Origin of the sequence: Alteraurantiacibacter palmitatis, from assembly GCF_037154115.1 — a bacterium.
GTDB lineage: Bacteria > Pseudomonadota > Alphaproteobacteria > Sphingomonadales > Sphingomonadaceae > Alteraurantiacibacter > Alteraurantiacibacter palmitatis.
In genome coordinates, this window is record NZ_JBANRO010000005.1 from 166547 (window position 1) to 281052 (window position 114506).

At 65.1% G+C, this 114506-nt stretch carries 106 protein-coding genes, 2 tRNA genes and 1 pseudogene (2 of these 109 running past the window's edge); 60 read left to right on the forward strand and 49 right to left on the reverse strand.

Going from position 1 to position 114506, the window contains the following annotated elements:
* Positions 1–486 carry the 5' portion of a GMC family oxidoreductase gene (locus WFP44_RS07600; protein ID WP_336925831.1) on the reverse strand. 1161 nt of this gene lie to the left of the window's left edge, so the window shows 486 of its 1647 coding nt (coding positions 1–486); the start codon lies at positions 484–486; the stop codon falls past the left edge of the window.
* 143 nt (positions 487–629) lie between these two features.
* Here WFP44_RS07600 and WFP44_RS07605 point away from each other — a divergent pair, with 143 nt between their 5' ends.
* Together WFP44_RS07605 and WFP44_RS07610 are read left to right on the forward strand one after the other, a co-directional pair.
* Entirely contained in the window at positions 630–1781 is a 1152-nt protein-coding gene (locus tag WFP44_RS07605) for a cobalamin-independent methionine synthase II family protein (RefSeq protein WP_336925832.1), read from the forward strand.
* Positions 1782–1783: 2 nt separating this feature from the next.
* Positions 1784–2542, forward strand: coding sequence for an IclR family transcriptional regulator (locus WFP44_RS07610; protein WP_336925833.1), 759 nt, complete (start codon positions 1784–1786; stop codon positions 2540–2542).
* Here the strand turns inward: WFP44_RS07610 and WFP44_RS07615 are convergent.
* From WFP44_RS07615 to WFP44_RS07625, 3 genes are all read right to left on the reverse strand, one after another.
* On the reverse strand, positions 2539–3108 hold the full coding sequence (locus WFP44_RS07615) for a hypothetical protein (RefSeq protein WP_336925834.1): 570 nt from the start codon (positions 3106–3108) through the stop codon (positions 2539–2541). The two genes, WFP44_RS07610 and WFP44_RS07615, sit on opposite strands and share 4 nt — an antisense overlap.
* Before the next feature lie 120 nt (positions 3109–3228).
* The gene (desA, locus tag WFP44_RS07620) at positions 3229–4653 is read right to left on the reverse strand and encodes a syringate O-demethylase (protein ID WP_336925835.1); all 1425 of its coding nucleotides are present in this window, start codon (positions 4651–4653) and stop codon (positions 3229–3231) included.
* A 34-nt stretch (positions 4654–4687) separates the two neighbouring features.
* Positions 4688–5401, reverse strand: a complete 714-nt coding sequence (locus tag WFP44_RS07625; protein ID WP_336925836.1) for an alpha/beta fold hydrolase — start codon at positions 5399–5401, stop codon at positions 4688–4690.
* Positions 5402–5541: 140 nt separating this feature from the next.
* Between WFP44_RS07625 and WFP44_RS07630 the strand changes: the two genes are divergently transcribed.
* Positions 5542–6414, forward strand: coding sequence for a methylenetetrahydrofolate reductase (locus WFP44_RS07630; RefSeq protein ID WP_336925837.1), 873 nt, complete (start codon positions 5542–5544; stop codon positions 6412–6414).
* A gap of 17 nt (positions 6415–6431) precedes the next feature.
* Entirely contained in the window at positions 6432–7355 is a 924-nt protein-coding gene (gene folD / locus WFP44_RS07635; protein ID WP_336925838.1) for a bifunctional methylenetetrahydrofolate dehydrogenase/methenyltetrahydrofolate cyclohydrolase FolD, read from the forward strand.
* A gap of 38 nt (positions 7356–7393) precedes the next feature.
* On the opposite strand, the gene WFP44_RS07640 is transcribed toward folD, so the two are convergent.
* A complete protein-coding gene (locus tag WFP44_RS07640; RefSeq protein ID WP_336925839.1) occupies positions 7394–8359 on the reverse strand; it encodes a magnesium and cobalt transport protein CorA in 966 nt (321 codons plus the stop codon).
* Between the two features lie 46 nt (positions 8360–8405).
* Here WFP44_RS07640 and WFP44_RS07645 point away from each other — a divergent pair, with 46 nt between their 5' ends.
* Genes WFP44_RS07645 through WFP44_RS07655 form a run of 3 tightly spaced genes read left to right on the forward strand, consistent with a single transcriptional unit; the run spans position 8406 to position 11208 of the window.
* Positions 8406–9893: a flavin-containing monooxygenase gene (locus WFP44_RS07645; RefSeq protein ID WP_336925840.1), complete on the forward strand. Its 1488-nt coding sequence runs from the start codon at positions 8406–8408 to the stop codon at positions 9891–9893.
* An 11-nt stretch (positions 9894–9904) separates the two neighbouring features.
* Entirely contained in the window at positions 9905–10666 is a 762-nt protein-coding gene (locus WFP44_RS07650) for a competence/damage-inducible protein A (RefSeq protein ID WP_336925841.1), read from the forward strand.
* Positions 10615–11208, forward strand: a complete 594-nt coding sequence (locus tag WFP44_RS07655) for a hypothetical protein (protein ID WP_336925842.1) — start codon at positions 10615–10617, stop codon at positions 11206–11208. Before WFP44_RS07650 ends, WFP44_RS07655 begins: the two co-directional genes overlap by 52 nt.
* A 64-nt stretch (positions 11209–11272) precedes the next feature.
* Here WFP44_RS07655 and rplA read toward each other — a convergent pair whose 3' ends face one another.
* Positions 11273–11965 carry a 50S ribosomal protein L1 gene (gene rplA, locus WFP44_RS07660; protein WP_336925843.1) on the reverse strand — a complete coding sequence of 231 codons (693 nt, stop codon included), beginning with the start codon at positions 11963–11965 and terminating at the stop codon, positions 11273–11275.
* Positions 11966–11969: 4 nt separating this feature from the next.
* Positions 11970–12401, reverse strand: a complete 432-nt coding sequence (gene rplK / locus WFP44_RS07665) for a 50S ribosomal protein L11 (protein WP_336925845.1) — start codon at positions 12399–12401, stop codon at positions 11970–11972.
* A gap of 250 nt (positions 12402–12651) precedes the next feature.
* On the opposite strand from rplK, the gene WFP44_RS07670 reads away from it, so the two are divergent.
* The gene (locus WFP44_RS07670; protein WP_336925847.1) at positions 12652–14271 is read left to right on the forward strand and encodes a DUF5597 domain-containing protein; all 1620 of its coding nucleotides are present in this window, start codon (positions 12652–12654) and stop codon (positions 14269–14271) included.
* A gap of 27 nt (positions 14272–14298) precedes the next feature.
* Here the strand turns inward: WFP44_RS07670 and nusG are convergent, their stop codons facing one another.
* Both nusG and secE read right to left on the reverse strand, forming a co-directional pair.
* The gene (gene nusG / locus WFP44_RS07675) at positions 14299–14835 is read right to left on the reverse strand and encodes a transcription termination/antitermination protein NusG (RefSeq protein WP_336925849.1); all 537 of its coding nucleotides are present in this window, start codon (positions 14833–14835) and stop codon (positions 14299–14301) included.
* Between the two features lie 44 nt (positions 14836–14879).
* Positions 14880–15104, reverse strand: a complete 225-nt coding sequence (gene secE, locus WFP44_RS07680; protein WP_336925958.1) for a preprotein translocase subunit SecE — start codon at positions 15102–15104, stop codon at positions 14880–14882.
* Positions 15105–15401: 297 nt separating this feature from the next.
* Here secE and WFP44_RS07685 point away from each other — a divergent pair, with 297 nt between their 5' ends.
* Entirely contained in the window at positions 15402–16928 is a 1527-nt protein-coding gene (locus WFP44_RS07685; RefSeq protein WP_336925959.1) for an alanine/glycine:cation symporter family protein, read from the forward strand.
* An 84-nt stretch (positions 16929–17012) separates the two neighbouring features.
* On the opposite strand, the gene WFP44_RS07690 is transcribed toward WFP44_RS07685, so the two are convergent.
* Positions 17013–17088 (reverse strand) — tRNA-Trp (locus WFP44_RS07690).
* Between the two features lie 80 nt (positions 17089–17168).
* On the opposite strand from WFP44_RS07690, the pseudogene aat reads away from it, so the two are divergent.
* A pseudogene (aat, locus tag WFP44_RS07695) lies at positions 17169–17738 on the forward strand (leucyl/phenylalanyl-tRNA--protein transferase); the annotation flags it as partial.
* Positions 17739–17827: 89 nt separating this feature from the next.
* On the opposite strand, the gene WFP44_RS07700 reads toward aat, so the two are convergent.
* From WFP44_RS07700 to WFP44_RS07715, 4 genes are all read right to left on the reverse strand, one after another.
* Positions 17828–18448 (reverse strand): DUF2155 domain-containing protein, encoded by a 621-nt coding sequence (locus WFP44_RS07700; RefSeq protein WP_336925851.1) that lies wholly within the window; start codon positions 18446–18448, stop codon positions 17828–17830.
* Positions 18445–18843: an NADH:ubiquinone oxidoreductase subunit NDUFA12 gene (locus tag WFP44_RS07705; protein ID WP_336925852.1), complete on the reverse strand. Its 399-nt coding sequence runs from the start codon at positions 18841–18843 to the stop codon at positions 18445–18447. Before WFP44_RS07705 ends, WFP44_RS07700 begins: the two co-directional genes overlap by 4 nt.
* 63 nt (positions 18844–18906) lie before the next feature.
* Positions 18907–19413, reverse strand: coding sequence for a DUF192 domain-containing protein (locus tag WFP44_RS07710; protein ID WP_336925853.1), 507 nt, complete (start codon positions 19411–19413; stop codon positions 18907–18909).
* Positions 19403–19981: a regulatory protein RecX gene (locus WFP44_RS07715; RefSeq protein WP_336925854.1), complete on the reverse strand. Its 579-nt coding sequence runs from the start codon at positions 19979–19981 to the stop codon at positions 19403–19405. Before WFP44_RS07715 ends, WFP44_RS07710 begins: the two co-directional genes overlap by 11 nt.
* Before the next feature lie 129 nt (positions 19982–20110).
* Here WFP44_RS07715 and WFP44_RS07720 point away from each other — a divergent pair, with 129 nt between their 5' ends.
* Entirely contained in the window at positions 20111–21841 is a 1731-nt protein-coding gene (locus WFP44_RS07720; RefSeq protein WP_336925855.1) for a fatty acyl-AMP ligase, read from the forward strand.
* A gap of 26 nt (positions 21842–21867) precedes the next feature.
* Here the strand turns inward: WFP44_RS07720 and WFP44_RS07725 are convergent, their stop codons facing one another.
* Both WFP44_RS07725 and WFP44_RS07730 read right to left on the reverse strand, forming a co-directional pair.
* Positions 21868–22272, reverse strand: coding sequence for an MAPEG family protein (locus tag WFP44_RS07725; RefSeq protein WP_336925856.1), 405 nt, complete (start codon positions 22270–22272; stop codon positions 21868–21870).
* A gap of 11 nt (positions 22273–22283) precedes the next feature.
* Positions 22284–23801 (reverse strand): DUF389 domain-containing protein, encoded by a 1518-nt coding sequence (locus WFP44_RS07730; RefSeq protein ID WP_336925857.1) that lies wholly within the window; start codon positions 23799–23801, stop codon positions 22284–22286.
* A 118-nt stretch (positions 23802–23919) separates the two neighbouring features.
* Here WFP44_RS07730 and WFP44_RS07735 point away from each other — a divergent pair, with 118 nt between their 5' ends.
* Genes WFP44_RS07735 through WFP44_RS07745 form a run of 3 tightly spaced genes read left to right on the forward strand, consistent with a single transcriptional unit; the run spans position 23920 to position 26230 of the window.
* On the forward strand, positions 23920–25122 hold the full coding sequence (locus tag WFP44_RS07735) for a toxic anion resistance protein (RefSeq protein ID WP_336925858.1): 1203 nt from the start codon (positions 23920–23922) through the stop codon (positions 25120–25122).
* On the forward strand, positions 25122–25919 hold the full coding sequence (locus WFP44_RS07740; RefSeq protein ID WP_336925859.1) for a hypothetical protein: 798 nt from the start codon (positions 25122–25124) through the stop codon (positions 25917–25919). The genes WFP44_RS07735 and WFP44_RS07740 overlap by 1 nt, the downstream gene beginning before the upstream one ends.
* Positions 25919–26230, forward strand: coding sequence for a polyhydroxyalkanoic acid system family protein (locus tag WFP44_RS07745; protein ID WP_336925861.1), 312 nt, complete (start codon positions 25919–25921; stop codon positions 26228–26230). The genes WFP44_RS07740 and WFP44_RS07745 overlap by 1 nt, the downstream gene beginning before the upstream one ends.
* 3 nt (positions 26231–26233) lie before the next feature.
* Here WFP44_RS07745 and WFP44_RS07750 read toward each other — a convergent pair whose 3' ends face one another.
* Genes WFP44_RS07750 through WFP44_RS07760 form a run of 3 tightly spaced genes read right to left on the reverse strand, consistent with a single transcriptional unit; the run spans position 26234 to position 28524 of the window.
* A complete protein-coding gene (locus WFP44_RS07750; RefSeq protein ID WP_336925862.1) occupies positions 26234–26692 on the reverse strand; it encodes a DUF2721 domain-containing protein in 459 nt (152 codons plus the stop codon).
* Between the two features lie 16 nt (positions 26693–26708).
* Positions 26709–27743 (reverse strand): mannose-1-phosphate guanylyltransferase, encoded by a 1035-nt coding sequence (locus WFP44_RS07755; RefSeq protein WP_336925863.1) that lies wholly within the window; start codon positions 27741–27743, stop codon positions 26709–26711.
* 55 nt (positions 27744–27798) lie between these two features.
* Positions 27799–28524: a hypothetical protein gene (locus WFP44_RS07760; RefSeq protein WP_336925864.1), complete on the reverse strand. Its 726-nt coding sequence runs from the start codon at positions 28522–28524 to the stop codon at positions 27799–27801.
* 206 nt (positions 28525–28730) lie between these two features.
* Between WFP44_RS07760 and WFP44_RS07765 the strand changes: the two genes are divergently transcribed.
* Genes WFP44_RS07765 through WFP44_RS07775 form a run of 3 tightly spaced genes read left to right on the forward strand, consistent with a single transcriptional unit; the run spans position 28731 to position 31412 of the window.
* Positions 28731–29408 (forward strand): response regulator transcription factor, encoded by a 678-nt coding sequence (locus WFP44_RS07765; RefSeq protein ID WP_336925865.1) that lies wholly within the window; start codon positions 28731–28733, stop codon positions 29406–29408.
* Positions 29398–30807: a sensor histidine kinase gene (locus tag WFP44_RS07770; RefSeq protein ID WP_336925866.1), complete on the forward strand. Its 1410-nt coding sequence runs from the start codon at positions 29398–29400 to the stop codon at positions 30805–30807. Before WFP44_RS07765 ends, WFP44_RS07770 begins: the two co-directional genes overlap by 11 nt.
* Entirely contained in the window at positions 30804–31412 is a 609-nt protein-coding gene (locus WFP44_RS07775) for a hypothetical protein (protein ID WP_336925867.1), read from the forward strand. The genes WFP44_RS07770 and WFP44_RS07775 overlap by 4 nt, the downstream gene beginning before the upstream one ends.
* Before the next feature lie 134 nt (positions 31413–31546).
* On the opposite strand, the gene WFP44_RS07780 is transcribed toward WFP44_RS07775, so the two are convergent.
* The 7 genes from WFP44_RS07780 to WFP44_RS07810 form a co-directional block, all read right to left on the reverse strand.
* A complete protein-coding gene (locus tag WFP44_RS07780; RefSeq protein ID WP_336925869.1) occupies positions 31547–37276 on the reverse strand; it encodes a hypothetical protein in 5730 nt (1909 codons plus the stop codon).
* Between the two features lie 32 nt (positions 37277–37308).
* Positions 37309–38610, reverse strand: coding sequence for a surface lipoprotein assembly modifier (locus WFP44_RS07785; protein WP_336925871.1), 1302 nt, complete (start codon positions 38608–38610; stop codon positions 37309–37311).
* Positions 38611–38744: 134 nt separating this feature from the next.
* Positions 38745–40877: a glycoside hydrolase family 43 protein gene (locus tag WFP44_RS07790; protein ID WP_336925873.1), complete on the reverse strand. Its 2133-nt coding sequence runs from the start codon at positions 40875–40877 to the stop codon at positions 38745–38747.
* Positions 40878–40958: 81 nt separating this feature from the next.
* Positions 40959–41034, reverse strand: a tRNA-Lys gene (locus WFP44_RS07795).
* Between the two features lie 17 nt (positions 41035–41051).
* Positions 41052–41609 carry a 2-amino-4-hydroxy-6-hydroxymethyldihydropteridine diphosphokinase gene (folK, locus tag WFP44_RS07800; RefSeq protein ID WP_336925961.1) on the reverse strand — a complete coding sequence of 186 codons (558 nt, stop codon included), beginning with the start codon at positions 41607–41609 and terminating at the stop codon, positions 41052–41054.
* Positions 41549–42424: an N-carbamoylputrescine amidase gene (gene aguB, locus WFP44_RS07805; protein WP_336925874.1), complete on the reverse strand. Its 876-nt coding sequence runs from the start codon at positions 42422–42424 to the stop codon at positions 41549–41551. Before aguB ends, folK begins: the two co-directional genes overlap by 61 nt.
* A 49-nt stretch (positions 42425–42473) precedes the next feature.
* Positions 42474–43340 (reverse strand): class I SAM-dependent methyltransferase, encoded by an 867-nt coding sequence (locus WFP44_RS07810; protein WP_336925875.1) that lies wholly within the window; start codon positions 43338–43340, stop codon positions 42474–42476.
* Between the two features lie 102 nt (positions 43341–43442).
* Between WFP44_RS07810 and msrA the strand changes: the two genes are divergently transcribed.
* On the forward strand, positions 43443–43979 hold the full coding sequence (gene msrA / locus WFP44_RS07815; protein WP_336925876.1) for a peptide-methionine (S)-S-oxide reductase MsrA: 537 nt from the start codon (positions 43443–43445) through the stop codon (positions 43977–43979).
* Between the two features lie 7 nt (positions 43980–43986).
* Here the strand turns inward: msrA and WFP44_RS07820 are convergent, their stop codons facing one another.
* Together WFP44_RS07820 and WFP44_RS07825 are read right to left on the reverse strand one after the other, a co-directional pair.
* A complete protein-coding gene (locus WFP44_RS07820; protein WP_336925877.1) occupies positions 43987–45105 on the reverse strand; it encodes a hypothetical protein in 1119 nt (372 codons plus the stop codon).
* Between the two features lie 58 nt (positions 45106–45163).
* Positions 45164–46396 (reverse strand): RsmB/NOP family class I SAM-dependent RNA methyltransferase, encoded by a 1233-nt coding sequence (locus tag WFP44_RS07825; protein ID WP_336925878.1) that lies wholly within the window; start codon positions 46394–46396, stop codon positions 45164–45166.
* 54 nt (positions 46397–46450) lie between these two features.
* Here WFP44_RS07825 and WFP44_RS07830 point away from each other — a divergent pair, with 54 nt between their 5' ends.
* Positions 46451–46609, forward strand: a complete 159-nt coding sequence (locus tag WFP44_RS07830) for a DUF1674 domain-containing protein (protein ID WP_336925879.1) — start codon at positions 46451–46453, stop codon at positions 46607–46609.
* Here WFP44_RS07830 and WFP44_RS07835 read toward each other — a convergent pair.
* The 4 genes from WFP44_RS07835 to WFP44_RS07850 are packed head-to-tail and all read right to left on the reverse strand — an operon-like array spanning position 46606 to position 51646.
* Complete coding sequence (locus WFP44_RS07835; protein WP_336925880.1) at positions 46606–47196, reverse strand: hypothetical protein; 591 nt, start codon at positions 47194–47196, stop codon at positions 46606–46608. The genes WFP44_RS07830 and WFP44_RS07835 overlap by 4 nt on opposite strands.
* Entirely contained in the window at positions 47187–48227 is a 1041-nt protein-coding gene (gene hemH / locus WFP44_RS07840; protein WP_336925882.1) for a ferrochelatase, read from the reverse strand. The genes WFP44_RS07835 and hemH overlap by 10 nt, the downstream gene beginning before the upstream one ends.
* 40 nt (positions 48228–48267) lie before the next feature.
* Positions 48268–50691 carry a molybdopterin cofactor-binding domain-containing protein gene (locus tag WFP44_RS07845; RefSeq protein WP_336925884.1) on the reverse strand — a complete coding sequence of 808 codons (2424 nt, stop codon included), beginning with the start codon at positions 50689–50691 and terminating at the stop codon, positions 48268–48270.
* Positions 50692–50728: 37 nt separating this feature from the next.
* Positions 50729–51646: an Mrp/NBP35 family ATP-binding protein gene (locus tag WFP44_RS07850; RefSeq protein ID WP_336925886.1), complete on the reverse strand. Its 918-nt coding sequence runs from the start codon at positions 51644–51646 to the stop codon at positions 50729–50731.
* A gap of 185 nt (positions 51647–51831) precedes the next feature.
* On the opposite strand from WFP44_RS07850, the gene hflK reads away from it, so the two are divergent.
* From hflK to WFP44_RS07865, 3 genes are all read left to right on the forward strand, one after another.
* Positions 51832–53019 carry a protease modulator HflK gene (gene hflK / locus WFP44_RS07855; RefSeq protein ID WP_336925888.1) on the forward strand — a complete coding sequence of 396 codons (1188 nt, stop codon included), beginning with the start codon at positions 51832–51834 and terminating at the stop codon, positions 53017–53019.
* Position 53020: 1 nt separating this feature from the next.
* Positions 53021–53854, forward strand: coding sequence for a protease modulator HflC (gene hflC, locus WFP44_RS07860; RefSeq protein ID WP_336925889.1), 834 nt, complete (start codon positions 53021–53023; stop codon positions 53852–53854).
* 126 nt (positions 53855–53980) lie between these two features.
* Positions 53981–55534: a Do family serine endopeptidase gene (locus WFP44_RS07865; protein WP_336925890.1), complete on the forward strand. Its 1554-nt coding sequence runs from the start codon at positions 53981–53983 to the stop codon at positions 55532–55534.
* A 94-nt stretch (positions 55535–55628) separates the two neighbouring features.
* Here the strand turns inward: WFP44_RS07865 and WFP44_RS07870 are convergent, their stop codons facing one another.
* The gene (locus WFP44_RS07870; protein WP_377922715.1) at positions 55629–57746 is read right to left on the reverse strand and encodes a transglycosylase domain-containing protein; all 2118 of its coding nucleotides are present in this window, start codon (positions 57744–57746) and stop codon (positions 55629–55631) included.
* Positions 57747–58096: 350 nt separating this feature from the next.
* On the opposite strand from WFP44_RS07870, the gene WFP44_RS07875 reads away from it, so the two are divergent.
* From WFP44_RS07875 to WFP44_RS07905, 7 genes are all read left to right on the forward strand, one after another.
* Positions 58097–59605, forward strand: a complete 1509-nt coding sequence (locus WFP44_RS07875) for a putative bifunctional diguanylate cyclase/phosphodiesterase (protein ID WP_336925892.1) — start codon at positions 58097–58099, stop codon at positions 59603–59605.
* A gap of 71 nt (positions 59606–59676) precedes the next feature.
* Positions 59677–60960 (forward strand): methyl-accepting chemotaxis protein, encoded by a 1284-nt coding sequence (locus WFP44_RS07880; protein WP_336925893.1) that lies wholly within the window; start codon positions 59677–59679, stop codon positions 60958–60960.
* A 71-nt stretch (positions 60961–61031) separates the two neighbouring features.
* A complete protein-coding gene (locus tag WFP44_RS07885) occupies positions 61032–63419 on the forward strand; it encodes a chemotaxis protein CheA (protein WP_336925895.1) in 2388 nt (795 codons plus the stop codon).
* The gene (locus WFP44_RS07890; RefSeq protein ID WP_336925897.1) at positions 63416–63898 is read left to right on the forward strand and encodes a chemotaxis protein CheW; all 483 of its coding nucleotides are present in this window, start codon (positions 63416–63418) and stop codon (positions 63896–63898) included. Before WFP44_RS07885 ends, WFP44_RS07890 begins: the two co-directional genes overlap by 4 nt.
* A 50-nt stretch (positions 63899–63948) precedes the next feature.
* Entirely contained in the window at positions 63949–64314 is a 366-nt protein-coding gene (locus WFP44_RS07895; protein WP_336917885.1) for a response regulator, read from the forward strand.
* 9 nt (positions 64315–64323) lie between these two features.
* Positions 64324–65442 (forward strand): chemotaxis-specific protein-glutamate methyltransferase CheB, encoded by a 1119-nt coding sequence (gene cheB, locus WFP44_RS07900; RefSeq protein WP_336925898.1) that lies wholly within the window; start codon positions 64324–64326, stop codon positions 65440–65442.
* The gene (locus WFP44_RS07905) at positions 65439–66287 is read left to right on the forward strand and encodes a CheR family methyltransferase (protein WP_336925899.1); all 849 of its coding nucleotides are present in this window, start codon (positions 65439–65441) and stop codon (positions 66285–66287) included. Before cheB ends, WFP44_RS07905 begins: the two co-directional genes overlap by 4 nt.
* A gap of 1 nt (position 66288) precedes the next feature.
* Here WFP44_RS07905 and msrB read toward each other — a convergent pair whose 3' ends face one another.
* The 4 genes from msrB to WFP44_RS07925 form a co-directional block, all read right to left on the reverse strand.
* Positions 66289–66696: a peptide-methionine (R)-S-oxide reductase MsrB gene (gene msrB, locus WFP44_RS07910; protein WP_336925900.1), complete on the reverse strand. Its 408-nt coding sequence runs from the start codon at positions 66694–66696 to the stop codon at positions 66289–66291.
* 69 nt (positions 66697–66765) lie between these two features.
* On the reverse strand, positions 66766–67437 hold the full coding sequence (locus WFP44_RS07915; protein ID WP_336925902.1) for a glutathione S-transferase family protein: 672 nt from the start codon (positions 67435–67437) through the stop codon (positions 66766–66768).
* 57 nt (positions 67438–67494) lie between these two features.
* Complete coding sequence (locus WFP44_RS07920) at positions 67495–67863, reverse strand: hypothetical protein (protein WP_336925904.1); 369 nt, start codon at positions 67861–67863, stop codon at positions 67495–67497.
* A 37-nt stretch (positions 67864–67900) separates the two neighbouring features.
* On the reverse strand, positions 67901–68428 hold the full coding sequence (locus WFP44_RS07925) for a nuclear transport factor 2 family protein (RefSeq protein WP_336925905.1): 528 nt from the start codon (positions 68426–68428) through the stop codon (positions 67901–67903).
* 128 nt (positions 68429–68556) lie between these two features.
* Here WFP44_RS07925 and WFP44_RS07930 point away from each other — a divergent pair, with 128 nt between their 5' ends.
* The 9 genes from WFP44_RS07930 to WFP44_RS07970 all read left to right on the forward strand — a co-directional run bounded on the left by WFP44_RS07930 (position 68557) and on the right by WFP44_RS07970 (position 80006).
* Positions 68557–69327 (forward strand): nuclear transport factor 2 family protein, encoded by a 771-nt coding sequence (locus tag WFP44_RS07930; RefSeq protein WP_336925906.1) that lies wholly within the window; start codon positions 68557–68559, stop codon positions 69325–69327.
* A gap of 4 nt (positions 69328–69331) precedes the next feature.
* Positions 69332–70762, forward strand: coding sequence for an NAD-dependent succinate-semialdehyde dehydrogenase (locus WFP44_RS07935; RefSeq protein ID WP_336925907.1), 1431 nt, complete (start codon positions 69332–69334; stop codon positions 70760–70762).
* 60 nt (positions 70763–70822) lie between these two features.
* Positions 70823–72382: an FAD-binding oxidoreductase gene (locus tag WFP44_RS07940; RefSeq protein WP_336925908.1), complete on the forward strand. Its 1560-nt coding sequence runs from the start codon at positions 70823–70825 to the stop codon at positions 72380–72382.
* 31 nt (positions 72383–72413) lie between these two features.
* Positions 72414–72821, forward strand: coding sequence for a GxxExxY protein (locus WFP44_RS07945; RefSeq protein ID WP_377922722.1), 408 nt, complete (start codon positions 72414–72416; stop codon positions 72819–72821).
* A gap of 58 nt (positions 72822–72879) precedes the next feature.
* Positions 72880–73941: an amidohydrolase family protein gene (locus WFP44_RS07950; protein WP_336925910.1), complete on the forward strand. Its 1062-nt coding sequence runs from the start codon at positions 72880–72882 to the stop codon at positions 73939–73941.
* Between the two features lie 49 nt (positions 73942–73990).
* Complete coding sequence (locus WFP44_RS07955) at positions 73991–74848, forward strand: SDR family oxidoreductase (protein WP_336925911.1); 858 nt, start codon at positions 73991–73993, stop codon at positions 74846–74848.
* A 1-nt stretch (position 74849) separates the two neighbouring features.
* Positions 74850–76493 carry an MFS transporter gene (locus WFP44_RS07960; RefSeq protein WP_336925912.1) on the forward strand — a complete coding sequence of 548 codons (1644 nt, stop codon included), beginning with the start codon at positions 74850–74852 and terminating at the stop codon, positions 76491–76493.
* 3 nt (positions 76494–76496) lie between these two features.
* Positions 76497–78050 carry a benzoylformate decarboxylase gene (gene mdlC / locus WFP44_RS07965; protein ID WP_336925913.1) on the forward strand — a complete coding sequence of 518 codons (1554 nt, stop codon included), beginning with the start codon at positions 76497–76499 and terminating at the stop codon, positions 78048–78050.
* 129 nt (positions 78051–78179) lie between these two features.
* Positions 78180–80006 (forward strand): DEAD/DEAH box helicase, encoded by a 1827-nt coding sequence (locus WFP44_RS07970; RefSeq protein ID WP_336925914.1) that lies wholly within the window; start codon positions 78180–78182, stop codon positions 80004–80006.
* Positions 80007–80012: 6 nt separating this feature from the next.
* Here WFP44_RS07970 and WFP44_RS07975 read toward each other — a convergent pair whose 3' ends face one another.
* From WFP44_RS07975 to WFP44_RS08000, 6 genes are all read right to left on the reverse strand, one after another.
* Positions 80013–80543, reverse strand: coding sequence for a superoxide dismutase family protein (locus tag WFP44_RS07975; RefSeq protein ID WP_336925916.1), 531 nt, complete (start codon positions 80541–80543; stop codon positions 80013–80015).
* A 73-nt stretch (positions 80544–80616) separates the two neighbouring features.
* Complete coding sequence (locus WFP44_RS07980) at positions 80617–81078, reverse strand: DUF3237 domain-containing protein (protein WP_336925917.1); 462 nt, start codon at positions 81076–81078, stop codon at positions 80617–80619.
* Positions 81079–81107: 29 nt separating this feature from the next.
* Positions 81108–82448 carry a hypothetical protein gene (locus WFP44_RS07985; RefSeq protein WP_336925918.1) on the reverse strand — a complete coding sequence of 447 codons (1341 nt, stop codon included), beginning with the start codon at positions 82446–82448 and terminating at the stop codon, positions 81108–81110.
* A 43-nt stretch (positions 82449–82491) separates the two neighbouring features.
* The gene (locus WFP44_RS07990; protein ID WP_336925919.1) at positions 82492–82824 is read right to left on the reverse strand and encodes a hypothetical protein; all 333 of its coding nucleotides are present in this window, start codon (positions 82822–82824) and stop codon (positions 82492–82494) included.
* A gap of 59 nt (positions 82825–82883) precedes the next feature.
* Entirely contained in the window at positions 82884–84131 is a 1248-nt protein-coding gene (locus WFP44_RS07995; protein WP_336925920.1) for a serine hydrolase domain-containing protein, read from the reverse strand.
* A gap of 66 nt (positions 84132–84197) precedes the next feature.
* Positions 84198–85685 carry a lignostilbene-alpha,beta-dioxygenase gene (locus tag WFP44_RS08000; protein WP_336925921.1) on the reverse strand — a complete coding sequence of 496 codons (1488 nt, stop codon included), beginning with the start codon at positions 85683–85685 and terminating at the stop codon, positions 84198–84200.
* Positions 85686–85823: 138 nt separating this feature from the next.
* Here WFP44_RS08000 and WFP44_RS08005 point away from each other — a divergent pair, with 138 nt between their 5' ends.
* The 13 genes from WFP44_RS08005 to fdhD all read left to right on the forward strand — a co-directional run bounded on the left by WFP44_RS08005 (position 85824) and on the right by fdhD (position 97450).
* Positions 85824–86288, forward strand: a complete 465-nt coding sequence (locus tag WFP44_RS08005) for a Saro_0803 family transcriptional regulator (RefSeq protein WP_336925922.1) — start codon at positions 85824–85826, stop codon at positions 86286–86288.
* Between the two features lie 32 nt (positions 86289–86320).
* The gene (locus tag WFP44_RS08010) at positions 86321–87685 is read left to right on the forward strand and encodes an MFS transporter (protein WP_336925923.1); all 1365 of its coding nucleotides are present in this window, start codon (positions 86321–86323) and stop codon (positions 87683–87685) included.
* Between the two features lie 91 nt (positions 87686–87776).
* Positions 87777–88889: an S-(hydroxymethyl)glutathione dehydrogenase/class III alcohol dehydrogenase gene (locus WFP44_RS08015; protein ID WP_336925924.1), complete on the forward strand. Its 1113-nt coding sequence runs from the start codon at positions 87777–87779 to the stop codon at positions 88887–88889.
* 173 nt (positions 88890–89062) lie between these two features.
* Complete coding sequence (locus WFP44_RS08020; RefSeq protein WP_336925925.1) at positions 89063–89446, forward strand: VOC family protein; 384 nt, start codon at positions 89063–89065, stop codon at positions 89444–89446.
* Between the two features lie 3 nt (positions 89447–89449).
* Positions 89450–89836 (forward strand): VOC family protein, encoded by a 387-nt coding sequence (locus WFP44_RS08025; protein ID WP_336925927.1) that lies wholly within the window; start codon positions 89450–89452, stop codon positions 89834–89836.
* 4 nt (positions 89837–89840) lie between these two features.
* Positions 89841–90224, forward strand: a complete 384-nt coding sequence (locus WFP44_RS08030; protein ID WP_336925928.1) for a VOC family protein — start codon at positions 89841–89843, stop codon at positions 90222–90224.
* Positions 90225–90234: 10 nt separating this feature from the next.
* Positions 90235–91077 carry an S-formylglutathione hydrolase gene (gene fghA, locus WFP44_RS08035; RefSeq protein ID WP_336925929.1) on the forward strand — a complete coding sequence of 281 codons (843 nt, stop codon included), beginning with the start codon at positions 90235–90237 and terminating at the stop codon, positions 91075–91077.
* An 8-nt stretch (positions 91078–91085) separates the two neighbouring features.
* A complete protein-coding gene (locus WFP44_RS08040; RefSeq protein ID WP_336925930.1) occupies positions 91086–91514 on the forward strand; it encodes an NAD(P)H-dependent oxidoreductase subunit E in 429 nt (142 codons plus the stop codon).
* Positions 91511–93061 (forward strand): NADH-ubiquinone oxidoreductase-F iron-sulfur binding region domain-containing protein, encoded by a 1551-nt coding sequence (locus WFP44_RS08045; RefSeq protein ID WP_336925932.1) that lies wholly within the window; start codon positions 91511–91513, stop codon positions 93059–93061. The genes WFP44_RS08040 and WFP44_RS08045 overlap by 4 nt, the downstream gene beginning before the upstream one ends.
* Positions 93058–93609, forward strand: coding sequence for a molybdenum cofactor guanylyltransferase (gene mobA, locus WFP44_RS08050; protein WP_336925934.1), 552 nt, complete (start codon positions 93058–93060; stop codon positions 93607–93609). The genes WFP44_RS08045 and mobA overlap by 4 nt, the downstream gene beginning before the upstream one ends.
* Complete coding sequence (gene fdhF / locus WFP44_RS08055; protein ID WP_336925935.1) at positions 93609–96455, forward strand: formate dehydrogenase subunit alpha; 2847 nt, start codon at positions 93609–93611, stop codon at positions 96453–96455. Before mobA ends, fdhF begins: the two co-directional genes overlap by 1 nt.
* A complete protein-coding gene (locus WFP44_RS08060) occupies positions 96455–96670 on the forward strand; it encodes a formate dehydrogenase subunit delta (RefSeq protein WP_336925936.1) in 216 nt (71 codons plus the stop codon). The genes fdhF and WFP44_RS08060 overlap by 1 nt, the downstream gene beginning before the upstream one ends.
* Positions 96671–96685: 15 nt before the next feature.
* Positions 96686–97450, forward strand: a complete 765-nt coding sequence (fdhD, locus tag WFP44_RS08065; RefSeq protein ID WP_336925937.1) for a formate dehydrogenase accessory sulfurtransferase FdhD — start codon at positions 96686–96688, stop codon at positions 97448–97450.
* Here the strand turns inward: fdhD and metW are convergent.
* Together metW and metX are read right to left on the reverse strand one after the other, a co-directional pair.
* Positions 97447–98034, reverse strand: a complete 588-nt coding sequence (gene metW, locus WFP44_RS08070) for a methionine biosynthesis protein MetW (RefSeq protein WP_336925938.1) — start codon at positions 98032–98034, stop codon at positions 97447–97449. The genes fdhD and metW overlap by 4 nt on opposite strands.
* Complete coding sequence (gene metX / locus WFP44_RS08075) at positions 98031–99140, reverse strand: homoserine O-acetyltransferase MetX (RefSeq protein ID WP_336925939.1); 1110 nt, start codon at positions 99138–99140, stop codon at positions 98031–98033. The genes metW and metX overlap by 4 nt, the downstream gene beginning before the upstream one ends.
* A gap of 69 nt (positions 99141–99209) precedes the next feature.
* Here metX and hisC point away from each other — a divergent pair, with 69 nt between their 5' ends.
* Together hisC and WFP44_RS08085 are read left to right on the forward strand one after the other, a co-directional pair.
* Complete coding sequence (gene hisC, locus WFP44_RS08080) at positions 99210–100352, forward strand: histidinol-phosphate transaminase (RefSeq protein WP_377922728.1); 1143 nt, start codon at positions 99210–99212, stop codon at positions 100350–100352.
* Positions 100349–101257 carry a prephenate/arogenate dehydrogenase family protein gene (locus WFP44_RS08085; protein WP_336925940.1) on the forward strand — a complete coding sequence of 303 codons (909 nt, stop codon included), beginning with the start codon at positions 100349–100351 and terminating at the stop codon, positions 101255–101257. The genes hisC and WFP44_RS08085 overlap by 4 nt, the downstream gene beginning before the upstream one ends.
* A 6-nt stretch (positions 101258–101263) precedes the next feature.
* On the opposite strand, the gene WFP44_RS08090 is transcribed toward WFP44_RS08085, so the two are convergent.
* The 3 genes from WFP44_RS08090 to trxB all read right to left on the reverse strand — a co-directional run bounded on the left by WFP44_RS08090 (position 101264) and on the right by trxB (position 104106).
* A complete protein-coding gene (locus tag WFP44_RS08090) occupies positions 101264–101719 on the reverse strand; it encodes a DUF3237 domain-containing protein (protein ID WP_336925941.1) in 456 nt (151 codons plus the stop codon).
* Positions 101716–103008 (reverse strand): flavin-dependent oxidoreductase, encoded by a 1293-nt coding sequence (locus WFP44_RS08095; protein WP_336925942.1) that lies wholly within the window; start codon positions 103006–103008, stop codon positions 101716–101718. The genes WFP44_RS08090 and WFP44_RS08095 overlap by 4 nt, the downstream gene beginning before the upstream one ends.
* A gap of 126 nt (positions 103009–103134) precedes the next feature.
* Positions 103135–104106: a thioredoxin-disulfide reductase gene (trxB, locus tag WFP44_RS08100; protein ID WP_336925943.1), complete on the reverse strand. Its 972-nt coding sequence runs from the start codon at positions 104104–104106 to the stop codon at positions 103135–103137.
* Positions 104107–104259: 153 nt separating this feature from the next.
* On the opposite strand from trxB, the gene WFP44_RS08105 reads away from it, so the two are divergent.
* The 4 genes from WFP44_RS08105 (at position 104260) to WFP44_RS08120 (ending at position 109691) form a co-directional block, all read left to right on the forward strand.
* A complete protein-coding gene (locus tag WFP44_RS08105) occupies positions 104260–105315 on the forward strand; it encodes a hypothetical protein (RefSeq protein WP_336925944.1) in 1056 nt (351 codons plus the stop codon).
* A gap of 107 nt (positions 105316–105422) precedes the next feature.
* Entirely contained in the window at positions 105423–107033 is a 1611-nt protein-coding gene (locus WFP44_RS08110; RefSeq protein ID WP_336925945.1) for a carotenoid oxygenase family protein, read from the forward strand.
* Complete coding sequence (locus WFP44_RS08115; protein WP_336925964.1) at positions 107033–109060, forward strand: PQQ-dependent dehydrogenase, methanol/ethanol family; 2028 nt, start codon at positions 107033–107035, stop codon at positions 109058–109060. Before WFP44_RS08110 ends, WFP44_RS08115 begins: the two co-directional genes overlap by 1 nt.
* Positions 109061–109085: 25 nt before the next feature.
* The gene (locus tag WFP44_RS08120) at positions 109086–109691 is read left to right on the forward strand and encodes a nuclear transport factor 2 family protein (RefSeq protein WP_336925946.1); all 606 of its coding nucleotides are present in this window, start codon (positions 109086–109088) and stop codon (positions 109689–109691) included.
* Between the two features lie 53 nt (positions 109692–109744).
* Here the strand turns inward: WFP44_RS08120 and WFP44_RS08125 are convergent, their stop codons facing one another.
* Positions 109745–110704, reverse strand: coding sequence for a CHAD domain-containing protein (locus WFP44_RS08125; RefSeq protein ID WP_336925947.1), 960 nt, complete (start codon positions 110702–110704; stop codon positions 109745–109747).
* A 195-nt stretch (positions 110705–110899) separates the two neighbouring features.
* Here WFP44_RS08125 and WFP44_RS08130 point away from each other — a divergent pair, with 195 nt between their 5' ends.
* The 3 genes from WFP44_RS08130 to WFP44_RS08140 form a co-directional block, all read left to right on the forward strand.
* Positions 110900–112186: an MgtC/SapB family protein gene (locus tag WFP44_RS08130; protein ID WP_336925948.1), complete on the forward strand. Its 1287-nt coding sequence runs from the start codon at positions 110900–110902 to the stop codon at positions 112184–112186.
* A gap of 119 nt (positions 112187–112305) precedes the next feature.
* On the forward strand, positions 112306–112695 hold the full coding sequence (locus WFP44_RS08135; protein ID WP_336925949.1) for a hypothetical protein: 390 nt from the start codon (positions 112306–112308) through the stop codon (positions 112693–112695).
* A gap of 170 nt (positions 112696–112865) precedes the next feature.
* Positions 112866–114506 carry the 5' portion of a TonB-dependent receptor gene (locus WFP44_RS08140; protein WP_336925950.1) on the forward strand. Its footprint extends 636 nt past the window's final position, so 1641 of the gene's 2277 nt are visible here — the first part of the coding sequence; it begins with the start codon at positions 112866–112868; its stop codon lies off the right edge, out of view.

The following is a 114506-nucleotide window of genomic DNA, read 5'->3' on the forward strand; positions in this document are numbered from 1 at the left end:
CGCCATCATTTCCTCGTGCAGCAGGTATGGGCTGTCGATCGGGCGGATTCGGACGGGGCCGCCGGTGCCGTGATACAGGCTTTCCCCGCGCCAGCTGTCCTCCATCTTGCGGAAATAGGGCAGGCAATCGGCATAGGACCAGCCGCGCGCGCCCATCTGCGCCCACTGGTCGTAATCGGCCGGGTGGCCGCGCATGGCGAACATACCGTTGATGCTGCCCGATCCACCCATCACCTTGCCGCGCGGCATCGGCATACGGCGGCCGTTGAGATGCGGTTCGGCTTCCGTCAGGTAGCGCCAGTTGAACTGCGGCATGATCATCGCCCGAAGGAAGCCCAGCGGCATCCGGATATAAGGGTGATCGTCGTTCCCGCCCGCTTCCAGCAGCAGGACATTGCTGTGCCCATCTTCGGAAAGGCGCGCGGCCACCACGCAGCCCGCGCTGCCACCGCCCACCACGATGTAATCGAATTGCGCCTCGTCCATATCGTGCAAACTCTCCCGTTGAGCACATATGCTAACGAGCGTTATGATTACGCGCAACCGCGAGTGCGAAGCGCAACTATTTCATACTTGCGTTAATTTCGCATATCTGAAATAAGCGCCGCCTTAACGAAGGGGCGACTTACGTGATCAAAACCACCCATGTCGGCAGCCTGCCCCGCGGGCCGGAACTTGTGCCTTTGCTTCTCGCCCGCGACAAGGGGGAGGATTACGATGCCGAGGCCTTCGACCGCATGGTGCAGGCCGCGGTTGACGATGCCGTGCGCCGGCAGATCGAAGCAGGCGTCAGCATAATCTCCGACGGGGAATTGGGCAAGGTCGGCTATTCGACCTATATCATTGAGCGGCTTTCAGGTTTTGGCGGCCATTTGCCGCGCAAGCCCGCGCTCGATCTGGCCGCAGTGCCCGATCTGGCGAAGAAGCTGGCACACATCATGGGCGCGCAGGAATTCACCCGCGCCAGCGCCATCGCCAAGGTCGAACTGGTCAATCTCCAGCCGCTGCACGACGATATCCGCCGCTTTGCCAATGCGCTGGCCGATCATGGCCGCGATGCCAATGGCGCGACAGTGAAGGCCTTCCTCAACACCGCCTCGCCGGGCCTCATCACCGCGTTCCAGCCCAACCAGTATTACCCAAGTCACGAGGCCTATCTGGCCGATCTGGTTACCGCGATGCGGCCCGAATACCACGCCATTGTCGAGGCAGGTTTCCAGGTGCAGTTCGATTGCCCCGACCTCGCGATGAGCCGCCATACCGGCTATCAGGACATGAGCGAGGGCGAATTTCTCGCCACAATCCGCGCCAATGTGGACGCGTTGAACGAGGCGACCGCCGATATCGACCCTGCCGCCATGCGGATGCACGTTTGCTGGGGCAATTACGAAGGCCCGCACGATTTCGACATTCCGCTGGAAAAGATCATCGACATCGTGCTCGCCGCCCGTCCCGCCACGATCCTGTTCGAACACGCCAATCCGCGGCACGAGCATGAATGGAAGGTCTGGCGCGATGCGGCAGAGGCCGGCAAGCTGGACGGCAAGATCCTTGCCCCCGGCTTTATCGACAGCTGTTCGAACTACCTCGAAACACCCGAACTGATCGCGCAGCGGATCGAACGCTTTGCCGATATCGTGGGCAAGGACCGGGTGATCGCCAGTTCGGATTGCGGCTTTGGCACCTTTGCAGGCTATGGCAAGATCGACCCGGCGGTGGCCTGGAAGAAGCTTGCCGCCCTTCGCGAAGGCGCGGACATCGCGGATAAACGGATCAGCTGACCATGGCAGACATCCTCTCCAGCGCACAGAATTCGCAGGTCAAATCGGCCACGCGGACGCTCGACATCATTGAATATGTGGTAGCGCACAACCGCCCGATGGTGGCGCAGGAGATTGCAACCGCACTCTCCATCCCGGTGTCCAGCCTGTCCTATCTGCTCTCCACGCTGGTCGAGCGGCAATATCTGGTGCGCGAAGGGCGGCGCTATTCCTGCGGGCCGGGCCTTGCACGGCTGCAATCGGCCAATCCGGGTTTCACACTGGCCGATCGCGCCGCGCCGCTGGTGCGCACCTTGCGGGTTCAGCTGGACGAGACGACCAGCTTTTTCATCCGCGACGGGTGGGAGATCGAGGCGATCGTTACCGAATCAAGCGAGCAGGCGCTGCGTTATTCGGTGCCGCAGGGTCGCCGGCTGCCGATGCACGCGCTGGCCGCGGGCAAGGTGCTTCTGGCCGCCCTGCCGCCCGAGGAGCTTGACCGCTATTTCGCGGAAACCGAACGCCGGCACTTTGCCGAAGCCACGGTGACCGACGAGAAGCGCCTGCGCGAACAGCTGGACGAGGCACGCCGCACCGGCTTTGCGATGACGGACGAGGAATTTTCGCTCGGCATCGTGGGCATTGCCCGGCTGGTAACGATCGATGGGGAACCGGTCGGCTCGCTCAGCGTGGCGGTGCCCAAGGTGCGCTTCGACGACGATCTGCACGCGCGCGTGGCCGATCTGCTCGATCGCACCGCGGACCTGCTGGAAGGCAATTAGAACCCTTCGAGGAAGTCTGCCGTCATGCGCGCAGCCTCTTGCTCAGCCGGAGGAGGTGATGGCTCCTCCATCGCGTCGCCTGGCAAGGCCCGCCGGTAAACCCGTCCCGCCTCCCAACCGCCCAATGCTTCGCCTTCGGCTGCCCGAACCAGCGCATAAGGCGCAAGATCCGTGCCGACATAGATCATTTGCGCGCTGTCCGGCCCGGTCAGGCGAAAGCGGAAGATATCGGGAATCGCGCCGGGGCGCGGATCGTCGAAAGCCAATTCCACCGCACCCTGATATTCCAGCGCGGTCATGCTGGCAGTGCTGCGTATGCCGGGGCGGATATTGTAGAAGGCATTGCCATCCGAATTGAAGGTTTGCGGCCGCGACCAGCGCCCTCGCCATTCGCCTTCGCGTGGCTCCTCCAGATGAAAGCGGAAAATGGTGACGCCGCCGGCCTGCATATCCCAGGCCCCGGCCAATTCATCGGGCGCACTGTCATCCGCCTGCTGCGCGGCCAGCGGGCCCGATACCGCAAAAGCCAGTATGGCAAGGAAAGCGAGAAGCGACCGCAGCATCATGGCCGCGCTGATACATGGCCCATCCGCATTCGGGCAAACGAAAAGGCAGGCACGCAAAAGGGGCGACCGGTTGCCCGGCCGCCCCTCCTCTCTCCGTCTCTCCCCGGAAAGGTTGCGCGCTTAGCGGTTGGCGCCAACGCCTGTGGTGCGCCAGCTTTCGGCATAGGCGGTGCGGGCCACGTTCGAATAGGGAACGGGGCTGATCACGGCCTTGATTTCGGTCTGCACGTGCGGCTCGACAGTCGGCTTGGAAGTGCCGCCGTTCGGCTCGCCCCACACCAGCTTCACTTCCTTGCCCATTTCGACCTCGTCCGGATCGATCATGGCGAGGGTCAGCATCTTGCCTTCGTTCGAGGAATAGCCGACCCAGGTCGACACGCCGATGAACTTGCCGTCCACGGTGCGCACTTCGTCAAACGGGTGCATGGCGTAAACCGCGCTGGGGAATTCGAAATACTTGGCGCGCTCACCCGACGCAAAGAGCGAGGAGAGGACGCGCAGCATATCTTCGTTGTCCAGCGCCAGCGTGACCTTCTGCTTGTGCTTCTGGTCCTTCATTTTTTCCAGCGCTTCGCGGCCCACGAAATCGTGGTCGAACTTCACGATGTGGCCGTAACCGATGTCCCACGGGGTCAGGTAGTAGCCTTCGATGCTGTCGGGGACATAGGAGCCGCCGATCGAGCACATACCGGCATAGGACTTGCCCGATGCCCAGCTGCGGAAATCCTTCATCATCTGGCTGTCGCCGGTGTAGAAGGCGGGCAGCGGCGAAGGCAGCCAGCCCGATTCCAGCGTGTTGGACGAATAGGCGCGGCCGCCGACCAGCTCCAGACCGTATTCCTTGCCTGCTTCCACCAGCGCGCCATGCACGGTGGCGTAATCGGCCCAGGGGCCGAACAGTTCGTAACCCGGCTGGCCCGCCATGCCGTGGCGCAGCGCGATCACGTCCTTGCCGCTGATGTCGATATGGGCCATGTTGAAGAACTTGAGGTCGGGCGCGTCCTGACCCATCGCCTTCGACAGGATCTTCATGGCGTTCGGCCCCTGAAGCTGGAAGCGGTAGTTCTTGCGCACGCCATCGGTGCGCATCGCGGTGCGCTCGTCACGCTCCACGGTCACATTCCACTTGCTGCCATCGGGCTTGGGATACTGGGCGTGGAATTCCACCCACTCGATCGCCGGCGCACGGCCAACCAGGCTGAATTCTTCTTCCGCCAGATAGAACAGGATCACGTCGCCGATCACATAGCCATCGGGCGTGACGGGCACATACTGCTTGGCCTTGTTCACGGTGAAGTTCTTGAAGCTGTTGATGGCGGTGTATTCCAGCAGCGCCATGGCTTCGGGCCCGCGCACATAGAGTTCCACCATGTGGTAGGACTGGTTGAAGAGCACCGCGCTCTTGGCCCAGGCGCGCTGTTCGTTGCGCCAGTTGGAATATTCGGCCGGCACGCCCGGATAGACGTTGGGGCCAACCTGCTGGTTGCGCAGGAAGTCCACAATATTGGCCTGGGCGTCCAGCTTCTGCTGAAGGGTTTCACTCATGGTATGCTCCTCTCCTCGGAAGGGTGCGGGTTGATCAGGGTGCCGGCCTGTCGAGCCAGCGGGTGATGGCATCGTTCACCGCTTCGGGGGCTTCGGCCATGATCATGTGGCCAGCCCCCGGAACGATGACGAGTTCGGAATGTGGTATGCGCCCGGCAATCTCGGCGTGCTGTGCGGGGCTTGCCCAGCCGTCCTGCTCGCCCGTCATCACCAGCACCGGGCAGGCGATCTGGGAAACGAGCGTTTCGACGTCGGGCCGGTTCACCAGCGCCTTGATCTGCGCGTCGAACACGGTCTGGCCCATGGACAGGCACATTTCGCGCATCGGACCGTAAATGGCCGGATTGGCGCGGTTCGCCTCTGCCACCATCGGCGGCAGCCAGTGATCGACAAGAGCGGGAAAGCCCCGTTCATGGCCCACCGCCTGCAAGGCGGCCCGGCTGGCGGGTTCGTTCGCGCCAACAGGATGAATGCCGGTGGACACCAGCGCCAGGCGGCGCACGCGCTGCGGCGCAAGGCGATAGACTTCCAGCGCCACGCGCCCGCCCATCGAATGGCCAAACAGATCGAATCGGTCGGCGCCCAGCCGGTCCGCTTCTGCCAGCGCGATTCGCGCCATCGCGGGCAGCGAATCGGCCGGCGCATCCGGCGTGCCGTAGGAATCCACCGCGTGCGCTGCGCCAAAGGCGAGCGTCTGCGCGGCATAGATGCGCGCATCGCAGATCAGGCCTGGCAAAAACAGCAGCATGGATGAAAAGGGACTCTCGCCTGTTCGCTCTTATGAAAATTTCGTCTATACGAATAAAGCACCCTGCGCTAGGGGCTTTGTGATGAGGCGTGCGGCGGCTAGGAGCGGCCCGCGCGGCCTGTGGAAGAGGAGAAGCGTCGATGTCCTATGCAGCAATCCACCCCAACTGGGAAAAGTCGCCGGAAAACATGGTGGACGGCTATTCGCTGGAGATGACGGCGAAGGAGATCGAGGGCCTGAAGGAAGCGGCCCCGCTGATCCGTCCCGGCACCCAGGTGGCCGTTACATTCCTGCCCGGCGAAACGCTGGAACAGCGCGTGGAAGCCGCTGTGCTGGTGCGCGAACTGGGTTTTGAACCCATCGTCCACCTGTCCGCCCGCCGCATCGAGAGCGAGGAACAGCTCGACTGGTATCTGGGCGAAATCACCCAGAAGGCGGGCGTGAAGCGCGTCTTCATCATCGCGGGCGACCCGCCGGAACCCGAAGGCCCCTATTCCACCTCGCTCCAGATCATCGAGACCGGCCTGCTCGAAAAGCACGGCATCGAGATCGTGGGCGTTGGTGGGCATCCGGAAGGGCATCCGAACAACACCCCTGCCGAACTGTGGGACTGGATGGAGCGCAAGATCGCCGCTGTCCGCGCGCACGGCATGGTGCCGCTGGTCGTCACCCAGTTCGCGTTTGACGATGACGCCATCGTCGCCTGGCTGGCTGAAATGCGCGCCCGCGGCATCGATGTGCCGGTGCGCCTTGGCGTCCCTGGCCCCGCCGGGATCAAGCGCCTGCTGGGCTTTGCCAAGCGTTGCGGCGTGGGCGCCAGTGCCAGCGTGATGAAGAAGTACGGCATCAGCCTGACCAACCTGATTGGCAGCGCCGGCCCGGACAAGCTGGTGTCCAGCCTCGACAAGAAGCTGGGCGCGGAACATGGCCGCGTGCGTCTGCACCTTTACCCCTTCGGCGCGCTGACCGCATCGGCGGAGTGGATTAACGCTTACCACGCCAAGCATTCCTGATAAGGCGCCGCGCACTTATGGCACAGATCATTGATGGCAAGGCGGTGGCGAACCGTCTGGATGAAAAGAGCAAGGCTGAGGTGGACGCGATGATCGCCGCCGGGATGCAGCGTCCCGGTCTGGCGGTCATTCTGGTGGGCGATGACGGGGCCAGCCAGGTCTATGTCCGTCGCAAGATCAAGGCCTGTCAGAAAGTCGGCATCACCAGCATCGAACGCCGCCTGCCGGCCGATACCAGCCAGGAAGATCTGCTGGCGCTGGTGCACGAGCTCAACAACGATCCGACCGTGCACGGCATTCTGTGCCAGGTGCCACTGCCCAAGCATATCGACACGCGGCTGGTGCTGCGCTCGATCAGCCCGGACAAGGATGTGGACGGCTTCCACCCCGTCAATGTCGGCCGTCTGTCCACCGGCACCGGCGGCATTGTGCCCTGCACGCCGCTGGGCGTCATGATCCTGCTGCAAAGCGTGATCGACGATTTCAAGGGCAAGGACGCAGTGGTGATCGGCAAGTCCAATATCGTGGGCAAGCCGGTGGCAAACCTGCTGCTCGATGCCGAATGCACTGTCACGGTAACGCATATCTACACGCATGGCCTGCCCGATATCTGCCGCAAGGCCGATATCATCGTGGCAGCGGCAGGCGCGCCGCGCCTCGTCAAGGGCGATTGGGTGAAGCCCGGCGCGGTCGTGATCGATGTGGGCATCACCCGCGTCATGGATGAGGCGACCGGCAAGGAGCAATTGCTGGGCGATGTCGATTTCGACAACTGCCAGCACGCAGGCGCCATAACCCCCGTTCCCGGCGGCGTCGGCCCGATGACGATTGCCTGCCTGATGGCCAATACCGTTCAGGCGGCAAAGGCGCTGCAAACGGGCGATAACAGGCCCGCCGCCGATTACGAGGATGCGCCCTCGCGCTCCATGTTCGGCGGCTGAAGGGTGCGGGGCGGCCGCAAGGGTCGCCCCGCCCTGCCCTAGAGCCAGCCGATCCGGCGGAACCGCCAGAACAGCAGCGCACAGATTGCGCCGATCACGCCCAGCACGATGAAATAGCCGTGGCGCCAGGTCAGTTCGGGCATGAATTCAAAGTTCATGCCGTAAATCCCGGCAATCGCGGTCGGCACCGCCAGGATCGCCGCCCAGGCAGCCAGTTGCCGCGTGATGGCGCCCTGCCGGCTCTGTTCCAGCAGGCTCGCCACTTCCAGCACATTGCCCAGCGCATCGAGCAGGCCGCGCACCCGGCTCACTGTACGGCGCGCGTGATCGTAGACATCGCGGAAATAGGGGCGCGCGCGCGCGTCGATTGCGGGAAGCTCGCTCTGCGCCAGCTTGCCGACCATCTCCTCCATGCGGCCGGCGGTAACTTCCAGCCGGCGCAGGATCCGGCGCAGGCGGAAGATGCGGCGGATATCCGCCGCTTGCGGGAAGGCCTCCACCGCCCTGTCCTCCATCGCCTCGGCAGTGCGCTCCAGCGTGTCAAGCAGCGGATCATAGCCATCGACAATGAAATCGAGCAGAGCGTGCAGCACGAAATCCGGCCCTTCGGCCAGCCGTTCGGGCAGGATTTCCAATTGGCTGCGCAAATCGGTGTGGGCACGCGGACTGCCCAGCCGCACGGTGATGATGAAGCCATCCCCCAGAAAGATCGCCGTCTGCCCATAGGACAGGGCGTCATTCTTGTCCTGAGCGGCGGTGCGAGCGATCACGAAAAGCTGGCTTCCATAGGCTTCGGCCTTGGGCGGGTGACGGGGGGTGAGCGCATCCTCCACCGCCAGCGGATGCAGGCCATAGCGATCGGCAAGCGAAGCCATTTCCTCGATGCCGGGTTCGACCAGCCCGATCCAGTCGAATTCGCCGGGCCGCGCGGGGCTTGCGGCCGCCAGCGCGTCGTCCAGCAGCACATGGCCATCACGATAGCGGCGGGCGGCAATGATCGTCATCGGCAAGGGAGGTGACACGGCGCGCGCGTGCTGGCAATCCCGATGCATGAGCAAACCTGTCGATGTGCTGATCGTGGGGGCCGGCATTTCCGGCCTGTCGATGGCAGTGCATCTGCAACGGCATTGCCCCGATCGCCGCTTTGCCATTGCGGAGGCACGCGCGCGGGCGGGCGGGACATGGGATCTGTTCCGCTATCCCGGCGTGCGGTCGGACAGCGATATGCATACGCTGGGCTTTGCCTTTGCCCCGTGGCGCGGGGACAAGGCGATTGCCGCGGGGGCGGACATCCTCGCCTATCTGGATGCGGTGATTGCAGAGCACAGCCTCGCCCCGCACATTTCCTATGGCACGCGCGTGCTGGCGGCGGATTGGCGCGAAGCTGAGGCGCTGTGGCACGTCACGCTGGCCGATGCGGCAGGCGAGCGGGTGGAGCGGGCGCGCTTCCTCTATCTCGCGGCGGGCTATTACGATTACGAGCGCCCCTATCAGGCCGATATTCCGGGGCTGGAAAACTTCGCCGGGCCGGTTGTGCATCCGCAATTCTGGCCGCCCGATCTGGATTGGGGCGGAAAGCGTGTCGTCGTTATCGGATCGGGCGCCACCGCCGTGACGCTGGTCCCCGCGCTGGCGGAGCGGGCCGCGCAGGTCACCATGCTGCAACGCACGCCAAGCTGGATGGTGGCGCAGCCTTCGATCGACCGGCTGGCGCGGGCCTTGCGCCGGGTGCTGCCGGAGAAAACCGCCTATCGCCTAACCCGCTGGATCAATACGCGGCTTCATGTGCTGATCTACAACAGGGCGCGCCAGCGGCCGGATCAGGTCGCCGCTTTGCTCACCCGGCGGCTGAAGCGGGCCTTGGGCGCTGCCTATGACCCCAGACATTTCCTGCCGCCTTATCCCCCGTGGGAACAGCGGTTGTGCCTCGTACCCGACGGCGACCTCTTCCGCGCCATTCGCGAAGGGCGCGCAGGCATGGCAACCGGCGTGATTGCCAAGGTGCAAGCCGATGGCGTGCGGCTCACCGATGGCACGCATATTGCCGCTGACATTCTGGTGACCGCCACCGGCCTCACGCTGGCTATCGGCGGCAAGATCGCCGTCTCGCTGGATGGCGCGCCGGTCGATTGGTCAAAGCGCTGGTTTTACCGCAACGCGATGTTTTCCAATCTTCCCAACCTTGCCGTGGTGTTCGGCTATCTCAACGCCAGCTGGACGCTGCGTGCGGATATGACCGCCGCCTACGTCACCCGCGTGCTGGCAGAGATGGCGCGCCGCGGCGCGGATGTGGCGGTGCCGTTGCGCACAGATGATGCGCCGGAAAAAGCCGTCGATCCCACATTCGGCTTTTCCTCCGGCTATCTGGCGCGCGCCGCCTCGCTCATGCCGCGCAGCGAAGCGGCGCTGCCCTGGCGGCTCAACATGGATTATCTGGCTGACCTTGCCGATTACCGCACCCGCCCGGTGGATGACGGCGTGCTGGCTTTCCTCGTGGCGGGCCAAAGTCCAGTGGCAGAGAAATCTGAATTGCCTTAACGCATCGGCCCATGACATCCAAACGCATCTACCGCGCCGCGCTGCTGGTTATCGGGGACGAAATCCTGTCCGGCCGCACACATGACAAGAACATCGCCCAGATCGCCAGCTGGTTGCAGGTGCAGGGCATCCGCCTGACCGAGGTGCGCGTGGTGGCCGACGATATGGACGCGATTGCCGAGGCGGTGAACGCGCTGCGCACCAAATATGATTACCTGTTCACCACTGGCGGCATCGGCCCCACGCATGACGATATCACCGTGGACGCGGTGGCGCAGGCATTGGGCGTGCCGGTTGTGCTGCACCCTGAAGCGCACGCGATCCTCGCCGATTATTACAAGGACAAGGAAGGCGGGCTGACCGAGGCGCGGCTGCGCATGGCGCGCGCGCCTGAAGGATCGGGCCTCATCCCCAACGCGATGTCGGGCGCGCCGGGCATCCGCCACGGCAATATCTACATGATGGCTGGCGTGCCCAGCATCACCGCGCAGATGCTCGCCGCGCTCACCGGAACGCTGGAAGGCGGCGCACCGCTGCTTTCCGAAACGGTGGGCGGCTGGATCAAGGAAAGCGAAGTGGCCGACCTGCTGCGCCAGACCGAAAAGGCGCATCCCGACTGCCAGATCGGCTCCTATCCCTTCTTCCGCGAAGGGCGCACGGGCGCCAATTTCGTGGTGCGATCGACCGAAGCGGACAAGCTGGCCGCGTGCATGGATGCGCTGTGCGCGGGGCTGGCGGCACGCGGCTTCGCGTTTACGCGCGGCGGGATCTGATCCGGGTCGGCGCCCTTTTCCTGCCGCTGCTGCTGGCAGGCTGCGCCACGCTGGCGCCGCAGCGGCTGGCCACATTCGAGGCTGCGCTGGCGGCGCAGGACAGCGCCACCGCAGCGCTTGGCCAATGGTGCGCGGCGCGCGGGCTTGCCGATCCGCCCACCATCCGCGCCGTGCTGACAGGTGGCAGCAGGCCTGCAAGCCCCGCCATCCGCGCCGCCCTGGGGGTATCGCCGGATGAAGCTGTCGCTTATCGCCAGGTGGCGCTGGTATGCGGGGACACAGTGCTGAGCCGGGCGGAAAACTGGTATGTGCCCGCGCGACTGACAGCGGACATGAACCGCACACTGGAACACACGACCACGCCGTTTGGCGCTGTCGTCGCCCCGCTCGGCTTCCGGCGCGAACGCGGCACGGCGCAGCGCGGACGCGCGCCCGATTGCCCGGCCGGAACCGTTCTGTCGCACAGCGCCGTGCTGCGCCTGCCCGATGGGCGCGCCATCAGCGCAGTGGTGGAATGCTACACCGCTGAAAACCTGCGCTAGGACGCAAAAGGGGCCGGTGGATCGCTCCCCCGGCCCCGTTTGTCGCTTGCAGGAAAAAGGTGCCTTACGCGCCTTCGACCTCGGCGAGGTCAAGCTTCAGGCCCGGGCCCATGGAGGAGGTGATCGACACCTTCTTCACATACTTGCCCTTGGCGCCTGCCGGCTTGGCCTTCACCACGGCGCTGGTCAGTGCCTTGAAGTTTGCCTTCAGCGCGTCATCCGCGAAGCTCAGCTTGCCAATGCCCGAATGGATGATGCCCATCTTTTCCACGCGGAACTCGACCTGGCCGCCCTTGGCGTCCTTCACGGCCTGCGCCACGTTGGGGGTGACCGTGCCCAGCTTGGGGTTCGGCATCAGGCCCTTGGGGCCCAGCACCTTGCCGAGGCGACCCACCACACCCATCATGTCGGGGGTGGCAATCACGCGGTCGTAATCGAGATTGCCGGCCTGCATATCTTCCATCAGGTCTTCGGCACCCACCTTGTCGGCACCGGCAGCCAGCGCCTTTTCGGCGTTGTCACCACGGGCAAACACGGCCACGCGGACATCCTTGCCGGTACCCGAAGGCAGCGACACCATGCCGCGCACCATCTGGTCGGCGTGACGCGGGTCAACGCCCAGATTCATCGCCACTTCGACGGTTTCGTCGAACTTGGCGGCGTGGGTCCGCAGCAGCGCGAGCGCCTCGTCCACCGAATACAGCTTTTCGCGGTCGATGCTGGCCAGAACCTTGGCCTTCTTCGTCAGCTTTGCCATGTCCTTAACCCTCCACCACGTCGAGGCCCATCGAACGGGCAGAGCCTTCGATGATCTTCATGGCCTGGTCGATATCGTTCGCATTCAGGTCGGCAAACTTGGTCTGGGCGATTTCGCGCACCTGGCTCTTGGTCACCTTCCCCGCGACAGCCTTACCCGGCTCCTTCGAGCCGCTCTTCAGGCCAGCAGCCTTCTTGAGCAGGAAGCTGGCGGGCGGGGTCTTGGTGATGAAGGTGAACGAACGGTCGCCATACACGGTGATCTTCACCGGGATCGGCATACCCTTTTCCAGGTCGCCGGTGGCCGCGTTGAACGCCTTGCAGAATTCCATGATGTTCACGCCGCGCTGGCCCAGGGCCGGGCCGATCGGCGGCGAAGGGGTCGCAGAGCCCGCGGGCACCTGCAGGTTGATGTAACCTTCAATCTTCTTGGCCATGGGGCCAACTCCTTCTTCTCACTGCCGGGGCACTGTTTCCAGCCACCCCGCATGGTAAGCGGTGATAGCGGGCTGCACGCAGCCCTCCCGCACGGATTCCCCTGTCAGGGAAGGCGCGCACATAGCCGCGCAGCGGCAAAAAGCAAGCGCGGAGTCGGAAAAGCCTGTCCCGGCAGGCTTTGCAACGGGCCGCGCTCAAGGCATGGTGGCGCACAAGTGATTGAAATGGGGTCAGGCAATGGGCGTAACCGTGAGACAGATCGCCGCGCTGCTGCTGGCGTCAATGCTGGCGATGGCACAGCCCGCGCAGGCCGACACGCCCCTGCCCCGGATCGAGGCCGGCTCCCTGCGTCCGTTGCTGGTGGTGGACGGGCAGCCATTTACCGCGCTGGCGGTGCAGGCGAACAATTCCTCCAACTATCCCGCCATGCTGGGCCGCGTCTGGCCGGTGGTGGACCGGGTGAGCGCCAATACGCTGATGATGCCAGTGGCGTGGGAACAGATCGAGCCGCTGGAGGGGCGCTTCGATTTCAGCTTTGTCGACACGCTGCTGGAGGAGGCGCAGGAGCATGACAAGCGGCTGATCCTGCTGTGGTATGGCACCTGGAAGAACACCAGCCCCGCCTATGTTCCCGCCTGGGTCAAACGCGATCCCCAGCGTTTCCCCCGGATGCGCCATGCCGATGGGCGCGTGCATGAAGTCCTCAGCCCGCATGGCGAGGCCACGATGCAGGCCGATGCCCGCGCCTTTGCGCAGCTGATGCGCCATCTGGCTGTGCACGATGCCACCCGACGCGTCATCATGGTGCAGGTGCAGAACGAGGCCGGCAGCTGGGGGCTGGCGCGCGACCATTCGCCGCAGGCCGAGGCATTGTTCGCCGCGCCCATTCCGGATGATCTGGCCCGCGCGATGGATATTCCCGCCGTGCCCTGGCCCGAAGCATTCGGTGCCCGCGCGGAGCAGTTCTTCATGAGCTGGCACATTGCCCGCTATATCGACCATGTTGCCCGCGCCGGGCAGGCCGAGCTCGCGCTGCCGATGATCGTCAACGCCGCTCTTGGCAATGCCTTTACCGATGAGCATGGCGAGGTCGGGCCATCAGGGGGGCCGAACTGGAACGCGCTGCCCATCTGGCGCGTGGCCGCGCCGTCACTCGCGGGAATTGGCCCGGATATTTACACCCGCGATGCAGCTGCGGTGCACCGCTTCCTTGATCGCTATGCCGAGACCGGCCCGCTGATGGTGACGGAAATCGGCAATTCGGCGGAATATGCCCGCTTCATCTGGCCTGCCATGGGCCGGGGCGCGGTGCTGTTTTCGCCCTTTGGCATGGATGATACCGGCTATTCGAATTACCCGCTGGGGGCCAAGGTGCTGGATGAGTCGACGCTGGAGGCCTTTGCCGCGCCGTTCCGCCTGTTCGCCGCTGCCGGGCCGGAATGGGCACGCATTGCGGCGGACAGGCCCATCTGGGGCGTGGCGCGCGGCAACAGCCGGGCGACGCAAAGCGCGGTGATGGGGCGCTGGCGGCTGACCGCGCAATTCGGCAGCTGGGCCTTTGGCGAGGATGACTGGACCTGGATCGCCACCGATCCGCACCCGCTGGCCGATCAGCCCGAAGGCGGGCTGGTGGCGGCGCAACTGGCGGACGATGTCTTTCTGGTCAGCGGCCGCCACGTCCGCCTGCGCCTGTCCCTCGCCGATGCGCAAGGCGGCGAAAGGCACGAATTGGTGGAGGCGCAGGAAGGCACCTTTGTAAACGGCGAATGGGTAATGACCCGCCGCTGGAACGGCGACCAGATCGACTATGGCTTCAATTTCGGCGCCGATCCGGTGTGGCTGCGGATCACCATGCACAGCCTGCGCTGAAGCGCCGGCCAGCCCGAACCGCGCCGCTTACTTGACCAGCTCGACCTCGTCGAAGCCCAGTTCCACCGGGGTGGCACGGCCGAAGATCGACACGGCGACCTTGACCTTCTGCTTCTCGAAATCGAGTTCTTCGACCACGCCGTTGAAGCTCGCAAACGGGCCGGCATTCACCTTGACGCTGTCGCCGATCTCGTAATCGATATGCACTTCGTGCTTGGGTGCGGCCTGCGCCTCGGCAACGCCGCCGAAATAGCGGGCGGCTTCCTTTTCGGAGATGGGCTGCGGCTTGCTGCCCGATCCCAGAAAGCCCGTAACCTTGGGCGTGTTCTTGACCAGGTGATAAACATCGTCGGTCAGGTTCAGCTTGGCCAGCACATAGCCGGGCATGAACTTGCGTTCGACCTGCACCTTCTTGCCGCGCTTTACCTCGGTCACGGTTTCGGTGGGCACTTCCACCGCTTCCACGCCGTCGGACAGGCCCAGCCGTTCGGCTTCGGCCAGGATCGAATCGCGCACCTTGTTCTCGAAACCGGAATAGGCGTGGATGATGTACCAGCGGGCCATCGATATCTCTTTCGTGTTGGGGTTAGCGCAGCAAAGTTAACGTATCAGGCAAGCGACAGCAGCCAGCGCACAACCGCGCTGAACACCGTATCGACGCCGAGGAAAAACAGCGACAGGATAATCATCAGGATAAAGACGAAGATGGCGGTGCGCACCGTTTCTTCGCGGGTGGGCCATACGACCTTGCCGGTTTCCGACTTCACCTGCTTGAAGAACTCGCTCGGCGATGTGCGGGGAGCCTTGGCGGTGGTCTTGCTGTCTTCGGCCATCGGGTAATCGCCTTTTCCTGTCCATCCGGCCACGCACGCGGCCGATCCTGCAATCGCCTTTTGCCATAGGATCATCGCCGCCCCGGCCCAAGTGGCCGGGAGGGGCAGTGATGCTCCGATGTCGGGAGGCGAGCGGCTATTTAGGGCGATGGGTCACGAATGGCAAGACACCCGTTCATGCGCTGCCAAGCGGGCCGCCTGCAATTGCAACATCGGGGCTGGTCAGCGGGTGCGCGGCAATATAGCCTTGCGCGCCTTAGGGGTTACATACCATCGGGGGAATGCCACTTGGCAAACATGGCAGCGGACGGCGCAGTGGAAGTTCAGGCGATGCGCCTGGTGGATCACATCACCAACGTATCGGATTTCATCTGGGCCGGGATGTGGAACGGGGTCGAAGTCATCCCCTTCCCACCCATGGTGATCGTCCTTTTGGGCGTGGGCCTGTGGATGATGGTGGGCCTGCGCTTTTACCCCGTCGTCAAATTGGGCGCGGCCTTTGCCGGGCTGTTCAAGGGCCGCAAGGGGCAGGGCGCGGGCGAGATCAGCCCCTTTGCCGCTTTGTCCACCGCGCTTTCCGGCCAAGTGGGCACCGGCAATCTGGCAGGGGTTGCCACCGCGATCACGCTGGGTGGGCCGGGCGCGATCTTCTGGATGTGGATCACCGCGCTGATCGGCATGGCGCTGGCCTTTGGTGAAGGCGCGCTGGCAATCCGTTACCGCGAAAGGACCAGCGACGGCGCATGGCGCGGCGGGCCAATGAGCTACATCATGATGGGCCTTGGCCCCAAATGGACGTGGCTGGCCATCGTGTTCTGCATCGGCACGCTGTTTTCCGCGCTCGTCACCGGCAATTCGATTCAGGCCAACGCCATGGCGGACGGGATGAACGAACTCTTCGGCATGGAAGATTGGCTGGGTGGCCTGATAACCGCCGTGCTGGTGCTTGTCGTGATCCTGGGCGGCATCCGCTCGATCGGCAATGTGGCGGAAAAGGTCGTGCCGTTCATGGCGGCGGCCTATATCATCATGGCGATCATCGCGATCGTCCTGGATTTTCAGGACATCCCCGAGGCATTCGGCCGCATTTTCGACGGCGCGTTCAATCCGCAGGCGGCCAGCGGCGGCTTTCTGGGTGCTGCCGTGATCATGGCAATCCGCGCGGGCGTGGCGCGCGGCCTGTTCTCGAACGAGGCGGGGCAAGGCTCCACCCCCATTGCGCACGCCGTCGCGCAGACCGACGATCCCGAACAGCAGGGCCGCATGGCGATGCTGGGCACTTTCATCGACACCATCGTGATCTGCACCATGACCGCGCTGGTGATCCTGACGGTGGAAGGCAATTTCACCCATCAGGGCCAGCCGGTGCTGCACGCCTGGCAATCCGACCTGAACGGTTTTGCCATGACCAGCGGGGCCTTTGCCGCCGCTTTCCCGGTAACGCTGGCAGGCATTCCCATCGGCACGCTGGTGGCCAGCCTGGCGCTGATCCTGTTCGTGTTCACCACCCTGCTCACCTGGTCCTATTACGGGGAACGGGCGATCACCTTCATGTATGACCGGGTGCCCGGCTCCACCCGCGCGGGCGAGAAGTGGCTGCACCTGGCCTGGCGGGTGCTGTGGTGCGTGGTGATCTATGTCGGCGCAGTGCAGGAGCTGGATCTGGTCTGGCGACTGGGCGACATTGCCAATGCGGCGATGGCACTGCCCAACCTGGTCGCGCTGGCGCTGCTGTCGGGCGTGATCTTCGCCCTCGCCCGTGGCGAGCGCAAGGCCGGCCCCGATCACCTGCGCGACACGCCGGAAGAGCCAGACCAGTACTGACGGGAACCTGATGCACCCTGGCGGCCCCTCTCGGCCCTGTCCTCGGCGAGAGGACGGGCCGGATTGGGCCTAAAAGCGGAAAATTGGCAGGGGCGATAGGATTCGAACCTACGACCCTCGGTTTTGGAGACCGATGCTCTACCAGCTGAGCTACACCCCTGCACGGGTGACGCGCCCCTAATACGCCTTGCTGCTTATGGCAAGCGACGACAGCTGATCCGATATGCTAGATGCGTGACGATGCACGCTCCCGTTTCCGCGATTCTGCCCGAAGAGCTGTTGCTGCGGGCATACCGGGCAGGTGTTTTCCCCATGGCCGATTCGCGCGAGGATCCCGATGTCTTCTGGGTCGAACCGCGCCGCCGGGCGATCTTTCCGCTCGACCGGTTCCAACCTTCGCGTTCGCTGCTGAAAGTCGTGCGGCAGAACCGGTTCCACGTCACCTGCGATGCCGATTTCGCGGGCGTGATTCGCGCCTGCGCCGCACCGCGCCCCGATCATCCCGAAACCTGGATCAGCCGCCGGATCGAGGCGAGCTATATCGCGCTGCACGCATCCGGCCATGCCCATTCGATCGAATGTTGGAACAATGGCGCGCTGGTGGGCGGGCTGTATGGCGTGGCCTTTGGCCGGGTGTTCTGCGGCGAAAGTATGTTCAGCCGTGCGGACAATGCCTCCAAGGTGGCGCTGGTCTGGCTTGTCGCGCTGATGCGCCATGCCGGCTTCCGCGTGCTCGATTGCCAGTTCATGACCGATCACCTCGCATCGCTGGGCGCGGTGGAGGTTGAGCGGGCGGAATATCTGGCGTTGGTGGAAGATGCCTGCCGCGATGGCTTTGCCGCCGATCTGCCGGGTGCGTGGCGCTGGATTTCGCAGGCGGCGGGAGACGCCGCAGGCGATCAGGTATCCGCTGCGGCGGAGGCAGGCGCCGCTGCTTCGGGGTTGGCGGCAGGCGATGGTGCGGCGGCGGGTGCCGCAGGTGCCGCCGACGATCCGGTTGGACGCGCCACCGGTTCTTCCTCTCCCGGAAAGCGCATCGCGCAGTCCTTCACCCAGACATCGTAGACCGGGTGTTCGACCACGTTGACCGCTGGGGCTTCCTTGTAAAGCCAGCCGGAAAACACGCGCCGCCATTGCAGATCCGCCCCGGCCTCGGCGCGTTCCTGCACCACCACCTGCACGAAAGCGCCGGTCAGCGGCGGATTTTCCCACGGCGGCGTGCGCTCGCAACTGGCAAGCCGGATGATCACATCGTCCACCCGGCGCGCCTCGCCCGGTTTCAGCTCGATATCGCGGCTGATATTGTTGCGCTTGTTGATAAGGCCAATGGTCGCCACGCGTTCGGCCAACGGCGTGCCAAGGCTGTCCTCACCCTCAATCGCCGGCAAAGGCGCCTGGGCGATCTCGTCCGGAATCTCGGTTTCTTCGGCCTGGGGTTCGGGCGCGCCGGAAGAACAGGCCGCCAGAACCGCCGTGGCCGCCAGCCACGCCGCCCCGATCACGAGGCGCGGCGCCCTCACGCGTCGGGGGTCCAGGCTTCGTAGTCGCCGGTGGCACGGGCGCGCTGCCCACCGCGTTCCAGCGCGCCGGCCGGGCGATAGGCTGCGGGTGTGCCGGTGGCATTGGGGGTGAATTCCGCTTCCCAGATGCGCGGCGGCGGCAGATGGCTTTCGGGCAGTTCGTCATACGAACCGTGCAGCCAGCCGTGCCATTCCGCGGGAACGCGGCTGGCGTCGTTGGGGCCGTTATAGATGACCCAGCGCCTTTCGCGCGCGCCGTCCTTCAGGCGGCGGGTGCGGAAATAGCGGTTGCCCGCGAAATCCGTGCCGACCTGTTCGCCGTTCTTCAGCGAATACCAGAGCGTGCCGATGGTGGCGCCGTCCCACCAGGTGAAGATTTTTCCGAGGAATCCCATGCCCGCGCCGTTACAAGCTTTTGCCCCTGATGCGCAAGCTTTTGGGCAAGCGCGCCGACGGCCTTACCATTCCACCAGGTCGCCGGGCGCGATGCCCAGCTGCTCTGCCCGCCCGCCATTGAGTTCCAGCACCGCCTTGGCCGGCGCGATCGAGGGAATCGGTTCCTCGGAATAGGGCGTGGTCATGGCGGCAATGTTGAGGATGCGGTTGTCCGGCCCGATGAAAATGATGTCGAGCGGAATCACCGTGTTGCGCATCCAGAAACTTGCCATGCGCACCTGCGCCAGCGGAAAGATCATGCCTTCATCCGCACCCATGGCGGTGCGGAACATCAGCCCGCGCGCCTGATCCTGCGGCGTGGCAGCCACTTCCACGCGGAAACGGTGCACCTGCCCGCCACTTGTCACGGTAAGATCGGTGACTTCCAGCCCCGAAACCGGGTGCCGCCCCTCCGCCTGCGCGGGCGCGGTTCCGGCCGTATCGGGGGCCGCCTGGGTAGAGCACGCCGCCAGCGCCACGGCTGCGGGAACCAGCAGCATCCGCAAAAGGGCACGACCTCTAATTGCCATCGTCTGTATCTTCCTGTTCGCGCGCCCATTCCTCGGCCGCCTCAACGCTGGGTGCATTCACCATTTCGCGTGCAAAGTCGAGGCTGTGCCCGGCGCGCAGCATCGCCGCCACTTGCTTTTCGCGCCGTTCGCGGTCGGGCGGCTCGGCGGAATAAGGGCCGAAGCGGCGTTTGCGCGCCATCGCCAGCGCGGCCGCACGCAAGTGCGATTCGTCGGGCCGCAGGGCATCGCGGAGTTCGGCAGCTATCCCGTCCTGCCCCAGCACTTCGGCCACGCGCCGCGCGCCGTATCCGCGCCGCAGCAGGCTGTCCTGCCTGCCCTTCGCAAAGCCGGCATCGTCGATATAGCCAAGCTGCGCATAGCGCTCTACCAGCGCCGCCACATCGGGTGCTGGCCCTTCGTCCGCCCAGCCCTGTTCGCGGATTTTCCGCTTCAGGTAGCGTTCAAGCCGTGCGCCCGAAGTGGCGTAGCGGGCAACATAGGACAGCGCCAGATCACGCAGCCGCGCGGGATCCAGCGGTCTTTTTGCCCGCTTCGTCTGCTTACACTCTTGTTTATAGGTGCCCATTGGCCTTATTCGTGCCACACTTCCTGACAAATGGAAAAGTTTGTCGCGGGTCCGGGGGGATTCCCGATCCGTTGTTGCAAGGAGGGGAAGCGCCGCAAGAGCGCTCGGAACAAGGGTTACCCTGACTTCATGACCATGCTGATACCCACGCCCAATGATTGCCCGCTGCCGCGCATCCGCTCGGACTTTGCGACTTTCAACGAGGCCATCGATTATGCCGCGCGCAGCGCGAAGGGCATGAACTTCCACGATATGCGCGGCGAACTGGAGCGGGTCTATCCCTATTCCGAAATGCGCGCCGATGCGGTGAACATGGCGTATCGCCTGATCGACGCGGGAATTGCGAAGGGCGACCGCGTGGCGCTGATTGCCGAGACGGGGCCGGATTTCGCCGCGCTGTTCTGCGCCTGCACGCTGGCGGGCGCCTGGCCGGTGCCGCTGCCTTTGCCCACCACATTCGGCGGCAAGGACAGCTATATCGAGCAATTGGGCGTCCAGCTTTCCAGCGCCGACCCCAAGATGCTGATCTATCCGCCCGAAATTGCCGAAATGGCGCAGGCGGCAGCGGATCGGCAGGGTTGCCAGGGCGTGGACTGGGCCAGCTTTGCCGCCCGCCCCGCTCCGCCGGTGGACCTGCCCACCGCGCAGCCGGATGATATCTGCTATCTGCAATATTCCAGCGGCTCGACCCGGTTCCCGCAAGGGGTGGCGGTGACGCACCGGGCCTTGCTGCACAATCTGTATGGTCATGCGGCCAGCATGAATATCGGTGATGGCGACCGCGGGATCAGCTGGTTGCCCTGGTATCACGACATGGGGCTGGTCGGCTGCTTCCTGTCACTGGTGGCCAACCAGGTGAGCGTCGATTACCTCAAGACCGAACATTTCGCGCGTCGCCCGCTCGCCTGGCTTGACCTCATCAGCCGCAACAAGGGCTATTCGCTCTCCTATTCGCCCACTTTCGGTTACGACATCTGCGCGCGGCGCATTTCCAGCCAGAGCAATGTGGCCGAGCGGTTCGACCTGTCGCGCTGGCGGCTGGCGGGCAATGGAGCGGACATGATCCGCCCCGATGTGATGCAAAGCTTCGTCAACGCCTTTGCGCCCGCGGGTTTCAAGGCCAGCGCCTTTACCCCCAGCTATGGCCTCGCCGAAGCGACGCTGGCGGTCACGGTGATGCCGCCGGGCGAAGGGATCCGGGTGGAACTGGTCGAGGAAGAACGCCTGTCGGGCGCGCCGCGCGACCTTTCGCGCCCGGCCCGCTACCGCGCCATCGTCAATTGCGGCAAGCCATTGCCCGATATGGACGTGGAAATCCGCGGCGAGGACGGGCAGGCCAAGGGGCATCACCAGATCGGCAAGGTCTGGTGCCGCGGCCAATCGGTCATGCATTCCTATTTCCGAAATCCCGAAGCCACGGCCGATTGTCTGGTCGATGGATGGCTGGACACGGGCGACATGGGCTATGTCAACGAGGACGGCTATCTGTTCATCGTCGGCCGCGCCAAGGACATGATCATCATCAACGGCAAGAACCACTGGCCGCAGGATATCGAATGGGCGGTGGAACAATTGCCCGGCTTCAACCACGGCGACATCGCCGCTTTCGCAATCGAGACCGAGAGCGGCGAGGAAGCGCCGGCGGTGCTGGTGCATTGCCGCGTGTCCGACCCGGATGAGCGGGTAAAGCTGCGCAACGAGATCCGCGACCGCGTGCGCGCCATCACCGGCATGAACTGCGTGGTCGAACTGGTGCCGCCGCGCACTTTGCCGCGCACTTCGTCGGGCAAGCTCAGCCGGGCCAAGGCGCGCAAGATGTATCTGGCAGGCGAGATCGCCCCCTATCCGGTCGCGGCGTGAGGTTCTGTGCGATTCGGGGGTGAGGGTCAGCCCCCGATCAGCACGCCCAGCAGCACCAGAAGCGCGCCCAGCGACACTGCCCATACCGGGGTGCGCAGCTTGGGCACCCCCGCCCAATAAAGCGGCAGATAGACTACCCGCGCGCCCAGCCAGACCCAGGCCGCAATCGCGGTCGTGTCGGTGCCCTTGCCCGTCACCGCCACCCCCAGCAGCGCCACAATGGCGATGGGGAAGGTTTCGAGGATATTGGCCTTTGCCCGTTCCAGCCGACCGGCCACGGGATCAAGCGGGGGCAGGCTTTCGTCGCGCGCGCCCATGTTCCAATTCACGCCGAATTGCCTCGTCTTGTAATGCGCGCCCAGCAGAATATGGGCCAGCAGCAGCAGGCACCCCAGTCCCAGCACGGTGATTTCAGGCGATTGGGCAATCATCGCGTTCCCCCTTATTGCGCGGTGCGGGCCAGCGTCCAGCTCGCCGCGAGCGGGGCGGGGCCGGCCTCCACCGCCACATCGGCAACGCCGGTCTGGCGCAATTGTTCGGCCACGGCATCGGCCTGATCCTGCGGGCCGCGCAGCACCAGCGCATCGCCGCGCCGCCGTGCCGCCCAGCGAATCAGGGCAAGCGCCTGCTCGCCCGCTTCGGTGGGCTCGCCATCGGCAAAGGCCACGCTGGGAAGCGGCAGTTGCGGCGGGACAAGCTCGATCCGCCAGGCGCTGTCGGCGGCGATCAGGCGCGCCTCCAGTTCGCGGTAGGTGGCAAGGCTGGCGCCGGGCAGAGCGGTGACGCGAACCTGCGCCCGGCGGTTCTGCCGGTCCACCAGCACATCGGATGGCTCCACCCCGCCAATGACGGCCAGCCGCGCGGCAATATCCTCGGCGCGGCGGTTCGCCTCTTCCCGTGCGCGGGCGGCGGCAAGGCCGGCCTCCTCCGCGGCGCTGGCTCCGGTGCCGACCTGGTATTGCGTCAGCGCCACGCTGAATTCGCGGCTCAATTGTCGGCGCAGGAAGCGTTCAGCCTGCAATTCCGCCTCTGGCGCCAGTTCGGGGGTGAGCACGGTGGCGGTCACCTGCACCGGGTCGGCCGCGAAATTGATATCCACCTGCGACAGGCGCGCGCTGTTTGAAAAGGGCAGCATCACCGCGTTGTTGATCGCCCGCGTCGCCTGCGCCTCCCACGCGATCTGGCGCAGCGCGATGCCCAGCGGCACCGCCAGCGCCAGAAACACTACCAGCAGCAGCACATCCTGAAACCGCGTGTGCTTGCTCGAAAGCCGGGCATCAAATCCATAGAGCCGCGCCATGACCGCAGCCGAGAGGGCAATGGTCACCAGATTGGTCACGAACAGCAGCAGCGCGCCCGAAAACACCGGCCAGTTCCACGTTGCCAGACCAAATCCCACCACGGCGAGCGGGGGCATCAGGGCGGTGGCAATCGCCACGCCCACCACCGCGCCCGCCCTGCCCCGGATCAGCGCATAGGCCCCGGCAAGCCCCGAAAACAGCGCCACCAGCAGATCGAACAGATTGGGCCGCGTGCGCGCAGCAATCTCGGATGTCACATTCTGCAACGGCGACAGGAACACGATCAGCGCGGTGAACGCCACTGCGAGCAGCGTGCCCACAGCCACCGCCTTGGCGCATTTGCGCAGCCAGACATAATCGCCCGATGCCGCCGCAAAGCCCAGGCCGATGATCGGCCCCATCAGCGGCGCGATCAACATTGCCCCGATGATGACGGCGGGCGAACCGAGCAACAGGCCCAGAATGGCGATCCCGGCCGACATGGTGGCCATGAACAGGAACCGGGCGGACACATCGGCTTCCTCGCGCCGCAATTCAACCAGCCCTGCCTGATCGACCGTAGCCACCACTTCGCGCCGCCACCAGGCGCGGAAACTGCCGATGACCCGGCCAAAACCCATCCGCCTGGCCGCAGGGGCCCCATTGTCGTTCACCGCCATCTCTCCGTTTCCTTACCGAACCCTAGGGGTCTGCTTTGCCTGTGTGAATGCTTGAAAAGCGTGTCTTGCCTGCCTAATACAGTTCGCAGGCAACGAGCGGGGCGAAGGATCAAGGGCCATGGCATCAAGCAACGAGACGACAACCGCAACCGAACTGAAACTCACCCCGCCCGATCCGGTGCCCGCTGTCGCGCCCGAAAAAGCTGTGGGGCTGGTGCCGTTGGCGGACGAGAAGCGCTCCAAGCTGGATGAAAAGGTGGACGGCTTTGTTGCCGAACTGGTGGCGCTGGATGCCAAATCACCCGATTTCGGGCAGAAGGTCGACCAGATCACCAATATGGGCCGCAAGGAAATCATGGCCGCCGCCGGTATGTCCAACCGCTTCCTCGACCGGCCGGTGCGCGCGATGGACAAGGACAGCGGCGTGGGTGCAGACTTGGCCGAACTGCGGCGCACGGTGGAAGAACTCGACCCCGGCCGCGCAGGCAAGATGACCGGGCGCAAGCTGTTCGGCATCATCCCCTTCGGCAACAGCCTGAAGAACTATTTCGACAGCTACACCTCCGCGCAGGGCCACATCCAGGCGATCCTCGCCCGCCTGTCCAGCGGCAAGGACGAACTGCTGATGGACAACGCCGCCATCGATGTGGAGCGGGCCAAGCTGTGGGAAGCGATGGGCAATCTGGAACAGATGATCCACATCGCCCGCGCGCTCGACACCAAGCTGGAGGAAACCGCCGCCGATCTGGACGCGACCGATCCGGAAAAGGCGCGCGCGATCCGCGAAACCGCGCTGTTCTATGTCCGCCAGAGGACGCAGGATCTGCTCACGCAGATGGCGGTCAGCGTGCAGGGCTATCTGGCGCTCGACCTCGTCAAGAAGAACAATGTCGAACTGGTAAAGGGCGTGGACCGCGCCAGCACCACCACGGTGGGCGCGCTGCGCACTGCCGTCACCGTGGCGCAGGCGATGACCAATCAGAAGCTGGTGCTGGGCCAGATCACCGCGCTGAACACCACCACCGCCAACATCATCGATTCCACCGGCAAGCTGCTGCGCGAAAACACCGCACAGATTCACGAACAGGCGGCATCCAGCACCATCCCGCTCGAAACGCTGCAACGCGCGTTCCAGAACATCTATGACACCATGGACGAGGTGGACAGCTTCAAGCTGCGCGCGCTGGAATCCATGAAACAGACGGTCAATGTGCTCACCGACGAGGTGGAGAAGTCCAAGGGCTATATCGCGCGGGCCGAAGGGCAGGCCAAAGCATCGCAGGCCGCATCTGCGCCTTCGCTGCTGAGCCTTGAGGGCTGATGGCAGACGACCTGACCCGGCAAAGCGAGCGGCTGCTGGCCGATGCGCAAGACCTGCTGCGCGACAACCGGGCGGGCGGACGGTACCGGTTATCCGGCCCGGCCATTGGTGAAGGTTCGCGGCGGCTGCGCAAATCCAACCTTGCCACGCGGCTGAAATTGATCGCCGCTTCGCTGGCTGCGATCATCGTCGCATCGGGCGTTGTCGGGCTGATCGTCGATGGTATCGGCTTTGTCGGCGTGATGGTGACCGTGCTGGCCATGGCGGCCGCCGTGCTGATCTTTGGCAATTTTCCCAAGGTAAAGGTTCCCACCCGCGCCGAACTTGCCCGCACGCAGGATGCCCGCGCGCTGGTGGCGCGCACCGAATTGTGGCTGGAAGGCCAGCGCGCGGCCTTGCCCGCGCCCGCGTCAAGGCTGGTGGAGAACATCGGCACGCGGCTGGACGCACTGGGCGCGCAGCTTGCCCATGTCGATCCCGGCCATCCTGCCGCCGCCGAAACGCGCAAGCTGGTGGGCGAAATCCTGCCCGAAACGATTGAGGCCTACCGCCGCATCCCCGCGCATCTGCGCGGCGAGGCGCGCGCCGGCTCCACGCCCGATGGGCAATTGGTGGACAGCCTCACCAAGATTGCGCACGAGATTGATCAGGTGACGCGGCAATTGGCCGAAGGGTCGCTGGATGAACTGGCCGTGCGCACCCGCTATCTCGATTACCGGTATGGAACGGGCAGCGATGCCGGCGTGCCCCTGCCCGACCTGCAACCGGCCGACACGCAATTCGCGGAGAGAAAATAATGGAAGTCGCCATCCCCCACACTCTCGGCCGCGAGGAAGTGCGCCGCCGCCTGTCCGGTTCGGGCAACCAGATTGCCGATGCCATTCCCGGCGGCATGGCGCAGGTGACGAGCGAATGGCTCGACGAGGACACAATGGGCCTGACGATCACGGCGATGGGCCAGCCGCTCAATGGCCGGATCGAGATTGGCGAAGATCAGGTGGTGTTCGTAATGGATCTGCCGTTGGCCTTGAGCTTCATCAAGCCGATTGTCGAAGGCACGATCCAGCAGGCCGGGCAGAAACTGCTCGCCCCGCCCCCTGCGGCCTGATTTTTACAGCTTTCGGTCAAGTTCAAGATAGCTGCGCGGAATACGCAAGGCGGCCGTCCCTTCGCGCGTTTCGCGCAGGAACAGCCACAGCGCCGCCATCAGCAAGGCAATCGCGGCGATGAACACGGCTGCCGCCACGGGTTGCAGGCTGAAATCGGCAAATTCCTGCAGGAACAGCAGCGCCACGGTCAACCCGATGGCGAGGCCCGACATCACCAGCAGCAGGATCGCCCGTCCGATCAGCTTGATGCGGATATCCACGGTGCGAATTTCGCGCACGATCGCGTCATGTTCGGCCCCTTGCGTTTCGGCATGGCGGGCCTGCAACACGCGGCTGCGGTCCACCACGCGGCCCAGCCGGTTGGACAGGATGTTCATGATATTCCCGATCGCCACCAGCACGAATACCGGCGCCAGTGCCAGCTGGATGGTTTGCGCGATCAGCCCTCCGCCCATGTCCATGCCCTGAAATTCCCTCCTATTGCTGAACCGCGCCGGTCAGCTTGCCCACCTTCTGCGCGCCGTCCATTGTGGTGACCAGCACCTCATCGCCATTCACGATAACTGCCACATCCGCAAGTCCGATCAAGGAGATACGCGGACCATCCGTTATCGCCAGCACATTGCGGCAATCGACCAGTTCGGCGCGGCCCTCCACCCGGTTGCCATCGCTGTCGCCTTCGCGTGCGTCGCGCAGGGCGTGCCAGTTGCCGATATCGGACCACCCCATGGCGGCGGGCACCATCGCCGCGCGGGCGGTCTTTTCCATCACCGCGTAATCGACCGATTCCCCGTCAAACCCGGCAAAGGGTTCAGGCGCGGGATAAAAGGCCGCGCCTTGCGCCTTGCCGCCCGCCACCGCCTGTTCCACCCCGGCGGCGATATCCGGGCGATGGCTGCGCAATTCGGCCAAAAAGGCGCCTGCCCGGAAAGCGAAGATGCCGCCGTTCCAGCTATACCCCCCATCCGCCAGGAACTCCGTCGCGCGCGCCAGATCGGGCTTTTCGACAAAGCGCTCGATACGGTAGCCTCCATCCAGGGCGGCGCCCCGCTTGAGATAACCAAAGCCGGTTTCAGGCGCGGTGGGGGTGATGCCGAAGCTGACCAGCCAGTCCTCAGCCGCCAGCCGGGCGGCCGCCTCTGCCGCTGCACGGAACGCCGTCACATCGGCAATGAAATGGTCGCTGGGGCATACCAGCATCACCGCGTCTTGCGGCAGGCGGCACGCGGCAAGCGCAATGGCGGCGGCAGTGTTCTTGGCCTCAGGCTCCACGATCACGCGGGCATCGGGCCTGGCGCCAAGCTGCGCGGTGATGTGTTCCAGATGCTGTGCGCCTGCCACCACGATCGGCGCGGCAAACCGGGCGGGATCGGCGCAGCGGTCCAGCGTCGCCTCGAACAGCGTGCGTTCCCCCACCAGCGGAAGAAAGGGCTTCGGCTTGGCCTTGCGGCTGACGGGCCACAGCCGCGTTCCGCTGCCTCCGCACAGGATAACGGGGTGGATGAAGGTCATAGGGGCCAAGCTCCAATACCGGTTGCGCAGGCATTGAATCGCATCTCAGCGCGAATTATTGCCGGCGAAAGAAGTCCTGCCGCCAGCCATAGCGCGCAGGCACAGGATTGCCACTGGCATCGCGGGCCGGAGTGAACCGGATCCGCTCGATCACCAAGGGGCACAACAGCGCATTGGTGGCCGGATCAGGCCCGGCGCGCGACACGCTGCAATCATAGGCGCGCCCATCCACACCCACGGTGAACACCACTGTCACCGAAGTGCCCTCGCGCACCTGCCGTCCGCCTTCGGGAATGGGAAAATCGCGTGCCGAATTGATGCTGCCCGACAAGACCGAAGGGCCGCTGGCAAGACCGCTGCCGCGCCCCTGCCCCGCATTGCCGCTGCCCGTGCCATCGCCCGGCCCCTGCGCGCCGGTGCCATCGCCGCTCTCGCGCGCGCCGGATGCGTTCTCGGTTCCCGTAGAGGCTGCGCGCGGCACGGGGCTGGGATTGACGGGCACCGGATTTGCCGGTGCCGCCACCTCGCGCGCATTTGCCTGCTGCCCCGGATCACCGGCCGCGCCCTCGTCCTCCTGATCGGGTTCGGGGGCGGGCGGCGGCGGAGGGCTGGTGATTGTCACGGTAAAGCCGCGCATCGCCTGCTCCACCATGCGTGCAGTGAAATCGGGGGCCAGCAACCGCATCAGCAGCGCGCCTGCCGCCAGATGGGCGAGCAGGATCAGCACAATCAGCCACCAGCGCGGGCGGCGGCGCGGTTGATAGATACTGCCGTCTCCCACCACCACCTTGCGTGTCTCCTACTGCCCGCCATGACAAGAATTGCAATTCTAACGGCATTTGTCATCTTGGCGACAAGCCAAGTCGCGCCTCAGACGCGGTGATCTGGTTTATTGCCGTTTTCCGGCAAGGCTGCAATTTGGACGCCACTGCCGGAATTTGGCGTGTGCAAGGCATCGGTCGGGGCATCGGACAAGGGACATTGGGCATGAAACTGCTGTATGTCGAAGACAATGCCGATGCGGCTGCCGATGTCTCGGCTCTGCTGGCGCGGCAGGGCTGGCAGGTAGTGTGGGAAATGCGTGGGCAGGACGGCTTGCGCCGCGCCGCGATGGAACCGTTCGACACCATCATTCTCGATCGGATGCTGCCCGACATGGACGGTCTGGAAATTGTCGAGCGCCTGCGGACAAGCGGCGTGGATGCGCCCGTGCTGATGCTGTCGGCGCTGGGCCGGGCAAGCAACCGGGTCGAAGGGCTTGATGCGGGCGTCGATGATTACCTCGCCAAGCCGTACGAGCCGGAGGAATTGCTGGCTCGGCTGAAAGCGCTGGTGCGCCGGGCCGAAGGGCGCGCGCATTCCGCCATCATCATCTACGGCCAGTTCGAATGCCACGTGAAGGCGCGCACCGCCTTTCGCCGCAATGTCCATATTCCGCTCAGCCCCAAGGAGTTCGAGCTGTTCCGCTATTTCATGGAGAATGCGGGCGAGACGGTTACACGCGATATGCTGCTGCGCGATGTGTGGAAAATGAACTTCGATCCGCAGACCAATGTGGTTGATGTCAATATCGGCCGCCTGCGCCGCAAGCTGGAAGCCGGTTTCGACAAGCCTGCGCTGGAGACGATCTGGGGTACGGGATACCGGCTGACGCGTGGCGAATAGCTCTCCCCTGCCCGAAAGCGGCCCTGCCAGCCGGGCCATACCGCCCGCGCGATCGATCTTTGCGCGGATCGTGCGGCGGGCCATGCTGTTCACGCTGGTCGCGCTGGCGCTGTTGTTCGCGATCACAACATGGGAAGCCTGGCGCGCAACCGAACGGTCGCTGGCGATGACGGTGGACACCGACATTGCCGGCCTCGTCGACATTTACGCCACCGGGGGCGAGGCGGAATTGCTCGCGCGGCTGGATGACCGTGCGACGCTGGTCAGTCTGGAAGGGCGGCGCGCGCGCTATCTGGCCGCGCGGCCCGATGGCACCGTGCTGGCCGGCAATGTGGCGCGCTGGCCCGATCTGGGCGCCGCCCTGTCCGAGGCAGGGTTCCTGACGCTGGATGACGGCACCCGCGTCTTTGCCCGCGCCACACGGCTGGGGCCGGATATCGATCTGCTGGTGGCGCGCACCTACGAACGCGACCGCACCGCCCTGCTGCGGCAGGCGGCGCTGTTTGGTGCGGTAGCCACGCTGATCGTGCTGGCCAGCGGCCTCTTGGCCCGGCGTGCGGCGCGCAATCTGCGCCGCCGCATCCGCGCCATCAGCAAGGCGTTTCGCAGTGCGGAAGAGGGGCGCGATCCCGATCTGGCCGAAAGCGAATGGGATGACGAGATCGGCGAACTCGCCACGCTCAGCACCCGCGCCATCACCCGCTCCGCCAATCTGGCGCGCACGCACCGGCATATGTCGGATCACATTGCACATGAAATCCGCACCCCGCTCACCCATCTCGATGCCCGGCTGGTGGGGGCGATGCGCAGCCTGCCCGATGGCGCTGACCCCGCTCTGATCGACCAGTGCCGCCGGGACATTCGCGGCGTGGTGACCATGCTCGATTCGCTGCTCGACATTGCCAGCAGCGAAGCGCGGGTGGGGGACATGACAGGGCTTTCCCCGGTCGATCTGTCCGCACTCGCCAGCGATCTGGCCGAGCTTTACGCGGGCAGCGCGGAGGAAGAGGGGCTGACCCTGCGCACCTTCATCGAGCCCGATGTGACGATCCTGGGCGAACCGATGCAACTCACGCGGCTCATCTCCAACCTGCTCGACAATGCGATCAAATATGTGCCGCGCGGCGGGCAGATCATCCTTTCGGTGGCGCGCGGCCCGGTGATCGAGGTGCGCGATGACGGGCCAGGCATCGCGCCCGAACTGCGCCCGCTGGTGTTCGAGCGGTTCCGCACCGGCCAGAACCCGGCGGGCAAGACCAGCCATGGCCTGGGCCTCGCGCTCGCCCGCGCGATCGCGCTGCGCCATGGCATGGGGATTGCGCTTGCCGATTCGCGTGTGGGCGCGCATTTTATCATCAAGCCGCACGCCATGTGGAATGCAGGGGAGACAGCCGGATGAAACGCCTCGCCATGACATCGCTGGCCATATTGGCCGCCGGATGCGCGGCCGCAGGCAACGACCCGCTGGCAGCACAATCCGTCTCGGGACAATCCGTCGCTGCGCGACCCGCTGTCCTCCTGCCATCCACCGGCAATCCGCTGCTCGATGCGGCCGCGCTGCTGGCTGCGGCGGACTCCATCGCGCAGCCGGAACAGCGCGCGCCGCTTATCGAACGCCTCGACGCCATGAATGTGCAGCTTGCCGAAGGGGCGCCAGATGATCCGCTGGGCGAATGGCGCAGCCAGCATCGGGCGAATGAAAGCAATCCCTGGCGCGGGCGCACACTGGGCCCGGCCTATCGCCGCGCCAGCGTGGCGGCAGGGCAGAGGGTTCGGATCGAACAGATATTTTTTGCCGGGCAGCGCGCGCAGATTGCCGCGCAGGCCAGCGGCGGGGGGCAGGTGGCGCTGGCGATTGCCAACCCCCGGGCCGAGGCTGTGTGCCAAAAGCAGCTTTCCCCCAATGCCAGTTGTGACTGGCTGCCGATCTATACCGAGCGTTTCTCGATCGAGCTGGAAAACCGCGGGCGCGAACCAGCCAGCGTCTATATCGTGATCCGCTGAGCGCTCCGCCGATCACTTCACGTCACGCCGCAAATGCAAAGCAAAAGGGCCCGCCGGGGGGTCGCAATCCCGGCGGGCCATTCGGGTGCGGGGCCCATTTGCGCTTGGTGCGCTCAGGGCCCCGCCGTCGCGTCTCACCTCACTCCGGCCTGCCGCGCCATATAGGCTTCAAGCTGGGCGAGCTGGTCGGCCGAATAGAGAATGCCGCTGCCGGCGATCTGTTCCAGCCCCGGTGCAACAAAGGTGACAGGCGCCAGACCCGATGCCGCCTCGCCCGCTTCCCAGCGGCTCCACTGTTCGGGCGCGCTGCCCACAGATTGCAGCGACTGGCTGCCTCCGCCGCTGCCACTGTTCCCGCCCGACAGCGTCCCGTTGCCGAAGATGGCCGCGCCGATCACTTCCTTGCCATTCCCGCCGCTATGCCGCGCGGTGTAGGTGATGCCCAGCGTGTCGACATCGTTGGCAATGGAACCAAAGGCGGTGAAGGAGCAATTCGTTCCTCCTGCACAATTTGCCCCCCCGCTCACGCCCGGCACGGTAAAGCCGAAATGGCCGATGGGGTTATACAGCAGATCCGTGGTGGAGGCCTGCGGGTTGGCGATCCCGCCCGTAGTGGCATATCCCAGCGTCAGCCCGGCCATCGTGATGGTCGCTTCAAGGGCAACCTTGGGCTGGGCGCCGAAAACAATCGCCATGTCCCCGGTGAAGCTGCCGGGGGCAAGCGATCCGTCCACGATGGTCGGCTTTGTCGCCGCCAGCAGATCATAATGGATCACGCCCGATGCAGGCAGGGTGTAACCAGTCGGCGTGGGCCGCACAAACAGGTAATGGAAACCCTGATTGGCGTTGAGCGTGAACGGCGTTCCGCCGGTATTCGTCCCGTCAGCCCAGCGGCCGATCAGCACATCGGCATTCCCGAAGACATCGGTCTGGCTCATTGTGCCGCGTGTGCGCGTGGCTCCGCCCGAGCGGGTGTAGGAGAGCAGACCGCCATTCGCATCCACCGTGTAGGACGAGGCGTCAAAGGCACTCTCTCCGCCCGGAATCAGGCCCGACGGGGTGGTTACCGTTGTCAGGAAATAGGTGCGCGGAGTGATGGGATCAAACCCGCCCGTGTAACCGGTCAGCGTTCCGCCACCATTCGGCGGAGGCGGGGGCGGCGGCGGCGGGGTGCCCGCCACGATTGCATCGGGATACAGATCGCTGCGCCCGAAAATCACCGCGCCGTTGATCGCGTCGCGGAAGGTGCCGCTGCCATTATTGGCGTAAAGCTGCGCCAGATAGGTAAAGCCCAGTTGCGAGGCGAATTCATCGGCCAGCGCGCCTTGGAAATAGATCGTCCCGGCATTGCCATTGGTGGCACTGCCTTGCGTTTCAAAGGCAAAGCGTCCGTGGCTGGGGATGGTGATGTTGATGTTCGGATTGGCAAGGCTGGCCGCGCTGCCGAAGCTGTAGGTATATCCTGCCTGCGATCCGGCGGGCAGGACAATCTGCCCTTGGACGCCGATCTTGGGCGCCGGGCCAAAGGCGATCGCCAGGCTTGCCTCAATCGTGCCGAGGCCGTTTAACCCGCGCGATGACGAAGGGCTGGTGCCGCCGATCAGATTGTATTCGACCCGGCCTGTTGGCAGCATCAGCGAACTGGCAAGCGGCGCCGCCAGCAGGAAATGCGCGCCCTGATTGGCGGCCAGATTGAATTCGGAATAGGGGCCGTCCGACCAGCGGCCGATCAGCAACCGCGAATTGCCCTGCACTTCGAACGCCTGCGCTGAATTACGCGTGTAGTTGCCGCCGGCGGTAATGGCGATGTTCAGCGGGCCGTTCGCCCCGTCGAGCGCCCAGGTGCCGGTGCTGACATTTTGCCGGAAGCCCTGCACGCCGGATACCGGGCTGTTGAAGATGCCGCTCAATGCGGCACTGCCGCTGGTTGAGGTGAAACTTCCCGGCTGATCGACAGGCCGCACAACCGGCGCAGGGATCACAGGCCGCGTACCCAGACTGTCCAGCTCCACACCGCTGGTGCCGAAAATGGCGATGCCGGTGATCTGCGCATTCGTGTCGCTGACGGTGTAGACAAGGCCTGCGCTTGATCCCCCGTCTCCGAACAGACCGCCGCGCACATAGCTGGAACAGGCAGCCGCACAGGCCGCGCCCAGAATGCCGGTGGTCTCCATCCCGCCTTCGAACCGGCCCGTGGAAGTATTGAGCTGGAACCCGCCCAGTTGCGGGCTGGCCGATCCCCCCGTGGTGGTGGCGCGCCAGCCGCGATTGTCCATGTAGACATCCATCTCGAAACCAACGCGCGGCGGTGTGCCGTAACTGACCGCCAGCGAACCTTCGAACGAACCGACCGATCCTGCCGCCCCCTGCTGGTTGGTGGGCGATGTGCCACCGACAAGGATGTAATCGACCTTGCCCGTGGTCGGCAGATTGGTGGGCACGGCGCCGGTCAGCACATGGCTGTTCCAGTTGGAATAGATCGTGCCGGTGGGCCGCGCAAACCGTGTCCAGGCGACATCGCTGCCGATCTTGCCCGATTCCATCGCGGTGTAATTGCCGTCGCTGGCGAAATTGCGCACGGCAGTGCTGGCATAGCTGATCTGTCCGATGACGCCATTGGCGGCCACATCCACGCTGGTCGTGGCACCCACGCCGATGCCGTTGGGATCGGAAATCCACGTATGGCCGCTAGCGATCTGCACCGGGTTGCCCACGGGGAAGCCGGTGAATTCATCGGGAATCCCGCCGCCGGTCAGGAAGGCAAGGTAATTGCTCCAGAAATCCAGCGCCGCACCCTGAAAATTGGCGGCGAGCAGGCCCAGCGCATCGAGAATCGCCAGATAGGCCTGGATCTGCGCCTGCGTCAGCGCGGTGTAGCCCGATGGCAGGCCGCCGCCGGCCAGATAGGCGTAGAAGGCGCTGATGGCCGCCAGATAATCGGCATAAACCGGCAGTCCGGCAAAATCCGCCGGATCGCCGCCGCCCTGGATGAAGGCGTAATATTGCGTGAAGAAGGTGTTGAGGCCCGCAAAGCTGGCAAAGCCGCCCGCCACGCCCGAAAGTGCGGCCAGATAGGCTTCGATCTGGCTTTGCGTCAGCGCGGTGTAATCGCCCGGCAAGCCGCCCGCCGCCAGGAAGGCATAATAGGCGTTCAGCGCGGCCACATAATCCTGATAGATCGGCAGGCCGGCAAAACTGGCCGGATCTCCGCCCCCGCTGACAAAGGCGAAGTAATCGGCAAAGAAGGTGCTGAGGCCCGAATAGGCGCCAAACCCGCCCGCCGCGTTCAGCGCCGCCAGATAGGATTGCAGCGTTGCCAACGGCAGCGCAGTGTAATCGCCCGGCAAGCCGCCGCCCGCAAGGAAGGCGTAATAGGCGTTCAACGCCGCCACATAGCTTTGGTAAACCGGCAGGCCGGAGAACGTGCCGGGCAGGTTGCCTGCAGAAATATGCGCGAAATAGGCAGTGAAGAAATCGGACAGACTGCCCAATTGCGTTGCAAAGCCGCCCGCCGCGTTCAGAGCGGCCAGATAGTCGCGGATCTGGCTGGCGGTGAGCGCGGTGTAATCGCCGGGCAAGCCGCCGGCATCGAGGAAAGCGAAATAGGCCTGCAAGGCGCTGACATATGTCTGATAGACGGGCAGGCCCGCAAACAGATTGGCGCTGCCCCCGCCCGCCAGGAAGGCGAAGTAATCGTTCAGGAGATCGGCATTGCCACCCAGCAGCGCGGCCAGTTCGCCCGAACGGCCAAGCGCATCGAGATAGATCGCCAGCACATTGAGCGCATCGCCCGTGTAATCGCCGGGCAGCCCGCCGGCGGCCAGGAATTCGGCATAGGCGTTCAAGGCCGAGGCAAAGGCCGGGAGGTTCAGCGAAGGCAGGCCGGTGAACAGATCAGGATCGCCGCCGCCTGCAAGGAAAGCGAGATATCCGGTGTAGAAATCGGAGAGGCCGCCCAAGAACGCGCCCGTTGCACCTGCTGCTTGCAGCGCCGCGACATAGGCGGCGATCTGCTGCTGCGTCAGCGCGGTATAGCTGGATGGCAGCCCGCCCTGCGCCAGAAAGGTGTAATAGGCATCAAGCGCGGCGGCATAACCCGCAAACACATTGGCGTTGAGGCCAGCCCACAGGTCGATATCGCCGCCGCTCTTCAGGAAGGCGAGGTAATCGGCAAAGAAGCCCGCATTGCTCCCCAGAAACGCGGTCAGCGCATCGGCATCGTCGAGCGCGGCGAGCCAGGCGTTGAGCTGCGCCACATCGCCGCTGAACGCGGACGGCAGGCCGCCGCCTTGCAGGAAGGCGAAATAGGCGTTGAGCTGCCCGGCGTAGCCGGCAAAGATATTCGCGTTGAGCTGCGCAAAATCATCCACGCCCCCGCCGCCCTGCAAATGCGCAAGGTATGCCGCATAAAAGCCTGCCTTCTCGCCCAGAAGCTGCGCGAACAGGCCCGACCGGTCCAGCGCTTCAAGATAGTTGCGCAGCTGTTCCGGCGTCAGCGTCGAGGACGCGCTGGGCACGCCGCCACGGGCCAGATAATCGAAATAGCCGGCAAGCGCTGCGGCATAGGTTTCGGCAAAGGCAAAGCCGCCGCTGGCAAGGTAATCGGCCAGCACCTGCTGGTCATCCGCCGAAAGCTGCTGCGCCAGCCCGCTGCTGGCGAGGAAGGCGATATAGCTGTCGAGCACGTCCTGCGATGCGCCCGCAAATTCGGTCGGGTTGCCGCCTTCGCGCACGAAGGCGAAATAGGCGGTGACGAGATCGGTATAGCGGCTGGCAAACAGGTTCGGATTGCCCCCTTCGCGCAGGAAGGCGAGATAGGCCTCGGCCAGCACCCGGTTGCGCGCCGAAAGCTCGGCCAGCCGGCCCAGATTGGCCTGATAGGCAAGGAAGGCATTGATATCGGCTTGGCTTGCGCCGGGGAATTGCGTCGGCACGCCGCCCGCGCGGATCAGGTCGAGATATTGCGACAGGAACCCGGCATAGGCGGTAAGGAACTGCGCCCCCGATCCGCCATTGGCGAGATAGCGCAAGTAAGTGCGAATAATGTCGGCCTGCGCGGCTGGGAAAGGCCTGCCGCCATTGAAGCCTTGCAGATTGGCCGCCAGCGCCACCAGCTGCCCCAGATCGCCCACCGGATAGGTGTCGAGGCGCGGATTGCCATTGGCCGCATCCACCCGCCGGCCCAGCGCGACAATATCGGACGCCGCGCCCGCCGCCGCCAATCCATCGCCCAGCGAGACTGGCAGGCCGTTTTCCGCCGCGGCCAGCGGGCCGCCTTCACCCAGATCGGCAAGCTCCGGCACGTCCTGCGGCGCCACTCTGCCCGGAACCGGCGGCTGGCTGGCGCGCGCCACCACCTGGCGGATATTGCCGCCTCCCGCCGCGGCCCACATCTGCCCGGCGGCAAAGGTGCGCTGCACCCGGCCCCGATTGATGGTGACATTGCCGCTCAAGGCATGGCCATCGCTCTCTCCGTTTTCCTGCACGGTGAAGCTGGCGGCATTGCCGCTGCCGCCCACACGGCCTTCCACCCCGTCGGGCATCCGCACCACCGTCACCACATCGCCTGCGCCCGCCACGGTCACGCTGCCCCTGTGCAGCGATACCGAATCGTCGGTGTTGAGCGTGAATTCCGCTCCTTCACTGAACGACAGGGTGGCGCCGTTATCCTGCCGCAGTTGCAACAGTCCGGTGCCGTGGGCCACACGCTCCCCGCCGGGCACATGAGTGCGTCCGGAAGAGGAGAACAGCACGCTGGAGGCCTGCGCCGGAACGCTGGCCAGCGCCAGCAGCGAGGCGGAGAGAAACAGCGCGCGTCCCAGCGGGCGGCGCGAAGGTGAGGAGAGAGTCGTCTGGCGGATCATGAGGCTGGCTCCCGTATGTCGCGTGAAGGGGATCAGAATTCGAGCCGCACACCGGCCGAGACGGTGAAGCGGTCGTAATCGTAAAGGGCGATATTGCTCCAGTTGCGCGTGAAGCTGGCGCGCGGCTGGAAGAACAGGCTGTCGGTCAGCGCCAGTTTCAGGCCGATCTGCGCGTCCACCCGTTCATCATGCCGCTTCACCAGAAACAGCACGTCGGCCGCGTCATAGCGGCGCATATCGAAAGCGATCCCGCCCTGCACGGCCAGCCGCTCGGTCAGCGGATATTCCCCGCCCAGCGAGGCGTTGGCGAACCAGTTGGAATAGGCATCGCCCGCCTGCCGCCGCGTTTCTTCCTTGCCGCCGGACAGCGTGGCCGAAAGGTTGCGCGTGACATAGCCCAGCGCGACGGCAAACCGGTCGGCATCGAGCAGGGGCTGGGTATCGAAATCCAGCCGGTTGAATTGCGCGGACAGGGTGATCGCGCGGCCCTGCGTCAGCACGCGGGTATATTGCGCCACCGCGCCATAGCTGTTGCGGTAACCATCCCCGTCCAGCCAGAAGCGCTGCACCTGGCCCGACAGCGAGAGGACATCGCGGTTGGCAAAACTGTGCGCGAAGCCCGCCGTGCCGGTCAGGCTGGCCGTATCGAAAGCGGACGTGTCGAAATTGTCGCGCCAGCTGCCCAGCACCGAGGCAAAAAGGCGATCCTGCCGCGAAATGGCGGTGACGCCCGAGACGCCGCCGGTCAGCTCGTAGAACTCGTCCCCTTGCGCGCGCGCACCCGGCCCCAACTGGCCCGGCCCCAGGAAGGAGAACAGCGGAATTGTGATCTGCGTCAGGTCGGTGGCGGCGTTGATATTGTCGTCATACCCTGCGCGCGCATCGAGGAAGCCCGACACATCGCTGCCGCCGCCGGCAATCTGCCGGTCGAACTGGCGCACAAAGCCGGTAAAGCGCTGACGCACCGGATCGGGCAGGGTGGGATCGTCCACCACGGTCGCAAATTCGCGGCGTGCAGTGTCGATATCGCCCGCCAGCGCATAGGCGCGGGCGAGTTCGGCTCGCGCGGCGGCATGGGTGGGGTGCACCGCCAGCACGCGTTGCAGCGCGATGATCGCCGCGCCGTAATTCCCGCTGTCGAGCGCGGCAATGCCCAGCGCATAGTCAAATTCCGGATCGCCCGCGCGCGTCGCTTCCTGCGGGGCAAGCGCGGCATATGCGGCTGCCGCCGCTTCGGGCGATTGCTGCTGCGCGGCTGCGGGCAAGCCCGCCACACCCGCCAGCAAGGCCGCCATCGCCGGCAGAAAGCGCGTTACCCACATCTTGCACATCATCAGCCCTGTTCCCCAAGTCGAAGGATCGAAGTGGGGGCAAGCCTATGGCAAGCAGGGCAAATCCGCCGCTGACAAGCCCGGTTGAAGCTGTGACAGTGCCCGTTAGGATCGTGACGGCGGTGCGGGGCGGCCGCTCAATCCGCCGCTTGCCAGCGCAGCACCGCGCCGTTGCGGCGATCGGGCGAGGCACCGGCAAGGTTGGCGGCATAGGGATCGCCCGTGCCCGGTTGCAAACCGACATAGCGGTGGGTCGCCAGCGAAAGCAGCATGAACTCGCCCCCCAGCATATCCTGCCATTGGAATAGCGAGGCGTTTTCATCGCGCAGGCCATCGGGTGCGATCAGCCGCATATCGGCGGCAAGCCCCGCACCCGTTACCACCAGAAAGCGTCCGCTCTCCACCGCTTCCAGCGCCACGCGCCCCAGACCCCGGTCATGCACACGGAAACGCACAGCTGCGCCTGCCGCGCTGGCCGATGCGGCGCTGACATGGTGCAGCATCCCGTGCGGACTGGCCCAGGCAAGACTCTCATCCGCCAGATTGTGCATCGTGATGACGCGGCCCAGCGGCACATTTTCGCTGCGGTCGGCCAACGGCTCTGTCACCGTGAAACGGTCGAAATCGGCCCAGCCTTCGCTTTCCCCAGCCGCCCTATCCCCATCTGCGGTGTAGGCGAACAGGGCAAAGCGCACGCCCTGAAAGGTCTTGAGCTGGTAAGGTGTGCGGACCGGTTCGCCAAAGGGCGTGAAGTCGGTGCCGTTCGTGCTGTAGCCGAAGCGGGCCTCCTCCACCCGCGCATCGAAAGTCAGGCGCAGATGCACCAATGGGCCGGCCATTGGCGTGGTCTGCACGGTGTCGCTTGCCTGATCGTAAAGCCGCAGCGTGTACCCTTCACCGTCGCGCACAACGCCCAGCGTTGCGTGCGGCAGGTTGAGCAGGCCCAGCCCCGCAATATCGCCCGGCGCAAGGCCGCTGGCGTCAAGCAGCGCGGTTGCCTCGGACAGGGGAGCCAGCGCCCGCTGCGTCAAACTGCCGCGCGCACGCAAAAAATCAGGCGCAGGGCGCGGGCGCAGCCGCAGGAATCCGGGCCGCTCGGCAAGCGACCAGCGGCTGTCGTCGGGGTGATGGTTCCATTGCCACACCGGTTGCAGCGCCGGGCCATCGAACGTGTCAGTGCGATCCCATGCCGGGGTCGGCGGTTGGTGATGCCCGGTGGCAGGTTTGACCCATGTGCGTGGGGATCGCCCCGGATTGCCGGGCAGGCCGAACATCGGCCACCCGTCCTGCCAATGCACGGGCGAGAGGAATGTGGTGCGGCCCATCGCGCCTGTATCCATCATCGAAAAGCCCCACCAATCGCCATTGGGCAATTGCACCAGCCCGCCCTGATGCAACGGCGTGGCGCCATGGGCATTGGCGCTTTGCGGCCGCGTAAACGCGAACCGCGCGCCGGGGCCGGGCAGCGGCTTGCCGAGGCCGTTATCCGCCAGCCACCAGCCGCGCTGCGTCCCCATCGTCTCGCCTGCGCTGATGACGGCGGTTTCCCACGGGCCGTCCAGCCGATCCGCGCGCGCTGCCTGCATCCGGCCGGTGGGCGCGTAATTGGCGCTGATGATCCAGTATTGCCCGCCGATCTTGTAGAAATGATGCCCTTCGCCCATCGCATTGCCGGCAGGGATAATCACCCGCTCGGTTCCGGGGAGGAAACCCGACAGGTCTGGCGCCATCTCAATCAGGCGCACCTCGTCATAGCCTGTCACCGCCCAGACGCGCCCGTCATCGTCGAACAGCACCGAAATATCATGCGCATCGCCGGGAATGGAGCGGTGCGTCCAGGGCCCTGCCGGATCGCGCGTGCGAAAATGCTGGAGGCCGTGGCCGTTCACATTGGCAAAGATATGGAACTCGCCATCGTGATAGCGCAGCGAAGGCGCCCATATGCCCTGCCCGTAAATCTCCTGCCCTTCCTCCATCCGCCAGCCGGGGCCAAGGTCGAGCCGGTCGAACGCATAGGACACCAGCCGCCAGTTCACCAGATCGCGCGAATGCAGCAGCGGCAGGCCGGGCATCACATGCATGGTTGTGCCGGTCATGTAATAATCTTCGCCCACACGGATGATGTCGGGATCAGAAAACTCGTCCTGGAACAGCGGGTTGGTGAAGGTGCCGTTGCCGTTGTCGGCCGTCCAGCCCGTTGCAGGCGCGGTTTGCGCCGCGGCAGGATTGCCGAGAACCAAAGCTGCCAGACATATCAGCCAAACCCGCACACGCGCTCTCCTTGGCGCAAAGGAGAGCCTATTACTCCGACAATTTCAAGCAAGTTGGCGAAGGAGTGGAGGAGGTGAAAATGGTGAGCCCGACAGGATTCGAACCTGTGACCCGCTGATTAAAAGTCAGCTGCTCTACCTACTGAGCTACGGGCCCACGCCTTTGGGATGGCGTCACCTAGGCAGGGGGCTGCGCCGGGTCAAGCGCGCATATAGCTGCGCCAGCGTGAGGCCGGTCAGCGGATCACGCCAGCCGCGCGCAATCGCCACCGCCGGTTGCAGCACGAAGCTGCGCGCGCGAAACAGCGGATGCGGCACGATCAGGCGCGGCGGCAAGGCCACGACGCCGCCCGACCAGAGCACAATGTCGAGATCAATCACCCGTGAACGCCAGCGCTGCCCGCGCCGCACCCGGCCCAGTTGCGCCTCCACCGCCTGCAGCGCGTCCAGCAGTTCGAGCGGATCGAGATCCGATTCGAGCAGCAACGCCCCGTTGGCATAACGGCGCAGCGACGGGCCAATGGGCGCGGTTTCGATCACCGGGGCCATGGCCACCACGTGTCCCAGCGGCCCATCCATGATCCGCGCCACTGCCGCCAGAACAGCGCGCGGATGGCCGATGCGCGGGTGGCGCTGGTTCGATCCCAGCGCGATCAGATAGTGGTGCCGACTCAGATATCCTCCGCAATCCGCCCGTAAAGCTGCGGGCGGCGATCGCGGAAAAAGCCCCAGCTGGCCCGGTGGCGGCGCGCGGCATCCAGATCCAGCGTCGCCACCAGCACGCCGGTTTCCGCAGCGCCGTATTCCGCCAGATAATCGCCCCATTCGTCGCAAATGAAGCTGTGGCCGTAAAAGCCGATGCCGCTGTCTTCCGGGCCTTCCATGCCGATCCGGTTGGCGGCGACCACCGGCATACAGTTGGACACTGCATGGCCGATCATCGCGCGGCGCCACATCCGGCTGGTGTCCATGCCCGCATCCTTGGGCTCGGACCCGATGGCGGTGGGGAACAGCAGCACCTGCGCGCCCAGCAAAGCCAGGCAGCGCGCGGTTTCGGGATACCATTGATCCCAGCAGATGCCGATGCCGATGCGCGCCATGCCCGTCGGTGTGGGAATATCCCACACCTTGAACCCGTCATTGCCGGGGCGGAAATAGAACTTTTCCTCGTAACCCGGCCCATCCGGAATGTGGCTTTTGCGGTAAGTGCCCATGATCTGCCCATCCGGCCCGATCATCGCCAGCGTGTTGTAATAATGGTGCCCGTCCCGCTCGAAGAAGCTGGTGGGGATGGACACTTTCAACCGTGCGGCCAGCGCCTGCATCGCAATCACCGAAGGGTGCTCGGCCAGTGGCCTCGCCAGCGCGAAGAAATCGTCCTTCTCCTCGCGGCAGAAATAGGGGGAGGAAAACAATTCGGGCGGCAGGATCAGCTGCGCACCCTTTGCCGCGGCCTCCTCCACCAAAGCGGACACGGCGGCGATATTCTCGGCCTCATCCCAGGAGCCGAGGGGCAGTTGCAGGGCGGCGACGGTCAGCGTGGTCATGCGCTGCGCTTAGCCGCCCTCTTCCTCTACCTCAAGCGCCGGAAGCCAATCAGGGCCGCTTGCGGAACAGCAGCGTCATCCGGTCGCTTTCGCCAATCTGGGCGCGGCGGGCGCGTTCCTCGCTGCCTTCGGGCGCACCGGCGAAACTGGGGGGCAGCGACCAGACGCCGCGCTCCCAAATGGCAGGATCGGCCGGGTTGGCGTTGATATTGCTGCGCGCAACCAGTTCGAAACCATAGGCTTCGAACAGCGCGATCACATCCTGTTCGCGCTGGTAGCCGTTATCGCCCAGCACATAGGATGCGGGCGCATCGGCGGGGGCGCGGTGCTGCTCCACGCCTACCAGTCCGTCGTCCTTCAGCATGGCGCGCAAGGTCACCGCCAGATCATGGAACCAGCCAAACCGGCGGATATTGTGAATCTCGCGCATGATCATCACGCGGTCGACCGTGCCGTTCAGTTCCTGCGGAACGCTGCCGATATTGGCGCCGATCACCCGCGCGCCACCTTGCGGCACCCATCCCGCAGCCTGACCGGGGAAATTGTCGGCAGTGTTGCGCATCGACTGGAAAAAGCCCGGCCCGCCGCTTTCCCCGACATTGGGGTTGAGGCCGATATACGTGCCCTCTGCGCCCAGATAGGGGATCAGGATGCGGCTGAACCAGCCGCCCGACGGCATGAAATCGACCACCGTCATCCCCGGCTCGACCCCGAAAAAGGTCAGCGTTTCGGCCGGGTTGCGCCAGCGGTCGCGCGCCCGGTCGCCATCGCGGATCGGGCTTGCCAGCACTTCGGCCAAGGCCGGATGGGCGGCGTGATGATGCGCGGCGGCAGGTGCCTGCGCGGCAACGGGGGCCGAAAGCGCAAGCGCGCAGGCAGAAAGCAGAGCGGCGGCAATTCGCATGATCTTCTCCATCGGGGGGGCATGGGACAATGTGCTGCTGCCAGCCTAGACCGAAGGCCGTGGATGACAAGCGGGTCTTTCGGTACCATCTATGCCGCTCAAGGAGACAGCAAGATGGCAAGCAGTCAGGCAATCGTTGCGGGCGGATGCTTCTGGTGCACCGAGGCGGTGTTCAACGATGTGGCGGGCGTCACGGGCGTCGAGAGCGGCTATATCGGCGGGCAGGTGGCCGATCCGACCTACAAGCAGGTGTGCACCGGTGTGACAGGCCATGCCGAAGCGGTGCGCGTGACCTTCGATCCGGATACGGTCTCGCTGGCGGACATCTACGATATGTTCATGGGCACGCATGATCCCACGCAATTGAACCGGCAAGGCAATGATGTGGGCACGCAATACCGCAGCGCGATCTTCCCGCTGGACGATGCGCAACGCGCCGAGGCCGAGGCCGCCATTGCCCGCTGGAATGCCGAGCATCCGGGCAAGAAGGCGGTCACTACGATCGAAGGTCCGGCCATCTGGTATCCGGCGGAAGACTATCACCAGGGATACTGGTATGGCGAAGGCCAGCGCAATCCCTATTGCCTGGCGGTGATCCCGCCCAAGCTGATGAAATTGCGCAAGAGTTTTGCCGCCAAGGTAAAGGGCTAGAACGCCCTTACCGGCGCGATACAAGCCCCGCCAGCCAATGGCGCAAGCGATCCCACAGCGACGGGCTGATGTCCTCTGCCGCTTCGGCTTCTTCGCGCAGCAGGCGTGCGCGCAGCGAATTGTGCGCGCCCTCCTCGATATGCAGCTGGCGCGGCTCCTTGGGCATCATCCATGCAAGGTCGGGGCCGTCAGCGGCGTGCGCCATGTCATCCATCGGGAATGACGCAGGCGCCATGGCCGGCGCAGCATCGCCCAGCATGGCCTTGATCGGCAGGTCGAACACCGGCTCCTCCATGTCGGCCCCGTCGGCTTCCGCCGCTTCGGGTTCTTCCCAGGCAATGCCGGGATCGGGCAGCGAGGTCGGCGCGGACATGGCAGGCGGCGGCGCCACAGGAGGCCACATATCGCCCAGCCGTTCGATGGACGAAGCGCGCTCCACCGGGGAAGTGCGCGGGCTTTCCGGCATGGTCGGCGCAGGAAGAATTGCCTCAGGCTCAGGCTCAGGCTCAGGTTCGACCTGCGGTTCCGGCTCATACGCCGAAGGAACGGGCGGTGCGGCGGCAGCAAGGGGCGGCTGCACCGGCGGCACGCGCGGCGCTGTCAGGTGCCGCATCCGGGCCAATTGCTCCTCGATCGAGGGGATGGCAGCTTCGGCAGAAGCAGCGTCAGGGGCCATGGAATCGGCTTCATCGGCATCGCGCCATGGCGCAGAACTGGTCAGCCCGGCGAAAGGCCCGGTATCGGGCTGAGCTTCATCTGCCCACTCCTCGTCGGCTGCGGCCTCCTCGCCATCCTCCGCAACAGCCATATCGGCTGCCGGGACAAGCGCGGCTTCCGGTTCCCATTCATCCTCGGCGTCGATCGGGGCGAGGCCCAGCAGCATCGACGGCACCGGGCGGCGTTCAGCAGCCAGCGGATCGCCCGCCTCTTCCATGATCCGCGCCCCGCCCATCGCCATGGCGACCTGCGCCTCGGCCAGTTCATCGGGATCGAGCACGAGGACGGGCTTCTTCTTGGGCCTGCCCATGCGGCCGCCCAGCAGGCTCCCATAGGGACCATCGGTGAAATTGCCCGCCGCAAGGCGCGCTTCGTGGTCGGCAATTTCAAGGCGTTGAGCAAGGGCCATGGACCAAGCCTAGGGCGATATGGTGCCGATAGGCTTTCCCGATATGGTTAGCGCTGCCTTAACGCCGGAAACGCGCGACGAAGAAGCCATCCAGCCCGCCCGCCTCCGGCAACAGGCCCGGATGCGTGCGCAGCCAGCCTTGCGCCGTGGGGGCGAGGCCTTGCGGCAATTCCTCCGTCCGGATAGGATCGGGGGCGAGCGTGATGGCGGCCACCTGCTCCTCCCCCTCCGCCGCCTCCAGCGAACAGGTGGCGTAAACCAGCCGCCCTCCCGGCGCGAGCCAGCGCGCGGCGCGGGCCAGCAACGCGGCCTGCAATTGCGCCATATCCGCGATCTGGCGCACCCCGATGCGGTGCAGCACGTCCGGGTGGCGGCGGCAGGTGCCCGTGGCGGTGCAGGGCGCGTCCAGCAGCACGGCATCGAACGGCAGCCTTGGCTCCCATTGCAACGCATCGCCCTCGATCACATCGGCAGCAAGCCCGGTGCGGGCGAGATTTTCGCGCAGGCGCTCCAGCCGCTTCTCGCTCATGTCGAGCGAGGTGACGCGCCAGCCATTTGCCGCCAGTTGCAGCGTCTTGCCCCCCGGCGCGCTGCACAAGTCGAGCACGCTGCGCCCTTCCCCCTGCCCCAGCAGGCGTGCAGGCAGACTGGCGGCCAGATCCTGCACCCACCACGCGCCTTCGCCAAAGCCGTCCAGCTTTTCCACCGCCGTCCCGCGCGCCAGCCGCACATGGCCCGGCATAAGCGAGATGCCGCCCAGCCGCGCAGCCCATTCAGCCGTGCCTGCGTGATCCTTCAAAGTCAGGTCGAGCGGAGGGGGCGCGGCCAGCGCGGGCGCGACCTCCTCTGCCAGCGCACCCCAGCGCATATGCACGCCGTCGGGCAAGGTCGGCGCATCGGGCAGCGATGCCCCGCGCTTGGACAGGGTGGAGAACACGCCATGCGCCAGACGGCGCGGCCCGCCGTCGAGCAGCGGCAGGCAGGTCGCCACCACCGCGTGTGGCGGGGTATCGAGCCGCAGCGTCTGCGCCAGCATCAGGCGCAGCACGGTGCGCACCTTGGCATCATCGGCGAGGCGATTGCGCGTGGCCGTGTCGATCAGCGCGTCGAGATCGACCAGCCAGCGCAAGGCCTCGCTCGCAATGGCGCGGGCCAGCGCGCGGTCATCGCCGCGCTCCACCCCGCGCAAGGCACCGGGCGCGGCCTGTTCCAGCGTTTCGCCCCGGCGCAGCACGGCGTCCATCAGGCGCAGCGCGGCGCGGCGGGCGGGAAATCCTGCGGTATCGGTCATCCCCGGCCCTTAAGCCGCATTGCAATGCCGCGCCAGTGCCGCCATCTTGCCCACATGACAAAGCGCGCAACCCAGCGGCCCGGAAATTTCGTGAAGCCCGCCCACTGGACCAGCGACCCCGCGCCCGCACCGGCTCCGTCCACGAATGAGGAAGAGTTGTCTCCCACCCGCTATGGCGATTGGGAGAAGAACGGGATCGCCATCGATTTCTAGTCGCGCCTGCCCTCATCCGCCGGGCCAAACATTTTCACCCAGTCCACCTTGGCAAGCGCCACCAATGCCGCCAGCATCGCCATCTGAACCGCAATGCTGATCGGACTGGTCAGCGTATCGCGGAACGCCTCGCCCAGGCTGGTATGCGCCACCAGATATTGCGCCGACCCGGCATAAAAGGTGTAGGACACCAGCCGCCCGGCAAAGAAGGCCAGCGTGAAGGGCAGGATCCGCACTCCCGCCAGCCCCACCGCGCCGAATTGCTGCGCCGAAGGCAGCGGCGACACGGCGAAGAACACCAGCGCCAGCAATCCGCCATGCTTCTGCCGTTCAAACGCCGCACGCGCGGCGGCAAGGTTGGCGCGCGTCTTTTCCGACAGGCTGCCTGCGAATTTGCGAAAGCCCAGCGCCAGAAGATAGCGCCCCGTGGACGAAGCGAGCGCCGCCACCGGCACCAGCCCCGCCAGCGGCAGGTTGGAATTGATGCCGAACAGCACGATCACCGACCATGTCGGCGGCCCGAAGGCGGGCAACAGGTTGATGGCAAAGACAACCGCGAAAAGGATGAGGTATTCGGTCAAATCCATCCCGCCAGCTCGCGCCGGATCAACGCTTCGAGCATATCGATGCCCACCGGCTTGTCGTTGAGGCACGACAGCGCGGCAAACTGTTCGCCGCCGCATTCGTCCACGAATTGCTCGCGCCCCCTTATCGCCAGCTCCTCCAGCGTTTCGAGGCAATCGGCCGAAAAGCCCGGCGCGGCGATGGCGAGGCGCCTGGTGCCGTTTGCCGCTTCCTCTGCAATCACCGTGTCCGTGGCGGGTTCCAGCCATTTGGCGGGGCCGAACCGGCTCTGGAACGTGGTGCGCAGCCGCATGGCGGGCCGCTTGCCGCTGGCCCGCAGCGCATCGCCCAGCAGGCGCGCGGTCTTCATGCAGTGGCAGTGATAGGGATCGCCCAGCTCCAGCGTGCGCTTGGGCATTCCGTGAAAGCTGAGCAGCAGCACTTCAGGTTCGAAATCGAGCGCGTCGAGCTGCGCGCCGATATCGGCGGCGAGCGCGGCAATATGCAGCGGCTCGTCATGGTATGGCGGCATGACGCGCAAGCTGGCTTGCCAGCGCATCGCACGCAACGCATCGGCGGCCTTGTCCATAACTGTGGCCGTCGTCGCGCCCGAATATTGCGGGTAGAGCGGGGCGAGCACGATCCGTTCGCACCCCTTGTCCATCATCGCCTTGATCTGGCGCGGGATCGACGGCTCGCCATAGCGCATGGCCCAATCGACGGTCACGCCATCGCCCGCCAGCCGGTCGGCCAGCGCCTGCGCCTGCCGCATGGTAATGGCGGCCAGCGGTGATCCATCCTCGCTCCAGACCTGTTGATAGGCGTGCGCGCTTTTCTTCGGGCGGACATTCAGGATGATGCCGCGCAGGATCGGCTGCCAGATCAGCGGCGGGATTTCCACCACGCGCCGGTCGGACAGGAATTCGGCCAGATAGCGGCGCACGGCCGAGGTGGTGGGCGCGGCGGGCGTGCCCAGATTGACGATCAGCACGCCTACCTTGCCGCTGGCGACAGGCGGGTGATCGGCGGGGAGCGATTGCATTTGCCAGGTCATGGCCGCTGCCTTGCCGAAAGGAGGTGCGGGCGCAAGGGGTCTATTGGTCAGGTGTTCCGGCAGCAGCTCCGGCATCGGGCTGGATGCTGTCGAGCTGCTCCGCCGTGGTAGCGCCGGGCATGGCCGGATCGGCTGCCGCCGGGCTGGTGGGCGCGGGCGCGGGCGCGGCCTGCATGGCGCGCGACAGGTCGAAGGGCAGGTTGCGGAAAGGGAGGCCCGTGGCCGATTGCAGCGCGGCGGCTATTGCCGGGGCGACAGCAGGCACGCCGATCTCGCCCGGATCGAAGCTGTCCGCCTCGCTCTCCACCAGATCGACGAGGATGCGTGGGCAATCGGCCAGCGATGGAACCTTGAGGTCGGCCAGCCGCGCAGTGGTGGGGCGGCCTTCGTCGTATCCGGTGGCGCAGCCCAGAGCGAGCCCCAGCGCGAAGATGACGCCGCCTTCGATTTGCTGGATGGCGATATCGCGGTTGACCACGCGGCCGATATTCACCGCCACCGCAATCTCGCTTACCCCGATGCCCCGCTCGCCGCTGCCGGCGGTGGCGACAACCGCGATACGGCCCGTGGCGCCCGCACGGGTCATGCGGTGGCAGGCGATGCCCTGCCCCGTTCCGGGCGCGCCGCCTTCCCAGCCCGCCAGCCGCGCGGCGCGTTGCAGGCAATCGACCAGCGCCGGATCGCCGCCCAGCATGGCAATGCGGTAACCCATCGCCTCGTGCTGGCCGCGCAGCGCGGCTTCGTTCACCACGCTTTCCATGGCAAAGCAGGTGACCGCATCGCCGCCCCCGCGCATCCGCCCGGCAGGCAGCGGCAGATCCACCGGTATGTGATAGGCGGCCAGATTGGGGATGGCATAGGGCGGATCGATCCCTTCCAGCGCCAGCGGATCGGCGCGCCCTGCCACCGCTTCTTTTGCGGTCCAGTTTGTCAGGTTGGCGAACAGGCGGCGGCCGAGTTCCAGTGCGGCGGGCGGGGTTGCCACACGCAGGCGCAGCGCGGCGATGCGTCCGTCCCCCGTCAATTGCGCGCCTGCCAGAATAGCGGCAGGCGCCCTTGGATAAAGCGCCGCCTGCTCCTCTGTGCGCGACCAGACCAATTGCACCGGCCTGCCCAACTCGCGCGCGATCAGCGCAGCCTCTATCGCCTGGTCATGTTCCAGCCGCCGGTCGAAACTGCCGCCAGCGGGCATGGGATAGAGCACCACATCGGCGGTGGAGAGGCCAATGGCGCGTGCGGCGGCAAGGCGGGCGGCTTCGGGAAACTGGCTGGCCATCCACAATTCCAGCTTTCCCCCCACCAGCCGCGCGGTGACGCTGGTCGTCTCGATCGTGGCGTGGACGGCGGGCGCGATGTCGAACCGCAGGGCCATATTGGGGGAAAAGCCGTCATCGCCCAGCCCCCGCTGCGCGATCACGTGTCCGGTGCCTCGCCGCACGCCATCATCCAGGCTGGCGGTCAGGCGTTCGCTGCGCACCATGCGCGATGCGGCAAAGCGCGGATTCATCGCGGTCAGCGCGCGTTCGGCGTTCCACCAATCGGTCGCGGCGACGGCCAGCCAGCGCTTGCCGCGCACCACGCCGACAAGGCCGGGAACGCCCGCGATCCGCTCCAGATCGTAGCCCACCAGCTCGGCTTCGGTCTGCGGGCCGTGGCGGATCGCGGCATAGACCAGATCGGGCAGCCGCACATCGCCGGCGAACAGCCATGACCCATCGACCTTGGATGGCAGATCGAGGCGAGGGAAGCCGGTCGAATGGTCCTCATTGTCCGGCTCCTGCCCGGTGTCACTGGCCGGGACAAAGGCCGGATCGCGCGGCGCATCGGGGCGCAAGGGCGGCGGGTCGGGCGGATCAAACCCGGCAGCCTCTGCCGCCAGTTCGGCAAAGGTCAGGCGGTTTTCGCCATGGATCACGAACCCGCTCGCCGCCTCGCACTCCTCCCACGCCACGCCCCAGCGCGCGGCCGCTGCCATCTGCAACATGGCGCGGGCCGATGCGGCGGCCATGCGGCACGGCATTTCATAGGCGGCCATGCTGGTGCCATCCGCCGTGGCCGTGAAGGCGTTGGTTTCCGCCCAGCGGCGCAGCAGCAGATCATCCGCCTCGTCGCTCAGCATGGGGATCGCCAATTCGCGCAAGGGGGCCCAGCGCGCCGCCAGCGGCAGATTGGCATAGGCACCGCTGACGGGCGCCGGCTCCACCGCCATCTGCCGCCAGTCCGCGCCAAGTTCCATCGCCACCACCTGCGGCAGCAGCGTGGTGATGCCCTGCCCCATTTCCAGCTGCGGCACCGCCACGGTGATGACCCCGTCGTCGCCAATCTTGAGCCAGACATCGAACACCGTCTCGCCGGCAAGCGGCTCAAGCGGATTGTCGAACCGGCGTGGCAGCAAGGCGAACGCAACCAGCAGCCCGCCGCCCAGCGCCGCCCCGGTCAATACGCCTCGCCGTGTCAGCTTCACCGCGTGCTCCCTTTGCTTCGGTGCCTTTAGGTGCCGCTCAACCCGCTGGCCTGTCGAGCCATTCGGTCAGCTTTTGCGCAATGCCGGCAAAATAGCGGCCCTGCTCGCTGTCATTGGCAGCGGGCGGCTGGCCGGTATCGCTCGCCACGCGGATCGCCATGTCGAGCGGCACCCGGCCGAGGAATGCATGGCCCAGCGTCGCTGCCGCCGCTTCCGCCCCGCCCCGGCCGAAAGGATCGCTCCCCTCGCCGCAATGCGGGCAGATATAGCCGGCCATGTTCTCGACAAGGCCCACCACCGGGATCTGCGCCTGCGCGAACAGGTCGATCGCACGGGTCGCGTCGATCAGCGCCAGATCCTGCGGCGTGGTGACGATCAGCGCACCATCGGGCTTGAACTTTTGCAGCATCGTCAATTGCACATCGCCGGTGCCCGGAGGCAGATCGACCAGAATCAGATCGGCATCGCCCCAATCGGCCTCCATCATCTGCGTCAGCGCCTGCCCCACCATCGGGCCGCGCCAGGCAATCGCCTTGCCGCCTTCGATCAGCTGCGCCATCGACAGCAGGCGCACGCCGAATTCGCTTTCCACCGGGATCAGCGTCTTGCCCTCGGCACGCGGGCGACCGCGCGCCGGGTCGAGCAGCATCACCTGGCTGGGGCCATAGATATCGGCATCCACCACGCCCACCTTGCGGCCCATGCCCGCCAGCGCCACGGCGAGGTTGGCGGTCAGCGTGGATTTGCCCACCCCGCCCTTGCCCGATCCCACCGCCACGATCCGGCGCTTGGGCTTGTCCGCCATCAGGCCCACGCGCACCTCGGTCACGCCGGGCACCCTGCTTGCGGCGGCTTCCAGCTCCTTCTGCAATTGCGCCGCCGCGCTGCGACCCAGCCCGCCGGCATCGGCGATGATCGTGGCGACACCCTCGGCAAAGCGAACGGATCGAACCATGGACGAAAGTTCAGGTGGTAAAGCCTGGCGAATATCATCTGCGCTTGTCATGGCGCCCCTGCTAGCCGCTGTTCGCGCAATACGCAGCGAAAATTGCGCGGCTTCCCCTGTTTTTTGCCGATTTGCCCCCTATACAGGTTGGCATGGAGAGAACTGGCGGTTTGATCGAAAGGATCGCACTGGCAATGGCCGGAAAGCGTAATCCCTGGGGCGGTTCCGGCGATGGCGGGAGCGATGGCGGCAATGATGGCAACAGCGAAAGCCCCGAATCCGGTGCACCGGGCGAAGGGTTGAAGGGCGAAGGCAAGCCGCCGCGCGGGCCGCGCAATCCGTGGCTGCCCGGCGGCTCTGGCGGCAGCGAAGGCCCGGGTGACGGACAGCCGCCACGCCGCTCTGCCTCGATCGAGGATCTGTTCAAGCAGCGTGGCCCCGAAGGCCCGCGCCGTTCCGGCGGCGGCGGCCCGCGCGGCCCCAATTTCCGTATGCCGCAGCGCCCCGGCGGGGGCAGCTGGCTGCCACTGGCGCTGGGCGCTGTTGCGGCGGTGTGGCTGTTTGTCTCCAGCGTGCACTTTGTCCAGCCGCGCGAACAGGCGGTGGTGACCTGGCTGGGCGGGCGGTTCAGCCATACGCTGAATCCCGGCACCAATTTCACCATGCCCTGGCCGATCCACGTGGTGGATGTCGAAAATGTCAGCGAAATCCGCATCGAGCGGATCCCCGCCGGGAACGAGGAAAAGCTGATCCTGACGGCTGACCAGAACCTGGTGAACCTGTCCTACCTCATCCGCTGGAACATCTCCGACCTCTCGCTCTACCGCTTCCAACTGTCCGAACCGAACGAGACTCTGCTTGAAGTTGGCGAGGCCGCAATGCGCGCCGCCGTTGCCGAACAGGATCTGGACACGGTGCTGACGGGTGAAGGCCGCGCGACCATTGAAGGGCAGGTGCGCCGCAATATGCAGGGCATTCTCGATGCCTTCCGTTCGGGCATTCTGGTGCAGGGCGTCGAAATCGCCCGCACCGACGCGCCCTCGCAGGTGATCGAGGCGTTCAACGACGTGCTGGCCGCGCGCCAGAACGCGGAACGCAACCTCAACGATGCGCGCCGCTATGAACAGCAATTGCTGGCCCAGGCACAGGGTGATGCGGCCGCGTTCGACAATATCTACGCCGAATACCGCCTCGCCCCCGAAGTGACCCGGCGCCGCCTGTATTACGAAACCATGGAAAATGTCCTCGCCAATACGGACAAGACGATTGTGGAGGCAACGGGTGTGACCCCCTATCTGCCGCTTCCCGAACTGCGCCGCCGCGCCGCCGCCAGTGCAGCTGCTGCTGCGGCCCCGGCTGCACCCGCGACGGGAGGACAGTAAGATGTGGGAAACGCACAAGAATTCGCTGATCGCTCTCGGCGTGCTGATCGTCGCGCTGCTCAGCAGCGTGGTAATCGTGCCCGAAACGATGCAGGGCGTGAAGATCCGGGCGGGTGAGCCGGTCTATACGATCAACCGTTTCAATCCCAACCAGCCCTTTGGCCAGACGGGCGCGGGCATTTACTGGCGCATACCGCTGTATGAACGCATCCAGATGGTCGACCGCCGCGTGCTTGACCTGGATATGGAGCGCGAAGAAGTGCTGGCGGTGGACCAGCAGCGCCTGGTGGTGGACGCCTATGCCCGCTTCCGCATCATCGACCCCGTTCTGATGGTCGAACGCGCGGGCACCGAGGGGCAGCTTCGCGCCGCCCTGCTGCCGATCCTCAATTCCGCGCTGCGGCAGGAACTGGGCCGGCGCACCTTTGCCAGCCTGCTGACGCCCGAACGCGGCAATGCCATGACCAATATCCGCGATGCGCTGGACCGGCAGGCGCGCACCTATGGCGCGCAGGTGCTCGATGTGCGGATCAAGCGGGCCGACCTGCCCGAAGGCACCCCGCTGGAAGCCGCCTTTGCGCGCATGGAATCGGATCGGCAGGAAGAAGCCGAAACGATCCGCGCGGGCAGCCGCCGCGACGCACAGATCATTCGTTCACAGGCTGAAGCCGCCGCCGCGCGCATCTATGCCGATGCCTATGGCAAGGATCCGGAATTCTACGATTTCTACCGGGCGATGCAGTCCTACCGCCGCACCTTTGAAACAGGTGAAGGCGAAAGCTCGATTATCCTTTCGCCGGATAACGAATATCTCCGCCGTTTCCGGGGGGGCTGACGCAATCAGGCGCGACGACTACATTTGTCGTTCAAAGCCCGTTCAGGTGGATTGGGCTGGAACAGGCACCTGGGACAGGCATTCCGCTGCAACAGCCGGATGGCATTGCAGAGGCAGACAACAAGGATGAACAAGGACGTGAAGCCAGTGCGACTTTCCTACGGCATCACTTCGGCCCTGCTGATCGGCGGGGCCGCCATTTCGCTTGCCACGGGTCACCCCGCAGGGGCACAGGTGGCGCAGAACGAACTTCTGACGGGCCGATCGGTGCCGGTGGCGGGCGCGCCATCGAGCTTTGCCGATCTGACCGAGGTGCTGATGCCGGCGGTGGTGAACATCTCCACCCGCCAGCGGATCACCATCGAAAACGCCAACCCCTTTGCCGGAACGCCTTTCGCCGATCTGTTCGGCAATCGCGGCGGCGGCACCCCGCAAACGCGCGAGGCGCAGTCGCTGGGATCGGGCTTCATTGTCTCGGCTGATGGCTATGTCGTCACCAACAATCACGTGGTGCGCCCCGATGGCCGCGCGCGGCTCGAATCGATCACGGTCACCCTCTCGGATGGCACGCCATACGAGGCAACGTTGGTGGGCACGGACGAGCAGAGCGATCTTGCCGTGCTCAAGATCAACCGCAGCCAGCCTTTCCCCTTCGTGCGTTTTGGCGATTCGAGCGCGGCGCGCGTGGGTGACTGGGTGATTGCCATCGGCAATCCGTTCGGCCTTGATGGCACGGTGACAGCGGGCATCATTTCGGCCGTCTACCGCTCCACCGGCAGCCGCGGCGCGTTTGACCGCTATATCCAGACCGATGCCAGCATCAACCGCGGCAATTCGGGCGGGCCGCTGTTCGACATGGCGGGCAATGTGATCGGCATCAACAACGCCATCCTTTCGCCTTCGGGCGGCAATGTCGGCATTGGCCTTGCGATTCCGGCAGAGGATGCGCAGCCAATCGTGCAGCAGCTTATCAACGGCCAGACGATCGAGCGCGGCTTCCTGGGCGTGCAGATCAATCCGGTTGACCGCGATTTTGCCGCCGCTTTGGGCATCCCGGAAAACAGCGGCGAATTCATCCAGAGCGTGCAGCCGGGCCAGGCGGCCGAAGCGGCGGGCCTGCAGGCGGGCGACGTGGTGATTTCGGTCAATAACGAACAGATCACCCGTAACCGCAGCCTGTCCTACATCGTCGCCAATATCCGCCCCGGCACGCGCGTGCCGGTGGAGTTTATCCGCGATGGCGACCGCCGCCGCGTGACGGTGACCGTGGGCCGCCGCCCCAGCGAGGAAGAACTGCGCACGCAGGCGCAGGGCTTCGATACCGATCAGGAAGGCCAGGGCGAGCTGGATCCAGCCAAGGATACCGGTGTTCTGGAGCAGGTGATGGGCGTGCAGGTTCTGGCGATCACCCCGCAGATCGCCCGGCAGCTCGGCGTATCTGCCGATACGCGCGGTGTGGTGGTTGCCGCAGTCGATCCGGGTTCGGACGCGGCGCAAAAGGGCCTCGCCCGCGGCACGATCATCAGCAGCGCAAATGGCCGCGCCGTCACCACGCCTGCCGAACTGGAAGCGCAGGTGCGCGCCGCGCAGAACGAAGGACGCGAGGCGGTTCTGGTGCGCATTATCGCGCGTGGACAGCCCGAAAGGACCGTGCCGGTGCGCCTGCGCCGCGGGAACTGACAGGCAGGCCCGAGACCCGTCCGTTACGCCAAAGAAAAGGGCCGCTCCCAATGGGCAGCGGCCCTTTTTCGTGGGTGGAGGCGACTGATCGGGTTCAGGGTCGACGCACCGGCCCGCCGGTCGCCTGTTCGAGGAAATCGTCATTCGCCGCCGGCGGCGCCGATTGCGGGGGCAACCCCATTCCCTCCACGCCGTCACGTCTCGGCAGGGGCGCACGGTCCATCGGCGGATCGCCCGGCCCCGACGGGCTGGTGCCCTGCCGCTGCGGCTCGATCAGATTGCCGCGTTCGTCGATGTAGTAATAATCGTCATACTCGCCGTAAAAGGCGTCCGGATCTTCCAACTGCCAATCGGGCAGCTTCAGCTCGGTATCGAATTCCTCCACCGGGCGGCCCTGCACCGCGCGGCGCATATAGGCGGCAAAGGCGCGCGCAGGCGCGGTGCCACCTTGCAGGCCAGCCACGGCGCGGTTGTCGTCCCGGCCCATCCACACGCCCGTGGTGATGCCGCTGGAAAAACCCACGAACCAACCGTCCTTGTTGTCGCTGGTGGTGCCGGTCTTGCCAGCCACGGGCCGTCCGATCTGCGCCGCGCGCCCCGTGCCGGTATTCACTGCGGTCTGCAACAGATCGGTGATACCGGCTGCAACATAATCGGGCACCAGCGTCAGTTGCGGGGCATCGCGGTGGCGATAGAGTTCCTTGCCATCAGCGGTGGTGACGCGCACGATCCCATAAGGTTCGACCGATTGCCCGCGCGCGGCCACGGCGGCAAAGGCGCGCGTCATGTCGAGCACGCGCACTTCCGAACTGCCCAAGACCATGGCGGGCGTGGTTCTGATCTGCGTGGTGATGCCAAACCGGCGCGCCATGCTGGCAACATTGGAAAAGCCCACTTCATTGCCCAGTTGCGCCGCCACCGTGTTGACCGAATAGGCAAAGGCGGTGCGCACATCGATATCGCCGGTGAAGCGGCCGTTGGAATTGCGCGGGCTCCAGCCGTTGATCGTCACCGGCTCATCCCGCACGCCGGTGCCGGGCGTGTATCCGGCTTCCAAGGCGGCGAGATAGACGAACAGCTTCCATGCCGACCCCGGCTGGCGCAGCGCGGTGGTGGCGCGGTTGTAATTGCTGGCGACGTAATCGGTGCCGCCCACCATCGCCAGAATCGCGCCGTCACGGTCAAGGCTGACCAGCGCGCCTTGCGCACCCGCCGGCACGTTGGAACGGATCGCGCTGTCAGCGGCCGCCTGCAGACCTGGGTCGATCGTGGTCCATACCTCGATCGGTTCGAAAGTGCCGCTGGGCAGCAGCAGGTCAAGCTGGGGCAGCACCCAGTCTGTGAAATAGCGGATCGAGTTCTGCCCCGCTTCGCGCCGCAGCTTCACCGTGGAGACATCGACATCGCGCGCCAGCGCCGGGTCGAGATCGCCGTATTTCACCATCTGCGCCACCACAACATTGGCGCGGCTGACGGCCGCTTCGATATCGGCAGTGGGGGAATAGCGGCTGGGCGCCTTCACCAGCCCGGCGATGATTGCGGCCTCTTCCAGGGTCAGTTCGCGCGCGGAATGCGAGAAAAAGCGGCGGCTGGCGGAATCGATGCCATAGGCACCACCGCCGAAATAGACCTTGTTGAGGTAGAGTTCGAGGATCTGTTCCTTGGAAAAATTCCATTCCAGTGCCATCGCCAGGATGGCCTCGTTCAGCTTGCGATCGAGCGAGCGGTTGGAATTGAGGAACACATTGCGCGCCAATTGCTGCGTGATGGTGGATGTGGCGGACACCTGCCGATCTTCGGAAAAGGCGTTGTAGACCGCGCGCGCCAGCCCCAGCGGATCAATCCCGAAATGCGAATAGAAGCGGTGATCCTCCACGCTGATCATCGCGTCCTTCATGACCTGCGGGATTTCATCCTGGCCCAGCCATTCGCCATAGGAGGGGCCAAGCGCCACGATCTCACTGCCGTCACGCGCCCGCACGACAATCGACTGGCCGTTCTGGCTGCTCATCAGGGCGGCAAAGGAGGGCATTTCGCGCGCGGCGAAGAATACCGCCGTACCAATCGCAATGGCGGCCAGCGCGCCCAGCACGGCGCCCGTCATGGCCAGCCTGCGCAGCCAGCGCGCGGCAAAGGCCTTCCAGCCGGCGGGTGCGGGCTTTCCCTTGCGGCTTTGCGACGATCTGGAGCTTGCGCCCCGCCTGCTGGCCATGTGCCTCTTGGTCACCCTTTATCGGCAAAGCGGCGGCCCTGCCGCGCCCGTAAAGCCGCGTCGATCCTGCCCGCTTGCATGAGACAAGGATAACCTGCGGTTAACAGGCGATGCCTTTTCCCAGTCCTGACAAGGCCCGCCAATACCTTGTGGGCGGCGAACCTGCAACAAAAGCCCTGCATCGGCCCGACGCAAAATTGCGCTCCGCACGGCGCCCGCCGGCCGCCTACGCATCTTGCGGGAACTGCGCATTATCCGCCCGTTCACCATTAAACCTTGCGCAACTGTTTTGCCCTATTTGCTTGAATGACAAGAATATTAGGGGGGTGATCACGGTGCAATTTGCATGGATGCAGCTGATACGTCCGCGCCTGCCGGTGCTGTGGCCCATCGCCGCCCTCATCGCCCTGCCTCTCGTCCTGATGCTGGCGCTGATCGTGACAGGCGCCTTTGCGCAGGGCGGTCCCGCCGAAATCCACGGCCGCTCTTTCATGATCGGCCTGGCCGTATATCTTTTCGCCGCTGTGGGCGCCCTACGCATCGGTCTTTCTCGCCTCAGCCAGCTGGAGGCGCTGGGCCTGACCGACAGCCTGTGCAATGTCCCCAACCGCCGCGCGCTGCATCTCGATACGCAGCAGCGCGCCACCACGGGCGAAGACATTGCCGTGGCGATGATCGATCTCGACGGCTTCAAGAACGTGAACGACCAGTACGGCCACGCCGTGGGCGACCGGGTGATCCGGGAATGCACCCGGCTCATGGGCGAGATTTGCGCCGGAGAGGCCAGCCATTATCGCCTGGGCGGCGATGAATTTGCCGTGGTCGTGATCGGCCCGCTGGCAGGCAATATCCTCGAAGGGATCTGCCACAAGCTGCTGACCGCGCTGCAATCGCCGCTGATCGTGGATGACCGCCGCATCAGGCTGGGTGCCAGCATCGGCCTGACGCGATCATCTGCCGAATATCCGCTCAGTTCCTCGGAACTTCTGCGCCGGGCCGATGTGGCGATGTATGTGTCCAAGGAACTGGGCAAGAACCGCTGCACCTGGTTCAAGGAGGAATTCGACCAGCGGCGCGAAGAGCGCAAGCAGATCGAGAACGACTTGCGCCGCGGGCTCGAACGCGGCGAGTTCCGTTTGCTGTATCAGCCACTGGTCGATGCCAAGACGCGCGAAGTGGTGGCGGTAGAGGCGCTGATCCGCTGGGACCGCCCCGATGGGCTGCGCATGGGGCCGGATGTGTTCATTCCCATTGCCGAGGAATCGGGGCTGATCGGCCCCATCGGCCTGTGGGTGCTGCAACAGGGGTGCCGTGACGCGCTGAACTGGGGCTCGGTCAAGCTGTCGGTCAATGTGTCCGCCGCGCAATTGCGCAATCCCGAATTCCCCATCCAGCTGGGGCAGGTGCTGGAAGAAACCGGCTTCCCCCCTGCGCGCCTGGAACTGGAAGTAACCGAGACCTATCTGGTGGGCGATCCCACCGTGGCCGGGCGCAGTCTGGAAATGGTGCGCAGCTTTGGCGTGGGCGTGGTGCTCGACGATTTCGGCACCGGCTATGCCTCGATCGGGTTCCTGCGCAAATTCTGTTTCGGCAAGCTGAAGCTCGACCGGTCGCTGGTGGTGGAATCCGCCTCGGACCTCGGCTCGCACGCGATGATGGTGTCCAGCATCGCGGTGGCCCGCGCCATGGACATGGACGTCACCGCCGAAGGCATAGAGACCGAAGCGCAGGCCGACATGGTGCGCGCCGCGGGCTGCGACCAGATGCAGGGCTGGCTTTATTACAAGGCAATCACCGCGGACGAAATCGGCGCCATCGTCTCCTCGAAAGACCCGGGCATAGCGCTAACGGGAACTTAACCATGGCTGCGCAAACGATCAGGCAAAATGGCACAGGGCGGGGCTGAACGATGACACAGGCAGGCGCAGCAATGGCAGCAGAGGGAATTTTCAGCAGGATGGCGGGCAATGCGCCCGAACGGCAGCCCGAAGACCGGCTGCGCGCGCTGCTGGCAGCGGGGCTTGGCCTGGGCGCGGCACTGGCCGCGCTGGTGCTGGCCGCGCTGGCACTGGGCGGCGAAGCGGGCGGCGCGGCCCGCACTGCGGTGGCAGGCCTTGCCTTGCTTGGCGGCGCTGCTGCGGTTCTGATGGGCCTGCGCGGACTTGGCATCCTGCGCGCGGAGATTGCGCAAGCCACTGCCGAAATGCGCTCCGCCTTGCAGGACAAGGACGACGCGCTTCAGGCGGCCAATCGTGAAATCGCGGATCTGCGTGCGCAGCACGAACGCGAACAGGCCGAAATCGCCGCACTGGCCGCCGGGCTGGACGCATTGCACGCGCAGCGCGAACAGAACCGGCAAGAGCGTGAGCGGCTGTTCAACGAACTGGCCGAGCGGTTCGAACAATCGGTGGGCGATGTGGTGGGCGGCGTGGCCGCAGCCACCTCGCAATTGCAGCAGACCGCCAGTTCCATGGCGCATACGGCCGATCTGACCTCCACCCAGATTCACACGCTGGCCAGCGGGCTGTCCGATGCCTCCGCAGGGGTGACGGCGGCAGCCGCGGCCAGCGACGAATTTGCCATGTCGATTGGCGAGATCAGCCGGCAGGCCGGCAATTCCGCACAACTTGCGCGGCGTGCCACCGAAACCGCCGCGCGCGCGGACGCCACCATTTCACAATTGACCAGCAGCGCTGCCCAAGTGAGCCAGATCGTCGAGATGATCTCCACCATCGCGCGGCGCACCAATCTGCTCGCGCTCAACGCCAGTATCGAGGCCGCGCGCGGGGGCGAAGCCGGGCGCGGCTTTGCCGTGGTTGCCGCAGAGGTCAAGGAACTGGCCAGCCAGACGGGCCGCTTCACCGAGGAAGTGGCGAGCCAGATCCGCGCGATGGAGGATTCCACCGGCGCCAGCGTCAAGGCGCTGCACGCAATCATGGAGCAGATCCGCGAACTGGAGGAGACCTCGATCTCGATCGCTGCGGCGGTGGATCAGCAATCGGTCGCAGGGCAGGATCTGGCGCGCAGCATCGACATGGCCGCACGCAGCACCGAAGCGGTGACCGGCAATCTCCAGCACGTGCGCGACATCTCGCAAAACACGGGCGAGGCCGCCGCGCAGGTGCTCAGCTCCTCCAGCGAACTGGAGCGGCAGGCACGCCATTTGCGCGAGCAGGTGCACAGCTTCCTGGGGCGCATCCGGGCCGCCGCCTGACTGCGATTTTGCGGCCTAACTGCTTGTTAACGCGTTATTTGCCATAAGGGCGGGTGAGGGAGCGGCACGAAATGGATGATCTGCTGGCCGATTTCATTGCCGAGGCGCAGGATATGCTGGCCGCGCTGGCGGGCGAGATCGTGGCGTGGGAACAGAACCCCGCCGACCGCGCCCGCATGGACGCCATCTTCCGCTTCTTCCACACGATCAAGGGCAATTGCGGCTTCTTCGATTTCCCTCAACTCGAAGCGTTAAGCCATGCCGCAGAGGACGTGCTGGCCGATGTGCGTGCCGGCCGCCGCCAGCCCGATACCGCGCTGGTCGATCTGGTGCTGGCGGTGATCGACCAGATCGCCGACATGATCGAAGCGCTGGACCAGAACGAGGCGATTGCCGCCGATGCGGGCAAAGACCTGATCGCGCGGCTGAAAGGCGATGCCGCAGACATCCACGAAGACGGGCCCGCCCCCGCCGCCAACGCGCCGATCGCGCCTGCCGGAAAGGCCGCCCATCCGGCAAATGCCGCGCGCCGCCGCACGGTGCGCCTGCCGGTGGATCTGATCGACCAGATCATGGGCGGCGTGTCCGACATGGTGCTGGCCCGCAACGAACTGGGCAAGCGGCTCCAGCAATTGGGCGGGCAGAGCGGGCTGGAATCCGCCTTTGGCAGGCTGGGCGCGGCGCTGGACGAGGTGCGCGACGCGATCACCCGCACACGGATGCAATCGATCGACGTGCTGTTCAACGCCTATCCCCGGCTGGTGCGCGACCTGTCTGCCGAATTGGGCAAGCAAGTGCTGGTCGAACTGGAAAATGGCGATGTGGAGCTGGACCGCGAACTGATCGAGCTGATCCGCGACCCGCTGGTTCATGTCATCCGCAACGCCATCGACCACGGCATCGAAACGCCGGAGGAACGCCGTGCCGCCGGCAAGCGCGAGATCGGCGTGCTGCGCATTTCCGCCCGCCAGACCGGCAATGAAATCCGCATCGCGGTGATTGATGACGGGCGGGGCGTGGATTCGGATGCCGCGCTCGCCCGCGCCATCGCCAACGGCCTTGTCACCCCCGAAGAAGGCGCGAAAATGTCCGCGCGCGAACGCAATCTGCTGGTCTGCCAGCCGGGCTTTTCCACGCGGAGCGAAGTGACATCGGTATCGGGTCGGGGCGTTGGCATGGATGTGGTGCGCGCCAATCTCGAACAGATCGGCGGCTCGCTTTCGATCGACAGCACAGCAGGGGCCGGCACGCGCATCCTGCTCAACGTGCCGCTGACACTCAGCATCGTGCCTGCCCTGACAGTGGGCGTTGGCGGGCAGAAATACGCCATCCCGCGCAGCTATGTCGAGGAAGTGGTGCGGCTGACCGGGCAGGCGCAGCGGCAATCGGCGGTGGGCGGCGCGCGGCTGATCGATGTGCGCGGCGTGCAGGTCCCCTGCGCCTTGCTGGGCGAAGTGCTCGGCGTGGCCAATCCTGCCCGTCCCGGCGCGCTCGTGGTCATCCGCCTTGTCGGCGGCGACCTGATCGGGTTCGAAGTGGACCAGGTGTTCGATCACGAGGAACTGGTGGTAAAGCCGCTCTCGCCGGTCATCATGGCCAGCGGATTTTACGTGGGCAACACGCTGATGGATGACGGCAGCCCGGTGCTCATGCTCGATGTGTCGGGCCTGACGCGCAAGGCCGGGCTGATCCGCGAAGTCGAACATCGCGTTAATCCGCAGGCAATCGACCAGAACATCGAGCGCGCCGCGCGCGAACGCGTGCCCGCCTTGCTTTTCGTGGGCATGGACGGGCAGCGCCGCGTCATTCCCATGCGCAATGTCGATCGGATCGAACGGATTCCGGCGCAGGCTGTCCGCGTGGCTGGGGCCCGCGCGCAGATCGCCTTTCAGGACACCATCCTGCCGCTGACGGGCCTGATTCCCGGCGCGGATCTGCCCGAACGGCTCAACATCATGCTGCTGAGCGGTTCGGACCGGCAACTTGCCTACGCCTTTGCGCAGATGATCGACACCACCGCGATTGATGCCGATCTGCGGCCGAATGGCGCGGGCGAGGAGGCCGCCGCCCTTGCCCTGATTGACGATGCACCGGTGGAAGTGCTTGATTGCCCGCTCCTGTTCGCCACTGCCTTTGGCGGTGTGAGCCGGGGTCGCAAGCCAGTGTGCCATCTGGTCGGGGCTGGTGATGGCGGCTGGGCACGCGATGTGCTGCAACCCTTGGTCGAGGCGGCCGGATACCGCGTGGTGGCGGACGGGGATGTAGCTGCCGCGGGCGAAGCCGATATCGCCATCGTGCTTGACGATGCGCCGGCCGAACTTGCCGCGCAGTCGCGGCGCGTCATCCGCCTGCGCAGCGGACGCGAGGCGGAGCAGGACGGCGAGGATAGCATTTACCGCAACGATGCCGACGCCCTGCGCGCGGCGCTGCTTTCGGTGCGCATGGAGCAGGGCCGATGACGCAGCTTTATCTTGTGGCAACGGTGGCCGGGCGGCGCGTGGCTTTCCGCACGGCGCAGATCCATTCGGTGATCGATGTGGAAGCGGTGACGCCCGTGCCCGGCACCCCGCCCTGTGTAGCCGGCCTTTCCGCCCTGCGCAGCCGCCCGCTGACCGTGATCGATTGTGCGGTTGCGCTGGGACAGGCGGAGGAGCCCATCCCGCCAGTCAAGGCGCTGGTCGTGAACCAGAACGGTTTCCTCTACGCCTTGAGTGTGGAGGATGTGGAGGACGTGGTCTGGATCGAGAGCGAGGCCGAACCGCTGCCTGCGGGGCGGCATGGCGGCTGGGAACAGGCGGCGCTGGGCATGGTTAGCCTGGGCGGTGAAATGCTGCTTCTGGCCGATCCGACGGCGGTTCTGGACTCCATAGAGGCTGCCCCCACCTCCAGATCGGCTAGGGGCCTGGCCCCCGCGCCTAACCATGCGGCCGCGCAGTAAGGGACTAAACGAACGCGACAAAACGCTGAAATATAATGAAAGTGGGTGCCATGAAGAAGTGTCTTATCGTCGATGATTCGCGGGTCATCCGCAAAGTCTCGCGGCACATTGTCGAAACACTCGGCCTTGAGGTGAGCGAGGCGGAGAACGGGCGCGAGGCGCTCGATCTGTGCGCCGGGCAAATGCCCGACGTGATCCTGCTCGACTGGAATATGCCGGTGATGAGCGGCATCGAATTCATCGTGCACCTGCGCCGCAGCCCCGGCGGGGACAAGCCCAAGGTGGTGTTCTGCACCACCGAAAACGATGTGGAGCATATCCGCCAGGCGATGAAGGCCGGGGCCGACGAATATGTGATGAAGCCCTTCGATCACGATACCTTGCAGATCAAGTTTCATCTGGTTGGCGCGCTGTAAGAGCCGGGAATGGATCACGCGACGGATCCCTTGACGGCGCCGGGAACGGCAGGCGGACACGCGACTGATGCGCGGGAAGCCGCGCCTGTGCGTGTGCTGGTGGTGGACGATTCCCTGGTCGCGCGCGCGGTCTATGCCCGCCTGATCGCGGCAGAGAGCGATTTTGCGCTGGCCGGGCAGGCCTCCACAGCGGAAGAAGCGCTGGAAATGCTGCGCATCACCGGGGTCGATGTGATCCTGCTCGATCTGCAGATGCCGGGCATGGGCGGGCTGGACGCGCTGCCGAAAATGATGGCGTTGGCGCCCAAGGCGCGGGTGCTGGTCGTCTCGTCGCTGACGGTGGAAGGGGGCGAACATACGCTGGCCGCGCTGGCGCTGGGCGCGGCAGACACTTTGCCCAAGCCCGAACCGGGCCGCTATGACAGCGAATACCGCGCGATGCTGGTCGATCGCATCCGTGCGCTCTGCCCGCGCCGGACGCAGCGCACCGCGCCGCCGCCGCGAATGGCTGTCCGAGCCGCGCTGCGGCCCGCGCGCGTGCTGGCGATCGGCGCCTCGACAGGGGGGATTCTGGCGCTGCGCCAGTTCTTCGAAAGCCTGCCGCCGCGCATCGGTATGCCCATATTGGTGACACAGCATCTGCCGGCCTCTTTCCTGCCCGCTTTCGTGGGACAGATCGCGCGCTTTTCGGGCCGCCCTGCCCGGCTGGCGGAAAATGGCATGCTGCTGGCGGCGGACGAGGTGCTGATCGCGCCGGGCACTGCGCATCTGGAAGTGGCGGCGCGCGGCGAGGAGCTGGTAGCGCGGCTGACAAAGGCCAGCACAGGCACTGGCTGTATGCCCTCGGTCGATCCGATGCTCGCCTCGCTGGCGCAGGCCACGGGAGGCAAGGCGCTGGCTGTGGTGCTGACGGGCATGGGCCGTGACGGCACCGAAGGCGCGCAAAGCCTGGTGGCAGCGGGCGGCAGCGTGCTGGTGCAGGACGAAGCGAGCTCGGCTGTCTGGGGGATGCCCGGATCGATTGCCGGGGCGGGCCTCGCCAGCGCAATCCTTCCCCCGGCCGAACTGGCGCGGCGTATCCGGCCGCTTTTTGCCGACAGCGCAAAGGCGGGGCAATTGGCGGGATGACCTTCCTCGACGACATGACCATCGGCCTGATTTCGCGCGTGCTGGAAGCGCATACCGGGCAAACCATTACCGAAGATCGCAGCTGGCGCGTCGCCACGGTGCTGATGCCGCTGTTCCGCGAACATGACATCTCCACCGGAAGCCAGCTTGTCGCCGCCATGACGGGGCCGGGAAGCGAGGCCTTCGTGGGCGCCATGGTCGACGCGCTGCTCAACAACGAAACCTATTTCTTCCGCGACATCGGCGTATTCGACACGCTGCGCCAGACGGTCCTGCCGGATCTGGCGCGCAAGGTGGGCGAGCGCCGCAAGCTGGCGATCTGGTCAGCGGGATGCTCTACCGGGCAGGAAGCGCTTTCCCTGGCGATGATCTTCGCCGATCAGCCGCAGCAATGGAAAGGCTGGCGGATCGAGATCATGGCAACGGATGTCTCGGCGAAGGCCATTCGCGCCGCACGGGCCGGCATCTATTCGCAGTTCGAGGTGCAGCGCGGTCTTGGCGTGGCGCAGATGCTGCGCCATTTCGACGAGGCGCCGGGCGGCTGGAAAGTGCGGCCTGACCTGTCGCGCATGGTGCGCTTTGCCACGCACAACCTGCTCGACACGGCGCCCAAGCCGGGCCAGTTCGACCTGATCCTGTGCCGCAATGTGCTGCTCTATTTTGACGCCGCCCGCCGCACCGCCGCGTTCGAGCGGCTGTCCGCTGCGCTGAAGCCGCATGGCCTGCTGCTGCTGGGCGGGGGCGAGACGGCAGGCAATCACTGTGGCTATCTGGCCGCGCGGGACGATGCCTTTGGCCTGTATTCGCTGGTCAACCGCCCCGCTGCGGCCCCGGCAATGCGATAGCTTACGCGCCTTCGCCTTCCGGCCTGAAATCGAGGCTGGCCGAATTGATGCAATAGCGCAGGCCATCCGGCCCCGGCCCATCCGGGAACACATGGCCCAGATGCCCTTCGCAGCGCGCGCATACCACTTCGGTGCGGATCATGCCGTGGCTGACATCGCGGTGCTCTTCCACCGCATCGGGCGCGGCCGGAGCGGTGAAACTGGGCCAGCCCGATCCGCTGTCATATTTCGCATCGCTGGCGAACAGCGGCAGGCCGCAGCCCGCACAGGTATAAAGCCCGGCCTGCTTGTTCTTCTCATACTTGCCGGTGAAGGCCCGCTCGGTGCCTTTCTGGCGAAGGATCATATATTGTTCAGGGCTGAGGCGTTCGCGCCATTCGCTTTCGGACAGGTTCAGCTTGTCGGGCATATTCTTCTCCTCAGCCTATCCATCCATATGGGTAACCGGCCGGACAATGGAAGGGACAGGAGGCCCCTTTCAGCTGTTTACATCGGCATAATCGCGCGGCGGCGGGATGCCTTCCATCTTTTCCTGGAGCAGCGGGCGAAAGCTGGGGCGGCTTTTCATCACCCGGTACCAGCCATGCGATTCCTCGTGCCCGCTCCAGTCAATTCCGCCGAGGTAATCGGCCACCGATATCTGCGCGGCAGCGGCGAAATCGGCAAGGCTCAATTGCGCACCCGCCAGCCAGCGGCGATTGCCCACCAGCCAGTCGATATATTCGAGGTGATCGTGCGCCAGCTTCATCGCGCTGCGCAATACGCCGGAATCGGGGGTGAGGCGCAGCACCAGCCGCTTCTTCAGCTTTTCGTGCAGCAGGGGATGGGTGACATCGGCAAAGAAGTTCTGATCAAACAGCGCGACAAGACGGCGGATTTCCGCGCGCTGCGCCGCATTGCCAAGGATCAGCGGGTTGCGATCCTCAGTCTCCTCCAGATATTCGCAGATCGCCTGACTGTCGATCAGCGGCGCGCCGCGCGCCGGATCGTGCAGCACCGGCACACGGCCGGCGGGGTTCAACTGATAAAAGGTGTCATCCCCGTCCCACGGATAGACCCGCTCCAGATCGAAAGGGACGCCTTTTTCCGCCAGCGCCAGGCGCGTCTTGCGGGAAAAGGGGCACAGGGCAAAATGATACAGCTTCCACATCCCGGTTGGCTTAGCGCCAAGCGCCAAAGAACTACAATGGCGAACTACAGGGGCGAACTACAATCCCGATTGCTCCAATATCGGCAGGCAGACAGGCATCATCGCGGCAATCTGGTCATGCGTGACCAGTGATTGCGCCTCGCTCTGGAACAATTGGCCCAGTTGCTCCGTTGTGATCCCTGCCTCGTCCAGCACCTGCGCGCTGGCAGCCACGAAGAATTCGCGCCCGCGTTCCGCCATGGCAGGGAAAGCCAGCGCCCATGCCTCGCCCGCCGCCTGCCGGTTGGCGACCAGCGCAAAGGTGGCCGAACAACGCAGGAGCAGCCGATGGTCGAGATCGAGCGCCTGCGCAGATACGGGGGCAGGCTGCGCCGTGGCGGCAAGCGGCAGGGCGATCAGTGCCAGACTGGCAAGAATGGTCTTCATGCCCGCCCCCTTGCCAGCCCGATCCTGAACGCGGCCTTCACGCGGCCGTTTTTCCCGCTTTGGCATCCATCGCCAGCACCGGATTGTCGGGCCCGCTTTCCCGGCCGGCCAGGAATTCGTTGCGGATATTGCGATAGGAAAACTTCCATTCCCCCTCCACGCGCACCAGTTCGTCCTCGTAAATGCCGAATGTGCCCAGCGTCGGGGTGAACCGCTTGCCATCGGGCGTGCGCGGGCCATCATTGGCGCATTCGAACCAGAAACCGGTATGCCACGCCCGGTCGCCTTCCACCCGGATCACCGATTGGCACAGCACATGGCGCAGGATCGCCGGATTGCCGTCCACATCGCAGTAAATGCCCGCCACCGCTTCCTTGAAACCCTTGGCCGCAGCGCGAATATTCTCGCGCCCCGTTACCGCCCCGCGGGCAAATTCCAACGTGCCGTCTTCGGTGAAGGTATCGGCATAGGTATCGAAATCGTTGTAATCCATCGCCATCAGGTAGCGGGCCAGCAGATCCTCGATCTCGGCACGGTCGCGGGCATAGTCAGCTGCGTATTTCATGGGTGGCAAGGCTCCTCTCTCCGCCCGCACCTTAGGATTGCGAAAGGCCGGCCCGCAAGAGCGTTGACTTGCACGCGGCGCCTGCGCAATCGTAAGCACAACATACGAATTGGGAGAGAGACTCGTATATGTCGCAAGATCGTATCGCCGCGCTGGAAGCCAAGCTGGCCGAGATGGAGCGCCGCCTGACCATCCGCGAGGATGAGCTGGACGTGAAGAAGCTGCAATATCTCTACGGCTATCTGATCGACAAATGTATGTACGATCAGGTGGTTGACCTGTTTGCCGACGACTGCGAAGTGCGCTTCTTCGGCGGTGTGTTCAAGGGCAAGGCAGGCGTGAAGCGCCTGTATATCGAACGCTTCCGCAAGCGGTTCACCCACAACAATAACGGGCCGGTTGACGGCTTCCTGCTCGATCACCCGCAGATCCAGACGATCATCGACATCGACCCTGATGGCAAGACCGCCCGCCTGCGCGGCCGCAGCACCATGCAGGCCGGGCGCCACAAGGACTATACCCATCCCGAAAAGGGCCTGGGCGTGCGCCAGTGGTGGGAAGGCGGCATCTACGAAAACGTCTATACCAAGGGCGAGGATGGCAAATGGCGGATCAAGCTGCTCAATTACTTCCCGCATTGGCACGCCGATTTTGACAAGGGCTGGGCCTATACCGACGATCAATATGTGCCCTTCATCACCAAGCTTTATCCCGAAGATCCCGCCGGCCCGGACGAGCTCTATGACGATTTCTTCCTCTGGCCCACGCACAAGCTGCTGCCGTTCCACATGAAGCACCCGATCACGGGCGAGGAAATGGTGGCCGAGCGCTGGGAAGGTGATCTGGAGCGCGACCGGGTGCGCGCGGCAGAGCGCGCGGCACTCAAGGCAAAGGGCTGATCCGATGACTGCTTACCCGTCGCTCCACATGATCATCAACGGCCAAAAGGTGGCGGGCGGATCGCGCCGCACCCACGCCGTGGTCAACCCCGCCACGGGGGAAGTGCTGGGCGAATTGCCACTGGCTGATGCCGCCGATCTCGACCGGGCGCTGGACGTGGCGGCGGAAGGCTTCGCCATCTGGCGCAAGAGCACCCCGCAGGAGCGCAGCGCTGTGCTGCAGGGCGCGGCGCGGCTGATGCTGGAACGCGCCGATGACCTGGCGCGCATCGCCACGATGGAGGAAGGCAAGCCCTTTGCCGAGGCCCGCATCGAAGTGATGATGAATGTCGGCCTGTTCAACTTCTATGCCGGCGAAGTCTTCCGCCTCTATGGCCGCGAACTTGTGCGGCCCGAAGGGATGCGCAGCACGGTGCGGTGGGAACCTGTGGGGCCGGTTGCGGCCTTTGCGCCGTGGAACTTCCCGCTGGGCAATCCGGGGCGCAAGCTGGGCGCGCCGGTGGCGGCGGGCTGTTCGGTCATTCTGAAAAGCGCGGAGGAAACGCCCGCTTCGGCGCTGGGCGTGCTGCAATGCCTGCTCGATGCAGGCCTGCCGCCGCAAGTGGCGCAGGCGGTGTTCGGCGTGCCGGACGAGGTGAGCCGCCATTTGCTGGGCAGCCCGATCATCCGCAAGCTGTCCTTCACCGGCTCCACCGTGGTGGGCAAGCATCTCGCGCGGCTGGCGACCGAGAATATGCAACGCACCACGATGGAACTGGGCGGGCACGGCCCGGTGCTGGTGTTCAGCGATTCCGATGTGGACAAGGCGCTGGCGACTGCCGTGGGCGGCAAATACCGCAATTGCGGGCAGGTGTGCGTGTCCCCCACGCGCTTCATCGTGGAAGAAAGCGTGTTCGAACGCTTCCGCGATGGGTTCATTGCGGGCGCAAAGGCGCAAGTGGTGGGCAACGGGCTTGATCCCGCCACCACGATGGGGCCAATGGCCAATCCGCGCCGCCCCGAAGCGATGGACCGGCTGATCGGCGATGCGGTGGCCAAGGGCGCAAAGCTGGGCACCGGCGGGGAGCGCATTGGCAATCAGGGCTTCTTCTATGCGCCGTCGGTGTTGTCCGAAGTGCCGCTGGATGCCGACATCATGCACGAAGAGCCGTTCGGCCCGGTCGCCATCATCAACCCGTTCAAGGGCGAAGAGGCGATGATCGCGGAAGCCAACCGCCTGCCCTATGGTCTTGCTGCCTATGCCTGGACATCCGATGTCCAGCGCCAGCGTCGCCTTGCCGCGCAGATCGAGGCAGGGATGATCGGCATCAACAGCCACATGATCGGCGGGGCCGACGCGCCCTTTGGCGGGGTCAAATGGTCGGGCCATGGCAGCGAGGACGGGCCGGAAGGCGTCACCGCCTGCATGGTGCTGAAAGCCGTCCACGAGGGCTGAGGCAGCTTATCCGGCCAGAGAGGCAAAAGCCTCCAGAGCCGCAATCGGGGAGAGAACGCCATGGACCAGCACGCAATGCCGCCGGGCAGCCGTGATGCCGCCATCGCCGCCATGCAGGCCGCGATCGGGGCCGACCACGTGCTGCTGGATGAAGAACGCATGGCCGATCACGGCGATCCCTTCGCCCCGCCGGGTGACTGGTATCGCCCCGGCGCGGTGCTGATGCCGGGCAGCGTGGAGGAAGTGCAGGCGATCCTGCGCATCGCGACCGAGCACGGCACCCCCGTGTGGACCAGCAGCCAGGGCCGCAACAAGGGCTATGGCGGGGGCGCGCCGCGCCTATCGGGCAGCTTCACCATGAGCCTGCGCCGGATGAACCGCGTGCTGGAAGTGGACGAAGCCAATTGCATGGCGCTGGTCGAGCCGGGCGTGCGCTTCTTCGACCTTTACGATCACTTGCGCGCCATCGGCAGCACATTGTGGATGAGCGTGCCCGATCTGGGGGGCGGCTCTGTCATCGGAAACGCGCTGGAACATGGCGTGGGCTATACCCCGATAGGCGACCATTTTGCCAACCACTGTGGCATGGAAGTGGTGCTGGCCAATGGCGACATCGTGCGCACCGGCATGGGCGGGATGAGCAATCCGCACAACTGGCTGGTCTATCCGCACAGCGCGGGGCCAAGCTGGGACGGCATATTCACCCAGTCCAATTTCGGCGTGGTCACCAAGATGGGCGTCGCGCTGATGCCTGCGCCGGAAGTCTATGCGCCGGGCTGGTTCATGCTTGATAACGAGGAGCATTTCGGCACCTTCCTGGAGGTGCTGCGCCCGCTGATGATCGACGGCACGATTTCCAACCAGCCGATGATCATCAACGCGGTGTGCGCGGCTTCCGCCTTCTGGGGGCGCGAGGACTGGTATACCGGCACCGACGCGATCCCGGACGAGGTAGTGGACAGGATCGCCGCCGCCCCCGGCTTTGGCCGCTGGGTGATGCGCTTTGCGGTGCAGGGCGATGCGCCCGTGGTGCGCCACAACCGCGCCAAGATCGAAGCCGCCTTTGCCACAATTCCCGGCGCATCGGTGGTGTTCGAGGAGTTTGACGGCCATAATTTGCCCGAATTTGATAATCCGCATCACCGTGTGCAGGCAGGCATCCCGTCAATGGCGCTCGACCGCATGACCCGCTGGTATGGCGGGGAGGATGGCGGCCATATCGGCTTTTCCTGCGCCATGCCGATTGCAGGCAAGGATGGCTGCGCAATCCGCGACCTGACCGCCGGCGTGCTGCGCGAACGCAGCCTCGATTATTCCGCCGCGATCATCGTGGGCCGGCGCAGCATGATCCATGTGGCGCTGATCGTGTTCGACACCCGCAACGAGGAGCAGACGCGCGGCGCCTATGCCGCGACCAAGGCGATGCTCGAACCCGCGGCGAAGCTGGGTTACGGCGAATACCGCAGCCATGTGGACTTCATGGACGAAGTCGCCGCGCTTTACGATTTCAACGACAATGCGCAGCGCCGCCTGGCGGAAAGGATCAAGGACTGCCTCGATCCCGCCGGCATCCTTTCCCCCGGCAAGCAGGGCATCTGGCCTGCCCGGATGCGGGGGTGAGTGTGACCGGGTTCGCGCAGGGATCGCAATGATGGCAGAGACCGCAGTGATGAAATCGATTGACGAAATCAGCGGAATCGTCGTGGCAACGGCGATTGCCATCCACCGTGATCTTGGGCCGGGCCTGTTGGAATCGGTCTATGAAGTGGTGCTTGCTGGCCGACTGGAAGATGCGGGGCTGAAAGTGGCGCGGCAGGTGCCGGTTCCTCTGACACTCGACGGGCGGCATTTTGATGTGGCATTCCGAATAGACATACTGGTGGAGGATCGCCTGATCCTTGAAATCAAGGCGGTGGAGCAATTGTCAAAGGCGCATACGCGCCAGATGCTGACCTATCTTCGCCTGTTCAGGCAGCCCCTGGGGCTGCTTCTCAATTTTTCGGGCGCCACAATGAAGGAGGGGATTCGCCGGATAGTCAACGACTATCGGCCAGAATAGCCCTCCGCGATCCCTGCATTCCCTGCGCCCTCTGCGAGAACCGAAAAAGAGAATGACGATGAAAATGACCCATGAACTGAAAACCGGCGGCGACCGCGGCTATCTGCGCATTGCCACCGAAGAAGCCTTTGCCACTGCCGAACAGATGGACGCGATCCTGCGTCTGGTGAAGGAAGGCCGCGCGGACAAGGGCACCGTGTCGCTGTGGGGCTTTTACGGCACCAGCCCGTCGGAACGCACCACCTTCATCCGCGAACGCCTGCTTGATCTGGGGCCGCTTCGCATCGCGGCGATGGACGATGCGGGCATCGACAAGACGGTGCTGGCGCTGACCAGCCCCGGCGTGCAATCGCTGTTCGATCTGGACGAGGCCAAAGGCATTGCCCGCCGCGCGAACGATCACCTGAAGGCCGCGTGCGAGGCCTATCCCGACCGGTTCGTGGGGATGACCGCGATCTGCCCGCAAGACCCCGAATGGTCGGCCGAGGAGCTGCGGCGCGGCAAGGAGGAGCTGGGCTTTGCCGGGGTGCAGGTGAACAGCCACACCCACGGCCACTATCTGGACGAGGAGCAGTTCGACCCCATCCTGCGCGCCTGCGCGGATATGGACATCCCGCTCTATATCCACCCGCAAGGCCCGCCCGACAACATGATCGGCGGCATGGTGGAAGCAGGCCTTGAAGGCGCGGTGTTCGGCTTTGCGATGGAAACCAGCTACCACGCCATGCGCCTGCTCACGACGGGCGTGTTCGACCGTTATCCCGGCCTGCAACTGGCGCTGGGCCATGGCTGCGAAGGGCTGCCCTTCTGGATCGACCGGCTGAATTATATGTTCAACGCAGGCGTGCGCAGCCAGCGTTACGAGCGCCTCAAGCCGCTCAGGCATCCGCTGCATTACTATTTGCGCAACAATCTGTGGGGCACCACCAGCGGCCTGCCCAGCCCCGCCAGCATCCGCCTGATGATGGATGTGATGGGCGAGGACCGCGTGATGTATGCGATGGATTACCCCTACCAATATGTGCCCGACGAAGTGCGCCTGCTCGACAACATGGACATGAGCGACGCGCAAAAGCGCAAATTCTTCCAGACCAATGCGGAAACGCTGTTCAAGCTGTAACTGTTCGCGCATTTTCGCGCGCACACACATCCTGGGGAGAGGATAGGATATGACGACTTTCGGCGTAACAGGGGCCAGCGGCCAGCTGGGCAAGTTCGTTCTCGACGAGCTGCTCACCAAGGTGGATGCAGGCTCCATCGTGGCCTATGGCCGTGATGTGGCGAAGCTGGCGGATTACGCGGCCAAGGGCGTCACCGTGCGCGCCATGGATTACGACAAGCCGGAGGAGCTGGCGGGCCTGCTTGCCGGCGTTGACCGGCTGCTGCTGATTTCGGGCAGCGCCCTGGGCCAGCGCCCGCGCCAGCACGCCGCCATTATCGACGCGGCCAAGGCAGCGGGCGTGTCTTATATCCTCTACACCTCGATCCTGAATGCCCCCGCAACGCCGATCCGGCTTGGCGCGGAACACAAGGCGACCGAGGAAAGCCTTGCCGCCAGCGGCCTGCCCTATGATCTGGCGCGCATGGGCTGGTATAACGAGAACTATGTCGGCGCGCTGCCCGCGCAGGTGGAGTTCGGCCTGATTACCGGTGCGCAAGGCGAGGGGCGCATTTCGTCCGCTGCCCGCGCCGATCTGGCGGCGGGCCTTGCCGTGATCCTGACCACCGGCAAAGGCGGCGACATTTACGATCTGGCGGGCGATGACAGCTGGACGATGGCCGATTTCGCCGCCGAGGTAAGCCGCATTTCCGGCAAGCCCGTGCGGTATGAGAATATGAGCGAGGCCGATTACGCCGCTTCGCTGCTCGCCGTGGGCATCCCGGAGGCCTATGCCCCGGTCATCGCCAATTCGGCCTTTGCGACATCTTTGGGCGCGCTGGAAAACAACAGCCGCACCTTGAGTCGCCTGACCGGCCGCCCGACCACGCCGATTGCGGCGACAATTGCAAAGGCGCTGGGCAAGTAAGATGACCACGGAAGCCGCGCCGCAGCAGGCCCCTGCCCCCGAAAAAGCCAGCAGCAAGATCAGCCCCTATGGCTGGTATGCGCTGACGCTGGTTTCCGCAGCCCAGGCGATGAGCCTGCTCGACCGGCAGATCCTGTCGATCCTGGCGAATGACATCCGCGAGGATCTGGGCATCGGCAATGCTGAAATCGGCCTGCTGTACGGCACGGTGTTCGCGCTGTTCTACGCACTGTTCTCGCTGCCTTTGGGGCGGCTGGTGGATGGCTGGATCCGTACCAAGCTGCTGGCGATATGCCTTGCGGGCTGGTCGTTCTTTGCCGGACTATCCGCCTTTGCCACGGGCTTTGCCCTGCTGGCGATCAGCCGCCTTGGCGTGGGGATTGGCGAAGGGGCAACCCAGCCCGCCGCCAATTCGATCATTTTCGACGCGCTGCCCAAAAGCCGCCGCGGCGTGGGCATGGCGGGGCTGGGCATTGGCCTTGCCATCGGGCTTGGCCTGTCGATGGCGGTGGGCGGCATGGTCAGCCAGTGGTGGAACCTCAGGGTGGAGGCAGGCGCGCCGTCCTTCGGCTTTTCGGGCTGGCAGTTTGCCTTCCTCGTCTCGGCGCTTCCCGGCTTTCCGCTCGCATATCTCATCTACCGCCTGAAGGAGCCGGTGCGCGGCGGGATGGACGGGATCATCGCGCCCAAAGACCCCGCCCCGTTCAAGGCCAGCGCCAATGTGCTGGGCGCCGTGGTGCCGGGCACCAACTGGTTCTATCTCTGGCACCGCAATGCGGGCGCGCGGCAGTGGGCGATCAACCTGGCGGGCCTTGCCATCATCGTGGGTGTGGCCACGCTGCTGGTGCATCTGGCACAGGGCTTCTCGCCGCGCCCCGCCCTGCAAATCTGGGGCGCAGAGATTGACCCGCATTGGATGCAATGGGGCGTGGCGGCGTTCGGCGCTTTCGTGGTGCTGAACCTGTTCCAGAGTTTCAAGCTGACCGATAAGCCCGCCTATAACGTGATCCTCTCGCCCTCGCTGATCCTGCTGATGATTGCGGGCGGATTGCAGACCGCGATCAATTACGGCGTGATGGCCTTTACCCCCACCATGCTGATCACGCAGTTCGGGCTGACGCCGGCGCAGGCGGGCGTGCAGTTCGGCCTGCTGGCGGCAGCGCTGGGCATAATGGGGCCGCTGGTGGCGGGGCCGCTGGCCGATTTCCTCAACGCGCGGATGGGCGGCAAGGGCATGGTGTGGCTGATGCTGCTCAGCCTTGGCATTTCGCCCTTCTTCGGCATCTGGGCCTACAGCGCGGAGACAGTGACCGATTTCTACCTGCGTTTCAGCGTCTACAGCCTGATCCTGACGCTGTGGCTGCCGCCCGCCTATGCGCTGATGCTGGGGCTGGTGCTGCCGCGGATGCGCGGGATCACCTTCTCCACCTACATGATCATCCAGACGCTGCTGGGCCTTGGCATCGGCCCCTATGCCGTGGGGATCGTGGCGGACCAGAACGGAGGGGTGCTGAGCCAGGCGATCATCTCGATCAACGCAGTGGTGCCTTTCCTGGTGCTGGCGCTGCTGATCGTGCTGGCGCGCTACCGCCGGGACGAGGCGAGCATACTGGACCGTGCGCGCGCTGGTGGGGAGGCGGTGTAGGCCATGGCAAATGTGCGTGAAGCTTCCTTCGCCGTCTTTGCCCATTACGGGGTAGACCGGCTGTTCGGCAATCCCGGAAGCACCGAATTGCCGATGCTGAAGGGACTGCCCTTCCCCTATGTCATGGGCCTCAACGAAGCGGTGGTGATGGGCATGGCCGATGGCTATGCCCGCGCCACCGGCAAGCCGTCGCTGGTCAATCTGCATTCCAGCGCGGGCACCGGGCACAGCCTGGGCAATCTGTTCACCGCTTATCGGAACAACACGCCGATCGTGGTGACGGCGGGCCAGCAGGCGCGCAGCATCCTGCCGCACGATCCGTTTCTGGGCGCAGAGAGGCCGAGCGAATTTCCCCGGCCTTTCGTCAAGTTCTCCATCGAACCCGCGCGGGCCGCCGATGTGCCGCTGGCGCTGGCGCGCGCCTTTGCGATTGCCTTGACCCCGCCGATGGGGCCGGTTTTCGTCTCGATCCCGGTGGACGATTGGGAACGCGAATGCGCCCTGCCGCTGCTGCCCGATCTGTCGCTTGGCACCCTGCCTGATCCTGCCGGATTGCAGCGCATTGCCGCCATGCTGGAAGGCGCGCAGAACCCTGCGCTCATTATCGGCACCGGGCTTGCCAACAATCCCGATGGCTGGGATGCAGGCATCGCGCTGGCGGAAAAGGCGGGCCTGCCGGTCTGGGCCGCGCCCTATGCCGCGCGCGAGACTTTCCCCGAAGACCATCCGCAATTCGCCGGCTTCCTTGCCGCCTGGCGTGACAAGATCAACGCTGCCCTTGCCCCGTATGACGCGCTGCTGGTGGTCGGTGCGCCGGTGTTTACCTACCACGTGGAAGGCCACGGCCCGCATTGGCCCGAAGGCGCGGCGCTGGCGGCGCTTTCCGAAGACCCCGCGCATCTGTCCAACCTGCCCGGCGGCGCGGCGGGCAGTTTCGGCGTGCTGGGCAATCCGGCCGCGGGGCTGCGCCAGCTTGCCGATCTGCTGCCCGCGCGCCCCTTTACCGGCAGCAGCCACCGCCTAATCGACCCTGCGCCCGAAATGAAAGCCGCCTATGTCCTCAAACGCATTGCCGCGCTGCGCCCGGAAAACGCGGTCATCGTGGAGGAGGCTCCCACCGCGCGCGGGCCGGAACACGACACCTTGCCGATCCGGCGCAAGGGCGGCTTCTACACCTGCGCCAGCGGCGGCCTCGGCTATTCGTTGCCCGCCGCGATTGGCGTGGCGATGGGACAGCAAGACAAGGTGATCGCCTTGCTGGGCGATGGCAGCGCCATGTATACCATTCAGGGCCTTTTCAGTGCCTTTCAGGAACAGGCCAATGCCAGCTTCTGCATCCTCAACAATTCGGCCTATGCCGCGCTGACCGGCTTTTCGGGCGAATTCGGCATGAACCACGTGCCCGGCTGCGATCTGGCGGGGCTGGATTTTGCCGGGTTGGCGCAGGCGCAAGGCGTGCCTTCGCGCACAGTGTCCAGCGTGGCCGAACTCGACGCCGCGCTCGAATGGAGCTTCGCGCAGGAAGGGCCAAGTCTGCTCGATATCCGTATCGCCTGATGGGAAAACGGTCCGGCGATTAGCCAAACGCGCATTTTGCGTGTAGGGGCAGCGAACAAGGCGGCTCCGCATCACGGGATTCGGGTTAGTCAGCCTCACTTGGTTACCCCCGGAAAGTCTACCCCCCTTATGTCTTTTGACCATCTGCCCGCGCCGCTTGCCACGGCGCTTGCCGCGCGCGGCTATGCCGATCTTACCGAAGTCCAATCCGCCGTCGTGCAACCTGAAGCGGCGGGCCGCGACCTCCTCGTTTCCGCACAGACGGGTTCAGGCAAGACGGTCGCCTTTGGCCTGGCGCTGGCCGAAAACCTGCTTGATGCCGATGGGATGGTGCCGCGCAATTCGGGCCCGCTGGCGCTGGTGATCGCCCCCACGCGCGAACTGGCATTGCAGGTCGCGCGCGAACTGGGCTGGCTGTATCAGGGCGCGGGTGCGCGCATTGCCACCTGTGTTGGCGGCATGGATGCGAGCAAGGAACGCCGCAATCTGGCGGGCGGCGCGCAGATCGTGGTCGGCACGCCCGGCCGCCTGCGCGACCATCTGGAACGCGGCGCACTCAATCTTACCGGCCTGCGCGCCGCCGTTCTGGATGAAGCGGACGAAATGCTCGACATGGGCTTTCGCGAAGAGCTCGAAGCTATCCTCGACGCCGCGCCAGAGGGCCGCCGCACGCTGCTGTTCTCTGCCACGCTGCCGCGCCCGATCGTGGCGCTGGCAACGCGGTATCAGCGCGATGCCTTGCGCATCTCCACCGTTGGGCAGGATCGCGGGCATGGCGACATCACCTATCAGGCGATCACCGTTGCCCCGCCCGAAACCGAGAATGCGGTGGTCAATCTGCTGCGCTATCACGAAGCGGAAACCGCCATCCTGTTCTGCGCCACGCGCGAGAAGGTGCGGCACCTCTCGGCCATTTTGCAGGAACGCGGCTTTGCCGTGGTGGCGCTGTCGGGCGAACATTCGCAGTCTGAACGCAACACCGCGATGCAGGCGCTGCGCGACAAGCGGGCGCGCGTGTGCGTGGCAACCGATGTGGCCGCGCGCGGGATCGACCTGCCCGGCGTCAGCCTCGTGATCCATGTCGAAATCCCGCGCGATGCCGAGGCGCTGCAACACCGTTCGGGCCGCACGGGCCGCGCAGGCAAGAAGGGCACCGCGGTGCTGATCGTCCCCTATCCGCGCCGCCGCCGCGTGGAATCGATGCTGCGCGGGGCGAAGATCAACGCCGAATGGGTGGAAGCACCCACTGCGCAGATGATCCGCGCTGCCGACCACAGCCGCCTGCTGGAAAAGCTGCTTGCTCCGGTGGAACTGGAGGAGGAAGACCGCAAGTTGGGCCGGCAATTGCTCGAACACAAAAGCGCCGAGGAAATCGCCGCGCTGCTCGTCCATGCGCACCGCGCTGCCATGCCGCAGCCCGAGGAGCTCAGCGCCAACACGCCCGAAGCGCAGCGCGCGATGCAGGCCGAACGCCATCGCCCCGGTTTCGAGGACACGATCTGGTTCCGCCTCGACATCGGCCGCAGCAATGGCGCCGATCCCAAATGGATCCTGCCGGTGCTGTGCCGCCGCGGCCATGTCTCGCGCAACGAAATCGGCGCGATCCGCATCGGCCCGCAGGAAAGTTTCGTGCAGATCCCGCGTGCGATTGCCGACAAGTTTGCCGACGCCGCACGCCGCACGGGCGAGCAGGAGCGCGAGGCGGGCGAGGAATCGCTGCTTATCGAACGCAGCGCCACTGGCCCGCGCGACATGGCGCGGCAAAACCGGCGCCATGGTGGCCGTGAAGGGAACGATGAAGCCGGGCGTGGCGAATACCGTTCCGGCCCACGCGTGGCAGCCAAGCCGCACCGCAAGGGGCCGGGAGGCAGACCCTTCCCCGGCAAAGCACCGGGCGGGACTGCCCCATTCAAGAAGGGCGGCAAGAAGCCCTTCTCGAAAGCTCCGCGCAGCTAGGTGAGCTTACCGGGCGACAAAAATGCCGCAGGCGATCCGGTCTCCGCTGTTCCCGGCGGGATCGGTCACCTGGTCATCCGGCCCGGCATGGACGATGAAGGCCGAACCGTCGGCATCGAACAGGCCTGCAAAGGTCGCGCCGCCGCCGAGCATATAGGACAGGCTGCCGCGTCCGTTCGCGCCCACATCGACATTGGGCATATCGCCCGCGTGCTGGCCGGTGGCACTTTGGAGGCCGTGCGTGTGCCCGCCGGGGTTCCAGTGGCCGCCAGCCGCTGCGAAAGTCGGCGTGCAGGCCCCGGTGGTGTGCACATGGACGCCGTGCGGACCGGGCGAAAGCCCAATCACTTCGAGGTCAAGACGCAGGCCAGTGGTGGTCGCGGTCACAGTGGCAAGCCCCGCAGGCGTGCCATCGGCCATGAACAGCGGCGCGGCGGCGCGCTGGGCGTTGCCGGTTTCACCATAGGTGGCGCAGGCGGCAAGCGATCCCAGCATCAGCGGGGCGGCGAAAAGGGCGGCGGCAGTGTTCAGGCGCATGGGCAAAAGGCTCCGTTGGTTTTTCAATCAATGCGCGACATTGGCGATGGCTCCCGCCTGTCGCAAGGCGTGCTTAAAGCACCCGCCACACCCACAGCTTTATGCTGCTGGCATAGCGCGCGCCCGAACAGATGAAGATGGATTTGTTCATCCAGTCATAGGGGCCAGTGGGCGCGATGAATTCGGGCACGGTGCGGAAATAATATTCGGCCGGATCAACCTCCTCTCCTCGGCGCAGGCGGTCCATCACCTCGGCCGGGCCGTGGCGCAGACCCTTGTTGCGGATCTGGATCAGCGCACCGTCATCGGTTTCGATGGCATAGATGGCGTCGGCCACGGTCACCCCGTCAGGCCGGGTGAGCTGCCAGTCCGCGCTGTTGCCCATCAGCCGGCCCGAAATGCGCGGGCCCTTCACATAGCCGCCGGGCCTGATCGGGATGATCCGCCGCGTGCCATCGACCACAGGGCCGATTTCACGCGGCGGTTCCAGCTCGCCGCCCGCTTCGTACACGAATTCCAGTTCAGGCTTTATCATGGCCAGTCTCTCCCCGTCTGGCGATGACCTTATCCGCCCAGCATGATCCGTGCAAAGGCCGATAGGCCATAGGGGCGGCGGCCGTAGAAGGGATCGAGCGCGGAAGGCGTCCCGAACAACGCCCCGCTGGCCCCCAGCGTCAGCGTCAGATCGCTGCCCAGCGGCAGCGAATGAGCATAGCCCGCCTGCAGCTTTGCCACGCGAAAGGCCCTGTCGTGCAAGGGGTGGTCGTGGTCGTGAAACAGCTCGTCATTTGCCGCATTCTCATACCGCGCGAACAGCGCATGGGCAGGCGTGATGTCCCAGTTTGCCTCGGCCAGCCAGGCGGTGAGCGTTGCACCGGGGCGGCGGTTCTTGGCGGAGAAGGCGAAGGTTCCCGACAGGCCCGACCCGGAATTGTAGTGCAGGCTGGCGGTCGTGCGCGCCTCGTCCTCTCCCGGATGCAGCGCTTCGGGTTCCTTCAACCGGCCGTGGCTGACCTGCATGGCCCAGTTTGCGGACGGGTTGAGCGTCGCCCGCACCGACCAGCTGTCGAGCCGGGGGGTCTCGATATCCCAGCGGTTCTCGTCCGGCTCCTGCCCGCGAAAGGCGGACGCCTCGATCTGCCATGCGCGGCCTGCCAGACCGGCAGTGACCACGCCGTAGGTGATATGCGTGGAATCAAACCAGTGATGCGTGATCGGCGCTTCGGGATTATGCCGGGATGATGCGCGGTGCATGAAGGCCGCCGGCCCCAGCGCGGGCTCGCCCACCGGCCCGCCATAGAGGAAGGCGGTGGTGCCCTCGCCCACCTGCGCATCAAATCGCACCGCCAGTTCCATAAACAGATCGTGCGGATGCTGCCGGTCGACCAGCGGTTCGCCGCCCGCCGTCTCGCCCGTGGCGAACAGATTGGGATAGCCGCGATCGCTCATCAGCGGTTCGGCGCTCAGCATGGCGCGCAGTTGCAGACGGGTGGCGGCGGTGCGGCGTTCGGCCATCAGCATGGCCATCGACTGGGCATAGAGCTTGTCATCGCCGCGCGGGCCGGACTGGTCGGTATGGACGGCGGTGACATAGCCATGCGCCATGCCGATCCATCCGCCGCCAAGGCGGAAATGCACGCCGGGCATCATCCCTTCGGCTTGCGGCAGGCGTGCCGTGCCTGATCCTTCGGCAGCGCCGGGCGCCAGCGGCCCCATCGCATGGGCAGAATGGTCGGTGTGGGCGGAGCGGTCGGTGCGCTCCCTGGCGGCGAGGTCGGATGGCGGCGGGGTGTCGCCTGCATGATCGTGCGTAGGATCATGGCCGGAATGATCCTGCGCCACGGCAATGCCGGGAACGGCGAGGGCAAACGCGAGCGCGCAGCCCGCGAGGAAAAGCGTCTTCATGGGGAATGTCCTGAATGTCGGTTGCGAGGGCGAACGGCGACGTTCAGGCAAATCGCGGCGGCGGGACGTCCGGCATCAGGGAAAGCGAAACCAGCGAGGCCATCGGCGGCGCGACCGGCAGAGCGGGCCGCAATCCCGCGTCGGGCCGGGACAAGGGCGGCACCCCCGGAAGCGCGCAGCCGGGGCACATATGCCTTGCGCCCTTTTCATCATGCGCGCCATGCGGTGCCGGATCGCCTTCATCCACGGCCGCATCCGGCGCGGCGGGCGCTTCGTGGCAGGATGTCATGGCGGGCACAGCAGGCGATGGCGCGGCGGCAAGCGTCGGCGGCTGCGCCTGTAACAGCAGGATCAGGGCGATCAGAAGCCACCTCATGCCGTCACAATAGGCGGTGCAGCCACCCTTGTGAAGGCGGCGTGCGGGAGGTGGCGCGTTCAGCGCAAATTGGCGATGGCCGCGAAGTAGGCCAGCTCCGCCGGCACCAGCCATTCGGGCTCCACCGGCGGGTGATAGCTGAGCTTTACGATCACCGTGCGGCTGGCCGGGTGGACATAGATGAACTGCCCCGCCAGACCCACTGCGGCAAAGGCGCCCGGTTCGCTATCCACCTGCCATGTTTGCAAACCGTAACCCGGCATCTGCTGGCCGGTGGGCTTCATCGCGGTCATCTGCGCCACCCAGCCTTCGGGCAGCACGCGCACCGCGCCCGCCAGCCCGTTGTCGAGCATCAACTGCCCCAACCGCGCCCAATCGCGCAGCGAAGCATTGAAGCCCATTCCGTTCAGCGCGCGGCCTTCCCCAACCGGCCCGTCGGCCAGGAAATGCCCGGCATATTCCGCACCCAGCGGTTGCCAGATGCGGCTTTCCATCAGGTCTTCTAGCTTCGCCCCGGTCGCTTCCTCCAGCACCCAGCCCAGCACCGCGGTATCGAGCGTCGCGTAATTGAACCGGGCACCTGGTTCGCTGCGCTGGCCGATACCGACAGCGAAATCGGCAAAGCGACGTTCGTTGCGCACAATGGCCGCCTCGTGAATCTGCGCGGCGAGGCTGGGATTTTCGCCAAAATCGTACCGCTCCTCGATATCTGCACCGCTGCGCATTTCGAGCACGTTGCGGATCGTCGCTGCACCATAGGCCCCGGCGGCCAGCGCGGGGACATATTTGCTGACGGGATCATCGAGGCTGGCAATCTCGCCCCGCTCCAGCGCTTGGCCCACCAGCATGGCGGTGATCGTCTTGGTCATCGAAAAGCCGATATGCGGCGTATCGGCACGCATCCGGTTGCGGTAATCCTCGAACACCACTTTCCCGTCTTTCAGAACCAGAAAGGCATTGGTGAAAGTGGCATCGGCCCATGTGGCGTAATCGACCTGCTGCCCTTGCAGCGCGGCCGCAGGCATGGCCAGCGCATCGCCCCGCGGCAGATCGCGCGGCGTTTCGGGTGCTGCCACATTGCGATAGGCGAATACCTGATGGGTGTTGCGAAAGGTGAAAGCATTGATCGCAGGGTTCAGCCATTCCCAGCGCATCGCCACGGTGGCGGGCGATGGCGCAAGGCTGCCATCAATTTCGGCCTGCGAATAGGGCGGCGGCGTCTCGGCCGTTTCGGGCACGCTAGCTTGGGAACAGGCGGCAAGGCTGAGCAACAGGGCCGCAGCGGCGGCAGACAACACAGCTTTCATGGCAAATCTCTCCCCCGCGCCAAGCTTGCGCAGGGGAGAGATGAAATCAAGCCCCGGCCCTTTGCCTCAGGCCGGTTCCGCCACCTTCGCATCCAGACCGATATCCTCGGCCCGCGCGAAATTGCCGTGCAGGCCAAAGCGCAGGCGGATGGGGATGTTGATCGTGGCGAGCGGCCCCTTTTCGATATCGAGCGCGTCGAACACGAGGAGGTCGGTGCGCTTGTCCTCCAGCCGGTTGCACAGCATCACGATCCAGCCATCGCCTTCGGGCGCGTCCTTGCTGCGCGGCACGAAGCAGGGTTCCTGCAGCGAGGATACCGGCCCGCACCACCAGTGCTGTTCCGCCCCGCTTTCCAGATCCTTCAGGAACAGGCAGTTCATCAGGAAGCCGCCCGCGCTGCCGCCTTTCAGCTCGCAGGGGCGGCGCATATCCATTTCCAGGCCCCAGGTGTAGCGGTTCTTCACGCCGGTGAAGCGGTCGTCGATGCGCGGGAACTCGCTGGCGGTTTCGGTCAGCTGCACGATCTCGTCGAACTCGTCGCCATTGCTGGCCATGTCCACGGTCCAGCGGGTCAGCTTGCTCATCGCCTCGGCCCCGTTGAAGGGCGCGCCGTGCACATCGGGGAAGAAGGGGAACATATTGTTCTTCGCTTCGGGCACCACGAAATGCACCTTGCTGCCGTCCTGCCAGGCATTGACAGTGTGGCTGGCAAAGCAATTGCCGCGCTTGAACCAGCGGATATCCTCCTGCTTCAAATCGTCCCGGCGCGGAATGATGCCAAGATAGACCGGCATGGTTGTGTCAAAGCCGAAATGCGGCTTCCTTTGTTCAAGCCGTTCCCAGCTGCCGATCGACGGCACGATGTGGAGCACGAGGTAATCCTCGGTAATCGCAAAATCGTGCATCATGCAGTAATAGGGCACCTTGAACCACACCTCGCGCACCAGATCGCCGGCCGGATTCACTTCCATGTAGGACACATCATCAGTGCACAGGCCGGATGCGGCATAGCCGATGGCGACCATATTGCCGGTTACGGGGTCGATCTTGGGATGGGCGGTGAAAGTCTGGCTCTTCATCGCGCCTTCCCAGGTCTCGAACGCCTCGGTCTCCATCGTGACGGGGTCCATGATGAGCGCGGGCGAATCTTCCTTCATCGCCCACAATTTGCCGGCATAGATCCAGGCATTGGTGTTGGCGGTGCTGCGAATCATGCCCTTGGTGCTGGGATCATCGGTCAGCGGGTTGCGGTACATTCCGAACAGCCCGCGCCCGGCGGCGCGTTCGGCCTTCCATTTGTCGGTCTTGGCCCAGCGCTGGCGGAAATCGCACTGCCCGTCGTGGAAATGGAAGCGGGTGATCATCCCGTCACCGTTGAAGCTGATGTCGTCGCCCAGCATGGGCGGGAATTGCGGATCGGGCTGCACGCGGAAGAACGCGCCGTTCAATTCACGCGGAATTTCGCCCTGATGCTCCAGATCGGTAATATCCGCCTCGATCCGGCTGGGGGTGTTAAATCCGGTGAAATTGGGGGTATCGGGAAAATGCACCATGGGTTTCGTCCTCTCCTTGCGCCAGATTGTATGCTTTACTAACGAATAGGCAAGATCATCCCCCCGTGGCCGGCTACCGGCTGTGGGGTGGGGTTTCGTAACTTTCGGGATGGGGACACCGGCTTGGCTCAGCCTGCATTGACGGCGGACAAAAACAACGATGCAGCAGGCGATGGCGCCGGGGCCGAGCTGGGGGCGCTGGAAGGCATTGTGGGCTTCCACATCCGCCTGGCGCACGGCGCTGTCTACCGCCATTTCACGGAAACCTTCTCACATCTGGGGCTGACGCAGAAGCAGGTCAGCCTGCTGTGGCTGGTTGGCGATCACCCCGGCATTGCACAGATCGAAGTCGGCAACCGCCTGCGGATGGACCGCGCCACCACCATGACCATCGTCAACCGGATGCAGGAACGCGGCTATCTGAGGCGCGAGCGATCCGACCGCGACGGGCGGATGCAGGCGCTGCACCTAACGGCGGCAGGGGAGGCCGCCCTGTTGGAGGCAAAGGCGTGCATCGAAAGCCACGAAACCTGGCTGAAAAGCCGCTTCACGCCGGACGAAGTCAAGAAATTGGTGGAAATGCTGTCGCGAATCCACGATTGAGACGCCTGAGAGTTTTGGAGAGGAAACTGTAAATGGCCAGCCTAGCTGCGAACAACGATCCACGCGAGATCGTCAACGAAAGCCCGATGACGGTTCGTATGTGGATCGTGGTGGCGATCATGGTGCTGCTGAATGCGAATGACGGGTTCGACGTGTTGTCGAGCGCCTTTGCCGCGCCGGGCATATCCGCCGAATGGGGCATTCCGCGGTCGGAACTGGGCATCATGCTGGGCGCCGAACTGGTGGGCATGGGCTTTGGCTCGGTGCTGCTTGGCGGTCTGGCTGACCGTATCGGGCGCAAGCCCAGCATCATCCTGTGCCTGATTGTAGGCGGCATCGGGATGTTCCTGGCCTCGCAAGCGGGCGGCGTGTGGGATCTCACCGTTTACCGCTTCATCACCGGCATCGGCATTGGCGGGATGCTCGCCAGCATCAATGCGGTCACGGCGGAATGCTCGAACAAGAAGGATCGCGGCCTGGCGATGGCGCTGATGGTTATCGGCTATCCGCTGGGCGCGGTGCTGGGCGGGTTGGTCGCGGCCGAGCTGCTGCAAGTCTACACCTGGCGGTCGATGTTCGTGTTCGGCGGCATCATTACCGTGGTCTGCGTGCCGCTGGTGCTGCTGCTGGTTCCTGAAAGCCCGGCCTATTACCTCGCTACGCGCCGCGAAGGTGCAAGGGACAAGATCAACAAGTCGCTGCGTTTCCTGGGCCTGCGCACGATCGACGGAATGCCGCCCGAAGTGCGCAAGGAAGATCAGCCCAAGATCACCGACATTCTGGCCAAGCCTGCGCTGCGCAAGGTCACGCTGCTGCTGGGCTTTGGCTATATGTTCCACACCTTCACCTTCTACTACATCCTCAAATTCGCGCCGCAGATCGTGGCGGATTACGGATATGATCCGTCACAGGCGGCGACCGTGCTGGTCTGGGCCAATATCGGCGGCACTGTGGGCGGCTTCATCTTCGGCTTCTTCATGAAGAAGTGGGATATCAAGGGGCCCACCATCATCATGCTGCTGCTGGCGGCGATTGCGGTGGCGGCCTTCGGCATTGCCAAGGATTCGCTGTGGGGCTGGCGCATGGCCACTTTCTGCACCGGCTTCCTGACGAATGCGGCGATTGTCGGTTACTATGCCGCCTATGCCCGCGGCTTCCCGGCCTATGCCCGCGCCACGGGCACCGGCTTCGTGCTGGGCATCGGCCGCCTTGGCGCTGCCGGTTCACCGGTCATCGCAGGGTTGCTGTTTACTGCACTGGGCAATGACCAGCTGCTGCCGGTGTCGATCATCATGGCGCTGGGTTCGGTTGCAGCAGCGGTGATGTTCTTCGTGCTGCCGCTCAAGGACGGCGACAAGGAGTTCATGGACAATATTCCCGCTGGCGAGGCACCCTGATATCCGCTGCCTGAAATGATGTGCGCGGGGTCGGTGCCTGTGCAGCCCGGCCCCGCCGCCTGACAATTGCCCCTTTTCGGAGACAAAACGCATGAAGACCCGCGCCGCTGTCGCTTTCGAGGCCAAGAAGCCGCTGGAGATCGTTGAGCTGGATCTGGAAGGCCCCAAGGCCGGCGAAGTGCTGGTGGAAATCATGGCCACCGGCATTTGCCACACCGATGCCTACACGCTGGACGGGTTTGACAGCGAGGGCATCTTCCCCAGCGTGCTGGGACACGAAGGGGCCGGTATCGTGCGCGAAGTCGGGCCCGGCGTCACCAGCGTGAAGCCCGGCGACCATGTGATCCCGCTCTACACGCCCGAATGCCGCCAGTGTAAGTCATGCCTCAGCGGCAAGACCAATCTGTGCACCGCCATCCGCGCGACGCAGGGCAAGGGCCTGATGCCCGATGGCACGACGCGCTTTTCCTACAAGGGGCAGCCGATCTTCCATTACATGGGCTGTTCCACCTTCTCGAACTTCACCGTGCTGCCCGAAATCGCGGTCGCCAAGATCCGCGAAGACGCGCCGTTCCAGACCAGTTGCTATATCGGTTGCGGGGTTACCACGGGCGTGGGCGCGGTTATCAACACCGCCAAGGTGCAGGTGGGTGACAATGTGGTGGTGTTCGGCCTCGGCGGCATCGGCCTCAATGTGATCCAGGGCGCGCGCCTCGCTGGCGCGAACAAGATCATCGGCGTCGATATCAACCCCGACCGCGAGGAATGGGGCAAGCGCTTCGGCATGACCGACTTCCTCATGTCCAAGGGCATGAGCCGCGAGGAGGTGGTCGCCAAGGTGGTCGAAATGACCGATGGCGGCGCGGATTACACTTTCGATGCCACCGGCAATACCGAAGTCATGCGCATGGCGCTGGAAGCGTGCCACCGCGGCTGGGGCACCAGCATCATTATCGGCGTGGCCGAAGCGGGCAAGGAAATCGCCACCCGCCCCTTCCAGCTTGTCACCGGGCGCAACTGGCGCGGCACCGCGTTCGGCGGGGCCAAGGGGCGCACCGACGTGCCCAAGATCGTCGATATGTATATGTCCGGCAAGATCGAGATCGACCCCATGATCACCCATGTGATGGGGCTGGAGGAGATCAACACCGCCTTTGATCTGATGCATGCGGGCAAGTCGATCCGCAGCGTGGTGGTGTTCTAAGGTCCATCTGTTCGCAGCCACCGCGCAGGGCATAGCCGTCTCCCGAAAAGGGGCGGCGAGGGCTTCGTGCGGCCCGTATTTCAATATTTCACAAGACCGAAGTTTTCGGCTATGTGATAACCCAAGTCATGCAGAACCCAGCCGGGATTCGCATCAGGAGAGAGGCCAAGCGTATGTTCAATCACATTTTCGTGGGCACCAACGATATCGACGCGGCGCGCAAGTTCTATGACGCGACCATGGGCGTGCTGGGTTTTGGCGGCCATCCGCTGCCGCACGGCACCGTCTATCCCAGCGAAAGCGGCAGCTTCATCGTGGCCAAGCCCGCCAATGGCGAAGCCGCCACCTGCATGAACGGCTTCACGCTGGGCTTCAAGGCCAGCTCCTATGACCAGGTGGATGCCTGGCACGCCGCCGGCCTTGCCAATGGCGGCAGCGATGCGGGCGAACCCGGCTTCCGCGCGAACAGCCCCGGCAATATGTATGGCGCCTATCTGCGCGATCCCGATGGCCACAAGATCTGCGTCTTTACCGCCAATGTCGGGCCGAAGGCCTGATCGGTGGGGCTGTTCTTCACCCATGTGATGGTGGGCGCGGATGATCCCGCCGCCTCCATCGCCTTTTACGACGCGATCTTCGCCACGCTGGATGTCCCGTCGCAGAAGATGGAAGACCGCGCCTTTTATGGCGAACCGGGCACCGGAATGTTCGCGGTGGGCCGCCCGCGCAATGGGGAAGCGGCAACCCCTGCCAATGGCGGCACGATCGGCTTTGGCGCGAATGATGTCGCCACAGTCGATGCCTGGCACGCCGCCGGCCTCGCCCATGGCGGCACCTGCGAAGGCGCGCCCGGCCGACGCGATTACGGACAGCCCATGTATGGCGCCTATCTGCGCGATCCGGTGGGCAACAAGCTGTGCTGTTTCACCATGAATGTGGAGGGCTGAGGCAATGTATTCGCACAACATGGTCGGCGCGAACGACCTGCACGCGGCCAAGGTGTTCTATGACGCGGTGTTCACCGCTGTGGGCGGCAATCCGGGAATGCTGGACGAAGCCAAGGGCCGCGTCACCTACATCCACAAGGACGGCATCTTTGTGGTGACCAAGCCGATCAACGGCGAGCCTGCCACCGTGGCCAATGGCAATACGATCGGCTTTCTTATGGAAAACCCGGCTGAGTGCGATGCCTGGCACGCAGCAGGTGCGGCAGCAGGCGGCACGCCTTGCGAAGACCCGCCCGGCCCGCGCCCCTTCGGCGACCGCACACTGTATCTTGCCTATCTGCGCGATCCCACCGGCCACAAGCTGTGCGCGCTGCACTGGATGGCCTGAGGACGGATCGGTGACACTCGAAACGGTCAGCACCAACCGCAGCCACGGCGGCACGCAGGGCGTCTACACGCACCAAAGTGCCGCCACCGGCACGGCGATGACCTTTGCCGTGTTCGTGCCCGATCATGAACCAGGCGCAAAGTTGCCCGTGCTGACCTATCTTTCGGGCCTGACCTGCACCCATGCCAATGTCATGGAAAAGGGCGAATACCGCGCGGCCTGTGCCCTGCACGGCGTGATTTTCGTGTGCCCGGACACATCCCCGCGCGGGGATGATGTGCCCGATGACGAAGGCTATGATTTCGGCAAGGGCGCAGGCTTCTACGTCAACGCCACGCAAGCCCCCTGGGCGGCCAATTTCCAGATGCGCACTTATGTCGAGGAGGAATTGCCCGCGGTGATCGCGGCGAACTTTCCCATGGCGGATATGGCGCGGCAGGGGATCACCGGCCATTCGATGGGCGGCCATGGCGCGCTGACCATTGCCCTGCGCAATCCGGCGCGCTTCCGCTCTGTCTCGGCCTTCGCGCCCATAGTCTCGCCGCTCCATTGCCCGTGGGGTGAAAAGGCGCTGGGTGGCTATCTCGGCCCCGACAAGGCCGCGTGGCGCGAATACGATGCCTGCGCGCTGATCGCGGATGGCGCGCGCCTGCCCGATCTGCTGGTCGATCAGGGCACGGCCGACAATTTCCTGGCCGAGCAACTGAAAACGCATCTGTTGGAGGAGGCGGTGGCCACCGCCGGGATGCCCGCCACCATCCGGATGCAGGACGGCTATGACCATTCCTATTACTTCATCTCGACCTTCATGGCCGAGCATATTGCCTGGCACGCCCAGCGGCTGAACGGCTGAGAAAGACTATGCACACCAAGGAACAGAAAATCGGCGAGATCATCGCCAGTCATGCCGCCAAGGAAGGGCCGCTGCTGCCCATACTGCACGACGTCCAGCACGAATTCGGCTGCGTCGATGCAGAGTCCGAAGCCATTATCGCCAAGGCGCTGAACCTGACGCGCGCCGATGTGCACGGCGTGGTCAGCTTCTATCACGACTTTACTCCCGCCGCCGATCCGCGCCCCGTGGTGCAGATCTGCCGCGCCGAAGCGTGCAAGGCGCGCGGGGTAGAAGCCATCATCGATGCCGCGAAGCAGGCAGCGGGCGAGCGGGTGAAGATTCACACCGTCTATTGCCTCGGCCTGTGCAGCGCCGGGCCTGCCGCGCGCTACAAGGACGACCTGCATATCCGGCTGGATGCCGAAACGGTGGCCGAACTGGTGGAAAACGCATGACGATTGTTCGCATATCCGACGATGCCCTGGCCCGCGCCGGCGGGGCGGACAAGCTCGCCGCCGCCTTTGAAGCCAAGGGATGCGAGGTGCAGCGCACCTCCAGCTGGGGGATGCACTGGCTCGAACCGCTGGTGGAAATTGACGGGAAAGGGTTTGGCCCGGCCACTCTGGCCGATGTCGACGCGATCCTTGCGGGAACAAGCGACAAGGCGATCGGGGTGATCGAACAGCACCCCTTCATCGCCGCGCAGACGCGCCTTACCTTCGCGCGCGCGGGCAAGACCCGTCCGCTGAGCCTTGAGGATTACGCAGCCAGCGGCGGGTGGAGCGGGCTCAACCGCGCGCGCCGCATTGGCAGCGAGCAGATCCTGGCCGATGTGCTGGAAAGCGGCCTGCGCGGGCGCGGCGGGGCAGGCTTTCCCACCGGCATCAAGTGGAAGACCGTGGCCGCCGCGCAGGCTGAACACAAATATATCGTCTGCAACGCGGATGAAGGCGACAGCGGCACCTTTGCCGATCGCATGGCGATGGAGGGCGACCCCTTTGCCCTGATCGAAGGCATGGCGATTGCGGGCGAGGCCGTGGGCGCGCGCCAGGGCTATATCTATGTCCGCAGCGAATATCCTGACGCGATCCGCAAACTGAACGCCGCTTTAGCCCTGTGCCGGGACATTATCGCGCCGTTCAAATGCGAAGTGCGCGTGGGCGCAGGCGCTTATGTCTGCGGCGAAGAAACCTCGCTGCTCAACAGCCTGGAAGGCAAGCGCGGCGAAGTGCGCGCCAAGCCGCCTTTGCCCGCGCTCGAAGGCTTTATGGGCCGCCCCACCGTGGTCAACAATGTGCTGTCGCTGGCCGCTGTCCCGCATATCCTGATGGAAGGCGGCGCGGCCGAATATGCGGCGCGCGGCCATGGCCGGTCCAAGGGCACCATGCCGGTGCAATTGGCGGGCAATATCAAGCATGGCGGCCTGTTCGAAGTGCCGTTTGGCGTGACGCTCGATTACCTCGTCAATGAAATCGGCGGCGGCACCGCGTCGGGCCGTCCGATCAAGGCGGTGCAGGTAGGCGGGCCGCTGGGCGCCTATATCCACCCTGATCAGTTCGACATCCCCTTCGATTACGAAGCCTATGCCGCAGCCGATGCGCTGATTGGCCACGCGGGCGTGACCGTGTTCGACGACAGTGCCGACATGGGCGCGATGGCACGCTTTGCGATGGAGTTCTGCGCGGCGGAAAGCTGCGGCAAGTGCACGCCCTGCCGCATTGGATCGACACGCGGGGTGGAACTGATCGACCGCATCCGGGATGGCGGCCGCACGCGCGATGTGCTGGAGCTGGCTCCGCAAATGCACAATGCGAAAAAGACCGTTGGACGCAGCGTGGCCGAGGAAGTCGAGCTGCTGACCGATCTGTGCGAAACGATGAAATTCGGCTCGCTCTGTGCCCTTGGCGGCTTCACCCCCTATCCGGTGATGAGCGCGTTGAAGCACTGGCCCGCCGATTTCGCCCCCGATCTGGCCGATACGCTGCCGGACGCCGCCGAATGAGCGTGATGGGCCTTGTTCTGGCAGGCGGGCAAAGCACCCGCTTTGGCAGCGACAAGGCGCTGGCCGTTCTGGGCGGCGACACGCTGCTGGCGCGCGCGGTGGCCACGCTTTCGGCATGGTGCGAGACGGTGGTGATCGCGGGCCGCGATGATGCGGCCGCGCAAGGCCTTGGCCACTGCATCCCCGATTGGCCGCGCCCCGGCTTGGGCCCGCTGGCAGGCATCGCCGCTGGCCTCGCTCATGCCCGCGCCCACGGCTTTGCCAGCGTGCTGAGCTGCGGAGTCGACAGTGTCGGGCTGCCGCCCGATACGCTCGACGCGCTCACACCGCCTTCGGCCTATCTTGCATCGCAGCCCGTAATCGGTCATTGGTTGGTCGACGCTGAAGAAGCTGCTGTGGCCATCCTCCAGAGTGAAGGACGCCGCTCGATGCTTGCCTATGCCGCCCGCGCTCATGCGCGCCCGGTAAACGCGGCATCCACCCCTGCAAACATCAATACACCGGCTGACCTGGCCCGCATTCAGGCAGCCGAGCTGGAGCACAAGTGATGGGTTACGAACGCCAGAAGGATTTCGGCACGCCGGAAGTGAAGTCGGCGGAGATGGTCACGCTGACGATTGACGGGCGCGATGTCACCGTGCCAGCGGGCACATCGGTGATGCGCGCCGCGGCGGAAATCGGCGGCGATATTCCCAAACTGTGCGCCACCGACAATGTGAAGGCCTTCGGTTCGTGCCGCCTTTGTCTGGTGGAAATCGAAGGCGCGCGCGGCACGCCTGCCAGCTGCACCACGCCGGTTGCCCCCGGCATGAAGGTGCAGACGCAGACCCCGCGCCTCGCCAAGCTGCGCAAGGGCGTGATGGAGCTGTATATCTCCGATCACCCGCTCGATTGCCTCACCTGTAGCGCCAACAATGATTGCGAGCTGCAGGATCAGGCCGCCAATGTCGGCCTGCGTGATGTGCGCTATGGCTATTCGGGGGCGAACCACCTCGGCCTTCCCACCGATACATCCAACCCCTATTTCGATTTTGATGCGTCCAAGTGCATCGTGTGCAGCCGCTGCGTGCGCGCCTGCGCCGAAGTGCAGGGCACTTTCGCGCTGACGGTGGATGGGCGCGGCTTTGCCAGCATGATCTCCGCCGGACAGACGGTGGACGATTTCCTGTCGTCCGAATGTGTTTCCTGCGGCGCCTGCGTGCAGGCCTGCCCCACCGCGACCTTGCAGGAAAAGAGCGTCAAAGAGATCGGCAAGCCCGAACGCGCCGTTGTCACCACCTGCGCCTATTGCGGCGTGGGCTGTTCGTTCCGCGCCGAGATGCGCGGCGAACAATTGGTGCGCATGGTGCCGTGGAAGGACGGCAAGGCGAACCACGGGCACAGCTGCGTGAAGGGCCGCTTCGCCTGGGGCTATGCCAACCACGCCGACCGCATCACCAAGCCGATGATCCGCGAGCAGATCGACCAGCCGTGGCGCGAAGTCAGCTGGGAGGAAGCGATCGGTTTCGCCGCTGCCAAAATCACCCGCATCAAGGCCGAACACGGCCCCCGCGCGCTGGGCGGCATTACCTCCAGCCGCTGCACCAATGAAGAAACCTTCCTGGTGCAGAAGCTGATCCGCGCCGGGTTTGGCGCGAACAATGTCGATACCTGCGCGCGCGTGTGCCACTCGCCCACCGGCTACGGCCTGTCGCAGACCTTCGGCACCAGCGCGGGCACGCAGGATTTCGACAGTGTCGAGGATGCCGATGTCATCATGGTGATCGGTGCCAACCCGACCGACGGCCACCCCGTTTTCGCCAGCCGCATGAAGAAGCGCCTGCGCGAAGGGGCCAAGCTGATCGTGGTCGATCCGCGCCGGATTGACCTTGTGAAAAGCCCTCATGTCGAAGCCGCGCATCACCTGCCCTTGCAGCCCGGCACCAATGTCGCCGTGCTGACTGCGATGGCCCATGTGATCGTTACCGAAGGCCTCGTGAACGAAGCCTTCGTGCGCGAACGTTGCGACTGGGACGAGTTTCAGGATTGGGCGCGCTTCGTTGCCGACGAAAAGCACAGCCCGGAGTTTCTGGAGGCCGTCACCCGTGTGCCCGCCGCCGATCTGCGTGCCGCCGCGCGGCTGTATGCCACAGGCGGCAACGGGGCCATTTACTACGGCCTTGGCGTGACCGAGCACAGCCAGGGTTCCAGCACGGTGATGGCGATTGCCAATCTTGCCATGGCCACCGGCAATATCGGGCGGCGCGGTGTGGGCGTGAATCCCTTACGCGGCCAAAACAATGTGCAGGGCGCCTGCGACATGGGCAGCTTCCCGCACGAATTGTCAGGCTATCGCCACATTTCCAACGCCGAAGCGCGCAAGCTGTTCGAGGATGACTGGGGTGTCACGCTGGATCCCGAACCCGGCCTGCGCATCCCCAATATGCTCGACGCCGCAATCGATGGCAGCTTCAAGGCGATCTATATTCAGGGCGAGGATATCCTCCAGTCCGACCCCGATACGCACCATGTCGCCGCGGGCCTTGCCGCGATGGAATGCGTGATCGTGCACGACCTGTTCCTGAACGAAACCGCGAATTACGCCCACGTCTTCCTGCCGGGTTCGACTTTCCTGGAAAAGGACGGCACTTTCACCAATGCCGAACGCCGCATCCAGCCGGTGCGCAAGGTGATGGAACCGGCCAATGGCTATGAAGACTGGCAGGTGACGCAGCTTCTCGCCAATGCCATCGGCTGCGGCTGGAACTACACGCACGCCAGCCAGATTCTGGCGGAGATTGCCCGCCTGACGCCGACCTTTGCGGGCGTGGCGTGGGAACGCGTGACCAGCGGCGAGCCGCTGCAATGGCCAGTCAACGAAAAGGCGCCCAAGGGTTCGCCGATCATGCACGTGGACGGCTTTGTGCGTGGCAAGGGCAAGTTCGTGGTGACCGAATATGTCCCCACCGACGAACGCACCGGCCCGCGCTTCCCGCTGCTGCTGACCACGGGCCGCATCCTGAGCCAATACAATGTCGGCGCGCAGACCCGTCGCACCGCGAACAGCGTGTGGCATCAGGAAGATGTGCTGGAAATCCACCCGACCGATGCGGAGAACCGTGGCCTGAAAACCGGCGATTTCGCGCGTCTGGCCAGCCGAGCGGGCGAAACCACCCTGCGCGTTCTGGTGACGGACCGCGTGGCGCCGGGCGTGGTCTACACCACCTTCCACCACCCCGCGACGCAGGCCAATGTGGTCACCACCGACAATTCGGACTGGGCCACCAATTGCCCCGAATACAAGGTGACCGCGGTGCAGGTGACGCCCAGCAACGGGCCGAGCGAATGGCAGGAGGAATATGCCGACCTCACCGCCATGGCGCGCCGGATCGAAGCGATGGAGCCTGCGGAATAATGGACGATACCAAGCTCATCCGCATGGCCAACCAGATCGCCACCAACCTCGCCGCCAAGGGCGAGGCGGTGGCGGTGGCGGAAACCGCCGAGCATATCGGCAAATTCTGGGATCCGCGCATGAAGGCGGCGATCTTTGCCGATGACCTGACGCGCTTGACCCCGATCGCGCGCGCCGCCATCGAAAAGCTGAAGGCGCAAGTTTCTGCCGCCTGACGCGGGGCACAGGTAATGACCGAACTGATGCAGCACGGCAGGGACGGGGCGATAACCCCCGTCTCGCGCCAATTCGTGCCCGAAGTGCCCGTGGCGCTGGAATTCAATGGCCTTGCCTATGCCGTGATGATGGCAACGCCGGCTGATCTGGATGATTTCGCGCGCGGCTTTGCCCTGACCGAAGGGCTGGCGACGACGCCTGCCGACATCACCGACATTGCCGTGGCCGAGGTGGACAAGGGCTGGATCGTCCGCGCCACGCTTTCGGGCCTCGGCATTGAAAAGCTGACCGACCGGGTGCGTGCCCGCGTGGCCGAATCAAGCTGCGGCCTGTGCGGGATCGAGAACCTCGAAGCGGTTGCGCGCCCCCTGCCCCCCGTGCCTGCGCATGACGCTATAGACCCGGCGGCGATCTTCTCCGCGCTCGGCCAATTGCCCGACCATCAGCCGCTCACCCGCGCCACCCATGCCGCACACGCCGCCGCCTATGCCGACAGCGGTGGGCGGATTGTCTGCGTGCGCGAGGATGTGGGCCGCCACAACGCCATGGACAAGCTGGTGGGCGCGATGGCCGCCAAAGGCCTGCCAATGCAGGGCGGCTTTATTCTCTCGACCGCGCGCTGCTCCTACGAAATCGTGGAGAAAGCCGCGCGCGCAGGCGCAACCACGCTCGCCACCATATCGCTGCCCACCAGCATGGCGGTGGAACGCGCGCGCACGGCGGGCTTGTCGCTGTGGTGTCTGGCGCGCGATGACAGCGTGATCTGCGTGAACGGCTAACGACTCAGCCGGAACACCGCGTGTTCCGCGCGCCAGTTGGCGTTGAATTGGCCGATCTCGCGCCCGCCCGCAAAGAACCAGCTGCCTTCCACCTTCACGCCCTTTTCGGCCAGCAGATCGCGGAAATCCTCCACCGTCAGATGATGGATATTGGCGGTGGCATACCAGCTGACCGGCAGATGCGGCGTTACCGGCATCCGCCCGCCCAGCAGCAACGCCATGCGCATTTTCCAGAAGGCGAAATTGGGGAAGCTGACAAAGGCGGTGCGCCCGATGCGCAGCAATTGATCAAGCAGCCAGTCGGGCCGCTGTGCGGTCTGCAAGGTCTGGCTGAGGATCGCCACATCGAACGCGCCATCCGGATAATCGGCCAGATCGCGGTTGGCATCGCCCTGAATCACCGATAGCCCGCGCGCCACGGCGCGTTCGACTTCTTCGGGATCAATCTCCAGCCCGCGCGCATCGGCGTGCTTTTCGCGGGTGAGCACATCCATCAACTCGCCATCGCCGCAGCCCACATCGAGCACGCGCACGCCCGGCGGCACCAGGCTGGCAATCTTGGCGAGATCGGGGCGCAGGCTCATCCCACGAACCCCTTCACCACCCGGTCGAGCGCGGGGACGTCCAGCAGGAAGCTGTCATGTCCGAAGGGCGCGGATAACTCGACAAAGCTGACAGGCGCCGCCACAGCATTGAGCGCGTGGACGATGTTGCGGCTTTCCGCGGTGGGATAGAGCCAGTCGGTATCGAAGCTGATGACGCAGAACCGCGTGGCGCTGGCCCCGGCAAAGGCATCGGCCAACCGCCCGCCAGCTTCCTCCGCCAGATCGAAATAATCCATCGCGCGGGTGATATAGAGGTAGGAATTGGCATCGAAGCGGTTGGTGAAGGCAATGCCCTGATGCCTGAGATAGCTTTCCACCTGAAAATCGGCGTCGAAGCCGAAACTCTTGGCATCGCGGTCCTGCAAGCGCCGACCGAACTTCTCGGTCAGGCCCGCTTCGGACAGATAGGTGATGTGTGCGGCCATGCGCGCCACGCTCAGCCCCTTTTCCGGCCCCTTGCCGCCGCCGCCATAATAATCGCCGCCGCGCCAATCGGGATCGGCCATGATCGCCTGCCGCCCCACTTCGTGAAAGGCGATGTTCTGCGCCGAATGGCGCGCGGTGGTGGCAATCGCCAGCACGCGGTCGGCCCGGCCCGGCCAGTTGGCCGCAAAGGACAGCGCCAGCATTCCGCCCATCGAACCGCCCACCACCGCGTGCAGCCGGTCAATCCCAAGCTGGTCCAGCATGGCCACCTGCGCGCGCACCATGTCGCGGATGGTGATGACGGGAAAGCGCATGGCATAAGGCGCGCCATCCTCGGCCAGATCGGCAGGGCCGGTGGAGCCCATGCAGCCGCCGATGATATTGGCGCAGATCACATGGTAACGGCTGGTATCGATCGGCAGGCCGGGGCCGACCATCCGCTCCCACCAGCCGGGCTTGCCGGTGATCGGATGCGTGGCGGCCACGAACTGGTCACCCGTCAGCGCGTGGAAGATCAGGATCACATTGCCCCGGTCCGCCGCCATCTCCCCATAGGTTTCGTAAGCGAGGCGCACATTCGGCAGCACCTTGCCGCTGTCGAGCGGCAGCGGGCTGGCGAGATCGAGCGTGTTGAGCTGAGAGGCGAGCGCGGTTGCCATTGCGTGAGCGGACTTGGGGCTTTGCGTGCATACTGTCAATTGCGCGCGGGCCGCGCTAAAGGCGCGATTGTGACAAACGCCATCGACGCCTCGCCCTCCGCTTCCCCCTCCGCCGCCATTGGCCCGCAGGTCAAGCCATGGATCGCCGCGATCCATGCCTATGTTCCGGGCAAGTCCAAGAGCGCCGACGGCAAACCGCTGGTGAAGCTGTCAGCCAATGAAAACCCGCTGGGCACGAGCGCGGCGGCGATGGCGGCGCGGGCCGGCATTTCGGATGCCGCCGCCTATCCCGATCCCGATTCGACCGCGCTGCGCGAGGCGCTGGGCAATCTGCACGGCATTGATCCGGCGCGCATCGTCTGCGGCACCGGGTCGGACGAATTGCTGAACCTTGCCGCGCAAGCCTTTGCCGGGCCGGGGGACGAGGTCGCCTATGTCCGCTATGGCTTCTCGGTCTATGATATCGCCGCGCGCCGCTGCGGCGCGGAGCCGGTTGTCGCGCCCGACAGGGATTTCGGCACCGATGTCGATGCGCTGCTCGCCGCGATTACGGGCAAGACGCGCGTTGTGTTCCTCGCCAATCCCAACAACCCCACCGGCACCTATCTGCCCCGCGCCGAACTGGCCCGCCTGCACGCAGGGCTTCCGGCGGATGTTCTGCTGGTGGTGGACCGCGCCTATGCCGAATATGTCGATCCGGCCGATGATGACGGCGCGCTGGAACTGGCCGCGGGCGCGGGCAATGTGCTGGTGACGCATACCTTTTCCAAGATTTACGGGCTTGCGGGCGAGCGCATTGGCTGGGGCACTGGCGCGCCCGCCATTATTGACGCGCTGAACCGCATTCGCGGGCCGTTCAATGTGACCTCCACCGGGCAGGCCGCCGCCCTTGCCGCCGTGCGCGATCAGGCCTTTGTCGAGGCCAGCCGCGCGCACAACCGGGCGGAGCGGGAACGCTTCGTCGCCGCGATCGAGGGCTTGGGCAATCACGGCCTGCGCGCCGTGCCGAGCGAGGCGAATTTCGTGCTGGTGCTGTTCGAAGGCGCGCTGACAGCCGCCGCCGCGATGGATGGCATTGCCAAGGCCGGTTACGCCGTGCGGCACCTGCCCAGCCAGGGGCTGCCGCAGGCGCTGCGCATCACGATCGGCACGGCGGCGCAGATGGACGATATTGCCCGCGTGCTGCGCCGCATGGCGGATGCGGCACGATGAGCTTTCGGCGCGTTGCCATTATCGGCCTGGGCCTGATCGGCGGTTCCATCGGCCTTGCTTTGCGCGATGATGGCCTTGGCACCACCACCACGGGTTACGATGCCGATCCGGCGGTGCGCACCCGTGCCCGTGCACGCGGCCTTGCCGATACCATCTGCGATGATCCGGGCGATGCGGTGCGCGGCGCGGATCTGGTGATATTGTGCGTGCCCGTGGGGGCCATGCGCGAAGCAGCCGCCGCCATCGCGCCCGATCTGTCGCCCGATTGCGTGGTGAGCGATGTCGGCTCCTCCAAACGCACGATCACCGATGCGTTGACCGATGCCTTGCCGGGTTTCGAGATCATCCCAGCACATCCGGTGGCAGGCACCGAACATTCCGGCCCCGATGCGGGATTTTCCACGCTGTTCAACCAGCGCTGGTGCATCATCACTCCGCCCCCCGGCGCCAATCCGGCCAAGGTCGCCGCGCTGGTGGATTTCTGGGAAAGCCTGGGCGCAATGGTGGAAACCATGGATGCCGACCATCACGACCGCGTGCTGGCGGTGACCAGCCATATCCCGCACCTGATCGCCTATACCATCGTGGGGACGGCCAGCGATATGGAGACGGTGACGCGCAGCGAAGTGATCAAATATTCGGCCGGGGGTTTTCGCGATTTCACCCGCATCGCCGCCAGCGATCCGACCATGTGGCGCGACGTATTCCTGCACAACAAGGACGCGGTGCTGGAAATGCTCGACACCTTCCTCACCGATCTGGCGCTGATGCGCGAAGCGATCCGCGCAGGCGACGGGCAGATGATGTACGACACCTTCAGCCGCACCCGCGCCATTCGTCGTTCCATCGTGGCACTGGGACAGGACGATCCGCGCCCCGATTTCGGGCGCAGCGATCACAAATAGCAGGGCTCAGCCGACCCGGTAAACGCTCAGCCGGACGGTGGAGCCGACCTTGCCCCCGGTGGCGAGGAACAGGCTGGAATTGACCCAGGCGTAATCGGGATGGCCGCTGTCCAGCCGGATCGCGGTGCGCATATAATATTCGCTGGTCGGCACATCCTCGCCCGCCGCGATGCGTGCCGCCACTTCGGCGCTGGCCTGGCGGATGCCTTGGCTCACCACTTCGATCACCGCGCCTTCCGCCGTTTCAATGGCATAGCGGGCGTCCAGTTCGGCCACGCCGTTCGCGTTCACGGTCTGCCAGTCTGCGCCCACATTCAGGATGCGACCTGACAGGCGCGGGCCGCTGGCGCTGCCACCGATGATCGGGATGATACGGCGGGTGCCGCTGGCGCAGCTGCCCATTTCATGGGGGCGCGAGAGTTCCACCACCAGGTCGCAGGCGTGTTCGAGCGCGATGCTCACGCCGCCACCCGCGCCACCTTTGCGCCTTCGGGAATGGTGCGCGGCGCCTTGTTCAACTCGTCGCGCGCAAAGCCCGCGGCCTTTTGATAGGCGAGCATGAAGGCGCTGCGTTCCTCCGCCGGGATGACATCGTCGATATGGTCGAACACGCCGCCACAGCGTTCCTCCACCATGCCCAGCAGGCCAAACGGGCCGGAGCCACGGTTGCGCAGCGCCAGCGCGCCGACCTTTTCGCACAATTCGGCATCGTATTGCGCCAATGCTGCCGGGGTGACGCCCGTTTCCAGCATGATGCGGCCGATCACGCGCCCGTCAATAATGGCCTGCGACGCGCCGTTGGAACCGGTGGGATACATCGGATGCGCCGCATCGCCCAGCAGAGCCACCGGCCCATCCACCCATGTGGGCAGCGGATCGCGGTCGATCATCGGATTTTCAAACGCGACTTCGGACTTGGCGAGCAGGGCCGGCACATCGAGCCAGTCATAGACGAAGCCGTCGAACTGGTGGGCAAACTCGCTCAGTTCCACCGCGCGGAACCAGCCCGACTTGCTCCAGTCATGGTCGGCATCGAAGGTCTGTTCGGCAATCCAGTTGATATCCGCCCGCCCGTCATCCCCGGTGTGCGAGATGGGGTAGAACACGATGCGGTGGCGGCTGGTGCCGAGGCCCACAAAGGAGGAACCGCTGCGGATCGGCACATCGCGCGCGGTGCCGCGCCACATGATCGTGCCGCCCCAGCGGATTGGCGGCTGGCCAGGATGCATCTGCGCGCGCACCGCCGAATGGATTCCCTCTGCTCCGAACAGCAATGCGCCCCGGTGTTCCGACTTCGTCCCGTCGCGCGCGGTGACGAGCGCGGTGACGCTGCCATCGGCCTCCTTGCGGTATCCGGTCACCTGCTGGCCCAACCGCACCGCATTGGGCCCCAGCCGCTCCAGCACCTTGCGGTAGAGCAGCAGGTGGAACTTGCCCCGGTGCACCGCATATTGGTGCCAGTTGTAACCGGCCAGCTTGCCGCGCGGTTCGGAATAGATGTCGCGCCCGTTCAGACCCACCAGCGCCCATTCGCGCGCGGGGATGCCGACCTCGTCCAGCTCGGCCTCGCCAATGCCCAGATCTTCCAGCTCGCGCACGGCGTTGGGCTGGATATTGATGCCCACGCCCAGCGGGCGCAATTCGGCCACGCTTTCGAACACGGTGCACTTCACGCCGATCTGGTGCAGGGTAAGCGCAAGTGACAGGCCGGCAATCCCGCCGCCGGCAATCAACACGGTGTCGTGCTGCATCTGGAACGATTCTCCGGATGGTGGAGCCAGCGCCAGACGCGCGCTCAACCGTAAAAGGCGACGCCTAGCCGCCTCTATCGGGTGAGACAATCACCTTCTGCCCGGTGAGGCGAAAGCCCGTAGCGCCTATTCGGCCGCCTCTGCCTGCTTTGCGGCATGGTCGCGCGCGGCAAGGAACCGCTCGGCATCGAGGGCCGCCATGCAGCCCGTGCCCGCTGCGGTCACCGCCTGGCGATAGGTGTGGTCCATCACATCACCGCAGGCAAACACGCCGGGAATCGCGGTTTTGGGCGTGCCCGGCTCGACCACCAGATAGCCGCCATCGTCGGTTTCCAGCTTGCCCTTGAACAATTCGGTCGCGGGCGCATGGCCGATGGCAACGAAAGCTCCGTCCACTTCCAGCGTGCTTTTTTCACCCGTTACCGTATCGACCAGTTCCAGATGGCCCAGCGTGCCATTTTCCGCCGCGACAAAGCGTTCCACCGCCTTGTTCCACAGCACGTTGATCCGTACGTTGGCGAAGAGGCGATCCTGCAGGATCTTCTCTGCCCGCAGACTGTCGCGCCGGTGGATCAGCGTCACATCGGGCGAATGGTTGGTGAGATAGAGTGCTTCCTCCACCGCGGTATTGCCACCGCCGATCACCGCCACCTTCTTGCCGCGGTAGAAGAACCCGTCGCAGGTGGCGCAGGCCGACACGCCCTTGCCGCCCAGTTCCTGTTCGCCCGGAACGCCCAGCCATTTCGCCTGCGCGCCGGTGGCGATCACCAGCACATCGCCCACATATTCATCGCCCGAATCGCCGATGGCGCGGAAGGGGCTGCCACTCGCCAGATCGACTTCGACGATCGTGTCCCACATCATCCGCGTGCCCACGTGCTCGGCCTGTTTCTGCATCTGCTCCATCAGCCACGGGCCCTGGATCACATCGGCAAAGCCGGGATAGTTTTCGACATCGGTGGTGATGGTCAGCTGGCCGCCCGGTTGCAGCCCCTGCACCACGATCGGCTCCATCCCCGCGCGCGCGCCATAGATCGCGGCGGAATAACCAGCCGGGCCAGAGCCGATGATGAGCATACGGGTTGTGTGAACAGCCATGGAATCGTGTCTTTCGCCGTAAGTTATGCGGCGGAGTTAGGCCGCGAAGCCCAGCAATTCAACCGCCCGCCCTGTGGACAGCGCCCAGGCTTTACTTGGGGGGGCGATGGGTTAGGTTTGCGGGCAAAACACTCAGCATCAACGGGGAGAGAGATGATGCGCGGATGGAACGGCCTTGCCTTGGCGGGGTTGCTGACACTTGCGGCACCGGCATTGGCGCAAACGACCGAGGAGGAGGTGGGCCGCCCGCCCGCCCCGCCCGCCGGATGGCAGGCGCCCCTTACCCCGTGGGGCGATCCCGATATGCGCGGCACCTATCCGCTGGAAAGCATGGGCTCCACCCCGATGCAGCGCCCCGCGCATTTCGGCACACGGCGGCTGATGACCGAGGAGGAATACCGCAACGCCTTCCTGTCGGCGGAGGAACTGGCCGAACTCGCCGATGTCGAGGACGAAGCGGGCGTGCTGGGCAGCGGCAACTGGTTCGAACGCGGCGCGCCCTTGCGCCAGACATCGCTGATCGTGGAACCCGCCAATGGCCGCGTCCCGCCGCTCACCCCGGCGGGCGAGGAACTGCGCGCACAGATGCGCGACAGCTGGAACATTGCGGTGTTCGAAGGGCCGCAGGATTTCAACAGCCTTGACCGCTGCCTGTCGCGCGGGCTGCCCGCCAGCATGATCCCCTTCCCCTACAATAACGGCCTGCGCGTGTTTCAGGCGCCGGGGGTGGTGGTGATCAATCTGGAGCTGATCCACGAAACGCGCGTGATCCATCTGGGCGATGCCGCCCCGCCGCCCGATGTGCTGCGCACTTATCTGGGCCATTCGCGCGGGCGCTGGGAAGGCAATACGCTGGTGGTGGAAACCACCCATTTCAACGGCCTGTCGCCCATGGTGATCGTGGGGCCGACCAACCGCCCCATCCCCACCAGCGACCACTTGCGCATGGTGGAACATTTCACCCTGACCGGGCCGGGGCAGGTCTATTACGAGGCATGGGTGCACGATCCCGTGGTGCTGACCGAGCCGTTCAAGATGGGCTTTCCCTGGACGCGCGACGATGACTACCAGCCGTTCGAATATGCCTGCCACGAAGGCAACACGATCCTGCCATCCTATATCCGCGCCACGTCCCCGCGCTTTGCCGATTGGCGCGTGGCAAACGGCGGCACACGCGATCCCGCACCTGTCGTGCGCCAAGGGAATTAGGCAGATAATCGTAACGCGCGTTAGAAATTGCGCTTGTCAAACGGGCCGCTGCGCTGAACTATGCGGCGGTGGAGCGCGGAGGGACCATCCGCGCCGGGGAGAGGGTAATGACGGATAACGGCAAGGGGCCGCGGCTGGACCGGCGCGGCTTTATCGGCAGCGCAGCCCTAGGGCTTTCGGCGGGCAGCGCGGCGCTGATCGGGATGAGCGGGCAGGCGCTGGCACAAGCGGGCGGTGCGCCCCACCCGACTGGCCCGCGCCCATCCGGTGCGCCGCAGGTCGATTTCCCCGATGATCCGCGTGCCTTTGGCGGCGGCCCTGCGTCGGCCCGCAACCGCACCGAAATGGACCAGCGCGATTGCGAGGTGGAAGGCGACTGGCCCACTGACCTCGACGGCGCATTCTACCGCGTGGGGCCGGACCCGCAATATCCCAAGCCCGATCAATGGGCGGGCGACATCCCCTTTGACGGCGAAGGCCATGTCTCGATGTTCCGCATCAAGGACGGACACGTCGATTACCGCACCCGCTATGCCCGCAATGCCCGCTTCGTCGCGCAGGCAGAGGCGCGGCGCAGCCTGTTCGGAATGTACCGCAACCCGCTCACCGATGATCCTTCGGTCGCGGGCCTCAACCGGGGCACCGCCAATACGCAATTGTTCCTGCATCACGGCAAGCTGCTGGTGTTCAAGGAAGACAGCCCGCCCGTGGTGATGGACCCGCTGACGCTGGACACGCTGGATCCCGAATACACTTTTGGCGGAAAGCTGGAGAGCCAGACGCACACCGCCCATCCCAAGATCGATCCCGCGACCGGCGGCCTGATCGGCTTTGGGTACGAGGCGACCGGCTTCCTGTCGAAAGACATCAATGTGTTCGAGGCCGACCGGGACGGCCGCATCTTCTGGTCGGTCACCGTGGCCGCGCCCTATGCCGGCATGATGCACGATTTCTGCGTCACGCAGGATTACATCGTGCTCTACCTCGTCAACATGGTGGCGGATGAAAACCGCATCCGGGCAGGCGGGGTGCATTTCAGCTATGACAGCACCGCCCCTTGCTACATGGGCGTGATGCGGCGCGGGGGTGACGGGCGCGATCTGAAATGGTTGACCGGGCCGAACCTGTTCTGCACCCATGTGATGGGCGGCTGGAACGAAGGCACGAAAATCACCGTCGACATGGACGGGGGCGAAGGCAACCAGTTCCCCTTCTTCCCCTCGCTTCACGAGCCCTTCGATCCCGTGAAAGGCACCGGCTACATCCGCCGCTTCACCGTGGACATGGCAAGCCGCACAAACGACCGGTATCAGGCGGAAACGATCTTCCCGGAGGTGCAGGGCGTGCTCAGCCGGCAGGATGACCGGTTCCACACGCTGCCCTATCGCTGGGGCTTTTTGCAGGTGACCGGCCCCAATGGCGGCTGGGCGGTGATCGATCACCGGCTGGGCACGTCCAAGGTGCTGTCGGTGCCCGGATACCAGCTTTCGGAAATGACCTTCGTGCCGCGGCGCCATGATGCGGAGGAAGGCGACGGCTATCTGATCGGCCTCGGCTCCAGCATGGCGGAGGCCGGGCGCAGCGATCTCATCCTGTTCGATCTGGCCGATACCAATGGCGGCCCGCGCGCACGGGTGAAGATGCCCTATCGCTGCGTCGGGCAGGTGCACGGCTTCTGGGCGGATGCGAAGGACATACCGGGGGCGATCCCGGCGTGATGCGCAGGTGGCTGGCCGCGCTGGCAGCTTTTCTGGCGCCGCTCACCTATGGTGTGGCGCTGGCGCAAGGCGGCCACGCCGAATGGATCAATACCGGCCGCACGGCGGATGAGCAGCGTTTCTCTCCGCTGACGCAAATCAACGATGGCAATGTGGGGCAATTGGGCCTTGCCTGGTATGCTGACCTCGCCAGCGACCGGGGGCAGGAGGCGACGCCCATCGTGGTGGGGCGCACGCTGTATAATGTCGAGCCGTGGAATGTCGTCACCGCGCATGACGCCACCAATGGCCGCGTGCTGTGGCGGTTCGATCCGCAAGTGCCCCTGCGTTTCGGCCGCCTCGCCTGCTGCGACATTGTCAGCCGGGGCTTGGCGAGCGACGGTGCCCGCGTGTTTGTGGCCACGCTGGACGGGCGGCTGATCGCGCTGGACAAGGACAGCGGCGAAACTGTGTGGTCCACACTCACGGTCGACAACGCGCAAAGCTACACCATTACCGGCGCGCCGCGCGTGGCGGGCGATCTGGTGCTGATCGGCAATGGCGGCGCGGAAATGGGAGTGCGCGGCTATATCTCCGCCTATGAGCGGGTGACCGGCGCGCTGCGCTGGCGCTGGCATACGGTTCCAGGCAATCCGGCTGACGGGTTTGAAAACGAGGCCATGCGCATGGCCGCCGCCACATGGAGCGGCCAATGGTGGCTGGCGGGCGGCGGCGGCACGGTGTGGGATTCGATCAGCTACGATCCTGAGCTTGGCCTCATCTATATCGGCACGGGCAACGGATCGCCGTGGACGCGCGCCTATCGCAGCCCTGATGGCGGGGATAATCTGTTCCTCGCGAGCATCGTGGCGTTGGATGCGCGGACAGGAGAATACCGCTGGCATTACCAGACCGTGCCGGGTGAGGAGTGGGATTACACCGCCACGCAGCAGATGATCCTTGCTGATCTGGAAATCGGCGGGCGCACCCGGCAGGTCATCATGCAGGCGCCCAAGAACGGCTTTTTCTACGTGCTCGACCGGGCAACCGGCGAACTGCTGAGCGCCGAGGCGATTGCGCCGATCAGCTGGGCGAGCGCAGTGGACACGGCCACGGGGCGCCCGGTGGAGAACCCAGCGGCGCGTTACGGCACCATTCCCGTCATGGTCAGCCCCGGCGCGGGCGGCGCGCATAACTGGAACCCGATGGCGTTCAGCCCGCAGACGGGCCTTGTCTATATCCCCGTGACCGAAACCTACATGGCCTATGCCGCGGCGGAGACTTACGAGCCGGGGCGCGGGCTGGGCACCGCTTTTTCCGGGCATGACGATATCCGCCGCCAGATTGCCGAATATGCGGACGCCAACTCCAAGGGCTGGCTGGCCGCGTGGGATCCCGTCACACAGACCGAACGCTGGCGCGTGCCCTATTCGCAAAAGGGATCGGGCGGCGTGCTGGCGACCGCAGGCAATCTGGTGTTTCAGGGCACGATTGGCACCACCTTTGCCGCCTACCGCGCCGATACGGGCGAGAAGCTGTGGGAGATGCCGGTGCAGAATGTGCCGATTGCCGCGCCCATCACCTACATGGTGGACGGCGTGCAATATGTGGCGGTCAATGCCGGATGGGGCGGCGGCCTTGCCCATGTGGAGCGCGCGCAGTTTTCGCACCTGTTCCTCGGCCGCCCGCGCCTGCTGGTGTTCCGGCTTGGCGGCACGGTGCAATTGCCGCCCATGCCGCCCGAAAGCATGGCGTTGCCCGAACTTGCGCCCCCGCCGCCGCTCACCGCATCGCTGCAAACAGTCGCGCGGGGCGAGGCGCTTTACGGCGCGAATTGCGCGCTGTGCCACGGCAATGCCGCGCGCGGCGGGGTGAAGGATCTGCGCCATATGACGCCCGCCACCCATGCCGCCTTTGCCGATATCGTGCTGCGCGGATCGCGCGCCCGCGCCGGCATGGCCAGCTTTGCCGATGTGCTGTCGGCAGAGGAGGCCGAGGCCATTCACCAATACCTGATCGCCCGCGCCAACGAGGACTGGGGCGGCTGACCATTTTACCGGGAGGGGACAGATCATGCAAAACTGGAAAACCGCGCTGGCCGCTGCACTGATGGTTACGGCAATGCCAGCGGCACGGTTGGCGGCGCAATCGCCCGCGCCCACCTACGCCCCCACCTATGCGCAGGACAAGGCCGAGATCGAGGATCTGATGGCGCGGTATCTGTTCGCCATCGATTATTTCGACTGGGACGCCTACATGGCGACCTTCGCCCCCGATGCGGAGCTGGAATTTGCCAGCGGCACCTATCGCGGGCAGGCGGAAATCCGCGAGGCGGTGACGCGCTTTTCCGAGAATATCGGCCGCTTTTACCACACCGAGGACGGCCAGCCTGCCAAGCTGCGCCATGTCGTGCTGCAATCCGCCGTGCGGGTCGAAGGCGACCGGGCATGGGGCACCACGCTGTGGGTAGAAATGGCCAATAACGGCCCCGGCGACACGATGAAGATGGGCACTTACGGCATTTACGAAGACCAGTTCAGCAGGCTGGACGGACGCTGGCTGATCCAGCGCCGCCGCGTGCTCAACGAATTCCTGCCCGGCCGCGAATCCGGCCCGGAGAATCCGGTGCGCGGCATGGATTCCGCTGCCGATGCCGCGCGCGGGGGTGGCCGGCGCTAGGCGACCAGCGGCACGGCGTTTGACCGTGACAGGCCGGCGGGGAGGCTGATCCCTCAGGGCCTGCGTCGATCTTCCGCGTGGCGGCTTGCCGATTTCAGCGCGCGCTCCGCTGCCTTCACCAGGCGCCGCCGGTCGTGCGCTCTTTGCTCCAGGATTTTCTGAAGCTGGGCGGCGAAGCGTGCCCGGGTAATCGGATCAAGCCCGGCAAAACTGGCCTCTGCAACTTCTGGCGCCACCGCCAGGTCGTTCAGTTCGCCAAGGCTGTCCTGCACCCTGCCCAGCACCTTGGCGAGCGCTGTCTGCCGCGCCGCACCCGCCTGTGTTGATTGCAGCGACGCGAAAAAGCCGACGCCATAGCGCAGCTTCTTGACCTTGATGCGCAGCCTGTGCCGCGCAGCATCGGACATTGTCGCCAGATCTCCCTCATGGCGTAGAACCTTGTGCAGGCGGTGCGCGATGGCATGGCGGGCAAAGGCGGTGATCGGCTCGTCACCACCGCGTTTCACCGCCGAGGTCAGCCAGTTTCCCGCCTCCAGCCATGCCGCAAAGTCTTGCAGCAGGCGTTGAAAGGCCGCGCTGCCCAGCATATGCCGAGCCTCGCCAATCGCCTCATCGCGGTGCGCGGCGAGATGGGCCAGGAGGTCGGCGCAATCCTGCCCGCTTTCCGCCGCCTGGGCAGACACCAGATCGCACAGCACCTGCATATCGCGCGCCGGCCCCAGCCGGCCCGCAACCGCTTTCCATTCGGCGCGCAGCACCGCTGCCTGCGGATCGTTAGTCACCCGGCGAAACAAGGCGAAGGCCGCGCGCAAGCGGCGAATGGCGATGCGCGACTGATGGAGAGCCTCCGCATCGCCCCTTGCCACCACCAGCGGATAATTGGCGAGGAGATGGGCAAGGCAATTGCGGGCAATGGCGTGGAAGCCCTCCCGCGTATCCATCTGCGGGTTGAGCAGCACCGGCGGGGCGGTACTTGCATTGGGGCTGGTTTCGGGTTCGACGGGATGGATCATATGCGCTCCCCCGGTTCGATGCCTGCCTGCCCTGCCCACTGCGTGAAAGGCGGGCCTCTCGCATCCTGTCACAGGCTGGACATTGTTGCCGCTCGCGCCTGCCAATGCAAGGCATCCCGCCTTGCGCAAACCTTCGGCGCGGTTGACCTGCTCTCTGCGTGTATCCGGCGGCGGTCGATCGCGGTAAAGAGAGCCATGTTCGACGCCGCCGAATGGACGATTCAGGCAAATCTGGCGCTCCAGCTGCTTGCCGCGCTGGCGGCAGGGTTGCTGGTGGGGATCGAGAGAGGCTGGCGCCAGCGAGCCGAGGCCGAAGGCACACGCGTGGCGGGCGTGCGCACCTTCACGCTGATCGGGGGCACAGGCGGGCTGGTTTCGATTACGGCAACCCAGATATCCTCCTGGCTTGGCGCGATCCTGCTTGCCGCCCTGGTGGTGGTGGTGGCCGGGGCATTTCTGCGCATACGACCACAAGGCAGCAACCGCGATGCAACGACCATCGTCGCGGCCATGGCAACGCTGGGCCTGGGCCTGCTGGCGGGCGCGGGCCTTGCCGCATTGGCACTGGCGGGGGCCGCGCTTATCACGCTGGTGCTGGCCTTGCGCAGACCGATGCACGGCGTGCTGCGGGCGCTGTCCGAGGAGGAGGTGCGCGCCATTGCCCGTTATGCGGTGATTGCGGCCGCCGTGCTGCCCTTCCTGCCCGATGCGGCCTATGGCCCCTATGGGGCGTGGAACCCGTTCCGCCTGTGGCTTGTCGTGGTGCTGGTGACCGGCTTTTCGGTCGCCGGTTATATCGCCAACCGGCTCATCGGGCAGAACAGGGGGACGATTGCCACCGCGCTGATCGGCGGTGCCTATTCCTCCACGGCGGTGACCGCAGCCTTGTCCACCCGCCTGAAGGACAAGGAACCCGGCCCCTTTGCGACCGGCATCGCGCTGGCCAGTGCCGTGATGTATGTCCGGGTGCTGGTGCTTGCCGCGATCCTTGCGCCGCGCGTGCTCGGGCCGCTGGCGTTCCTCCTGGTGCCTGCCATGCTTGCCGCATTCGTGCTGGTCGGCATATTGTGGAAGCGGGAAACCGCCTCCACCGGGGCGGCCTCCACGCTCAAGGCCAAGCCCTTTGAACTGCTGCCGGCACTGGGTTTCCTGCTCGCCGTGGCGCTGTCCTCCTTGCTGGTTCACTGGGCAGAGGCCGAATTCGGCCAGAGCGGCGCGGCCATTTCCCTGTTCATCGCGGGCAGTTTTGATGTCGACGCGGCGATGGTCGCCTATTCGGTTCTTCCGGCCGAAGCGGTGCCGGTCAGCCTGGCGGCGCTGGCGCTGGCCGGGACGGTCGTGGTCAACATGGCGTTCAAGACTGCCATCGTGTTCGCCAATGCCGGGCCGGCCGCGGGCCGGCGCGCCGGGTTCGCCTTGCTGGCAAGCTGCGCGATTCTGGCTGCCACCTGTCTTGCCGATGCGGCGATCGTGTTTGGCTGACCATTCCGTGCCAGCCTTGCGGCGCTGGACGGGATGCGCGCCCTGATCCATATCTGCCGGAAAGGTGATAGGGGTGGCAGGCGGCCTTGCCCTCCTCGCTGTCCAAGGGGTCTGCAGGCGTGATCTACATTCTTCAGAATAGTGTCCCCATCGCGCTGGCGACGCTTGCCGGGCTGGCGATCGGGGCGATCTGGCTGCGCCTTGCCGAAACGGCGCCGCTGCGATGGCAAGTGGTCGCGCTGGCCGCGCTGGCCGAGTTCTGGCTGGCGGCCATCCTTGCAGGGGCGTTGATCCTGGCCCCCGATGAAGCAGGCGCATGGACCATGGCATTGGGCAGCGCCTTCATCATCTGGCTGGGCTTTGTCCTGCCCGCGCTGGCGGTGACGCTGGCCGCACTGGGCAGGCGCACCGGGACAATCCTTGCGGCGAGCGGGCACTGGCTGGTCGTCATGCTGGTGCAGGCCGCGATCCTGCAAGCGGCAGGTCTGGTGGCGCCAGCAGCCACCTGACCGGCGCAGATGTGTGACAGAGGTTCACAATTCGGCCATTTTCCGGTGCCGAAAGCTTCGCTGATCGGTCACCAATTGTGCATTGCAGCGTAATACTGCGCGCCTAGCGCGCCCCTCGACCGCAGCGGCGAACACGCCTGCGTGCGGGAAACACATGAGGGATAACAACCATGCACAGTTTGAGGACAATCGCCCTGGCTTCGGTCGCGCCGCTGGCGCTGTTCGCACAGCCCGCGCTCGCCAATGCAGACACCGCCGAGACCGCCGATGCCAGCGCCGAAACCGCCAGCGATGTCATCATCGTCTACGGTCAGGGCCAGACGCGCCAGGTGCAGGAAATCCAGGCGCAGGACATTTCCAGCCTGCTGCCGGGCACCAGCGTGATCCGCGCCATCGAAAAGCTGCCCAGCGTCAACATCCAGGCCGCCGATCCTTTCGGCAATTACGAATGGTCGACCCGCGTCACCATCCGCAGCTTCAACCAGAACCAGCTTGGCTTCACCTTCGACGGCGTGCCGCTGGGCGATATGAGCTATGGCAACCACAACGGCCTGCATATCAGCCGCGCGGTGAGCAGCGAGAATGTCGGCTCGGTTCTCGTCAGCCAGGGCGCCGGCTCGCTCGGCACCAATTCCACGGGCAATCTGGGCGGCACGGTGGAAACCTTCAGCGTGGCCCCCGAAGGACGCTTCGCCCTTGATGCCGCCGCCACCTATGGCAGCAACGACACGATGCGCGGCTTCCTGCGCGTCAATGCCGGCAGCGACAACGGCGCGCGCGGCTATGTCTCCTACGGCTATGGCTCGTCCGACAAGTTCAAGGGCGAAGGCAAGCAGGACCAGCACATGGTCAATGCCAAGGTCGTGGTTCCCATCGGCGATGTGGAACTGGACGCATGGGCCAGCTATTCCGACCGGCGCGAGCAGGATTACCAGGATATGTCGCTCGATATGCTGAGCCGCCTGGGCAACCGCTGGGACAATTTCTTCCCCGATTACGCACTGGCGATCCGCGTGGCCGATATTGCCAACAACCGCGGCGATACCGGCGCGCCGGTTTCCAACCCGGCTGCGGGCACCGTCTATCCGGGCAATATCACCAGCCCCGACGATGCCTATTACGACGCTTCCGGCCTGCGCAAGGACTTCCTTACCCATATCGGCCTGACCCTGCCGCTGGGCGATGCGGGCAGCTTTGCGATCCGCGGCTATTACCACGACAATTCCGGTCGCGGCCTCTGGGGCACCCCCTATGTGCCCAGCCCCAACGGCGTGCCGATGTCGGTGCGCACCACCGAATACGAGATGCAGCGTGTCGGCGTATTTGCCAATCTCACCTTTGAAACAGGCATCCAGACCTTCACCGTCACCGCCTGGCGCGAAAACAACGATTTCAACCAGGCGCGCCGCTTCTACGCCTTTGAAAGCCGCACCAATCCGGGCCTGTCGTTCCGCGAATGGCCCAAGAACCCCTTCTTCACCCAGTGGGAATTCGATTTCACCACCGACACGATGCAATACAGCGTGGCCGATCGGATCGATCTGGGTATGCTCACGCTGAATCTTGGCTGGAAGGGCTTCAAGGTCACGAATGAGGCGACGCCGATCGTGGCAGCCAGCTTCCCGTCGGGCAAGATCACGGTCGAGGATTGGTTCCAGCCGCACGCCGGCTTCAATGTGGAACTGAGCGATGCAGCCGAATTGTTCGGCGGCTTCACGCAGGCGACCCGCGCCTTTGCCTCGGCCACCACGACCGGCCCGTTCAGCACCAACCAGACTGGCTTCAACGCGATCCGCGACACGCTGAAGCCC

Bases quoted from the DNA above. Each gene is read 5' to 3' on its own strand.
- mdlC (WP_336925913.1), top strand. From the start codon at position 76,497: ATGGCAAATGTGCGTGAAGCTTCCTTCGCCGTCTTTGCCCATTACGGG.
- WFP44_RS08130 (WP_336925948.1), top strand. From the start codon at position 110,900: ATGTTCGACGCCGCCGAATGGACGATTCAGGCAAATCTGGCGCTCCAG.
- WFP44_RS07745 (WP_336925861.1), top strand. From the start codon at position 25,919: ATGGAAGTCGCCATCCCCCACACTCTCGGCCGCGAGGAAGTGCGCCGC.
- nusG (WP_336925849.1), bottom strand. From the start codon at position 14,835: ATGGCCCGCTGGTACATCATCCACGCCTATTCCGGTTTCGAGAACAAG.
- WFP44_RS07720 (WP_336925855.1), top strand. From the start codon at position 20,111: ATGACCATGCTGATACCCACGCCCAATGATTGCCCGCTGCCGCGCATC.
- WFP44_RS07895 (WP_336917885.1), top strand. From the start codon at position 63,949: ATGAAGAAGTGTCTTATCGTCGATGATTCGCGGGTCATCCGCAAAGTC.
- WFP44_RS07710 (WP_336925853.1), bottom strand. From the start codon at position 19,413: ATGGCAATTAGAGGTCGTGCCCTTTTGCGGATGCTGCTGGTTCCCGCA.
- WFP44_RS07645 (WP_336925840.1), top strand. From the start codon at position 8,406: ATGAGCAAACCTGTCGATGTGCTGATCGTGGGGGCCGGCATTTCCGGC.
- WFP44_RS08030 (WP_336925928.1), top strand. From the start codon at position 89,841: ATGTATTCGCACAACATGGTCGGCGCGAACGACCTGCACGCGGCCAAG.
- WFP44_RS07955 (WP_336925911.1), top strand. From the start codon at position 73,991: ATGACGACTTTCGGCGTAACAGGGGCCAGCGGCCAGCTGGGCAAGTTC.
- WFP44_RS08010 (WP_336925923.1), top strand. From the start codon at position 86,321: ATGGCCAGCCTAGCTGCGAACAACGATCCACGCGAGATCGTCAACGAA.
- WFP44_RS07650 (WP_336925841.1), top strand. From the start codon at position 9,905: ATGACATCCAAACGCATCTACCGCGCCGCGCTGCTGGTTATCGGGGAC.
- WFP44_RS08115 (WP_336925964.1), top strand. From the start codon at position 107,033: ATGCGCAGGTGGCTGGCCGCGCTGGCAGCTTTTCTGGCGCCGCTCACC.
- WFP44_RS07850 (WP_336925886.1), bottom strand. From the start codon at position 51,646: ATGGTTCGATCCGTTCGCTTTGCCGAGGGTGTCGCCACGATCATCGCC.
- msrA (WP_336925876.1), top strand. From the start codon at position 43,443: ATGGCAAGCAGTCAGGCAATCGTTGCGGGCGGATGCTTCTGGTGCACC.
- WFP44_RS07640 (WP_336925839.1), bottom strand. From the start codon at position 8,359: ATGACGATCATTGCCGCCCGCCGCTATCGTGATGGCCATGTGCTGCTG.
- msrB (WP_336925900.1), bottom strand. From the start codon at position 66,696: ATGCCCGACAAGCTGAACCTGTCCGAAAGCGAATGGCGCGAACGCCTC.
- WFP44_RS07715 (WP_336925854.1), bottom strand. From the start codon at position 19,981: ATGGGCACCTATAAACAAGAGTGTAAGCAGACGAAGCGGGCAAAAAGA.
- WFP44_RS07975 (WP_336925916.1), bottom strand. From the start codon at position 80,543: ATGCGCCTGAACACTGCCGCCGCCCTTTTCGCCGCCCCGCTGATGCTG.
- WFP44_RS07630 (WP_336925837.1), top strand. From the start codon at position 5,542: ATGTCCTATGCAGCAATCCACCCCAACTGGGAAAAGTCGCCGGAAAAC.
- WFP44_RS07820 (WP_336925877.1), bottom strand. From the start codon at position 45,105: ATGGCCCTTGCTCAACGCCTTGAAATTGCCGACCACGAAGCGCGCCTT.
- WFP44_RS07870 (WP_377922715.1), bottom strand. From the start codon at position 57,746: ATGGCCAGCAGGCGGGGCGCAAGCTCCAGATCGTCGCAAAGCCGCAAG.
- WFP44_RS07940 (WP_336925908.1), top strand. From the start codon at position 70,823: ATGGACCAGCACGCAATGCCGCCGGGCAGCCGTGATGCCGCCATCGCC.
- WFP44_RS07995 (WP_336925920.1), bottom strand. From the start codon at position 84,131: ATGAAAGCTGTGTTGTCTGCCGCCGCTGCGGCCCTGTTGCTCAGCCTT.
- WFP44_RS07960 (WP_336925912.1), top strand. From the start codon at position 74,850: ATGACCACGGAAGCCGCGCCGCAGCAGGCCCCTGCCCCCGAAAAAGCC.
- WFP44_RS08095 (WP_336925942.1), bottom strand. From the start codon at position 103,008: ATGCAGCACGACACCGTGTTGATTGCCGGCGGCGGGATTGCCGGCCTG.
- WFP44_RS08105 (WP_336925944.1), top strand. From the start codon at position 104,260: ATGATGCGCGGATGGAACGGCCTTGCCTTGGCGGGGTTGCTGACACTT.
- fdhD (WP_336925937.1), top strand. From the start codon at position 96,686: ATGACCGAACTGATGCAGCACGGCAGGGACGGGGCGATAACCCCCGTC.
- WFP44_RS07985 (WP_336925918.1), bottom strand. From the start codon at position 82,448: ATGAAGACGCTTTTCCTCGCGGGCTGCGCGCTCGCGTTTGCCCTCGCC.
- WFP44_RS07735 (WP_336925858.1), top strand. From the start codon at position 23,920: ATGGCATCAAGCAACGAGACGACAACCGCAACCGAACTGAAACTCACC.
- WFP44_RS07835 (WP_336925880.1), bottom strand. From the start codon at position 47,196: ATGGATTTGACCGAATACCTCATCCTTTTCGCGGTTGTCTTTGCCATC.
- WFP44_RS08085 (WP_336925940.1), top strand. From the start codon at position 100,349: ATGAGCTTTCGGCGCGTTGCCATTATCGGCCTGGGCCTGATCGGCGGT.
- WFP44_RS07685 (WP_336925959.1), top strand. From the start codon at position 15,402: ATGGCAGCGGACGGCGCAGTGGAAGTTCAGGCGATGCGCCTGGTGGAT.
- secE (WP_336925958.1), bottom strand. From the start codon at position 15,104: ATGGCCGAAGACAGCAAGACCACCGCCAAGGCTCCCCGCACATCGCCG.
- WFP44_RS07625 (WP_336925836.1), bottom strand. From the start codon at position 5,401: ATGCTGCTGTTTTTGCCAGGCCTGATCTGCGATGCGCGCATCTATGCC.
- WFP44_RS07950 (WP_336925910.1), top strand. From the start codon at position 72,880: ATGAAAATGACCCATGAACTGAAAACCGGCGGCGACCGCGGCTATCTG.
- hemH (WP_336925882.1), bottom strand. From the start codon at position 48,227: ATGACCTGGCAAATGCAATCGCTCCCCGCCGATCACCCGCCTGTCGCC.
- WFP44_RS08045 (WP_336925932.1), top strand. From the start codon at position 91,511: ATGACGATTGTTCGCATATCCGACGATGCCCTGGCCCGCGCCGGCGGG.
- WFP44_RS07885 (WP_336925895.1), top strand. From the start codon at position 61,032: ATGGATGATCTGCTGGCCGATTTCATTGCCGAGGCGCAGGATATGCTG.
- WFP44_RS07785 (WP_336925871.1), bottom strand. From the start codon at position 38,610: ATGATGTGCAAGATGTGGGTAACGCGCTTTCTGCCGGCGATGGCGGCC.
- fdhF (WP_336925935.1), top strand. From the start codon at position 93,609: ATGGGTTACGAACGCCAGAAGGATTTCGGCACGCCGGAAGTGAAGTCG.
- WFP44_RS07750 (WP_336925862.1), bottom strand. From the start codon at position 26,692: ATGGACATGGGCGGAGGGCTGATCGCGCAAACCATCCAGCTGGCACTG.
- WFP44_RS07930 (WP_336925906.1), top strand. From the start codon at position 68,557: ATGTCGCAAGATCGTATCGCCGCGCTGGAAGCCAAGCTGGCCGAGATG.
- WFP44_RS08040 (WP_336925930.1), top strand. From the start codon at position 91,086: ATGCACACCAAGGAACAGAAAATCGGCGAGATCATCGCCAGTCATGCC.
- metX (WP_336925939.1), bottom strand. From the start codon at position 99,140: ATGGCAACCGCGCTCGCCTCTCAGCTCAACACGCTCGATCTCGCCAGC.
- WFP44_RS07810 (WP_336925875.1), bottom strand. From the start codon at position 43,340: ATGGAGAAGATCATGCGAATTGCCGCCGCTCTGCTTTCTGCCTGCGCG.
- hflK (WP_336925888.1), top strand. From the start codon at position 51,832: ATGGCCGGAAAGCGTAATCCCTGGGGCGGTTCCGGCGATGGCGGGAGC.
- WFP44_RS07970 (WP_336925914.1), top strand. From the start codon at position 78,180: ATGTCTTTTGACCATCTGCCCGCGCCGCTTGCCACGGCGCTTGCCGCG.
- desA (WP_336925835.1), bottom strand. From the start codon at position 4,653: ATGAGTGAAACCCTTCAGCAGAAGCTGGACGCCCAGGCCAATATTGTG.
- WFP44_RS07920 (WP_336925904.1), bottom strand. From the start codon at position 67,863: ATGAAGACCATTCTTGCCAGTCTGGCACTGATCGCCCTGCCGCTTGCC.
- WFP44_RS07765 (WP_336925865.1), top strand. From the start codon at position 28,731: ATGAAACTGCTGTATGTCGAAGACAATGCCGATGCGGCTGCCGATGTC.
- rplK (WP_336925845.1), bottom strand. From the start codon at position 12,401: ATGGCCAAGAAGATTGAAGGTTACATCAACCTGCAGGTGCCCGCGGGC.
- WFP44_RS07610 (WP_336925833.1), top strand. From the start codon at position 1,784: ATGGCAGACATCCTCTCCAGCGCACAGAATTCGCAGGTCAAATCGGCC.
- WFP44_RS07730 (WP_336925857.1), bottom strand. From the start codon at position 23,801: ATGGCGGTGAACGACAATGGGGCCCCTGCGGCCAGGCGGATGGGTTTT.
- WFP44_RS07830 (WP_336925879.1), top strand. From the start codon at position 46,451: ATGACAAAGCGCGCAACCCAGCGGCCCGGAAATTTCGTGAAGCCCGCC.
- WFP44_RS07905 (WP_336925899.1), top strand. From the start codon at position 65,439: ATGACCTTCCTCGACGACATGACCATCGGCCTGATTTCGCGCGTGCTG.
- WFP44_RS08015 (WP_336925924.1), top strand. From the start codon at position 87,777: ATGAAGACCCGCGCCGCTGTCGCTTTCGAGGCCAAGAAGCCGCTGGAG.
- WFP44_RS07915 (WP_336925902.1), bottom strand. From the start codon at position 67,437: ATGTGGAAGCTGTATCATTTTGCCCTGTGCCCCTTTTCCCGCAAGACG.
- WFP44_RS07705 (WP_336925852.1), bottom strand. From the start codon at position 18,843: ATGGGATTCCTCGGAAAAATCTTCACCTGGTGGGACGGCGCCACCATC.
- WFP44_RS08120 (WP_336925946.1), top strand. From the start codon at position 109,086: ATGCAAAACTGGAAAACCGCGCTGGCCGCTGCACTGATGGTTACGGCA.
- rplA (WP_336925843.1), bottom strand. From the start codon at position 11,965: ATGGCAAAGCTGACGAAGAAGGCCAAGGTTCTGGCCAGCATCGACCGC.
- WFP44_RS08110 (WP_336925945.1), top strand. From the start codon at position 105,423: ATGACGGATAACGGCAAGGGGCCGCGGCTGGACCGGCGCGGCTTTATC.
- WFP44_RS07775 (WP_336925867.1), top strand. From the start codon at position 30,804: ATGAAACGCCTCGCCATGACATCGCTGGCCATATTGGCCGCCGGATGC.
- aguB (WP_336925874.1), bottom strand. From the start codon at position 42,424: ATGACCACGCTGACCGTCGCCGCCCTGCAACTGCCCCTCGGCTCCTGG.
- WFP44_RS08060 (WP_336925936.1), top strand. From the start codon at position 96,455: ATGGACGATACCAAGCTCATCCGCATGGCCAACCAGATCGCCACCAAC.
- WFP44_RS07825 (WP_336925878.1), bottom strand. From the start codon at position 46,396: ATGACCGATACCGCAGGATTTCCCGCCCGCCGCGCCGCGCTGCGCCTG.
- hflC (WP_336925889.1), top strand. From the start codon at position 53,021: ATGTGGGAAACGCACAAGAATTCGCTGATCGCTCTCGGCGTGCTGATC.
- mobA (WP_336925934.1), top strand. From the start codon at position 93,058: ATGAGCGTGATGGGCCTTGTTCTGGCAGGCGGGCAAAGCACCCGCTTT.
- WFP44_RS07780 (WP_336925869.1), bottom strand. From the start codon at position 37,276: ATGATCCGCCAGACGACTCTCTCCTCACCTTCGCGCCGCCCGCTGGGA.
- WFP44_RS07755 (WP_336925863.1), bottom strand. From the start codon at position 27,743: ATGACCTTCATCCACCCCGTTATCCTGTGCGGAGGCAGCGGAACGCGG.
- WFP44_RS07615 (WP_336925834.1), bottom strand. From the start codon at position 3,108: ATGATGCTGCGGTCGCTTCTCGCTTTCCTTGCCATACTGGCTTTTGCG.
- WFP44_RS07875 (WP_336925892.1), top strand. From the start codon at position 58,097: ATGCAGCTGATACGTCCGCGCCTGCCGGTGCTGTGGCCCATCGCCGCC.
- WFP44_RS07980 (WP_336925917.1), bottom strand. From the start codon at position 81,078: ATGATAAAGCCTGAACTGGAATTCGTGTACGAAGCGGGCGGCGAGCTG.
- trxB (WP_336925943.1), bottom strand. From the start codon at position 104,106: ATGGCTGTTCACACAACCCGTATGCTCATCATCGGCTCTGGCCCGGCT.
- WFP44_RS07890 (WP_336925897.1), top strand. From the start codon at position 63,416: ATGACGCAGCTTTATCTTGTGGCAACGGTGGCCGGGCGGCGCGTGGCT.
- cheB (WP_336925898.1), top strand. From the start codon at position 64,324: ATGGATCACGCGACGGATCCCTTGACGGCGCCGGGAACGGCAGGCGGA.
- WFP44_RS07725 (WP_336925856.1), bottom strand. From the start codon at position 22,272: ATGATTGCCCAATCGCCTGAAATCACCGTGCTGGGACTGGGGTGCCTG.
- WFP44_RS07925 (WP_336925905.1), bottom strand. From the start codon at position 68,428: ATGAAATACGCAGCTGACTATGCCCGCGACCGTGCCGAGATCGAGGAT.
- metW (WP_336925938.1), bottom strand. From the start codon at position 98,034: ATGAGCCTGCGCCCCGATCTCGCCAAGATTGCCAGCCTGGTGCCGCCG.
- WFP44_RS08000 (WP_336925921.1), bottom strand. From the start codon at position 85,685: ATGGTGCATTTTCCCGATACCCCCAATTTCACCGGATTTAACACCCCC.
- WFP44_RS07990 (WP_336925919.1), bottom strand. From the start codon at position 82,824: ATGAGGTGGCTTCTGATCGCCCTGATCCTGCTGTTACAGGCGCAGCCG.
- WFP44_RS07945 (WP_377922722.1), top strand. From the start codon at position 72,414: ATGGCAGAGACCGCAGTGATGAAATCGATTGACGAAATCAGCGGAATC.
- WFP44_RS07880 (WP_336925893.1), top strand. From the start codon at position 59,677: ATGGCAGCAGAGGGAATTTTCAGCAGGATGGCGGGCAATGCGCCCGAA.
- WFP44_RS08125 (WP_336925947.1), bottom strand. From the start codon at position 110,704: ATGATCCATCCCGTCGAACCCGAAACCAGCCCCAATGCAAGTACCGCC.
- folD (WP_336925838.1), top strand. From the start codon at position 6,432: ATGGCACAGATCATTGATGGCAAGGCGGTGGCGAACCGTCTGGATGAA.
- WFP44_RS07865 (WP_336925890.1), top strand. From the start codon at position 53,981: ATGAACAAGGACGTGAAGCCAGTGCGACTTTCCTACGGCATCACTTCG.
- WFP44_RS08020 (WP_336925925.1), top strand. From the start codon at position 89,063: ATGTTCAATCACATTTTCGTGGGCACCAACGATATCGACGCGGCGCGC.
- WFP44_RS07740 (WP_336925859.1), top strand. From the start codon at position 25,122: ATGGCAGACGACCTGACCCGGCAAAGCGAGCGGCTGCTGGCCGATGCG.
- WFP44_RS07935 (WP_336925907.1), top strand. From the start codon at position 69,332: ATGACTGCTTACCCGTCGCTCCACATGATCATCAACGGCCAAAAGGTG.